94 protein-coding genes, 8 pseudogenes and 1 riboswitch (2 of these 103 only partly in view) are annotated in these 115,343 nt (G+C 71.8%); of the genes and pseudogenes, 67 read left to right on the forward strand and 35 right to left on the reverse strand.

What is annotated here, in order from left to right; translation table 11 throughout:
- The 8 genes and pseudogenes from AC1QRC_RS08530 to AC1QRC_RS08565 form a co-directional block, all read right to left on the reverse strand.
- Positions 1-1,525, reverse strand: partial view of a glucoamylase family protein gene (locus AC1QRC_RS08530; protein ID WP_484206346.1) — the 5' portion only. The gene continues 50 nt to the left of window position 1, outside the view; 1,525 of the gene's 1,575 nt are visible here — the first part of the coding sequence; its start codon is at positions 1,523-1,525; its stop codon lies beyond the left edge, outside the window.
- Between the two features lie 36 nt (positions 1,526-1,561).
- Entirely contained in the window at positions 1,562-2,395 is an 834-nt protein-coding gene (locus AC1QRC_RS08535; RefSeq protein WP_484206347.1) for a carbohydrate ABC transporter permease, read from the reverse strand.
- Positions 2,396-2,468: 73 nt separating this feature from the next.
- Positions 2,469-3,287, reverse strand: a complete 819-nt coding sequence (locus tag AC1QRC_RS08540; RefSeq protein ID WP_484206348.1) for a carbohydrate ABC transporter permease — start codon at positions 3,285-3,287, stop codon at positions 2,469-2,471.
- Positions 3,288-3,290: 3 nt separating this feature from the next.
- Positions 3,291-4,583 carry a sugar ABC transporter substrate-binding protein gene (locus tag AC1QRC_RS08545; RefSeq protein ID WP_484206349.1) on the reverse strand — a complete coding sequence of 431 codons (1,293 nt, stop codon included), beginning with the start codon at positions 4,581-4,583 and terminating at the stop codon, positions 3,291-3,293.
- Complete coding sequence (locus AC1QRC_RS08550) at positions 4,471-5,025, reverse strand: substrate-binding domain-containing protein (protein ID WP_484206598.1); 555 nt, start codon at positions 5,023-5,025, stop codon at positions 4,471-4,473. The genes AC1QRC_RS08545 and AC1QRC_RS08550 overlap by 113 nt, the downstream gene beginning before the upstream one ends.
- Before the next feature lie 2 nt (positions 5,026-5,027).
- A pseudogene (locus AC1QRC_RS08555) lies at positions 5,028-5,669 on the reverse strand (LacI family DNA-binding transcriptional regulator); the annotation flags it as partial.
- Positions 5,670-5,932: 263 nt separating this feature from the next.
- Positions 5,933-6,298 (reverse strand): hypothetical protein, encoded by a 366-nt coding sequence (locus AC1QRC_RS08560; protein ID WP_484206350.1) that lies wholly within the window; start codon positions 6,296-6,298, stop codon positions 5,933-5,935.
- Positions 6,299-7,202: 904 nt separating this feature from the next.
- Positions 7,203-7,391: a hypothetical protein gene (locus tag AC1QRC_RS08565; protein WP_484206351.1), complete on the reverse strand. Its 189-nt coding sequence runs from the start codon at positions 7,389-7,391 to the stop codon at positions 7,203-7,205.
- Between the two features lie 194 nt (positions 7,392-7,585).
- A riboswitch (FMN riboswitch) is annotated at positions 7,586-7,716 on the forward strand.
- A 166-nt stretch (positions 7,717-7,882) separates the two neighbouring features.
- Between AC1QRC_RS08565 and AC1QRC_RS08570 the strand changes: the two are divergent.
- The 6 genes and pseudogenes from AC1QRC_RS08570 to ribH form a co-directional block, all read left to right on the forward strand.
- A pseudogene (locus tag AC1QRC_RS08570) lies at positions 7,883-8,119 on the forward strand (bifunctional diaminohydroxyphosphoribosylaminopyrimidine deaminase/5-amino-6-(5-phosphoribosylamino)uracil reductase RibD); the annotation flags it as partial.
- A 127-nt stretch (positions 8,120-8,246) separates the two neighbouring features.
- Positions 8,247-8,498: pseudogene (locus AC1QRC_RS08575) on the forward strand (RibD family protein); the annotation flags it as partial.
- A complete protein-coding gene (locus tag AC1QRC_RS08580) occupies positions 8,387-8,905 on the forward strand; it encodes a dihydrofolate reductase family protein (RefSeq protein WP_484206599.1) in 519 nt (172 codons plus the stop codon). The pseudogene AC1QRC_RS08575 and the gene AC1QRC_RS08580, both read left to right, overlap by 112 nt.
- Positions 8,906-9,553: a riboflavin synthase gene (locus tag AC1QRC_RS08585; RefSeq protein ID WP_484206352.1), complete on the forward strand. Its 648-nt coding sequence runs from the start codon at positions 8,906-8,908 to the stop codon at positions 9,551-9,553. It begins immediately after the preceding gene.
- Between the two features lie 80 nt (positions 9,554-9,633).
- Positions 9,634-10,890, forward strand: a pseudogene (gene ribB / locus AC1QRC_RS08590) (3,4-dihydroxy-2-butanone-4-phosphate synthase).
- A pseudogene (gene ribH / locus AC1QRC_RS08595) lies at positions 10,887-11,356 on the forward strand (6,7-dimethyl-8-ribityllumazine synthase). The pseudogenes ribB and ribH overlap by 4 nt, the downstream one beginning before the upstream one ends.
- Positions 11,357-11,406: 50 nt before the next feature.
- Here the strand turns inward: ribH and AC1QRC_RS08600 are convergent.
- Complete coding sequence (locus tag AC1QRC_RS08600; protein WP_484206353.1) at positions 11,407-11,982, reverse strand: TetR/AcrR family transcriptional regulator; 576 nt, start codon at positions 11,980-11,982, stop codon at positions 11,407-11,409.
- Between the two features lie 99 nt (positions 11,983-12,081).
- Here AC1QRC_RS08600 and AC1QRC_RS08605 point away from each other — a divergent pair, with 99 nt between their 5' ends.
- The 5 genes and pseudogenes from AC1QRC_RS08605 to rraA all read left to right on the forward strand — a co-directional run bounded on the left by AC1QRC_RS08605 (position 12,082) and on the right by rraA (position 18,542).
- The gene (locus AC1QRC_RS08605; RefSeq protein WP_484206354.1) at positions 12,082-12,600 is read left to right on the forward strand and encodes a hypothetical protein; all 519 of its coding nucleotides are present in this window, start codon (positions 12,082-12,084) and stop codon (positions 12,598-12,600) included.
- Between the two features lie 337 nt (positions 12,601-12,937).
- Positions 12,938-13,411, forward strand: a complete 474-nt coding sequence (gene nrdR / locus AC1QRC_RS08610; protein WP_484206355.1) for a transcriptional regulator NrdR — start codon at positions 12,938-12,940, stop codon at positions 13,409-13,411.
- A gap of 117 nt (positions 13,412-13,528) precedes the next feature.
- Positions 13,529-16,424, forward strand: a pseudogene (locus tag AC1QRC_RS08615) (vitamin B12-dependent ribonucleotide reductase).
- 135 nt (positions 16,425-16,559) lie between these two features.
- Positions 16,560-17,975, forward strand: a complete 1,416-nt coding sequence (locus tag AC1QRC_RS08620) for an HNH endonuclease (protein WP_484206356.1) — start codon at positions 16,560-16,562, stop codon at positions 17,973-17,975.
- Positions 17,976-18,023: 48 nt separating this feature from the next.
- The gene (gene rraA, locus AC1QRC_RS08625) at positions 18,024-18,542 is read left to right on the forward strand and encodes a ribonuclease E activity regulator RraA (protein WP_484206357.1); all 519 of its coding nucleotides are present in this window, start codon (positions 18,024-18,026) and stop codon (positions 18,540-18,542) included.
- Positions 18,543-18,560: 18 nt separating this feature from the next.
- On the opposite strand, the gene AC1QRC_RS08630 is transcribed toward rraA, so the two are convergent.
- A complete protein-coding gene (locus AC1QRC_RS08630) occupies positions 18,561-19,604 on the reverse strand; it encodes a zinc-dependent alcohol dehydrogenase family protein (protein ID WP_484206358.1) in 1,044 nt (347 codons plus the stop codon).
- A 67-nt stretch (positions 19,605-19,671) separates the two neighbouring features.
- Positions 19,672-20,094, reverse strand: coding sequence for a hypothetical protein (locus tag AC1QRC_RS08635; protein WP_484206359.1), 423 nt, complete (start codon positions 20,092-20,094; stop codon positions 19,672-19,674).
- 101 nt (positions 20,095-20,195) lie between these two features.
- Between AC1QRC_RS08635 and AC1QRC_RS08640 the strand changes: the two genes are divergently transcribed.
- The 5 genes from AC1QRC_RS08640 to AC1QRC_RS08660 all read left to right on the forward strand — a co-directional run bounded on the left by AC1QRC_RS08640 (position 20,196) and on the right by AC1QRC_RS08660 (position 25,128).
- On the forward strand, positions 20,196-20,804 hold the full coding sequence (locus tag AC1QRC_RS08640; RefSeq protein WP_484206360.1) for a hypothetical protein: 609 nt from the start codon (positions 20,196-20,198) through the stop codon (positions 20,802-20,804).
- A 68-nt stretch (positions 20,805-20,872) separates the two neighbouring features.
- Positions 20,873-22,612, forward strand: coding sequence for a DUF885 domain-containing protein (locus tag AC1QRC_RS08645; RefSeq protein WP_484206361.1), 1,740 nt, complete (start codon positions 20,873-20,875; stop codon positions 22,610-22,612).
- Positions 22,613-22,710: 98 nt separating this feature from the next.
- A complete protein-coding gene (locus AC1QRC_RS08650) occupies positions 22,711-23,175 on the forward strand; it encodes a hypothetical protein (protein WP_484206362.1) in 465 nt (154 codons plus the stop codon).
- Positions 23,176-23,227: 52 nt separating this feature from the next.
- Positions 23,228-23,995 (forward strand): hypothetical protein, encoded by a 768-nt coding sequence (locus AC1QRC_RS08655; protein WP_484206363.1) that lies wholly within the window; start codon positions 23,228-23,230, stop codon positions 23,993-23,995.
- Positions 23,996-24,051: 56 nt separating this feature from the next.
- On the forward strand, positions 24,052-25,128 hold the full coding sequence (locus AC1QRC_RS08660; protein ID WP_484206364.1) for a GIY-YIG nuclease family protein: 1,077 nt from the start codon (positions 24,052-24,054) through the stop codon (positions 25,126-25,128).
- 33 nt (positions 25,129-25,161) lie between these two features.
- Here AC1QRC_RS08660 and AC1QRC_RS08665 read toward each other — a convergent pair whose 3' ends face one another.
- Together AC1QRC_RS08665 and AC1QRC_RS08670 are read right to left on the reverse strand one after the other, a co-directional pair.
- Positions 25,162-26,559: an amidase gene (locus tag AC1QRC_RS08665; protein ID WP_484206365.1), complete on the reverse strand. Its 1,398-nt coding sequence runs from the start codon at positions 26,557-26,559 to the stop codon at positions 25,162-25,164.
- Positions 26,560-26,811: 252 nt separating this feature from the next.
- The gene (locus AC1QRC_RS08670) at positions 26,812-29,427 is read right to left on the reverse strand and encodes a M14 family zinc carboxypeptidase (RefSeq protein ID WP_484206366.1); all 2,616 of its coding nucleotides are present in this window, start codon (positions 29,425-29,427) and stop codon (positions 26,812-26,814) included.
- A gap of 259 nt (positions 29,428-29,686) precedes the next feature.
- On the opposite strand from AC1QRC_RS08670, the gene AC1QRC_RS08675 reads away from it, so the two are divergent.
- Complete coding sequence (locus AC1QRC_RS08675) at positions 29,687-31,366, forward strand: nuclease-related domain-containing DEAD/DEAH box helicase (RefSeq protein ID WP_484206367.1); 1,680 nt, start codon at positions 29,687-29,689, stop codon at positions 31,364-31,366.
- 52 nt (positions 31,367-31,418) lie between these two features.
- Here AC1QRC_RS08675 and AC1QRC_RS08680 read toward each other — a convergent pair whose 3' ends face one another.
- Both AC1QRC_RS08680 and AC1QRC_RS08685 read right to left on the reverse strand, forming a co-directional pair.
- Positions 31,419-32,588, reverse strand: coding sequence for a S1 family peptidase (locus tag AC1QRC_RS08680; protein WP_484206368.1), 1,170 nt, complete (start codon positions 32,586-32,588; stop codon positions 31,419-31,421).
- Positions 32,589-32,692: 104 nt separating this feature from the next.
- Positions 32,693-32,872 carry a hypothetical protein gene (locus AC1QRC_RS08685; RefSeq protein ID WP_484206369.1) on the reverse strand — a complete coding sequence of 60 codons (180 nt, stop codon included), beginning with the start codon at positions 32,870-32,872 and terminating at the stop codon, positions 32,693-32,695.
- 152 nt (positions 32,873-33,024) lie between these two features.
- Between AC1QRC_RS08685 and AC1QRC_RS08690 the strand changes: the two genes are divergently transcribed.
- The 3 genes from AC1QRC_RS08690 to AC1QRC_RS08700 all read left to right on the forward strand — a co-directional run bounded on the left by AC1QRC_RS08690 (position 33,025) and on the right by AC1QRC_RS08700 (position 37,891).
- Positions 33,025-35,976, forward strand: a complete 2,952-nt coding sequence (locus AC1QRC_RS08690) for an AfsR/SARP family transcriptional regulator (protein WP_484206370.1) — start codon at positions 33,025-33,027, stop codon at positions 35,974-35,976.
- Between the two features lie 62 nt (positions 35,977-36,038).
- Entirely contained in the window at positions 36,039-36,569 is a 531-nt protein-coding gene (locus AC1QRC_RS08695; RefSeq protein WP_484206371.1) for a hypothetical protein, read from the forward strand.
- A gap of 347 nt (positions 36,570-36,916) precedes the next feature.
- Entirely contained in the window at positions 36,917-37,891 is a 975-nt protein-coding gene (locus tag AC1QRC_RS08700) for a YihY/virulence factor BrkB family protein (RefSeq protein WP_484206372.1), read from the forward strand.
- A gap of 34 nt (positions 37,892-37,925) precedes the next feature.
- Here the strand turns inward: AC1QRC_RS08700 and AC1QRC_RS08705 are convergent, their stop codons facing one another.
- Genes AC1QRC_RS08705 through AC1QRC_RS08715 form a run of 3 tightly spaced genes read right to left on the reverse strand, consistent with a single transcriptional unit; the run spans position 37,926 to position 41,482 of the window.
- Positions 37,926-38,777, reverse strand: a complete 852-nt coding sequence (locus AC1QRC_RS08705) for a patatin-like phospholipase family protein (protein WP_484206373.1) — start codon at positions 38,775-38,777, stop codon at positions 37,926-37,928.
- Positions 38,778-38,802: 25 nt separating this feature from the next.
- Entirely contained in the window at positions 38,803-40,170 is a 1,368-nt protein-coding gene (locus AC1QRC_RS08710; protein WP_484206600.1) for a helix-turn-helix domain-containing protein, read from the reverse strand.
- Positions 40,055-41,482 carry an ATP-binding protein gene (locus tag AC1QRC_RS08715; protein WP_484206374.1) on the reverse strand — a complete coding sequence of 476 codons (1,428 nt, stop codon included), beginning with the start codon at positions 41,480-41,482 and terminating at the stop codon, positions 40,055-40,057. Before AC1QRC_RS08715 ends, AC1QRC_RS08710 begins: the two co-directional genes overlap by 116 nt.
- A 424-nt stretch (positions 41,483-41,906) precedes the next feature.
- Between AC1QRC_RS08715 and AC1QRC_RS08720 the strand changes: the two genes are divergently transcribed.
- Genes AC1QRC_RS08720 through AC1QRC_RS08735 form a run of 4 tightly spaced genes read left to right on the forward strand, consistent with a single transcriptional unit; the run spans position 41,907 to position 44,385 of the window.
- Positions 41,907-42,488, forward strand: coding sequence for a sensor domain-containing protein (locus AC1QRC_RS08720; RefSeq protein WP_484206375.1), 582 nt, complete (start codon positions 41,907-41,909; stop codon positions 42,486-42,488).
- Positions 42,485-43,066 carry a hypothetical protein gene (locus AC1QRC_RS08725; protein ID WP_484206376.1) on the forward strand — a complete coding sequence of 194 codons (582 nt, stop codon included), beginning with the start codon at positions 42,485-42,487 and terminating at the stop codon, positions 43,064-43,066. The genes AC1QRC_RS08720 and AC1QRC_RS08725 overlap by 4 nt, the downstream gene beginning before the upstream one ends.
- Before the next feature lie 30 nt (positions 43,067-43,096).
- Positions 43,097-43,882: a 2-keto-4-pentenoate hydratase gene (locus AC1QRC_RS08730; protein WP_484206377.1), complete on the forward strand. Its 786-nt coding sequence runs from the start codon at positions 43,097-43,099 to the stop codon at positions 43,880-43,882.
- A 20-nt stretch (positions 43,883-43,902) separates the two neighbouring features.
- Positions 43,903-44,385 carry a hypothetical protein gene (locus tag AC1QRC_RS08735; RefSeq protein WP_484206378.1) on the forward strand — a complete coding sequence of 161 codons (483 nt, stop codon included), beginning with the start codon at positions 43,903-43,905 and terminating at the stop codon, positions 44,383-44,385.
- A gap of 177 nt (positions 44,386-44,562) precedes the next feature.
- Here AC1QRC_RS08735 and AC1QRC_RS08740 read toward each other — a convergent pair whose 3' ends face one another.
- Both AC1QRC_RS08740 and AC1QRC_RS08745 read right to left on the reverse strand, forming a co-directional pair.
- The gene (locus tag AC1QRC_RS08740; protein ID WP_484206379.1) at positions 44,563-45,102 is read right to left on the reverse strand and encodes a pyridoxamine 5'-phosphate oxidase family protein; all 540 of its coding nucleotides are present in this window, start codon (positions 45,100-45,102) and stop codon (positions 44,563-44,565) included.
- Positions 45,103-45,182: 80 nt separating this feature from the next.
- Complete coding sequence (locus tag AC1QRC_RS08745; protein ID WP_484206380.1) at positions 45,183-46,517, reverse strand: hypothetical protein; 1,335 nt, start codon at positions 46,515-46,517, stop codon at positions 45,183-45,185.
- A gap of 137 nt (positions 46,518-46,654) precedes the next feature.
- Between AC1QRC_RS08745 and AC1QRC_RS08750 the strand changes: the two are divergent.
- The 9 genes and pseudogenes from AC1QRC_RS08750 to AC1QRC_RS08790 form a co-directional block, all read left to right on the forward strand.
- Positions 46,655-47,329 (forward strand): annotated as a pseudogene (locus tag AC1QRC_RS08750) (M20/M25/M40 family metallo-hydrolase); the annotation flags it as partial.
- A 94-nt stretch (positions 47,330-47,423) separates the two neighbouring features.
- Entirely contained in the window at positions 47,424-47,765 is a 342-nt protein-coding gene (locus AC1QRC_RS08755) for a M20/M25/M40 family metallo-hydrolase (RefSeq protein WP_484206381.1), read from the forward strand.
- Positions 47,766-47,808: 43 nt separating this feature from the next.
- On the forward strand, positions 47,809-48,687 hold the full coding sequence (locus AC1QRC_RS08760; RefSeq protein WP_484206382.1) for a GNAT family N-acetyltransferase: 879 nt from the start codon (positions 47,809-47,811) through the stop codon (positions 48,685-48,687).
- Positions 48,684-49,817, forward strand: coding sequence for an o-succinylbenzoate synthase (gene menC, locus AC1QRC_RS08765; RefSeq protein ID WP_484206383.1), 1,134 nt, complete (start codon positions 48,684-48,686; stop codon positions 49,815-49,817). The genes AC1QRC_RS08760 and menC overlap by 4 nt, the downstream gene beginning before the upstream one ends.
- Positions 49,818-49,847: 30 nt before the next feature.
- On the forward strand, positions 49,848-51,371 hold the full coding sequence (locus AC1QRC_RS08770) for a glycosyltransferase family 39 protein (RefSeq protein WP_484206384.1): 1,524 nt from the start codon (positions 49,848-49,850) through the stop codon (positions 51,369-51,371).
- A gap of 431 nt (positions 51,372-51,802) precedes the next feature.
- Entirely contained in the window at positions 51,803-52,798 is a 996-nt protein-coding gene (locus tag AC1QRC_RS08775) for a methionine ABC transporter ATP-binding protein (RefSeq protein ID WP_484206385.1), read from the forward strand.
- The gene (locus AC1QRC_RS08780) at positions 52,795-53,454 is read left to right on the forward strand and encodes a methionine ABC transporter permease (RefSeq protein ID WP_484206386.1); all 660 of its coding nucleotides are present in this window, start codon (positions 52,795-52,797) and stop codon (positions 53,452-53,454) included. Before AC1QRC_RS08775 ends, AC1QRC_RS08780 begins: the two co-directional genes overlap by 4 nt.
- Before the next feature lie 54 nt (positions 53,455-53,508).
- The gene (locus AC1QRC_RS08785) at positions 53,509-54,348 is read left to right on the forward strand and encodes a MetQ/NlpA family ABC transporter substrate-binding protein (protein ID WP_484206387.1); all 840 of its coding nucleotides are present in this window, start codon (positions 53,509-53,511) and stop codon (positions 54,346-54,348) included.
- Positions 54,349-54,469: 121 nt separating this feature from the next.
- A complete protein-coding gene (locus AC1QRC_RS08790) occupies positions 54,470-55,288 on the forward strand; it encodes a MetQ/NlpA family ABC transporter substrate-binding protein (RefSeq protein ID WP_484206388.1) in 819 nt (272 codons plus the stop codon).
- 85 nt (positions 55,289-55,373) lie between these two features.
- On the opposite strand, the gene AC1QRC_RS08795 is transcribed toward AC1QRC_RS08790, so the two are convergent.
- The 5 genes and pseudogenes from AC1QRC_RS08795 to AC1QRC_RS08815 all read right to left on the reverse strand — a co-directional run.
- A complete protein-coding gene (locus AC1QRC_RS08795; protein ID WP_484206389.1) occupies positions 55,374-55,754 on the reverse strand; it encodes a DUF1304 domain-containing protein in 381 nt (126 codons plus the stop codon).
- A gap of 9 nt (positions 55,755-55,763) precedes the next feature.
- Positions 55,764-57,092 (reverse strand): class I SAM-dependent methyltransferase, encoded by a 1,329-nt coding sequence (locus tag AC1QRC_RS08800; RefSeq protein ID WP_484206390.1) that lies wholly within the window; start codon positions 57,090-57,092, stop codon positions 55,764-55,766.
- 93 nt (positions 57,093-57,185) lie between these two features.
- Positions 57,186-57,374: a hypothetical protein gene (locus tag AC1QRC_RS08805; RefSeq protein WP_484206736.1), complete on the reverse strand. Its 189-nt coding sequence runs from the start codon at positions 57,372-57,374 to the stop codon at positions 57,186-57,188.
- Entirely contained in the window at positions 57,371-58,024 is a 654-nt protein-coding gene (locus AC1QRC_RS08810) for a hypothetical protein (RefSeq protein ID WP_484206737.1), read from the reverse strand. The genes AC1QRC_RS08805 and AC1QRC_RS08810 overlap by 4 nt, the downstream gene beginning before the upstream one ends.
- 163 nt (positions 58,025-58,187) lie before the next feature.
- Positions 58,188-58,835 (reverse strand): annotated as a pseudogene (locus AC1QRC_RS08815) (FAD-binding protein); the annotation flags it as partial.
- Here AC1QRC_RS08815 and AC1QRC_RS08820 point away from each other — a divergent pair.
- Positions 58,737-59,483, forward strand: a complete 747-nt coding sequence (locus tag AC1QRC_RS08820; protein ID WP_484206391.1) for an SAM-dependent methyltransferase — start codon at positions 58,737-58,739, stop codon at positions 59,481-59,483. The pseudogene AC1QRC_RS08815 and the gene AC1QRC_RS08820 sit on opposite strands and share 99 nt — an antisense overlap.
- Here the strand turns inward: AC1QRC_RS08820 and AC1QRC_RS08825 are convergent.
- The gene (locus AC1QRC_RS08825; protein ID WP_484206392.1) at positions 59,435-60,439 is read right to left on the reverse strand and encodes a DMT family transporter; all 1,005 of its coding nucleotides are present in this window, start codon (positions 60,437-60,439) and stop codon (positions 59,435-59,437) included. The two genes, AC1QRC_RS08820 and AC1QRC_RS08825, sit on opposite strands and share 49 nt — an antisense overlap.
- Before the next feature lie 83 nt (positions 60,440-60,522).
- On the opposite strand from AC1QRC_RS08825, the gene AC1QRC_RS08830 reads away from it, so the two are divergent.
- Both AC1QRC_RS08830 and AC1QRC_RS08835 read left to right on the forward strand, forming a co-directional pair.
- The gene (locus AC1QRC_RS08830) at positions 60,523-61,410 is read left to right on the forward strand and encodes a LysR family transcriptional regulator (protein ID WP_484206393.1); all 888 of its coding nucleotides are present in this window, start codon (positions 60,523-60,525) and stop codon (positions 61,408-61,410) included.
- Between the two features lie 63 nt (positions 61,411-61,473).
- The gene (locus AC1QRC_RS08835) at positions 61,474-62,067 is read left to right on the forward strand and encodes a biotin transporter BioY (protein WP_484206394.1); all 594 of its coding nucleotides are present in this window, start codon (positions 61,474-61,476) and stop codon (positions 62,065-62,067) included.
- Here the strand turns inward: AC1QRC_RS08835 and AC1QRC_RS08840 are convergent.
- Positions 62,038-62,823: an IclR family transcriptional regulator gene (locus AC1QRC_RS08840; protein WP_484206395.1), complete on the reverse strand. Its 786-nt coding sequence runs from the start codon at positions 62,821-62,823 to the stop codon at positions 62,038-62,040. The genes AC1QRC_RS08835 and AC1QRC_RS08840 overlap by 30 nt on opposite strands.
- Before the next feature lie 52 nt (positions 62,824-62,875).
- Between AC1QRC_RS08840 and AC1QRC_RS08845 the strand changes: the two genes are divergently transcribed.
- Positions 62,876-64,129, forward strand: coding sequence for an MFS transporter (locus AC1QRC_RS08845; RefSeq protein WP_484206396.1), 1,254 nt, complete (start codon positions 62,876-62,878; stop codon positions 64,127-64,129).
- A 17-nt stretch (positions 64,130-64,146) separates the two neighbouring features.
- Here the strand turns inward: AC1QRC_RS08845 and AC1QRC_RS08850 are convergent, their stop codons facing one another.
- Positions 64,147-64,968: an IclR family transcriptional regulator gene (locus tag AC1QRC_RS08850; RefSeq protein WP_484206397.1), complete on the reverse strand. Its 822-nt coding sequence runs from the start codon at positions 64,966-64,968 to the stop codon at positions 64,147-64,149.
- Between the two features lie 131 nt (positions 64,969-65,099).
- On the opposite strand from AC1QRC_RS08850, the gene AC1QRC_RS08855 reads away from it, so the two are divergent.
- From AC1QRC_RS08855 to AC1QRC_RS08915, 13 genes are all read left to right on the forward strand, one after another.
- A complete protein-coding gene (locus AC1QRC_RS08855; protein WP_484206398.1) occupies positions 65,100-66,374 on the forward strand; it encodes a CaiB/BaiF CoA transferase family protein in 1,275 nt (424 codons plus the stop codon).
- A gap of 1 nt (position 66,375) precedes the next feature.
- On the forward strand, positions 66,376-67,167 hold the full coding sequence (locus tag AC1QRC_RS08860; protein WP_484206399.1) for an enoyl-CoA hydratase-related protein: 792 nt from the start codon (positions 66,376-66,378) through the stop codon (positions 67,165-67,167).
- Positions 67,160-67,609: a PaaI family thioesterase gene (locus AC1QRC_RS08865; protein WP_484206400.1), complete on the forward strand. Its 450-nt coding sequence runs from the start codon at positions 67,160-67,162 to the stop codon at positions 67,607-67,609. Before AC1QRC_RS08860 ends, AC1QRC_RS08865 begins: the two co-directional genes overlap by 8 nt.
- An 84-nt stretch (positions 67,610-67,693) precedes the next feature.
- Positions 67,694-68,671 carry a Bug family tripartite tricarboxylate transporter substrate binding protein gene (locus tag AC1QRC_RS08870; RefSeq protein WP_484206401.1) on the forward strand — a complete coding sequence of 326 codons (978 nt, stop codon included), beginning with the start codon at positions 67,694-67,696 and terminating at the stop codon, positions 68,669-68,671.
- A complete protein-coding gene (locus AC1QRC_RS08875) occupies positions 68,671-69,180 on the forward strand; it encodes a tripartite tricarboxylate transporter TctB family protein (RefSeq protein ID WP_484206402.1) in 510 nt (169 codons plus the stop codon). Before AC1QRC_RS08870 ends, AC1QRC_RS08875 begins: the two co-directional genes overlap by 1 nt.
- Before the next feature lie 25 nt (positions 69,181-69,205).
- On the forward strand, positions 69,206-70,858 hold the full coding sequence (locus AC1QRC_RS08880) for a tripartite tricarboxylate transporter permease (protein WP_484206403.1): 1,653 nt from the start codon (positions 69,206-69,208) through the stop codon (positions 70,856-70,858).
- Positions 70,855-71,661, forward strand: a complete 807-nt coding sequence (gene lhgO, locus AC1QRC_RS08885; RefSeq protein WP_484206404.1) for an L-2-hydroxyglutarate oxidase — start codon at positions 70,855-70,857, stop codon at positions 71,659-71,661. The genes AC1QRC_RS08880 and lhgO overlap by 4 nt, the downstream gene beginning before the upstream one ends.
- A 1-nt stretch (position 71,662) precedes the next feature.
- Positions 71,663-72,085, forward strand: coding sequence for a hypothetical protein (locus AC1QRC_RS08890; RefSeq protein WP_484206405.1), 423 nt, complete (start codon positions 71,663-71,665; stop codon positions 72,083-72,085).
- A gap of 3 nt (positions 72,086-72,088) precedes the next feature.
- The gene (locus AC1QRC_RS08895) at positions 72,089-73,018 is read left to right on the forward strand and encodes a dihydrodipicolinate synthase family protein (protein WP_484206406.1); all 930 of its coding nucleotides are present in this window, start codon (positions 72,089-72,091) and stop codon (positions 73,016-73,018) included.
- A complete protein-coding gene (locus AC1QRC_RS08900; protein ID WP_484206407.1) occupies positions 73,015-73,788 on the forward strand; it encodes an SDR family oxidoreductase in 774 nt (257 codons plus the stop codon). The genes AC1QRC_RS08895 and AC1QRC_RS08900 overlap by 4 nt, the downstream gene beginning before the upstream one ends.
- Positions 73,789-73,864: 76 nt before the next feature.
- On the forward strand, positions 73,865-74,719 hold the full coding sequence (locus AC1QRC_RS08905) for a fumarylacetoacetate hydrolase family protein (protein WP_484206408.1): 855 nt from the start codon (positions 73,865-73,867) through the stop codon (positions 74,717-74,719).
- 94 nt (positions 74,720-74,813) lie between these two features.
- The gene (locus AC1QRC_RS08910) at positions 74,814-75,494 is read left to right on the forward strand and encodes an energy-coupling factor ABC transporter ATP-binding protein (RefSeq protein WP_484206409.1); all 681 of its coding nucleotides are present in this window, start codon (positions 74,814-74,816) and stop codon (positions 75,492-75,494) included.
- Positions 75,475-76,131, forward strand: coding sequence for an energy-coupling factor transporter transmembrane component T family protein (locus tag AC1QRC_RS08915; protein WP_484206410.1), 657 nt, complete (start codon positions 75,475-75,477; stop codon positions 76,129-76,131). The genes AC1QRC_RS08910 and AC1QRC_RS08915 overlap by 20 nt, the downstream gene beginning before the upstream one ends.
- Positions 76,132-76,141: 10 nt before the next feature.
- Here AC1QRC_RS08915 and AC1QRC_RS08920 read toward each other — a convergent pair whose 3' ends face one another.
- A complete protein-coding gene (locus AC1QRC_RS08920) occupies positions 76,142-76,603 on the reverse strand; it encodes a hypothetical protein (RefSeq protein WP_484206411.1) in 462 nt (153 codons plus the stop codon).
- A 487-nt stretch (positions 76,604-77,090) separates the two neighbouring features.
- On the opposite strand from AC1QRC_RS08920, the gene AC1QRC_RS08925 reads away from it, so the two are divergent.
- Positions 77,091-86,483 carry a carboxypeptidase regulatory-like domain-containing protein gene (locus tag AC1QRC_RS08925; protein WP_484206412.1) on the forward strand — a complete coding sequence of 3,131 codons (9,393 nt, stop codon included), beginning with the start codon at positions 77,091-77,093 and terminating at the stop codon, positions 86,481-86,483.
- Positions 86,484-86,593: 110 nt separating this feature from the next.
- On the forward strand, positions 86,594-88,204 hold the full coding sequence (locus AC1QRC_RS08930) for an AMP-binding protein (protein WP_484206413.1): 1,611 nt from the start codon (positions 86,594-86,596) through the stop codon (positions 88,202-88,204).
- A 42-nt stretch (positions 88,205-88,246) separates the two neighbouring features.
- On the opposite strand, the gene AC1QRC_RS08935 is transcribed toward AC1QRC_RS08930, so the two are convergent.
- A complete protein-coding gene (locus AC1QRC_RS08935; protein ID WP_484206414.1) occupies positions 88,247-90,109 on the reverse strand; it encodes an HNH endonuclease signature motif containing protein in 1,863 nt (620 codons plus the stop codon).
- A gap of 651 nt (positions 90,110-90,760) precedes the next feature.
- Between AC1QRC_RS08935 and AC1QRC_RS08940 the strand changes: the two genes are divergently transcribed.
- The 8 genes from AC1QRC_RS08940 to AC1QRC_RS08975 all read left to right on the forward strand — a co-directional run bounded on the left by AC1QRC_RS08940 (position 90,761) and on the right by AC1QRC_RS08975 (position 100,254).
- Entirely contained in the window at positions 90,761-91,108 is a 348-nt protein-coding gene (locus AC1QRC_RS08940; RefSeq protein ID WP_484206415.1) for a YciI family protein, read from the forward strand.
- Positions 91,105-92,382 carry an RNA polymerase sigma factor gene (locus AC1QRC_RS08945; RefSeq protein ID WP_484206416.1) on the forward strand — a complete coding sequence of 426 codons (1,278 nt, stop codon included), beginning with the start codon at positions 91,105-91,107 and terminating at the stop codon, positions 92,380-92,382. The genes AC1QRC_RS08940 and AC1QRC_RS08945 overlap by 4 nt, the downstream gene beginning before the upstream one ends.
- Before the next feature lie 9 nt (positions 92,383-92,391).
- Complete coding sequence (locus AC1QRC_RS08950) at positions 92,392-93,330, forward strand: aminoglycoside phosphotransferase family protein (RefSeq protein WP_484206417.1); 939 nt, start codon at positions 92,392-92,394, stop codon at positions 93,328-93,330.
- Between the two features lie 37 nt (positions 93,331-93,367).
- A complete protein-coding gene (locus tag AC1QRC_RS08955; RefSeq protein WP_484206418.1) occupies positions 93,368-94,060 on the forward strand; it encodes a VOC family protein in 693 nt (230 codons plus the stop codon).
- Positions 94,061-94,066: 6 nt separating this feature from the next.
- Entirely contained in the window at positions 94,067-97,495 is a 3,429-nt protein-coding gene (locus AC1QRC_RS08960) for a TM0106 family RecB-like putative nuclease (protein WP_484206419.1), read from the forward strand.
- A 169-nt stretch (positions 97,496-97,664) separates the two neighbouring features.
- Complete coding sequence (locus AC1QRC_RS08965; RefSeq protein ID WP_484206420.1) at positions 97,665-98,909, forward strand: DUF445 domain-containing protein; 1,245 nt, start codon at positions 97,665-97,667, stop codon at positions 98,907-98,909.
- Positions 98,910-98,977: 68 nt separating this feature from the next.
- A complete protein-coding gene (locus AC1QRC_RS08970) occupies positions 98,978-99,466 on the forward strand; it encodes a hypothetical protein (protein ID WP_484206421.1) in 489 nt (162 codons plus the stop codon).
- 59 nt (positions 99,467-99,525) lie between these two features.
- Complete coding sequence (locus tag AC1QRC_RS08975) at positions 99,526-100,254, forward strand: AMIN-like domain-containing (lipo)protein (RefSeq protein ID WP_484206422.1); 729 nt, start codon at positions 99,526-99,528, stop codon at positions 100,252-100,254.
- A gap of 30 nt (positions 100,255-100,284) precedes the next feature.
- On the opposite strand, the gene AC1QRC_RS08980 is transcribed toward AC1QRC_RS08975, so the two are convergent.
- Both AC1QRC_RS08980 and AC1QRC_RS08985 read right to left on the reverse strand, forming a co-directional pair.
- Positions 100,285-101,742: a M1 family metallopeptidase gene (locus AC1QRC_RS08980; protein ID WP_484206423.1), complete on the reverse strand. Its 1,458-nt coding sequence runs from the start codon at positions 101,740-101,742 to the stop codon at positions 100,285-100,287.
- Between the two features lie 9 nt (positions 101,743-101,751).
- The gene (locus AC1QRC_RS08985) at positions 101,752-102,291 is read right to left on the reverse strand and encodes a GNAT family N-acetyltransferase (RefSeq protein WP_484206424.1); all 540 of its coding nucleotides are present in this window, start codon (positions 102,289-102,291) and stop codon (positions 101,752-101,754) included.
- Positions 102,292-102,387: 96 nt separating this feature from the next.
- Here AC1QRC_RS08985 and hrpA point away from each other — a divergent pair, with 96 nt between their 5' ends.
- A complete protein-coding gene (gene hrpA, locus AC1QRC_RS08990; protein WP_484206425.1) occupies positions 102,388-106,326 on the forward strand; it encodes an ATP-dependent RNA helicase HrpA in 3,939 nt (1,312 codons plus the stop codon).
- Between the two features lie 49 nt (positions 106,327-106,375).
- Positions 106,376-107,170: a hypothetical protein gene (locus tag AC1QRC_RS08995; RefSeq protein WP_484206426.1), complete on the forward strand. Its 795-nt coding sequence runs from the start codon at positions 106,376-106,378 to the stop codon at positions 107,168-107,170.
- A 48-nt stretch (positions 107,171-107,218) separates the two neighbouring features.
- Here the strand turns inward: AC1QRC_RS08995 and AC1QRC_RS09000 are convergent, their stop codons facing one another.
- The gene (locus tag AC1QRC_RS09000; protein WP_484206427.1) at positions 107,219-107,947 is read right to left on the reverse strand and encodes a PP2C family protein-serine/threonine phosphatase; all 729 of its coding nucleotides are present in this window, start codon (positions 107,945-107,947) and stop codon (positions 107,219-107,221) included.
- 118 nt (positions 107,948-108,065) lie between these two features.
- On the opposite strand from AC1QRC_RS09000, the gene AC1QRC_RS09005 reads away from it, so the two are divergent.
- Positions 108,066-108,440 carry a YkvA family protein gene (locus AC1QRC_RS09005; protein WP_484206428.1) on the forward strand — a complete coding sequence of 125 codons (375 nt, stop codon included), beginning with the start codon at positions 108,066-108,068 and terminating at the stop codon, positions 108,438-108,440.
- A gap of 9 nt (positions 108,441-108,449) precedes the next feature.
- On the opposite strand, the gene AC1QRC_RS09010 is transcribed toward AC1QRC_RS09005, so the two are convergent.
- Complete coding sequence (locus AC1QRC_RS09010; RefSeq protein ID WP_484206429.1) at positions 108,450-110,594, reverse strand: prolyl oligopeptidase family serine peptidase; 2,145 nt, start codon at positions 110,592-110,594, stop codon at positions 108,450-108,452.
- 154 nt (positions 110,595-110,748) lie between these two features.
- Here AC1QRC_RS09010 and AC1QRC_RS09015 point away from each other — a divergent pair, with 154 nt between their 5' ends.
- Positions 110,749-111,729, forward strand: coding sequence for a PAC2 family protein (locus AC1QRC_RS09015; RefSeq protein ID WP_484206430.1), 981 nt, complete (start codon positions 110,749-110,751; stop codon positions 111,727-111,729).
- A 20-nt stretch (positions 111,730-111,749) separates the two neighbouring features.
- On the opposite strand, the gene AC1QRC_RS09020 is transcribed toward AC1QRC_RS09015, so the two are convergent.
- Positions 111,750-112,955: a hypothetical protein gene (locus AC1QRC_RS09020; RefSeq protein WP_484206431.1), complete on the reverse strand. Its 1,206-nt coding sequence runs from the start codon at positions 112,953-112,955 to the stop codon at positions 111,750-111,752.
- Between the two features lie 126 nt (positions 112,956-113,081).
- On the opposite strand from AC1QRC_RS09020, the gene AC1QRC_RS09025 reads away from it, so the two are divergent.
- The 3 genes from AC1QRC_RS09025 to AC1QRC_RS09035 form a co-directional block, all read left to right on the forward strand.
- Positions 113,082-113,792: an EcsC family protein gene (locus AC1QRC_RS09025; RefSeq protein WP_484206432.1), complete on the forward strand. Its 711-nt coding sequence runs from the start codon at positions 113,082-113,084 to the stop codon at positions 113,790-113,792.
- A gap of 62 nt (positions 113,793-113,854) precedes the next feature.
- On the forward strand, positions 113,855-115,045 hold the full coding sequence (locus AC1QRC_RS09030) for a DUF4192 domain-containing protein (RefSeq protein ID WP_484206433.1): 1,191 nt from the start codon (positions 113,855-113,857) through the stop codon (positions 115,043-115,045).
- A 128-nt stretch (positions 115,046-115,173) separates the two neighbouring features.
- A protein-coding gene (locus AC1QRC_RS09035) for a universal stress protein (RefSeq protein ID WP_484206434.1) crosses the window boundary here: on the forward strand, positions 115,174-115,343 show its 5' end (the start). Its footprint extends 238 nt past the window's final position; the window shows 170 of its 408 coding nt (coding positions 1-170); the start codon lies at positions 115,174-115,176; its stop codon lies beyond the right edge, outside the window.

A 115,343-nucleotide genomic window follows, 5' to 3' on the forward strand; every position in this document is an offset into this window, starting at 1 on the left:
GACGCACCTCACCCCGGACGAAGTAGCGCTGCAGCAGCCCGTCGCCCAGCACGTTGCCCAGCGCCCCCATGATCATCGACTGGTCCAGCGAGAGGTGACGTCGGGCCACCTGCCCGGAGACCGTGGCGATGGCGTCGTAGAACCCGCCCGGTCCGTAGGCGTCGAAGTCCGCCTCGATCCGCTGCAGGTTCTGCGTCGCCTCGAGCGGCTCGTGCATCATCGCCAGGAAGGCCGCGTGCGGGGTGACCACGCCGTCCCCGAAGTCCGGCTTGGGCTCGTCCCAGCGGAAGTCGGTCTGCTCCACATCGGAGAAGTACCCGTCGGGTCGCAGCCCGAGCGCGTCCACGCCCCACTCGGCATACCCGCCGAACGGGTCGCTGGCGGGGGAGAAACCCCAGTACCCGTACTCCTCCATCCCGTGCAGCCGCTGGGTCGCGACGTGCCGCGGGTGGTTGGTGCCCCATGACCGCGGCGCCCACTCCTCCTCGGGGACGAACACGTTGGGCATCAGCTCCTCGAACATCGAGCCGCCCCACCCGGGCACGGTGTGCATCCCGTAGTAGTCGTGCGCCCCCTCGTAGACGTCGACGCCGAGGTAGCTGCGCCACTGCCCGACGGGAGGCATCTCGGGCCAGTCCCAGTCCGGCGGGAAGCTGCGCCAGGCCTGGTAGTAGGCGCTGGCCGGGACCTGCCCCCGGGCGATCGCCAGGTAGGTGGTGATCCGGGTCTCCGAGACGATGGTGTCGTAGTGGTGCTCGGCGGTGTACCAGACCGGCTCCCCGGCGTCGATCAGGTCGCGCGGCTCGGTGACCGGCGGCTCGAGCAGCCGGGTCGGCTCCTCCAGGTAGAACCCGCCGTAGTTGAGGTAGGGCCGCTCGAAGGTGGGGTCGGCGAAGACGTCGAAGCGCATCCGGTCGAACATCCGGCCGGCGAGTGCGCGGTTGGCCGGGTCGCCGTTGCGCACCACGAGCAGCGCCGCGCCCAGCCAGGCGGCGTCGATGCTGGAGACGAACGGGACGACCGGGTCGCCGGTCTCGGGCCACTCCAGGACCACCGAGCCGTCTCGTGGGTCGTACCAGTTGAAGTACATCCCGCTGGCCGTGTGGTGCTCCAGGGTGTCCAGGGTGCGCAGCGACTGCCGGATCCGGCCGTTGGCCTCGCGCGGATTGATGATCCCCAGGTCCCGGGCCACGATCGTGGACCACAGGTAGCCGCCGAGGTTGGTGGGGGAGGTGTAGACGGCCGGGGTGGACAGGTCGCCGTCGATGTTGTCCGAGACCAGCCCGGTGTCGGGGTCCACCATCGCGACCACCGAGGCCCAGGTGTCCTCCGCCCACCGGGTCAGCGTGGCGCGGTCGACGCCGGACGGCAGTCTCCCGGCTCCGCCGCGGCCGGCGCCCGGGGGCGCGGTGGCGAAGCCGGCAGCGCCGGGCCAGGCCGTGAGCGCCAGGCCGGCGAGGCCGCCGGCGATGGCGCTGCGCCGGCTCAGGGTGGGGGTATGCCGTGGGGTCGGCTGGGGGGTCATCTCAGCTCTCCTTGGGTCGGGTCGTGCAGGACGGGCTCACTTCAGGCCCGTGGTCGCGATGCCCTGGATGAAGCGTCGCTGGAAGATCAGGAAGACGATGAGGACCGGCACCACCACGACGGTGGCGCCGGCGAGCAGCAGCCCGTAGTTGGTCTGGTTCTGACCGGTGGAGACCAGGGCCAGGGCCACCGGCAGGGTGTAGCTGCGCTCCCCGGTCGCGACCACCAGCGGCCACAGGAAGTTGTTCCAGCTGCCGAGGAAGGTCAGGATCCCGAGGGTGGCCATCGCCGGCCCGAGCAGCGGCATGATCACCCGGGCAAAGATCGTGAGCTCGCCCGCGCCGTCGATCCGGGCCGCCTCCACGAGGTCGCGGGGCAGGCCGAGGATGAACTGCCGCATCAGGAAGACCCCGAAGGGTGCCACGAGGAAGGGCAGGATCAGCCCCGGCAGGGTGTTGACCAGGCCCATGTTGGCCACCAGGACGAACAGCGGGACGAAGGTGACGACGCCGGGGATCATCAGGGTGGCCATGATCAGCACGAAGATGGTCCGCTTGCCCCGGAAGTCCAGCATCGCCAGGGCGTAGCCGACGGCGGAGCAGAAGAGCAGGTTGCCCGCGGTGACGGCCACCGCGACCACGGTCGAGTTGAGGAAGTAGCGGCCGAAGTTCATCCGGCTGAACAGGTCGCCGTGAAGTTGTCCGAGCGTCACGCTCTCCGGCAGCCACGTCGGGGGCACCTGGCGCAGCTCGGCGTTCGTCTTGACGCTGCCCAGCACCATCCACAGGAACGGGGTGATGACCAGGAGCAGCACGACGGTGAGCAGCAGGTAGAGCCACCACCGGTTGCGGAAGCCGGCGTCGCGGTTCATCGGTCGTCCCTCTCGGCCAGGAAGCGGAACTGGATGGCGGTCACGATGGCGATGACGACGAAGATCAGGTAGCTCAGCGCGCGCGGCGTACCCGTAGTTGCCGAAGCTGAACTGCTGGTAGGTGTACATCGACGCCGAGATGCGTGCTGTCCAGCGGTCCGCCGGAGGTCATCACGAAGGGCTCCTCGAAGAACTGCAGGTAGCCGATCGCCGTGGTGACCGAGACGAACAGGATGGTCGGGCGCAGCAGCGGCAGGGTGACGTTGCGGAACCGCTGCCAGGCGTTGGCGCCGTCGATCGCGGCGGCCTCGTGCAGCGACTGCGGCACTCCCTGCAGCCCGGCGAGGAAGATGATCATGGCGGTGCCGAAGTTGCGCCACGCGGCCATCACGATGAGCGAGGGCATCGCCCACGTCGTCGAGCCGAGCCAGTTCGGGCCGTCGATCCCCACCCACCCGAGGGCGGTGTTGACCAGCCCGGCGTCCGGGTGCAGCAGGAAGCGCCACACGACCGCGACGGCGACGATCGAGGTCACGACGGGGGTGTAGAAACCCAGGCGGAACAGTGAGCGGAGCCGGCTGATCCCGCTGTTGAGCACCACCGCGGCGGTCAGCGCGATGACCAGCGTCAGCGGCACCCCGATCACCACGAAGTACGCCGTGTTCAGCGCGGCCTGGCGGAAGGTGGGGTCGGCGAAGGCCTTGGCGTACTGCTCGAGCCCGACGAAGTCCACGGCGAACGGCGTGCGCAGGTCGCGGTTGCGGATGTCGGTGAAGGAGAAGAACACCGACTGGACCACCGGCCAGGCGGTGAAGAGCAGGAACAGCAGCAGGAACGGCAGGGTCAGCAGCCACCCCGCCCGTTCCTCCCGCCCTGCGGTGGGGGCGGACACGGGTTACTGCCCGGTGCCGATCGACTCGGCCTGGGACTGCGCGGCCTTGACGGCCTCGTCGCCGGACAAACCGGCCTTGGCCACCTTCTCCAGTTCGCCGTCCAGGGCCGTGGCGACCTCCTCCCAGCTGGGGAAGGACGGCGGGGCCTGGGCGGTGGTGAGCGCGTCACCGAAGGCCGCGAGCTTGGCGTCCTCGGTCAGGGCCGGGTCGTCCCAGGCGGCCTGGACCGACGGAAGGTCGGTGGTCAGCTCGTACCAGGCCACCTGGGTCTCGGGCTGGGTGAGCCAGTCGACGAGCGTCCAGGCGGCGTCGCGGCTCTCGGTGCCCTGGAATACGGCGAGGTTGGACCCGCCGATGAAGGAGCTCGACTCCCCGCCTTCGGCGACCGGGACCGGGGCGACGTCGTAGCTGTCGGCGAAGTTCTCCTCGCCCTCCTCGGCGGCCATGTCCTCGACGATGGCCATCATCCACGGGCCGGAGATGAACATCGGGACCGAGCCGCTGACGAAGTCGGCCTCGGTCTGGCCCTCGGGCGGGTTGGGGTTGGCGATGCCGTCGGTGAAGAAGGAGCCGAAGTAGTCGACGGTCGAGGCCAGCTCGGGGGAGTCGAAGGTGTAGCCGTCGTCGCTGGCGATCGACGCACCGGCCGACCAGGCCAGCGGCAGCACGGTCTGCCAGGAGCCCTGGCCGCCGGGCTGGAGGGCCACGCCCCAGTCGGCGCCGCCCCCGTCCTGCATGGCGGCCGCCATCTCCTTGAAGCCGGCCTGGTCGGCCGGCACCTCGCTGACCCCGGCCTGCTCGGCGATGTCGGTGCGGTAGTAGACCATCCGGGTCTCGACATACCAGGGCACCCCGTAGGAGGTGCCGTCGACGACGGTCGTCTCGTGCGCGCCCTCGAAGAACTTCTCGGAGTCGATCGAGGTGGGCGTCGGGTCGAGGGCGTCCATGCCGGCGAACTCGCCCATCCAGGTGGTGCCGACCATGGCGACGTCCGGGGTCTCCCCGGCGGTGATCGAGTTGACGAACTTGTCGTGCGCGGAGTCCCACGGGACGGGCGTCACGTTCACCGTGATGTCGGGGTGGGCCTCGGTGAACTCCTGCACCAGCTCGGGCAGTTTCTCGCCCTCCGCACCCATGGCCCAGACCTCCAGGTCGCCGGACGCGTCCTCGGTGTTCACCGCCTCACCGGCGGGGGCGCCGTCGCCGTCGCCGGAGCTCTCGTCGTCCCGGCCGCAACCGGTCAGGGCCAGGGCTGCGCAGAGGGCAAACGCGATCGTCGTCTTCGTCCGTCGCATGGGGTGTTTCTCCTTGGGTGGGTCCGGTCAGGGGACCGGGGTGGGGGCGGGGCAGCCGCAGGACTCGCGGATCACCAGGTGGGTCGGCAGTTGGTGGGGGGCAGCCGCCGTCGACGGCGTCGGCGCCCGCGACGAGGTCGAGCATCCGGGCGGCGGCCTGGGCGGCGAGCTCGCGCACGGGCTGCGCGACGGTGGTCAGGCGGGGGCTGACGAGGCCGGCCGAGAAGACGTCGTCGAAGCCGGTGACGGCCACGGGCAGGGTGCCGTCGTGGCCGGCGAGGGTGAGCCGGTCGATGATCCCGAGGGCCAGCTCGTCGTTGGCGCAGACGAGCGCGTCGGTCTCGAGCTCGCCGGCGAGGAACGACTCGGCGACTCGCGCGCCCGTCCGTCGAGCTCGTAGCCCACCCGGACCGGCCCGGTCGCGTCGGGGGCCTCGGCGCAGAACGCCTCGTAGCGCTCCCGGACGTCGAAGGCCAGGTCCGGATCGCCCACGAAGACCGGTCGGCGGTAGCCGTGCTCGTCCAGCAGGTGCCGGGTCAGTGCCGCGAAGCTGCGCCGGCTCTCGGTCGTGAACGTCTCGATGTCGTGCACCGCCCCGGACACCCCGATGAGGGGGACCTTGCGGCGCACCGCCGACAGGGTCGTCGCGGAGACCGGGACGCTGCCCATCAGCACGATCCCGTCGACCTGTCCGGCCAGGCGCAGCATCCGTGCCTGGGTGTCGGGACGGCCGTCGGCGACGAGCAGGAGGACGCTCTGTCCGGCGTCCGAGGCGACGGACTCATAGCCCATCAGGAGCTCGGAGTAGTAGGTGCCGTGCAGCTCGGGCAGCACGAGGCCGTGGGCGTGGTGCTTCTTGGAGGCCAGCGAACGGGCGCCACCGTGCGGCACGTAGTTGAGCTCGCGGATCGCGTCGAGGACCCGCTCGCGGGTGGCGGCGCGGACCACCGCGGGCTCCTGCAGCACCCGGCTGACGGTGGCCACGGAGACGCCGGCGCGCTCGGCGACGGTGTAGACCGTCGCCCGGCCTCCGGGTTTGCTCGCCATCATCAAGCCGTCGTCGCTCCTCATGGAATGTAAGCGCATACATTGGGCGCCCGAAGATAGTCCCGGGTCGGCGGCTTGGCAACCCCGGTCGTCCCGTTCAGCAGGCGCGCTCGAGCCCCGCGCAGCACGTCACGGCAGGTGCCGCAGGGAGTACTCGTGCTGGAGGTAAATTTTCGGTCAGTCGCCGCGCAGGCGGTTGCGACTCGTGAAGATCTCGAGTGGCTGGGTCGGTCCGGTGATCTCGACGGTGGCGGGGATGGTGGACCAGGATCCACCGTCGACGCTCACCTCGCCGCCGTAGGTCACCGTGATGCTCGGCCCGACCTCCTGGCGCCGTCGAGTACTCGTGCGTGATGTCGCCGTCCGCGATAGCCGCCGCCCATCGAGGCCGTCGGCCCCTCCGAGGTTCCGTCCCCGAAGGCGTACGTGGCGTCCTGGAAGACCGGGCGGATCCGCACCTCGCGCCCCACGATGGTCGTCGTGTCCACCTCGCCCGGCTCATAGCCCTCCTCGGGCCACTCCAGGGAGAAGTAGACCGGCAGGTTCACCACGGTCCGGTTGTCCTCCGGCTGGAGCGACGTCGTCGGCAGGGCGAACTCCGTGCGGTGGAACTGCTCGATGATCATCGCCTCGGTGAGCTCCACCTCCGCTCCGGACCGCGGCGGCACATGGTCGGTGTAGCAGGTGTGACTGAAGTGCTGCCACGGGCCGAGTGGTCCGTCTGCGTCGGCCTCGCGGCGGTACAGCAGCGAGAGCGGCCCTTCGCTGTCGGGGCGCCGGCTTTCGCAGTACTGCGCGGCGCTCAGACAGCAAGGACGAGCCTGCGGATCGTCCGGAGTGTTGCCCGCGCAGTCGATCACCGCGGAGTACTCGAACCAGCGGGAAGGGTGTGCGGTCCGGGAATTTCATCCGGGTAGATGGCGGCCAGCCCTGCGGTGCTGCCGGAGAGTCAGTCCGACGTATAAACCCGGACCGTCGTCGTTCCAGCAATCAAGAGCCGAATGCACGGGTCATCATCTTTCGGTGGCGCGAGGTTTTGGATTGCGCTCCGCGCAGTCAGCCACGAGAGCACGAAGAGACACCGTGGTGGTCATGCGACCATCCCCCATCGGTTCATGTCAGGTGCCCTCGGCAGCGAATATCTGCGACACCAGTCCAGGATTCCCCGGACCGTATGAGGTCAAACTTGAAGGTTCCACTGGTCGCCTCGGCTAACTGCGGACAACTTCGCCATCGGCATCCGAAATCACGTCGACGGCCAACTGCTCAACGTCTCAGTGCTGACAACAGCTTCTGATCCGGGTAGACGAGGATCGTCTGCTGCTGATCGTCGATCTCGAGGATTGGTCCGGAGTGAACCGTGGTTGTTCTCCGACGAGAGTAACGCACGTTGCTCCTCAAAGTTGTGCGCAGGTGTCGCACGCGTCAGCCGCGAGCGGCTCCAGCACCCCCTCCTCAGGCTCCATCCCGGTCTGGTTGATCAGGTCGATGTAGTGGCGGGCGAAGGCCTCGGCACCCGCTTCGGAGTCCTCGTGGATGTCCGCCCCTTCCGGTGTCGTCGTCTCCTCGACCTCATCGGGCGGGCTCGACGTGGCCGTCGGTGTCGTCCTCGACGGGCGCGGTGCTGGTCGCGGCGTCGTCATCGGGGGAGGACGTGGTCAGCGGGTCCTCGGGCGTGGGCATCGCCGCGGGCTCGTCGTCACCCCCGCAGCCGGCGATGGCCAGCAGGCCGGCCAGGACGAACGGCACTGTTCGTTTCACGGGACCCTCCCGGTTCTGAGTTCGGACCGCAGTGCCCCCGCGGTCCCGGGTCCTGCCAGTGTGGGCACAGATCGGTGGCCGAGGGAGTTTTCCACAGGTAAAGATTCCGTAAGAATGTCTGGCCCTCTGCGACGGCCGGGGCCTGGCGCAGGGGGCGCGCTTCCGATTCCGCGCCCCCACCAGGCATACTGGATGCACGCGCTCCGGGGTCGGTGTAATTCCGAACCGGCGGTGATAGTCCGCGACCCGGCCGCAGCCAGCGGCCGGTTGACCTGGTGGAACTCCAGGACCGACGGTGAAAGTCCGGATGGTAGGCAGCGCGTGACCTGCACCGCAGGTCCTGGCACGGTCCGGAGGACCGTGGCCACCGTCGGATCCCGGCGGGGGTCACGCGCACCCCGTGGCCGGTCGCCCATCCTCCCGGAGCTCGAGCCAGTGGCCGAGCGAGAGGGAGAGCACCTCCGATGACCAGCACGGTGGACCGTGAGCCGATGCGCCGCGCCCTGCGCGCCGCGCTGGCCGGTCCCGCCGCCGACCCCAACCCGCGGGTGGGGGCGGTCGTGCTGGACGCCGCCGGTGAGGTCGTCGGCACCGGTCACCACGCGGGGGCCGGCACGCCGCACGCCGAGGTGGTCGCCCTGGCCGAGGCGGGGGAGCGCGCGAGGGGCGGGACGGCATACGTCACCCTCGAGCCCTGCTCGCACACCGGGCGCACCCCGCCCTGCACGGAGGCGCTGCTCGGAGGCGGGGATCGCCGCGGTCGTGTATGCCGTGTCCGACCCCAGCGCCGCGGCCGGCGGCGGGGCGGCGGTGCTGGCCGGGCAGGGGGTGCGGGTCAGCGGGGGAGCCGAGGCCGTGGGCGAGGAGCTCGCCGCCGAGGCGGGGGAGCTCATCTCCTCGTGGGCGTTCGCGGTGCGGCACGGCCGACCGCGGGTCGTCTGGAAGGTGGCCAGCACCCTCGACGGGCGGATCGCCGCCGCCGACGGGAGCAGCGCGTGGATCACCTCGCCGCAGGCCCGGGCCGACGCCCAGCAGCTGCGCGCGGCCTGCGGCGCGATCGTCGTGGGGACCGGCACGGCGCTCGCCGACGACCCCTCGCTCACCGCGCGGCACGACGACGGCACGCTCCGGGAGCGCCAGCCGCTGCGCGTCGTCGTCGGCCGGCGCGACCTGCCCGCACGGGGCCCGGCTGCGCGACGACAGCGCGGAGACGCTGCACGCTGCGCAGCCACGACCCGGCCGGGGTGCTGGCCGAGCTGCACGACCGAGAGGTGCGCCAGGTGCTGCTCGAGGGCGGGGCCACGCTGGCGGCGGCGTTCTGGCGGGCGGGGCTGGTCGACGAGGTCGTCGCCTACCTCGCGCCGGCGCTGCTGGGGGCCGGGGCGGCCGCTGTGGGGGACCTGGGGATCACGTCCATCAGCGGGATCGCGCGCCTGGAGGTCACCGACCTGCGGCGCGTCGGCCCCGACGTCCGTCTCGCTGCCCGCCCCGTCGGGAACCCGAAGGAGAAGTAGATGTTCACCGGAATCGTCGAAGAGCTGGGCGAGGTGGTCGCCCGCACCGAGTTGGAGGACTCCGCGGTGCTGCGGATCCGCGGCCCACTCGTCACCCAGGACGCCGGGCACGGCGACTCCATCGCCGTCAACGGGGTCTGCCTGACGGTGACCGAGGTCGGCGACGGCGAGTTCGGCACCGACGTGATGGCCGAGACGCTGGCGCACAGTGCGCTGGCCGACCTGGAGCCCGGCGCGCCGGTCAACCTGGAGCGGGCGCTGCGCTCGGACGGCCGGTTCGGCGGGCACGTCGTGCAGGGGCACGTCGACACCACCACGACGCTGCTGGCGCGGGAGCCCGGGGAGCGGTGGGACGTGGTGACCCTGGCGCTGCCGCCGGAGATCGCCCGCTACGTCGTGCACAAGGGCTCGATCACCCTCGACGGGGTCTCGCTCACCGTGTCGGCGGTGGCCGAGGACACCTTCCAGGTCTCCCTCATCCCGACCACGCTGGAGGCCACCACGCTGGGGCGGCGGGCCGTGGGGGAGCGGCTCAACGTGGAGGTCGACGTGCTGGCCAAGTATGTCGAGCGGCTGCTGGGTGCGCGCGCTGCCGCACCCGCGGGTGCCTCGCTCGACCCGGCCACCCTCGGGGCGGTGACCTCGTGAACGCCCTGACGCCGGACCTGCTGGACGCCCGGGTCGGTGCCGCGCTGGAGTCGCTGCGGCAGGGCCGCCCGGTCCTGGTGATGGACGACGCCGACCGGGAGAACGAGGGCGACGTCATCCTCGCCGCGCAGACGGTGACGGCGCAGTGGATGGGCGTGGACGGTGCGCCACACCTCCGGCTACGTCTGCGCGCCGATGCCCGCCGACTGGGCCGACCGGCTGGACCTGCCGCTCATGGTGCGGGACAACGCGGACCCGCTGCGCACGGCATACACGGTCACGGTGGACGCGGCCGCCGGGGTGACCACCGGCATCAGCGCCACCGACCGGGCCCTCACGGTGCGGCTGCTGGGCGACCCGGAGACCGGGCCGCAGGACCTGATCCGGCCCGGTCACGTCGTGCCGCTGCGCGCCCGGCCGGGCGGGGTGCTGGAGCGCGCCCGGCCACACCGAGGCCGCGGTCGACCTGTGCGCCGCCGCCGGCCTGACCCCGGTCGGGGCGATCGCCGAGCTGGTCGACGACGCCGGTGAGCCGCTGCGCGGGCGGGCGGTGCACGCGCTCGCGCGAGGAGCACGACCTGCCGGTGCTCACCATCGCCGAGCTGGTCGCCTGGCGGCGCGGGCAGCAGCGGGTGCAGCGGGCGGCGACGACGCAGCTGCCGACCGAGCACGGGCTGTTCACCGCGCACGGCTACCGCGACCAGCGGTCCGGCGCCGAGCACGTCGCCCTGGTCTCCCCGCGCGGCACCGGTGACGGCGCGCCGCTGGTGCGGGTGCACTCCGAGTGCCTCACCGGCGACATCTTCGGCTCGCGGCGCTGCGACTGCGGCCCGCAGCTGGAGGACGCGATGCTCCGGGTCGCGACCGAGGGCGGCGTGGTCGTCTACCTGCGCGGCCACGAGGGCCGGGGCGTCGGGCTGCTGGACAAGCTGCGGGCGTATGCCGTGCAGGACACCGGGGTGGACACCGTCGACGCGCAGACGGTGCTCGGGCTGCCGGTGGACGCCCGGGAGTACGGCGCGGCCGCGGCCATCCTGCGCGACCTCGGCCTCACGACGGTCCGGCTGATCACGCACAACCCGGAGAAGGTGGCCGCGCTCGCCGAGGGCGGGATCGCGGTGCAGGAGGTGCTGCCCAGCGGGGCGGCCCCCGCCCCGGAGGCCGCGCGCTACCTGGCGACCAAGCGGACCCGGCTCGGGCACGTCTCGATCCCCGACCAGGCACCGGGCCGCCCACCGACGCATCCACCGACCCACCCGACGTCCCACCAGGGCGCGGACACCCCACACGACGAGGGCGCGGCCATCGTGGCCGCGCTGGACAGGAGGACCGGATGAGCGGGCACGGCGCACCGACGGTGAGCGTCGACGGCAGCGGGATGAGGGTCGCGGTCGTCGCGGCCTCCTGGCACGACGAGGTGATGGCCGGCCTGCTCGCCGGTGCGGAGCGCGCGCTGGCCGAGGCGGGCGTCGAGCGGGTCGACGTGGTGCGGGTGCCGGGCAGCTTCGAGCTGCCGGTCGCCGTGTGCCCGGTTGGCCGGGCAGCAGTATGACGCGCTGGTCGCGCTGGGCGTGGTGATCCGGGGCGGGACCCCGCACTTCGACTACGTCTGCCAGGCGGCGACCTGGGGGCTGACCCAGGTCACCGTCAGCACGGGGGTGCCCGTCGGCTTCGGCGTGCTCACCTGCGACGACGAGCAGCAGGCGCTGGACCGTGCCGGCCTCGACGGGGTCGAGCGAGGACAAGGGCCACGAGGCCGCGACGGCGGCGATCGCCACCGCTGCCGCGCTGGGCGGGCTCTGAGTCCAGCGCGCCGCCAGGTCGGCAGAGTCGCCGATCCGGAGGCCACGGCGTCAGCGCTTCGTCCGCGCGGGTGATCGGTCCAGCAACAGGTCGGCCGCGCGGGTGAGGACCTGCTCTCTGGTCCGCTCGCCGTGGTCGGCGGCCAGGAAGTGCCCGCCGATCGCCGCACAGAACGCCAGCAGGCTGCGCGCCTCGACCTCGTCGGGGTCCGTGCAGAAGCTGCCGATCACCTCGCGCAGCAGCCCGATCCGCTCGTTGTCCACCCTTCGCAGCCGCTCGGCCACCGCGGCGTCCCGGCGGGACCAGTCGCGGATCGCGAGGTCGATCGGTAGCAGCCGGTCCTGGGAGAAGGTGAGCGTGCCGGCCAGTTCCGCCCGGTCCCTGGGGTCCCCGCCCTCGCGCTCCACAGTGGCGAACACCTCGTCGACCGCCTCGTGCTCCCAGGTGTCCAGCATCTCCCCGAGGAGGGCCTCGCGGCTCGCGAAGTGTCCGTAGAAACCGCCCTTGGTCACGCCGAGCCGCTTGGCCAGCCCCTCGACGCGGACCGCGTCCGGGCCGCCCTCCGCCAGGGCGGCGAGTCCCTCCTCGACCCACCGCTCGCGGGGGGTGAGCGTCCTGCCGGCCACGGTGCACCTCTCGTCCGGGAACTGTGTATACGCAACCGTACACATGGTGCTACGGTCAATATATACGCAACCGTACACATGAGAGGGCAGGTCAGCACCATGAGCAGCACCAGCATCTCCGACGACACCCCCGTCGAGGCCACCGTGGGAGTGGACGCGGTCGGCCCGGACGTGCTCGCCCGCGGCGGGCTGTCGCGGATCGACTACGTCGACCACTTCGCGATCGGCCCAGTGGACGGCACGGCCGCGACGCCCGAGCAGTGGGCGCGCATCCTGTTCGGCGACGTCCCGAGCGTCCCCGAATGGTTCATCTGGCGGGTGCTGCTGCAGCTGCGCCTCCGCAAGGGCCGCTCGCGCTCCGCCGTTGCCGGGTGGCCGATCGTGGCGCGGGGGGAGGACTGGGTCCGCCTCGAGACCTCCTCATGGACCAGTGTCGGCGTCCTGGTCGTGCGAGCGACGGAGCAGGAGCTCTCGCTGACCACCTACCTGCGCTACGACCGGCCCTTCGGTGCCGTGGTCTGGGGCCGGCTGTCCGCGGTCCACCGGCGCCTGTCGCCAGGGATGCTCCGGGATGCCGTATCGACGGTGGCGGAGCGCCGTCAGTCCGCCACTCGATAGCTCGCGATGACCCAGGAGCAGGGCATCTGCCGTCGCCGTCGTGTTACGAGACTCGATCGGATCGAGGTGCTCGAGGGCCAGCCGGGGACACGCCGGTGTGGTGACGGGGGTCGACGACTCCCTATGTGGGCTGACCTGCGACGTTCGCGACCCGGCACAAACCTGACCTTCAGGGTGTTGCATCTAGTGCCGGGTCGTGCCTAGGATCGCTATATCTAGTAGTTACAGAGATGTGGTTCGTCCACATCTTGTGCACAGCCACCAGGTAGTTGCCCACAACGCATCCACAGGACGTCCCCAGGGTCGTCCCCACCCGACCCGTCGCGAAGGAGGAGTCGTGCACTGTCCGTTCTGTCGGCATACCGACTCCCGCGTCGTGGACAGCCGGGTGCAGGAGGAGGGCACGGTCATCCGCCGCCGGCGGCAGTGCCCGGAGTGCGGGCGCCGGTTCGGCACCGTGGAGACCGCCACCCTGGCGGTCACCAAGCGGTCCGGTGCCAGCGAGCCGTTCAGCCGGGAGAAGGTCCTGGCGGGCGTGCGCAAGGCGTGCCAGGGCCGGCCGGTGACCGAGGATCAGTTGCAGGTGCTGGCCCAGCAGGTGGAGGAGTCCATCCGCTCGATGGGGCAGGCCGAGATCGACGCGCACGAGGTGGGGCTGGCGGTGCTGGACCCGCTGCGCTGCCTCGACGAGGTGGCCTACCTCCGCTTCGCCAGCGTCTACCAGGCGTTCAACTCCCTGGAGGACTTCGAGGCGGCGATCACGCTGCTGCGGACCGAGCGGGAGACAGCACCAGCAGGGGGTATGCCGTAGCGCGGCTCTGGCGCATCACCGCAGGTCAGCGGTGGTGTGTCAGACGGCTGTGCGAGGCTGCCAGCAGGACTTGCAGAAGACACCAGTTCACGACACACGAGGCACAAGGAGTAGCTCATGACGGAGACGGCCGGGGCACGGTCCCGTTCGCGGCGGGGCGGCAAGGGACTGAAGATCGAGCGCATCTACACCACGCCTGGCGTGCACCCCTATGACGAGGTCACCTGGGAGAAGCGCGACGTCGTCCAGCAGAACTGGAAGACGGGCGAGACGATCTTCGAGCAGCGCGGCGTCGAGTTCCCCGACTTCTGGTCGGCGAACGCCTCCACCATCGTGACCACCAAGTACTTCCGCGGTGCCGTCGGCACCGACGCGCGCGAGACCGGCCTGAAGCAGCTGGTCGACCGGGTCGTGCTGACCTACACGGCGGCGGGCAAGGAGCACGGCTACTTCGCCACCGAGGAGGACGCCGAGGTCTTCGAGCACGAGCTCACCTACGCCCTGGTGCACCAGATCTTCAGCTTCAACTCCCCGGTGTGGTTCAACGTCGGCACCAAGAGCCCGCAGCAGGTGAGCGCGTGCTTCATCCTGTCGGTCGACGACTCGATGGACTCGATCCTGAACTGGTACAAGGAGGAGGGCTTCATCTTCAAGGGCGGCTCGGGCGCCGGGCTGAACCTCTCCCGCATCCGCTCCTCCAAGGAGCTGCTGTCCTCCGGCGGCACCGCCTCCGGCCCGGTCTCCTTCATGCGGGGCGCCGACGCCTCCGCGGGCACCATCAAGTCCGGTGGCGCCACCCGCCGCGCCGCCAAGATGGTCGTGCTCGACGTCGACCACCCGGACATCGAGGAGTTCATCGAGACCAAGGCGCGCGAGGAGGACAAGATCCGCGCGCTGCGCGACGCCGGCTTCGACATGGACCTGGGCGGCGCCGACATCGTGTCGGTGCAGTACCAGAACGCCAACAACTCGGTACGCGTCACCGACGAGTTCATGAAGGCCGTCGAGGACGGCACCGAGTTCGGCCTGCGGTCCCGGATGGACGGCTCGGTGATCGACACCGTCGACGCCCGCGACCTGTTCCAGAAGATGGCGGTCGCCGCCTGGGAGTGCGCCGACCCGGGCATCCAGTACGACGACACCATCAACGACTGGCACACCAACCCCGAGACCGGTCGGATCACCGCGTCCAACCCGTGCTCGGAGTACATGTCGCTGGACAACTCCTCGTGCAACCTGGCCAGCCTGAACCTGCTGAAGTTCCTGCGCGAGGACAACACCTTCGACGTGCAGAAGTACCAGGCCGTCGCCGAGCTGGTCATCACCGCGATGGACATCTCGATCTGCTTCGCCGACTTCCCGACGGAGTCGATCGGTGAGACGACCCGCAACTACCGTCAGTTGGGCATCGGCTACGCCAACCTGGGTGCGCTGCTCATGGCGACCGGGCGCGGCTACGACACCGAGGGTGGCCGCTCGCTCGCCGCGACGCTGACCTCGCTGCTCACCGGCGCCGCCTACAAGCGGTCCGCCGAGTTGGCCGCCGTCGTGGGGCCCTACAACGGCTACGCCCGCAACGCCGACGCCCACAAGCGCGTCATGCGCAAGCACCAGGCCGCCAACGACGAGATCCGCACGCTGCACGGCATGGACGCCGATGTCCACAAGGCCGCCACCAAGGCGTGGGACGCCGTGGTGAAGGTGGGGGAGAAGAACGGCTACCGCAACGCCCAGGCGTCGGTGCTGGCCCCGACCGGGACCATCGGCTTCATGATGGACTGCGACACCACCGGCATCGAGCCGGACTTCTCGCTGGTCAAGTTCAAGAAGCTGGTCGGCGGCGGCTCGATGCAGATCGTCAACCAGACGATCCCGCGGGCGCTGAAGATCCTCGGCTACACCGAGGAGACGATCGAGGCGATCGTGGAGTTCATCGCCGAGAACGGTCACGTCATCGACGCCCCAGGCCTGAAGCCGGAGCACTACGAGGTCTTCGACTGCGCGATGGGCGCCCGGGCGATCAAGCCGATGGGGCACGTGCGGATGATGGCCGCCACCCAGCCGTTCCTGTCCGGTGCCATCTCCAAGACGGTCAACCTGCCGGAGAGCGCCACGGTCGAGGAGATCGCCGACGTCTACCTGCAGGGCTGGAAGCTCGGCCTCAAGGCGCTGGCCGTCTACCGCGACAACTGCAAGGTGGGCCAGCCGCTCTCGGACGGCAAGAAGGACGAGAAGAAGGACGACGAGTCCGTCGAGTCGGCCGAGGCGCCGGTGGAGAAGGTCATCGAGTACCGCCCGGTCCGCAAGCGGCTGCCCGAAGCGGCGCACCTCGCAGACCACGTCGTTCGCCGTGGGCGGCGCCGAGGGCTACCTGACCGCCGGCACCTACGACGACGGCGACCTGGGCGAGATCTTCCTCAAGTTCGGCAAGCAGGGCTCGACCCTGGCCGGCGTGATGGACGCCTTCTCGATCGCCGTGTCGATCGGCCTGCAGTACGGCGTGCCGCTGGAGACCTTCGTGGAGAAGTTCACCAACCTGCGGTTCGAGCCGGCCGGCCTCACCGACGACCCGGACGTGCGGATGGCGCAGTCGATCATGGACTACGTGTTCCGCCGGCTGGCGCTGGACTACATGGACTTCGACAGCCGCAGCTTCATGGGCATCCACACCGCCGAGGAGCGGGCCCGCCAGCTGGAGACCGGCTCCTACACGCCGGACTCCTCCGGCGAGGAGGAGGAGTCCCTGGAGGACGAGCTGGAGTCCTACAGCCAGTCGCCCGCCCCGGCCAGCAAGCGCCAGGAGAAGGCCGAGGAGGTCGCGGACCAGTCCGGTGCCGGCGCCGCGTCGGCCCGGGTCGCCGAGCCGACCGTGCACTCCTCCGCCGAGCTGCTCGAGCAGTTCCAGGGCAAGTCCGCGGACGCCCCGATCTGCATGACGTGCGGCACGAAGATGCGCCCCGCCGGGTCGTGCTACGTGTGCGAGGGCTGCGGGAGCACCAGCGGCTGCAGCTGACCACCGCTGAGTAGAAGGGCCCCACTCGCTTCGAGTGGGGCCCTTCGCTTGCTCCGGTCGAATTGCGGCGTGGCTGCCGCGGACTCGCAGCCCGAGACCCCGCCGCGCGCGTGACGCACGAACTAAGCTCCCTCCATGACCGCTGATCACTGGAGTTTTGAACCCGGTGACATCACGACGCGCTCGGAGGTCAAGGACCTATATGGGGGGTCCACACTTAGCGGTATCGAGCCCTCGCGGCAAAGCCCGAACGTCATGCTCTATTCCGATCCGGGTCAGGGAGAGCAGCACGGCTACAACTTTGACGGTTGGGATGCCGAGGAACCTGCGGTCTTCTACTACACGGGCATGGGTCAGGTAGGAGACCAACGGGCGGAGGATCGCGGGAACGGGGCGATCCTCAGACACGATCAGGAGGGCAGAGCGCTGCGCCTCTTCGAGGCGAAGGGACCCAAGCGTCCGGGTGGCAAGAAGCAACGCTACGTCGGAGAGTTCCACATCGACGCGAACGACCCCTGGCGCTTCGAGGAAGCCCCCGATCGCAACGACGCCCGCCGGAGAGTTGTGGTCTTCCGACTGATCGCAGTCGATCCGCTAGCGAGTAGAGCCGTGAGTTCCTCGGCGAATGCGAGTGGACCAGCCGCAAGTCCCAGTCCCGCCTCGATTGTCCACCCCGACGCCATCGACCTGAGACACGTCGCCATGGAATGGCTCAGTGCCCGAAGCAACGATGGAGCTGACCCCCTGACTCTCGAGGCCTTGCAGGACTTTCAGATCGGGGGCGTCCCTGTGAGACTTCTGCCGGGCCGCGGGGAGGTGTGGTCTCCTCCGGGATTCGATGGCCCATTGTCCCTTCGAGGATTCCAGGGTGACGTGAACGATCTATCCCGATCAAATGGGCTCTTGCGTTTCAGTCCGGCGGAGAGTTCGCGAGGCGATGTGGATCTTCGTGGAGCTATGGCGAATCAGCTGCCGCTGATCTGGTTTCAGGACGTCGGAGCAGGTTTGCACCTGCCCGTGTTTCCCGTGTATGTCGCCTCCGAGGAGGAGGGAGGCTTCCTCCTCGCCCCTGATGAGCTCTACGGGATGATCCCCTCAACCTCAGCCTCCCCGGTCGAGGAGGTGCTGCAGCGCTACGTGATGGCACAAGTCAAACGACGCCTTCACCAACCGATGTTCCGGGCTATGGTGCTCCGTGCCTACCGGCAACGCTGCTCGGTGTGCGCACTGGCACACACACAACTACTGGACGCCGCCCACATCGTGGCGGATTCCCAAGATGGCGGAGTGCCGGCGATCAGGAATGGCTTGGCGATGTGCAAGCTGCACCATGCTGCGTTCGACGCGCACATCATGGGAATCACGCCCTCCCTCCACGTGGAAGTGGCCCACCACATTTTGGATGAAGTGGATGGCCCCACGCTGAAACACTCGTTGCAGGGCCGACATGGTCAGGCGTTGATGGTTGTTCCCGACGTCCTGTCGGAGCGTCCTGATGCGCAACTTCTCGCCCGCCATTACGAGGAGTTCCAGCGCGTTGCTGGCGCCTGATGGCATGCGGGGGTCATCGGGTGGGAACACCACGACAGAATGGGATCTATGAGCGAGATCGCCACGACCTCCAGCGACCAGTCCCCGGCAACGGCCGACCTGATGGACGTGTATGACGCGGACCTCGACAGCGTCGACCTGCCGTTCCGACTCTACGGGGGCAAGCGTCGGTTCAGCGGGACCGTCGTGACGCTGCGGACGTTCGAGGACAACTCCGGCCTGAAGAAGTTAGTGGGCGAGCCGGGCGAGGGCCGGGTGATCGTCGTGGACGGCAGCGGTTCCACACGGGTGGCCCTGCTCGGGGACATGGTGGCGGCGACGGCTGCCTCCAACGGCTGGGCCGGCGTCATCGTGCACGGCGCGGTGCGGGACGTCGAGGCGCTGGCGCAGGTCGACCTGGGGATCGCCGCCCTGGGGTCCAACCCGCGCCGGTCCAAGAAGGAGTCGGACGGGGAGCGGGACGTGCCGGTGGCCTTCGGCGGCGCGCTGTTCACCCCCGGCTCATGGGTCGCGGCGGACGCCGACGGGATCGTCGTCAGCCGCAGCGGCCCGCTGTCGGTCGACTGACCCGCGGGGCCAGGACGCTCAAGGCTCGATGATCGTGACTCCCGGCCCGGCCGGGGAGTCCATCGCGGCCAGCGCAGCCGGCGCCTCGTCGAGGCCGATCGTGCGGCCCAGGAGCCGCTCCGGGGCGAGCCTGCCCTGCGCGATGTCGGCGAGCATCCGGGGGTAGTCGTGCGCGGGCATACCGTGGCTGCCGAGGACCTGGAGCTCGCGGCCGATCACCGTATGCATCGGGATGGTGGCCCGGTCCGCCACCACGGCCGGCGGCAGCAGGCCGATCTGGACGTGCCGACCCCGGGTCGCCAGGCTCTGCGTCGCCGCCCGGGCGGTGGCCACGCTGCCGAGCGCGTCGACCGCCACGTCCGCCCCGCCACCGGTGACCTCGTGCACGGCGCCTGCCACGTCCTCGCGCGCGGCATCGAGCACGGAGCCGGCCCCGAGGGTGGCGGCCAGGTCGAGCGCGGCCGGGTTGACGTCGACCGCGATGACCTCGGCACCCCGCGACCGGGCGACCATCACCGCGGCTAGTCCCACGCCGCCGCAGCCGAAGACCGCGACGGTCTCCCCGGGCCGGACGGCTCCGACATCCACGATGCCGCGGTAGGCCGTGGCGAACCGGCAGCCCAACCCGGCGGCGACGGCGAGGCCGACCTCGTCCGGCAGGGGCACGACGTTGAAGTCCGCGTGGGGGAGGGCGAGGTACTCCGCGAAAGACCCCGGCCCGTTGAAGCCGGGCTGCCACTGGTTTGGGCAGACGTGCGAGGCACCCGATCGGCATACGGCACAGTCGCCGCAGCCGCAGACGAACGGGACGGTCACCCGCTGACCCACGCTGAGTCGCTCGACGCCTGCGCCGAGGGCATGCACCACGCCGGCCAATTCGTGCCCGGGCGTGTGCGGCAGCACGGTGATGTCCGGGTCGTGCCCCTGCCAGCCGTGCCAGTCCGAGCGGCACAGGCCCGTGGCGCCCACCCGGACGACCACCCCACCGGGCGGCGGCTCGGGGATCGGCACGTCATCCAGATACGTCCGGTCCCCGAAGGCGTCGAACCTCACCGCGCGCATGCTGCCCTCTCCGCCGCCTTGGGGACGGACCCCGGCTGGGCCGCCCGGCAGCAGTATGGCCGGTGCGTCAGATCACGGCCTCTGCGGCCCCGAAGACCTCGTGCAGGCCGAACTTCTCGTTAAAGCCGTGCACCTCGAAGTAGATGAGGCGTCCCTCGGCCATGTTGTAGTTGCAGTCCCGGAAGTCCTTGCCGGACTGGATCGCGCACACGCCGCTCCGGCCGTAGTCGGTCTCCCACTGCACCTCGATCCGCCAGCCGTCGCTCTCGAAGTCCTCCACGATGATGTGGTCGCCATCCGGTTGGAAGCAGCCCATGCCGAACCGGTCGTCGCCGGTGCAGACGGCCGCGTCCGGACCCACCTGTGCGGGTTCCTCGGCCGAGGCGGCCGCGCCGCCGGTGAGGCCGGCGGCCAGCACGCCCGCCGTCAGCGACAGAGCCCCCACCTTCCTCCGGTGGTCCATGGCCTTCGTCCGATTCCTCCGTGACATGAAAACTCCTCCTTGCGAACGTGATTGAGCAACGAGCCGTCCACGCTAGGGGCCGGTCCGTCATACTGCGAGGGAATTTCTGCGACGACGGAGGAGGGTCGATGCCGGACAACTCCCAGGAACGGGCAGACCGCGCGGACCGGCTGCGGCAGGAGGCGCGGGGCCTGCTCGGGGGTGGCCTGAACGCCGTGATCGAGCATCGGATCGGCCCCGTGCAGGTGGCCGGCAGTGCCGCACTGGACCTCATGGCGGTGCCCGACATCGACCTCTACGGGCACGTCGAGGCGGCCGACTCGGCGGCGATGGTGCCGCTGCTGACCGAGCTCCCGGCGCAGCTCAGCGCTCAGGGGTGCGCCCTGGCCACGATCGCCTTCCGCGATGAGCACGTGCAGCCCGACCCGGCGTTCCCCACCACGCCCGGGCTCTACCTCGGGGTCACCTTCGTCGCGCCGGGCGGGAGCACCTGGAAGGTTGATCTGTGGGGCTGGGGCGCCGAGGACCACGCCCGTAGGGTGGCGGAGGACCGCCAGTTGGGCGAGGAGTTGGCCGCGGTGGACCGGGACCTCGTGCTCCGTTGCAAGCAACTCGAGGGATATGGGCGCGACTTCGTCAGCGTCGATGTGTACGCCTTCGCGACGCAGCGCCCTGCCGTGACGGGCGGGGACCTTGCCGCAGAGTTCGCTGCCTTCCGGGCTGCACGCCCGTCCTGAGCCAGATTGGGAGACCAATTGCAGAGAAACCCTTGCATAGAAATCTCTGCTTGGGTATCGTCGGTGCCATGACCGACACCCGGATCCAGCCCACCGCCCCGAGCGTCGAGGCCCCCGACGTGACCGCGCTCGCCGACAGCGCCCTAGCGATTGCCCTGCGCACCAGCCCGATCGACGCCTCCCTGCTGGGCCTGCCCGGCTATGAGACGGCGATGCCGGACCACAGTGCCGCCGCGGAGGACCGGCGGATCGCCGACCTGCGCCACCTGCTCGAGCGGGTCCGTGAAGCCCTGGCGGTGGTCACCGACCGGCAGGAACGGGTGACCCTGGAAGTCATCGAGGAGGCGGCCGTCGGGGTGGTCGGCGCTGCCGGGGCACGGTCGGCGGAGTACACGATCACCGATTCCTTCTTTGCCCCCGCCTCGACGCTGTTCTTCGCGCTCCGGATGGTCCCGATCGGCTCTCCGGAGCAGGCGCAGGCCTACCGGATCCGCCTCGGCATGATCCCGCAGGTATTGGAATCCCTCGCCCAGCGGCACCGGGAAGGGATCGCTGCCGGGCGCCTGCCGGTGCGTCCGCTGGTGGAGGCCGCCATCGGGCACTGGGACCGGATGCTCACCGCGGGGGAGCGGCATCCGCTGCGCACCCCGGCACCGACGGAGGAGTCCGGCGTGCCTGCCGACTGGCATGCCGCGGAGGTGAGTCGGCTCATCGCCGAGGTCGTGGACCCAGCCGTCCGCACCTACCGGAACGTCCTGGCCGAGGAGGTCCTCCCGCACGCTCGCGGCGAGGACCGGCCGGGCCTGTGCTGGCTGCCCGGTGGCGAAGATGCCTACGCTGGCCTGATCCGGACGCACACCACCACGACCCACACCGCCGAAGACCTGCACCGGACCGGGCTCGCGGTACTCGAGGGCCTGCGCGGCCGGTTTGCCGAGATCGGCGCGCGGCGCTTCGGCACGACCGACCTGCAGCAGATCTTCGACCGGTTGCGGGAGGACCCGGAGTTGCGCTGGCGCGACGGGGAGCAGCAGTTGGACCACGTGCGCGCCACCATCCGGCGCGCCGAGGAGGCTGCCCCCGCGTGGTTCGGGCGGCTGCCGGGGCAGCAGTGCACCGTGCAAGCAGTCCCGGAAAGCGAGGCACCCGGCGCACCGGCCGCCTACTACACCCCGCCGGCGGTGGACGGGTCCCGTCCGGGCACGTACTGGAGCAACACCCACCAGGCGGACCAGCACGGGAGGGCGACCAGCGAGGCGGTCACCTTCCACGAGGCGGTGCCCGGCCACCACTTCCAGAACGTGATCGCCCAGGAACTCACTGGCGTCCCCCTGCTGCGGCGGCTCAACATCTTCACCGCCTACACGGAGGGGTGGGGGCTGTATGCCGAGCAGCTCGCCGGGGAGATGGGGTTGTACTCCGACGACGTGGCGGTCCTGGGGCAGCTCAGCGAGGACGCGACCAGGGCGGCCCGGCTGGTGGTCGACACCGGACTGCACGCCCTCGGTTGGAGCCGCCAGCAGGTGGTCGACTTCTTGCGCGCCCATACCGCCATGCCCGAGCAGGAGGTGCAGACCGAGACCGACCGCTACATCGCGCAACCCGGTCAGGCGTTGGCCTACATGACCGGGCGGATGGAGATCCAGCGGATCCGCACCGCCGCCGAGCACGCGCTGGGTGACCGGTTCGACATCCGAGCCTTCCACGACGTCGTGCTCGGCTCGGGCACCGTCCCGCTGGGGGTGCTCGAACGGCTCGTGCGTGAGCACGTGGACGCGGTGCTGGCGGCGAGCCCCGGAACGCTCTGACCCACGACCCCGTCGGGTCGCCGCAGCCGGGGTGAAAGTGCGGTGTAAGAGGGTCGCTTCATGGAAGGCAGCATGAACCGTGCCCAGGAAGAACCCGCATGACGCGGACCGCCGAGACCCCGACCCTGCGGGGATACGGACAGCTCTACGGCCCGATCGCGGTCATCGGGTTCGCGATCACCTTCGTGCCACTCGTTGAGGACGTGGTCCTCGAAGACGACGGCGGGACCATGACCTGGCGCTACGACTCCCTGTGGGTCGTCGCGGGCAATCCCAACGGTGGCGTTGCCGGGGTGGGACTGATCGTGATCGGCGTGCTCGTCCTGCTCCTGCTCGTGGCGACCTTCTGGCCGCCGAGGACGATCGGACTGCCGATTGCCATCACGGTGTGGAGCCTGTTGCCGTTGAGCATGCTCGTGACGAAGTTCGGCACGTCGGATCCGCACCCCGCCCTCAGCGACGGGGGGCTGTTCGCGCTGGGGATGCTGGTGGCGCTGCCCTTGGTCGGTGTCGCCCACACGATCCACCTGTTCAGCAGGCGGGGCCGCGTGAGCACCGACTGACCGACCACCGCGAGCCCCGGTCCGGTCGGTCCACGGCATACACTCCCGCCCCGTGAGGGGAATCGACTACTCGCCGCTGACGACCCGGCCCACGCTGCGGGAGGTGGCGCAGTGGCGCGAGTCGGTGCGGGTCCACGACGAACGCCTCGGCTATCACGGCCCGGCGTCCCGCGACGATGACAAGGTTGCCCCCGCGTGGCTGGGCGTCGCCTTCATCTGGTGGTCGATCCTCGCGGGCATCTGCACCATCGGCGGCTGGTGGATCGTCCTGTCCGAGGGCGACGCCTACGGCCTCGTCCCCGGGCTGGGGTTCCCGGCGATCTGGCTGGTCTCCACGAGGGCGCTCGCGCGGCGGCGGCTGCGGTCGTTGGCCGACGGATGGGAGGGGCCTTACCGGCTGATGGCGTTCGCCCGGGCCAACGGGCTCGAGGCGCTCCCGGTGGCCGGGCCGGCCGAGTTGCCCGGCCGGATGTTCGGCCGCGGGCTGCGTGGCAACCGGGTGCGGCACGACCTGGTGACCTGGGACCAGGATGGCCGGACGGTCGAGGTCGCCACCGAGTCCTGGCACTCGGGCAATCCGCCCGGCGGTGGGCCACCCGAGGACGCCGGGAGTTGCCGTTACCTCGCGGTCCACGTCGGCGAGGTGTCGCCCGAGTCGGTCCTCACCGAGGAGGTGCAGCGGCTGCTCGCCGACCCGGCGCAGCCCCGCGAGGCGGAGGTGGTCGACGGGTGGTTCCTGGCCTACGACCACGGCGATCCGGACCCGTTGGACGTGGGGGACTGGGAGCGCACCTTCGCCCTGGTCGACGCCCTACCCTGAGCACGACCTCCCCGATGCGCTTGCCACGCGCGGACGGGTCCGGGACGGTGTAGTCCATGGGGACAGGCCAAGAACTCTGGGTCGATGGACCGCGCTGGTATGTGTATGGGCTGGTTGACCCGGTGCTCTTTCGCAAGACAGGCAGTCAGCTGCTCAGCCTGTTCTACGTCGGCAAGGGCGTGAAGGACCGGGTGGACCACCACGAGAAGGACGAGCGTCAGGCCCTGGCGGACCAGGACCAGCACCTGCCACGGAACGGCTCCAAGAGTGAGCGCATCCGCAGGATTCTGGGCTCCGGGGAGCGGATCGCCTCGGTCCAACTGCTCAGTGGTCTGGAGAACGAGGACGACGCCTACCGGGTAGAGGCCTTCGCCATGGAGATGGTGAACCGGCTGCTCCGGGCACACCGGCTGGCCCCGTTGACCAACGCGATCCCCGGCCGCGGCCAGAGCCGTGGCCTGGCCACAACCCTGCCGCACGAGGACTTCGGCGCGGAGCCCGCGACGGCCCTGCTGGAGCCCACGGCGGTCGAGGAGGAACCGGAGTATGCGTGGCGCAGTGTCGCCGAAGGCCTCAGCGCATCGACGGCCCGCCGCAGGGAGTGGCCCGACGTCATTGAGGTAGACACGTTGCTGGTGAAGGGCAGTGCGGAAACCATGGTGGGTGGCTCGCACGCCGACCTCCCGGTCGAGCAGTGGCCCGCCTTCGCCGTGGACCTGCGCGGACGCGTCCGGGTCCGTGACGCCGACTACCTCCCGGATTCAGAATTCGAGCGGCGCGGGTGGAACCCCGACGAGCCGTGGAGCGACAGGGAGGCCCGCGAGCGGGCCACACGCTACTGGCCCCTGGCCCGCGATCGGGCCCTGGCGTGGATCGAGGACCCGGACACCGCGCCGCAACACCTCATGCTCGCGATCCCGGGCAGCGGCGGCACGACCGTGCGGTATGTGTGGTCCATCGACCCGACCAGCCCGTGGGAGCATTTCCCGGAAACCGGGCGGTGGGGCGTGCCCCTCGGCCAGCGGATCCTGGACCACCCGGCCGTCGGCGTCTCCCTGGTGGAACGGAAGCAGGACCGCCTGGTGCAGGTCCTCCAGGGATACGCGTCCGGCATCCGGCTGCTGACGGTGTGACTGCTGTGTCCCGCGTGCCGGGCCAGCCTCAGGTCAGCCGATCGGCCAGTCCGGCACGGCGACGGCGGGGCGGTGGGCCTCGTACCAGGCGGCGGCCCGCAGCACGCCGGGGTCGTCGAAGCGGCGCCCGGCGATCTGCACCCCGATGGTGCGGCCGTCCGCGGTGACGCCGCAGTTGACGGTCGCGGCCGGCTGCCCGGACATGTTGTAGGGCACGGTGAACCCGATGTGCCGCATGCCGCGGCCGTTGTCCGGGTAGGGCATCGGCTGCTCCGCGGGGAAGGCCGACACCGGGGCGACGGGGGAGAGCACCAGGTCGAAGGGGAGCGTGGCCGCCACGGTGACCGACTGCATCCGCATGATCTCCTGGTAGCACTCCAGCACCCGGGTGCCCGAGGCGCCGGCCCCGCCGGCGACCCACTCGGCGATGTAGGGCAGCACGCGGCCCTGCTGCTCGGCCGATAACGCCTCGAAGTCGCGCAGTGACCGCACCCGCCAGAACAGGTCGACGGCGTCGAGCAGATCCTCGGTGAGGAACGGCCCCAGCTCCGTGACCTCGGCGCCCGCGGCGGCGAAGGCGTCCGCCACGCCGCGGACGGCCGCCAGGATCTCCGGCTCCACGGCACCGCCGCACCCGGCGTCCAGGTGCAGCCCGACGCGCAACCCGCGCGGGTCGAGGCCGGTGAGGTCCCAGTCGAGGGAGTGCGGCGGCAGGCTGGTCCAGTCGCGCTCGTCGGGCCGGCTCAGCACGTCCATGAACAGGGCGAGGTCGGCGACGGTGCGCCCCATCGGCCCGGCGGCCCGACCCAGGTAGGGCGCGTCCAGCGGGATGCGGCCGTTGCTGGGCTTGAGGGTGGCCAGCCCGAGCCAGGTGCCCGGCAGACGGATCGAGCCGCCGATGTCGGTGCCCACGTGCAACGGGCCGTAGCCGGCGACCGCGGCGGCGCCGGCGCCGCTGCTGGACCCTCCCGTGGTCAGGGTCGGGTCCCACGGGCTGCGGGTCACCCCGTGCAGGCTCGAGACACCGGAGGAGAGCATCCCCCAGTCGGGCATCACCGTGGACCCGAGCACCACACCGCCGGACTCCAGCACCCGGGCCGTGATCGGCGCGTCCCGCTCGGGCACGACGGGCTCTGGGCCGGCCGTGCCGGCGGGCATCGGCACCCCGGCCCGGGCGATGTTCTCCTTGAGCGTGAGCGGTATGCCGTCGACCGGCCCGAGCGGTCGGCCCTCGCGCCACCGTGCCGCACTCGCCTCGGCGGCCGCGCGGGAGGTCTCGGGGTCGTGCCGCCAGAAGGCGTTGAGCACTGGCTCCCGCTCGGCGATCACGTCCTGGACCGCGTCGTGCACCTCGACCGGCGACAGCGAGCCCTCGGCATACGCGGCGCGCAGCTGCGCGGCGGACAGGGCAGCCAGCCCGGCGTCGGTCACGACGGCTCCTTCCGTGGGGGATGCGCCGCCCGGTCGCGATGGGCGTCGAGCGGGGTGCGCCAGGTCAGCGTATCCCCGGGCCCCCGCGTCGCCGTCGCCGGTCATCGCCGTCTCCCCGCCCGCCTCACACGAGCGACGGGCCCCCGACCAGGCGGTCGGGGGCCCGTCGTCTGCCACGCTCGGGTCAGCGGAACCGCAGCGCCAACTCGTCCGCGGTGAGCGGGGTGCCGGCGCCGTTGTAGATGGCGTTGGTCACCACCGTCCACGTGGCGCGGGGCCAGGTGCGGAAGGTGATGTGGCCGCCGGCGATGGTGGCCTGGCCGTCACCGACCTCGAAGGTCGCCACGTTGCTGGCACCGGCGATGGCGGACGTGCCGTGGGCGTAGCCGCTGACCAGGAGGTCCTCGGCCTCCGGGTAGGACGCGGCGACCTGGGCCTCACCGTTGATCGCGAAGGCCGGGTCGTTGTTGAACCACACCGGCCAGGACTCCGGCATGCCCCAGGCCGCCGGCAGCGGCCGGGTCGAACGATCTGCTCCAGCAGCGCTCCCGGGGCGGTCATGACGTCACGCTCGGAGGGCGTGATGTTCTCCGCTGGGAGGGACAGGGCGCTGACGGCCGTCGTCGAGGCACTCCCGAGGGCGACCAGGTTGCCGCCGCCCTCGACGAACTCGGCGAGCTTGGCCGGACCGTCGGGGACGCCCCGGGCCCAGTGGAACTCCTCCGGGTAGTTGTCCGGGTCCAGTCCATCAGTGATGCGTGAGGTCGAGATCCCCGGTGCCAGCACGATGGTGTCGTACATCCCGGCGAGGTCGTCGTAGTCGTCAGCGCTGACCACCTCGTAGTCCGTGCCGTACTGGTCGAACATCCACATCAGCCACCCACCGGGCATGTTGTTGGCTCCCCGCACCAGCCCGACCCGCGTCGTCTCCTCAAGCTCGACCGCGGGCACCCGCGGGACCTGGCGCACGGCATACACCGGCAGACCCAGCTCCGCGCTCGCCTCCTGCAGGGCCTCGCGCGCACCGTCGGCCTTGGCCGGGACGAGGAGGGCACCCGGAGGCAGGACCACTCCGGACCGGACGTCGATCTCCTCGGCCGCCCGGTAGACCGGGACATCGGCCTGCTCCAGGGCGGTGATCACCCGGCCCACCCCGTGCGAGGTCGGGCTCACCACGTACGCGCCGCGGCGACCCGGGTCGTTCGGGAAGTCCTGCTCCGCGGGAGTCACCTCGTCCAGCACGACCGTGGACGCCTCGACCGGGTCGTTCACCGCGTCGACGTCGACGCCCATGAGCAGGCCGAGGTTATCCGTGGTCTCGCTGTACGGCATGATCAGCGGGCAGTCGTTGCACTTGCGCGCGTTGTCGGGGTACTCGTCGATGCGCAGCAGCTGGTCCACCCACCGGCCCAGCGGCTGGTCGGTGTGCAGGATCCACGACCCCTCCTCGTATGCCGTGTCCCCGGCGGTGAAGTCCGCCGTCGCCTGCTCGATCACGACGTCGCCGAGGTCGAAGATGCTCAGCAGCTCGTAGGTGGCGAACGGGTCCCGCTGCTCGGCCGGGATGACGTAGGCGGCGGCGCCGCCGTCCCAGGTCTCGCTGTTGGCGTTGACCTGGTACATGTTGCGGTAGAGCCACTCCTGCGGGTTCCCGGCGACGGTCTCCAGGCCGGAGTAGGCGGCCGTCTCGGCGTACTCCACGATCTGCATCGGGCGCCAGGTGTTCTCGTCGTAGGGCAACGGCGAGCGCAGCGTGGGTGCCGACGGCTCGAGGATGTCATCGGAGGTGTAGGTGAACCACAGGTCGCGGGCGGAGGCGATCTCGGTCAGCCAGGTCGTGGTGCCCTGGAAGGTGCTGTAGCCCATCACGTCGGCGTTCCACATGATGCCGTAGGCGTCGTCGGTCTTGGCGCCCTTCTTGCCGGCGGCGATCAGATCGCGGTTCGCCTCCTGACCGATGCTGTTGGCCGAGGAGACGGTGATCGGGTCCAGCGTCCGGGACATCGGCTCGTCCCACGGCGGGGTCCAGATGCGCGGGCTGTTGGCACCGGCCTGGTGCATATAGTGCTGCACGACCGGGCGGTACTTCTGCTCCAGCGCGAGCCGGATCCGTGACTCGACCTGGGTGAACATGAACCAGTCGCGGTTGTTGTCGTGGCCGACGTACTTCTGGTAGAGGTCCGGGAAGACCCGGGCGTAGTCGGTGCCCTCGGTGTCCATGAAGTAGTCGACCACCCGGTTGTGCCCGTCCGGGTTCTGCGAGGGCACCACCACGATGACCATCGAGCCCAGCACCTTCTCGGTGAAGTCCGACTGCTCGGTGGCCAACCGGTGCACGACGTTCATCAGGGCCGGGGTGTTGCCGACCTCGGTGGAGTGGATGCCGGCCTCGATGTAGTAGATCGGGACGCTCTCGGCGGCGAGCTGCCGGGCGTAGTCGTCGCGGGGCAGGCCGGCGGCGTCCGCCTCTGCCTGCATCTGCTGGGGGTCGGCCAGGCGGGCGTTGATGTCGAGGATCTCCTCGAGCCGGTCCAGGTTGGCTGCGGAGCCGATCTCCACGATCGGGAACTCCTCAGCCTCGGTCGCCTCGCCGACGACCGAATAGTTCACCAGGGGGGAACCGGCCGCGATCTGCTGGAGATAGTCCTTGACCTCGTGGAATCGGGGAAGTTTGCCCTCTTCGCCCATCGGGTACCCGAAGAATTCCTCGGGAGTTTGCAGGGATTGGGCGGGAGCGGTGAAGGCCGAGTCGGCCCGGGCGGGGGAGCCGGGTCCGTTCACGCCGGTCGCTCCGGTTGTGCCGGAGAGCAGTCCGAGGATCGAGGCGGCAGCGATGGTGGTGGTGGAGATCGTTCGTTTCAGCGGCATGGAAGTGTCCCTTCTTGCCCGTGGCAGTGGTCCCCGTTCGGTGAGATCGAACGTTTCAGCGAGTCGGTGACTCGTCAATCAGCCCTGCGAAGAGAGAGACGAATTGCTCGATCACAACGGGCGAAAGTGACCAATAGTCCATTCCACTTGGGAAAGTCCGGTAGCGCGATTGGGACCCCGTGTACGTTACCGACGGGTGCGACTCTCGAGGACCACCCATAGGCTCGACGGCGTGCGACGAGAGAGGGGAGCATCCACCGTGGCACCGAGGTTGATCCCGGCCGAGCCGAGCTTCACCACCGAGTCCGAACGCACCGTGTGGGGGTTGCTGCGCACGCAACTGGGCGAGGACGCCACGCTGCTGGCCAACATCCGCCTCACCGACGAGAAGAAGGACCACGAACTCGACCTGGTGGTCCTGCTCCCGGACGAGGGCATCGTCGTGGTCGAGGTCAAGGGCGGCTCGGTCTCGGTCGACGAGGCGGGACGCTGGTGGCAGCGCAGCGGCAAGGGGAACGACCGGCAGATCTATCCGGTCGAGCAGGCGCGGGAGGGCAAGTACGCCCTCCGGAAGTACGTGGAGAGCGACCCCCGGTGGCGCGACTCCTCACGCACCCGGGTGCGGTGGGCGCACGCGGTCGTCACGGCATACACCCCGCTGTCGGAGGACTTCGCGACCCCGGACTGCCCGCGCTGGATGGTGCACGGGGCCGACGACCTCGACCGCCTCGCCGAGCGGCTGGGCGACACCGTGGCGCGGCAGGAGACCGGTCACCGGGTGCCCGACGAGGTGGACCTCGACCTGCTCGTGGAGATCGTCCGGGGCCGCAACCGGCCGGCACCGAGCGTGGTCGCCGACGCGGACGAGCGCGAGGAAACCGCCGACCGCCTCACCCAGGAGCAGGCGCTGCTGCTCAAGGTGACCCGGCTGCTCAACCGGGTGGAGATCCGTGGCGGGGCGGGCAGCGGCAAGACCGTCCTGGCCCTCACCCAGGCCAAGGACCTGACGCGGGGCGCACACGGGCGGCCGACCCAGCGGGTCGCGCTGCTGTGCTACTCGATGGGTTTGGCCGAGTTCCTGAAACGGGAGACCGGCGCCGCGAGCCGGCGGCACCGGCCCGCCTTCGTCGGGACCTTCCACGAGCTCGGGATGCAGTGGGGTGCGCCCGACGGCGACCGCACGGACAGCGACTTCTGGGAGCACCGGCTCCCGGCGCTGATGACCGAGCTGGCGGCGGGACTGAGCGACCGGGACACGTACGACGCCATCGTGGTCGACGAGGCGCAGGATTTCGCCGAGTCGTGGTGGGCCCCGCTGCTCAACGCCCTGCGCGACCCCGACGAGGGCGGTCTGTTCGTCTACTCCGACGAGAACCAGCGGATCTTCCCCCGCTTCGGCAGGCCCCCGCTCGAGCTGGTGCCGCTGGTGCTGGACCACAACCTGCGCAACACCACCCAGATCGGGGAGGCGTTCGCCCCGCTGACCCCGATGCGGATGCGGTTGCTGGGCGGCGACGGGCCGGAGGTGACGTTCGTCCCGTGCGCCGTCGGGGACGCGCTGGACACGGCCGACGACCAGGTGGACGTGCTCCTGGAGGAGGGGTGGGAGCCCGGGCACGTGGCCCTGCTGACCACCGGGTCGCGGCACCCGCAACAGGTCGACCTGACCGACTCGCGGGGCTACGAGGGCTACTGGGAGAGCTTCTGGGACGCCGAGGACGTCTTCTACGGCACGGTCCTGGGCAGCAAGGGGCTGGAGCGGCGTGCCGTGGTGCTGTGCGTCAACCAGGTGGACGTCCAGGACCGCTCCCGGGAGCGGCTGTATGTCGGGCTGTCCCGGGCCACGGATCGCCTCGTGGTCGTGGGTGACCCCACGATGATCCGGGAGATGGGCGGGGACGCGGTCGCGCGGAACCTGGGGATCACTGCGGGCACCTGAGAGACCGCCGCGCGGCCCGGGACGGGTCCGCGCGACGGCCTCGGTGTGCCTGTCAGGGGTGCTGTCTGGTCCGGGCGAGGTAGCGGCCGCCCACGGCGCCACCGGTGAGCAGGAACACCGCCCCGAGCCCGACCGCGGCCCAGGCGAGCGGGGACACACCGGCCTCGTCGAGGGTGGCCGGGGCAGGCGCCTCGGTCAGGGACTCGATCGGCGGGACCGGGGTGTCGGTGCCGCCGGAGACCGGACCCGAGCTCGTCTCCGTCTCGTCGTCGGTGCCCAGCGTCTCGGCGGGCAACGGCTCAGCTTCGAGCTCCGGCGCGGTGTCGGAAGCGGGAACGGGGGCGGCGACCAGGTCCACCCCGTTGCGGGTGAGGAAGTCGCTCAGGGACTCGGTGTCGGTCACGAAGTTGAACGCCTGGCTCTCCCCGTGGATGCCGAAGGAGTTGACGCCGATGACCGTGCCGTCCTCGCCCAGGGTCGGGCCGCCGGACATGCCCTGGGTGACGGCCGCATCGATTTCGGTGTTGGCCACGCCCTTGCTGGTGTACTGCCGGGAGCTGACCGTGCCGGACTTGTGGGACGGCAACTGTCGGCGGTAGTCCGAGACGTGGGAGACGCTGCCGGCGAAGCCCACGGAGGTGACCCGGTCACCGACCTGCGGTGTCGTCTCGCTGATCGGCAGCCCCGGTGTGTCCCCGAGGTCGGCGACCCGGAGCAGCGCGTTGTCACCCTTCTCGAATCCCTGGTAGTCCACGATCTGGGCGATCATCGAGTCCTGCCCGCTGAAGATGCCGTCGGTGATGCCGGACGGCTGCCCGACGTAGGCCGTGGGCTCACCGATCTCGACCGTCCAGGCCAGCGTGGCCAGGTCCAGGTGGGCGACGTCCCAGCCCTCCCACTCCAGGTCCTGGACCACCTGGTTCCGCGCGGCGCTCTCGGTCGTGGCATCGGCCTCGACGCAGTGGCCGGCGGTCGCGATGTCACCGTCGGTGCTGACGAAGAATCCGGTGCACAGGGACACGACCTCGGTGCTGTAGACGGTGGAGGTACCGTCCTCCCACGGCACCTCCACCCACGCCGGGAACTCGATGTCGACCCACAGCACCGAGGCATTGATGTCGACGTCGGCGGGGGAGTCGGATGCGGCGGCGGCCGTCGGTGCGACACAGGCCAGGGCGACGATCGCCGTCGTGGTCAGGATCTGGAGCTGGGTGGTGCGCATGTTCATCCTCCTGGGGTTCTGGTCCGCCCGACCTCTCCGACGGGCTGAAGCTGCTGTCTGGTGGGTGCCTGGTGCCTGGTGCCTGGTGGCTGGGGCCCGCCCGGTCACGGGGAGCGCCTGCCGGCGAGGACCTCGCCGTAGGTCTGGCCGTCGGCGCGGTCGGCCACGTCGGCGGTGGCGCCGAGCATGGCGGTGAGCGCCAGGGTGACGGCGGCGGCGAAGAGGGCGAGGCCGCTGCGGGTCGCGGTGTGGGTGGTCGCGGTGTGGGTGGTCGTGGTGTTCATGGCGGGCTCCTTGCGGTGCGGTGAGTCCGCTGGTGCGGCTCCGGTAGTGACGACTGTCGTCGCGGGCGCTTAAGGCCCGCTTAAACTCCGGCGCCGCGAGCCTCGGGTCAAGAACCCTTCCGCAGGTCGGGTCCCGCCCCTACGCTGTGGCTGTGGTCGACGTCCGACTCCTGGGGCCGGTGGCAGTGGGGTCGGACGGTGCTGTGCCACTGGGCGGGGTGAAGCAGCGGGCGCTGTTCACGATGCTGGCGGGGAACGTGCCGCCGCACCGCAGCGACGAGCAGATCGTCCGGGGCCTGTGGGGGGAGGATCCTCCGCCGAGCGCCCGCAACGCCGTCCAGGTCTATGTGACCGGCTTGCGGCGCGCCCTGCAGCCATTCGGGGTGGAGATCGCCCGGACCGGGCAGGGCTACGCCCTCGGCGGGACCCCGTTGGACGTCGACTCCGTCCGGTTCGAGACAGTCGTGGCCCAGGGCAGGGCGGCGCTGCGCGGAGGTGACGCGGAGCGTGCGGCCACCCTCCTCGGGGGAGCACTGGAGCTGTGGGGTGGGACGCCGTTCGAGGGGGTCGGGGAGGGAGCCCTCTTCGAGGAGTGGCGGACCGCCCTTGCCGGCGTCCTCCAGACGGCGCTGGCCGATCAGGCGACCGCCCAGATGCGTGTCGGGCGCCATGAGGACGCCGTCGTGACCTGTCAGCGACTGCTGTCGGAGCACCCCTACGACGAGCGCGCCTGGGTCAGCCTCGCCACGGCGCAGTACTGGGCCGGGCGGCAGGCCGATGCCCTCGCCACCTGTCAGCGGGCGCGCGACTGCCTGGCCGAGGAACTCGGGGTGGACCCCGGTCCGGAACTTGCCGGGCTGCCCTCGCTGATCCTGCGCCACGAGATGGTCGACCCGGCCGCCCGCCCCGAGGAGGAACACGCGGGGGGTGGAGTGGACCTGCCGGGCCTGCCGCCGCTCCCGGACCCGTTCGTGGGTCGCGGGCAGGACGTGCAGGAGGTGCTCGACCTGCTGGCAGCGGGCCGGCGGGTCGTGACCCTCGTGGGCATGGGCGGCATCGGGAAGACGACCCTCGGGCTGGCCCTCGCCCACCGGCTGCGGGCCGAGGAAAGTGCCGTCCTGTTCTGCGAGCTCGAGACGGAGGCCTCTGCCGACTCGGCGCTGGACCGGATCTGCCGGGAGCTCGGGGTGGACCCCGAGGACGACCCCGGGGCGGCGATCGGCACCGGGCCGGCCGACGTGGTCGTCCTCGACAACGCCGAACAGGTCCGCGGGCTGGCCCCCGCGCTCGACGCGATCGTGCGCCACCACGAGCACCCGAGGTTCCTGATCACCAGCCGGGAGCCGGTCGGGGTCCGGGGCGAGCAGACCGTACGGGTGCCGCCGCTGCTCGCCGACGGCCCCGGGCACGAGTCCCCGGCGACCGAGCTGTTCTGGTCCGCCGCCACCCGGGTGCGGCCGGACGTCGACCCGACCCGCGACCGGGAGGCCGCCCAGTCGCTCTGCGACCTCCTGGGCGGCATCCCTTTGGCGATCGAGCTCGTGGCGGGCCGGATGCGCACCCAGACCGCCAGCATGCTCCTGCGCAGGGTGCAGGAGCACCGCACCTCGCTGCTCGACACGCCGTCCCGGGTCCACCTGCCCGAGCGACAGGCCACCCTGAGAGTGGTGATCGAGGCTGCGGTCGGGGGACTGTCCGAGCCCGGGCACCGACTCCTTGGCATCGCGGCGCTGTTCGACGGATGGTTGCGCCAGGAAACCCTGGAGGCGGTGGCCGACCGTGAGGGCGTGCCGGACTTCGTCGAGGCGCTGGAGGACCTCGTGTCGCACGGGCTGACGAGCATGGACGCCGACTGCAGACTGCGGGTGCCGCCACCGGTGCGCGACTACCTCCGTGAGGGCCCCGGCGACGAGGAGCGGATCGGCCTCGTCCTGGCCGTGGTGGTGGAGCTCGCCGAGGAGATGGGTGCCCGACTGTACGGGCCGGAGGCAGGCCCGACGGTGTCGGACCTGGACGCCGATGCCGACGCCCTGAGCACGGTGCTGGGCTGGGCGGGTGAGCCGGGAGCACCCCCGGGGCGTCGGGCAGCCGGCGCGCGGATCCTCATCGCGCTGCGTCGCTTCTGGCTCCTGACCTCCCGGATCCACGAGGCGCGGCGGTGCGCGGCGGTGATCGACCGCGCCGGGGACCTCGATGGGCTGGCCCGGGCGCGTCTGGCCGTGTTCGACGGTGTCCAGGCCCAGTGTGTCGACGCGCCGGAGGCGCGCGAGCTCCTGGAGACTGCCCTCGCCGACGCGACACATCACGGAGCGCCCAGCGACCGCCTCCTCGTGACGGGCTGGTGCTCGCTGGCGGCGCAGGCCGCGACCTACCAGGAGAAGGAGCGGGCCGAGCAGGCGGTGCTGCGAGCCACCGCGGTGGCGGCGCAATCGGGTGACCCCTCGCTGGTGGCCCTGGTGCAGGACCTGGAGGGATTCGTCGCCCAGCAGGTCGGGGAGCCGGAGACCGCGCTGGCCTCGATCCTGCGGGGCCTGGAGAGCGCCCGCGGGTCCCAGGACGACTACGACGTGGTGAACCTGCTCAACAGCGCCGCGGAGGTGCTGTCCGAGCTCGGCCGCGATGCCGAGGCCCTGGCCATGACCGACGAGGCGTTCGAGCGCGGCACCCACCTTGACCTCAACCCCCAGTCGGTCCTGGGACTGCTCGTCCGGGGCTTCGTGCAGGTGGCGGCCGGTCACGTGGCGGCCGCCCGGGGGAGCGCGCTGGAGGGCCTGCGCAGCGCTCGCACCCACCACCCCGCGCGCAAGGTGCTCTCGGACGGTCTGCACATCCTGGCGGCGTGCGAGGCCTCGGAGGGGCGGGACGACCAGGCAGCGCGACTGATGGGGGCAGCCATGGCCATCCGCGAGGACCTCGGGCTCGAGCCCGAGGGCCTGACCGACTGCCGGATCGGCAGCCTGACCCTGCCGGTCCGCGACCGGCTGGGCGACGCGGCCTGGCGGGTCTATGCCGCAGCCGGCTCGGCCGATCCGGACGGTCTGATCGACCGGCTCCTGGCCGAGGGCGCCCGGCACGCCTCCCGGGAGCACCAGCTCAGCCCTTAAGCCGTCGTTAAGCGCTCTCGGGGAACTTCTTCCTGTCAGTTCCACCACAGGAAGGCAGTGCCATGAACACCATCGCCATCTCGGGTCTGCGGCGCAGCGTGGCCCGCGCCGCCGCAGTCCTCCTCCTCGCCGTCGCCGCCTGCGTGCCACTGGGCGCGCAGTCGGCCTCGGCCTACGGCAACAGTGCGTGGAGATACCCCGGAGGTGCCATCCCCGTGGCCGCCGCCTACAACGGTCTCTACGGGCTCGTCGTGCCCGGCGTCTACGTCGGTCGCGCGCCCGGCAGCCAGGACACCCAGTTTGTGACCGCGCGGATGCACGTCAACGAGTGGCGACCGGGCGAGCAGCGCTGGGTCAGGATCAGGACCGGATCCCAGTCGATCACCATGTTCCGCGGCCAGGAGGTCGGCATCGTTCCCGCCATCACCGTCCCGGTCGACACCCGCCGGTACTACAACGTCGAGGTCGAGGTGATCTGGGAGGACGGCTTCGGCGGGACCTTCGGCCACAACACGGTCCACTTCATGCACGCCGGCGACTACCGGTGCGGCTACACCGCCTGCACGATCGGCCAGGGATGGATCTACTTCTGAGCCAACCGCAGCGTGCCGGGTCCGTGCCGACCCGGCACGCCTGCATACCGGGAGTCCGTGACGAGCCCGGTCTCAGGGTCGGACGTCGTCGTGCAGGCGCACGCTGGACAGCTCGAAGCCGTCGGTCGTCTGCCAGAGGTGCAGCCGCCTGGCCTGTGGGGTCTTGTGCTGGGGGTAGACCCGCCAGCAGGTGGCGCTGTCGGCGCGGGCAGGTCTCGTGCCAGCTCCCGGGCCAGGTCGACCGTGCCGACCCGCTCTCCGCGACCGTCCCCATCGCTCCCGACACGATGTCATCGCCCTCCCTCGACTGTTCTCATGATGGCACCGGGGCCCGACATTGTGGCCCCATGCGGCTCGCGAAGCAGCTGGACCGGGCGCAACGGCGGCACCGGTGGCTCGGTGCCCCCATCGCGGTGGTGTTCAAGTACGCCGACGACCACGGCCCCTACCTGGCCGCACTGATCACCTATTACGGCTTCCTGGCGCTCTTCCCCGTGCTGCTCCTGCTCACGTCCGTGCTCGGCTTCCTCCTGCAGGACGAGCCGGAACTGACCGAGCGGATCCTGGACACCGCGGTGAGCCAGTTCCCCGTCCTCGGCGCGCAGATCGGCACCCCCGACGGATTGCAGGGCAGCGGCGTCGCCCTGGTGGCCGGTGTGCTCGTGGCGATCTGGGGCGCCGTCAGGGCGTGCCAGGCCACGTTGCACGCGATGGATGTCTGCTGGGCGGTGCCGCGCAGCGATCGTCCCGACCCGCTGCGCTCGCCGGTGAGCAGCCTGCCCCTGCTGGGGATCGCCGGGCTGATGCTGCTGGGGTCCACCGTGGTGTCGGTGCTGGCGAGCAACGCCAGCGCGTACGGGCTGGAGGTGCAGGCGTTCCTCCGGCTGCTCACGACCGTGCTGGCCTTCCTGGTGGCCCTGGCCGTGTTCCTGCTGGCGATGCGGCTGACACCGACCTACGACGTGGGCTGGCGGGAGGCGCTGCCCGGCGCCGTGGTCGCCGCCCTGGGGTGGCAGCTCCTGCAGTGGGTCGGAACGGGCTACGTGACCCGGGTCGCGGAGAGCAATGAGGCCTACGGCGTCTTCGGGCTGGTGCTCGGCCTGGTCGGCTTCATCTACGTCGCCGCGGTGATCGTGGTGCTCGCGGTCGAGCTCAACGTGGTGCTGGCCAAGGGTCTGTACCCGCGCGCGCTGCTGGCCCCGTTCAGCGACGAGGAGCCGCTGACGGACGCGGACGAGAAGGCGCTGTCCGAGGCCACACGCGCGACCGCGGTCAAGGACTACGAGGAGGTCGAGGTCACCTTCGAGGACCGGGAGGAGTGACCACCGGGGTCCGGGTCGGCCGGCGGTCCCCGTCCTACCGAGCCAGTGTGGCCAGGTCCTCCCGGTGGGCCCGGGCCACGTCCTCACCGGCCTGGATCGCCTGCTTGGCCTTGTGGAAGTCCGCGATCTCCACACCCTCGATGAGCGGGTCCAGCAGGACGTCGGGCTTGTAGAACGACAGGCGTGCCATGGTCAGCTGGGCCTGCATCACGTCGGCGGCGCGCAGCAGCTCCTTGAGCGCACTGAGCCGCGGGCGGCGGCGGGGGGAGCCGGCGTCCTCCTGGGGGTGCTCCAGCTCGGCGAGCGGGGTGGCGTTGACCGCCAGGACGCGGTCCGCACCCAGTAGCAGGGCGCCGTCCACGGGGATCTGGTTCAGCAGGCCGCCGTCCACCAGCCGCGCCCTGCCGATCGCGACCGGCGCGATCGCCCCGGGGTAGGCGGTGGTCGCCCGCAGCGCGGTGATCAGGTCCCCGTCCTGGCTGTAGTGGATCCGGCCGTCGGTGATGTCGGTCGCCGTGAGCACCAGCGGCAGGTCCAGCTCCTCGAACGTCTCGGGGAGCAGCTCGACCAGCCACCGTTGGAAGCCGTCGGTGTTGATGACCCTCCCGGACAGGGGGTTCCAGTCGATCAGCTTGCGCCAGCGCAGGTCGGTGGCGATCTCGGTCATCTCGGCCGCCGTGTAGCCGGCCGCGATGAACGCCCCAATCAGCCCGCCCATGCTGGTGCCGGACACGACGTCAGGGCGGACGTCCAGCTCCTCCAGCACGCGCACCACTCCGATGTGGCACAGGCCCCGGGCGCCGCCGCCCCCCAGCGCCAGCCCGAGACGAGGCTCCGGAGGGTCTTGGGAGGGCGAGGGCGCGGCACGGAGCCTCAGGTCAACCATGCCGCCAGTCTCGCGCACGCCCCGCTCAGAGCGTCGGTGGGGAGCCGGGTGTCCCGCCGTGTCCCTGGGACCGCCGCAGCTGCCAGGCGACCGCCTGGGAGCGGCCCCGGACCTGCAGCTTGCGGTAGATGTTCGAGGTGTGGTGCATCACGGTCTTGGGGCTGATCCCCAGCGAGCTCGAGATCTCCTTGTTGGTCTCGCCGGCGACCAGGCCCGCCAGCACCTCCTGCTCGCGGGCGGTGAGCAGGGGCGTGCCCGAGGGTGCGGAGCCGGCCGGGGGCGCCGTCGCGGTGGGTGAGGGGGCCGGCGCGGGCTTGGTGACCGGCTCGGCGGCGGTCGGGCCGACCTCGGACGGCTCGAGGGCGGGTGGCTCGAGCGGGGTGGCCTCGGCTGCGGGCGATGCGGCTGAGGGCGACGCGGCGACGGGCACCTCGGCTGCGGGCTCCCCCGGGGCGGGCGACTCGATGGTGATCGGCCCGATGACCGGCGGGTTGACCGACGTCGCCATGACCGGTGGGGCGGCGGTGACGGACTCGGCATACGTCAGCGCCTCCTCCGCCGCGGCCAGGTGCGTCAGGCTCGACCCGGCGAAGCTGGCCGAGTCGAAGGCACGCACCCCCAGTGCCTCCCGACAGGCCTGGAGGGAGACGGTGTAGGCCTGCAGCATCGCGGGGGTCAGGCTCGGCCGCAGCACCGGCATGTGCTGGGAGATCATGCCGTGCAACCGGGCCTCCTGGACCCGGTCTCCCCGGGCCGCGGCCACCTTCGTCAGACAGATCATCGGCGCCCCGCACCACCCCCACGCCCCGATGGCCCGGCCGAACTCGATCACCTCGGCGGCGTAGGCGGCGCCCCGCTCCAGGTCCCCTCCGGCCACCGCCTCGATCGCGGCGACCGGTTGCAGCCACGCCTGGATGTGCCGGCTGCCGGTCCGGCGGGCCAACGCCAGCAGGTCGTCGTGGTCGGGCAGTTCGGGGACGCGGGCCCTGGCGCCGGGCAGCGTGTGCAGGAAGCCTGCGGCGGTGAGGAGCAGGACGGGGTCGTCCTGCCCCTGGGCGCGCTCGTATGCCGTCACGGCCCACCGCAGGGCCTGCTCGTGCTGGCCCACCTGGTGGGCCAGCATGCCGGTCCAGATCTCGAACCGGGCCAGGGTGGGCTGCCACCCCAACTCGCGCGCCAACCTGCGGCCCTCGTCGCACAGCGGCGTGATCGCCTCCCGGTGCTCGGCGAACCGCGAGGCGCGCACGGTGAGTCCCAGGACCCGCAGCAGGACCACGTCACCGGCACCCCTGGCCAGGTCCACCGCCGAGAGCAGGTCGGAGAGCACGGCAGCCACCTCGTCGGCGCTGTGCGCCACCTCGGTCCGCAGCAGTCCGTGCCACCCGGCGAGCATGGCCCGCAGCCCGGCCGGGACCTCGGCCATGCCGGGGAGGCCGGCCGCCCGACGCAACAGGTCCAGGTGACCCGGGGGCGCACCCTGGCTGAACCAGTAGGGAGCCAGCCCGACCCCGAGCGTGGCCGCCGCCGCTGCGTCCCCCCGGTCCAGGGCCCGGTGCAGTGCCAGCCGCAGGTCGGGACCCACCGGCCGCAGTTGCTCGCTGGCGCCGAGGAACTGGGCCGCGGTCTCGGCTTCGCTGGTCCCGGCGACGAGACCGAGCGCCCACCGGATGTGCGCGGCCTCCAGCTGCTCCACCTCCTCCGGTGACTCCGCGACCAGGCGCGCTGTGGGCGTGCTCCCGCACCAGCGGGTGCAACGAGAACCGGGTGGCCCCGTCGGTGTGGTCGGCCTCCACCAGGTGCGCGTCGACCAGCGCGGTCAGACCGGCGACGACGTCCGTGCTGCCCGCGACCGCCACGATCGCCTCGACCGGGACGGGGCTGCGGAACACGGTGAGTCGGCGCAGCAGGGTGCGTTGGTCGGGGGTGAGCAGGGACTCGGTCCAGGCGATCGCCCCGAAGAGGTCATGGTCGTCCTCCGGCGCCGGCTGCCCGAGCACCTCGCCGGGCGGCCGCTCCCGGAGCAGTCGCAGCAGGCTGGTGGGGGAGAACGCGGCGGAGCGTGCGGCGGCCAGTTCGATCGCCAGTGGCAGGCCGCCCACCAGCGCGCAGATCCGGGCGATCGCCGGCAGCGCCGCACCCTCGGTGGCCGCCGCCGTGCCGGTCGCGGTGGCGATGTCGACGAAGAGTCGCACCGACGGGTGCTGCGCCAGCTCGGCCGCGGGCTGCTCCGGGTCCGGGAGCGGGAACGGGTCGAGCCGGAACACCGTCTCCCCGGGGATGCGCAGCGGACTGCGCGCCGTCACCAGCAACCGCAGGTCGCGGCGTGAGGCGAGCAGCGTGCGCAGCGTCCGCCCGGTGTCGGGCGCCCGGTGGACGTCGTCCACGAGCAGCAGGGTCGAGGGTGGGTCGGTGGGTGGGTCCGTGGCCCCCGCGTCGCCCGGTAGCGCCGGGGCCGGCTCGCCCGCCCCGGCGGGGATCCCGACGGCGGCAGCGATCCGACGCTCCAGCAGACCCGGCTCATAGATCTGGTCCGCGGACAGTGCCACGGCAGGGCCGGAGTGGCCGGCGAGCACCTCGCGGGCCAGGCGGGACTTGCCGACCCCGGGCAGGCCGGTGAGGGTCAGCAGCCGACGGTCCGGGTGCTCGAGAAGCTGCCCGAGCAGGGCGAGGGCCGTGGTCCGTCCGCGGAGCGGGAGATCCGCCATTGATCCAGTGTCCCAGAGATCGTCCCGATAAATAGGGCAACTGCCCGATGTGCTCGACTTTTCCAGGTGGTGGACTGTGCCTAGCCTCGCAGCGAGGGTGCCACACATCAGCACTGGCACGTCGTCGGCGGTGGCGTTCGGCACCGGGCTGTGGCGCCAGGCCACGCATGGGAACCGGGGAGACTGCCGTCCGCCACTGCCGACGAAACACGTTCCGGCCCCGACCGCGGCCCGGTCTCTCACCCTCAGGTATCAGGACGGAAAGGCCCTCTGGGGTGATGCCCGGCTCTCCTGGCCGTTCCTACCTTGTGGGACATGACCACCCAGCAACTCACCCGATCCCCGATCACCGGAGGCACCCGCCTCCCGTCCCAGCCTTCCGCATACGTCCTGGCGGTCCCTGGGGCACGACTTCGCCTACCTCGTGCCGGGCTTCTTCCTGACGGTTGTCGGCTTCGTGGTGCTGTGGCCGCTGCTCACCCTCGGGGTGGGCACCCTCGTCCTGTGGGTCGGGGCCCCGGTCCTCGGCCTGATGCTGCTCGCCGCCAGCGGGTTCGCCCGCGAGAACCGGGAGCTACTGCGGAGCTGGGGCGTGACAGTGCCCGAGCCGCGTTACCTGCGGCCCGCGCCCGGCGTCGCCCGTCGGCTGATCGCCACGATCGCCGACCCGCAGACCTGGAAGGAGGCGATCCACGCACTCCTGGTCGCCCTCCCGCTGCGGACCACCACCTTCGTGCTCAGCGTCACCTGGGTGGCCACCGCGCTCGGTGGGCTGACCTGGTGGGTGTGGGGGCGCTTCCTGCCTCCGGGTGACCACGCGGGGCTGACCTGGCTGGTCGAGACCGTCACGGGGGCAACGCTCGGCGGCGACCGCTACCTCACCGAGTCGCTGCTCTATCTCGCCGCCGGTGCTGTGCTGCTGGTGCTCGCGCCGTGGGTGGTGCGGTCCTGCGCGCGGGTCGATGCGATGGTCGCCAGGGCCCTGCTGGGCGGGGAGGAGCGGTGATCGCCGTGTCGCAGGTCTCGGACCCCTCGCCCACCCGTGGCGTGGCGCTGCCCGCTCCCGGGGACCGGCTGGTCGCCCGCATCTGGGGCTGGCTGCTGCTCTCCCTCGCCGCGGTCACCCTGTGCGCGGTGAACGTGCCCGTCCTGAGCGCCCTGTATGGCGTGTTCGTGCCGATCTCCTTCGTGGTGGCCGGGGCCCACGCCGCATCCCTCCTGCTCGCCGCAGACCGCCCCCGCGTCGGCCTCGGGCTCTCGGTCTCCGCACTGTTCGCCACGTCGCTGCTCACGGTCGGCCAGGACGGGTTGCCCTGGCCGCTGCCGGTCGTCCCGCTGATCACCCAGGTGCTGGTGTGCCTGGTGATCGCCCTGCGCTCGGACCTGCGCCACGCCGCGGTCGCGGTCTGGACCAGCATGGCCGTGGCCGCGATCCCGCTGGTCCTCGTGCTGACCGACGGGGCGCTGCTCGGCGGTGCCTGGCGCAACCTGGTGACGTTCACCGCGATCACGCTTCTGGGCACGCTCCTGGTCGCCGTGGGGCGCCACCTACGGTGGGGCCTCGCCGCGGGCTCCGTAGAGTAGGCCGCTTCCGAGCAGACGGGAGCGGGAACGGTGCTGGACGAGCAGGCGACGCGGCAGGCGTTCGAGGTGCTGTGGGGCGCCCACGAGGGTGGCTACACGGTGGCGGACATCCCGGAGGAGGTGCGACCGCGGACCCGCGGGGAGGGGTATGCCGTGCAGGCGCACTTCGCCGACCGCAGCTCGGCGGTGGTCGGCTGGAAGATCGCCGCCACGTCGCAGGCGGGTCAGGACCACCTGCAGGTCGACGGTCCGCTGGCCGGGCGGGTGCTGGCGGAACGGTTCCTGGAGCCGGGTCAGCCGGTGCCGCTGGAGGGCAACTTCATGCACCTGGCCGAGCTGGAGTTCGCCTTCCGGATGACCGCCGACTTCGCGCCGCGCGAGGCGGCCTACACCGAGCAGGACGTGCTCGACGGCACCGGCGAGCTGCTCCTGTCGTGGGAGGTCCCCAGCACGCGCTTCGACGCGGTCGAGACGGTGGGGGAGGCCCAGCTCATCGCGGACAACGCCTGCGGGTTCCATCTCGTAGTGCAGCCTGCGGCGGAGCAGGACTGGAAGGGCGTGGACCTGGCCGCGGAGACCCCGACGGCGACGCACAGCTCCGGGCTGGTCCACGACGGTGCGGGGCACCGGGTGCTCGGCGGCCCCGTCCCCGCGCTCACCTGGCTGGTCAACGAACTCTCCGGCCAGGGCATCACGCTGGAGTCGGGCCAGTTGGTCACGACCGGCACCTGCGCCGTGCCGGTGCCGGTGCGCCCCGGCGACACCGTGACGGGTGATTACGGCCGGTTCGGTGCGCTGGCGGTGACCTTCAGCTGACCGGGCGGTAGTTTCTCCCCATGACGCTGCGCGGAGCAGGGCTGCTCGGGACGGTGCTGGTCGGCGGGACGCTGCTGCTCGCGGGGTGCAACCAGTCCCCGCCGGACTCCGTGGGTCGGGCCGGCGTCGGCGTCGGCAGTGGTGGGGAGCTGGAGATCCACTACGACACCTGCGGCGAGTCCGGGGTGTCCGTGGTGTCCCTGACCCGCGGCCGCGAGGGCCTGGCGGACGACGAGGAGAACCCGATCCTGGCCGAGGTCACCCTGGACGCCGACGGTCCCGGCGCGGGCACCGTCGTGTTCTCGACCCAGGACCTGCCCGGGGGCATCGCGGGACTCGAGGCCGACGTCACGCACATCGCCGAGGCGATCCCGGAGCACACCGGGGAGTCCCTCGTGCCGGTGACCTTCACCCCCGACCAGCTGACCGGGCTCGCCCCCGAGGAGCTGCTGGTGGGGGAGGACGGCGACACGGTCGCGGCCGACCAACTGCGCGACTGCTGACAGACGCGCCCTGACCTCCGGGCCACTTCGGCGAGGTCATGCGATTCCGGTGTTGCGGATCCGGGGCTATAGACCGGTTTCTGCAACACCGAAAGCGCATGACAGAGGACTCTCCGTGCTGGCAGCGGTGCGGGGCCGGCAAGCGCGCACCGTGCAGGGTGTCCGGAGGCTGTGCCCCTATTCGAACTCGTGGGTGGTCTGGCCGTGGGGGTCCTTGGTGAAGGCGATGACCTTCTGCGGTCGCACCCGAAAGACCAGCGCCAGGGGCTCGGTCTCGTCCTCCTCGGCGCCCTCCTTGCCGCCGCCGACGAACCCGCCCTCGTCGTGGACCTCGAAACGCCAGTCCTCGCCGTACTTGGCCAGGTAGCCGGCGGAGACCTCGGCCAGCTCGTAACGCTCGGTGACCTGGGCGGCAGTGCCCTCCAGCACCACGTCGGTGCCCCGGGACCAGGTGTTGGTCCCGGTCGTGACCGAGACGCTCGGGTCGTCGAGCAGGTTGCGGCACTTCTGCTCCTCCTGGCCGGTGCAGAAGTAGAACGCGCGGTCGTGCCACACCCCGATGAGCGGGGTCACGTGGGGGCGTCCGTCGCGGCGCACCGTGCTCAGCCAATAGAGCTCGGCGGTGGCGAACAGCTGCTCGGTCCGGTCCCAGGCCAGCGGCGTGGGGGCGTCGCCGTAGCGGGCGTCCAGGTGCGTGGTGGGCGGGGAGTGGCTCATCCCCTCATCGTGCCTCGCACCCGGCCGGCCCGCCACCCCCGCCAGGGGCCGGCCCACCACCCGGTCCCGGGCCGGCAGGCTCAGGGCGCGGCGTTCCAGGCCTCGATGATGGCCTCGAGTTCGGGGGCGGTGAAGATCGTGTGGACGTGGTCCTCGGTAAGGGTGCGGGCCGTGGTGAGCTCGACCCGGGCGTATCCCTCCGGGCCCCGGGCCGTCACCCGAATGTCGTCGGGCAACACGGCCTTGAGCGCCGCCAGCCCCTCGGGGAAGTCGACCGTGAGGGTGAGCCCCAGATGGGCCTGCTCGCCGGCGGGCGGCTCGACCAGCCCGGCCTCCTGCACCTCGGGAAGGGCCAACACGGCAGCGAAGGCGTCCAGGTGGGTGTCGGCTGCCGAGGCGTCGGTGCGGGCGTACCCGCTGCTGTTGGCCGGTCGGTCCCCGTCGGGACGGGCGAGCTGGATCTTGAGCCTGGCCCCGTCGGGGAAGTCCGGGTGGTCCATCACCGTGTCGTGAATCGGTCGGAAGGCGGCCGGGTCGTCGGTCATGACCTCCACCGACCTGTTGACCGCCACGGCCGACGTGACGCCCGGGTGGCCCTGCACGGCCTGGACGACGGGCAGGAGCTCTTCGTTCGCCTCGGCGTCGGCCGGGTCCAGACTGCCCTGCAGGACGTGCACGGTCAGCTCCCCGGCTGCCGCCTGGTCGGCCGCGGCGCGGGCCTCGGTGAGGTCCGCGGACTCCGCGACGTTCACCGACAGGACGTCGTCCTCCACCCGGAAGGTCGTCACCGGGTGGAGCGCGGCGACCGCTTCGAGCGTCGCCTCGAGGGTGTTGGGGACGGCGGTCCACCGTCCCGTGACCGACCCCCAGGGTTCACTGACCTGGGCCGACAGCACGAGCTCGTGCTCGGGGTCGAGCACGCCGCGCACGGCCGCGGTGTCGGCGACGAGATCGGCGAACGTGCCCTCATAGGTCGAGGTGTCGGCCGACTGCCACATGACGCACTCCCACGCGCCGCGCAGCGCCAGCCCCTCCGCATACAGACCGTCGCGCAACTGCTGCATCAGGTCCTGCTGGGGGTCATCGAGGCAGACGCCGACACCGTTGGCGATGACGCCCTCGGGGCTGTAGCTGGCCCCGCTGGACGGGCGCCAGTCCGTGACCTCGGCGAGCAGGTCGGCGAAGACGTCCGGCGGGGTGTCGTCCGCCAGCACCAGGGCGCCCGCCGTGTCACCGGTGAACGGCAGCCCGTCCGAGGCGGCCGTGCGGGTGTCGACGACGTGGTCCGGGTAGGTCGTGGTGAAGTGCTCGGTGAACTCCCGCGCCCCGTCGGCGCCGCGGCTCAACGCGCCGCACCCGGACGTGACCAGCAGGGCCGTGGCCACGGCCAGGACCGTGCTGACTCGGACGCGCATGGTGCGGACCTCCGGTGGGGGACGGGTGTTGCCGCTGGGACGCAGGGTAGACGAGGCCCGTGGCGCGGGGGAGGTCGCGGAGGTCTCTAGGCTGCTGGTTCATGTCACTCGAACTCGCCCGGCGTCACCTGCCCACGATGCTGACCGACATCGAGCGGGTGGTGTGCACCGAGACGCCGTCGGCGGACCTGGCCGCCGTGGCTGCCGGTGCCGCCGACGTGGCCGCGCTGCTGCACGAGCGGCTGGGTGCCCGGCCCGAGACGATCGTGGTCGACGGCGTCACCCACCTGCGGCTGCGGTTCGGGTCCGGGCCGCCCCGGGTGCTGCTGCTGAACCACCAGGACACCGTGTGGCCGCACGGGACCCTGGAGCGCCTGCCCTTCTCGATCGACGACGGGGTCCTGCGGGGGCCGGGCTGCTTCGACATGGTCACCGGTCTGGTGATGGCGATCCACGCGGTGGCGATGCTGGCCGAGGAGTCCGGACCGACGGCGCTCGAGGGGATCTCGATCCTGGTCACCGGCGACGAGGAGGTGGGCTCCACGACCTCCGAGGACCTCATCCTCGCCGAGGCTGCCGGGGTGCGGGCGGCCCTGGTGCTGGAGGCGTCCGCCCCCGGGGGCGCGCTGAAGCTGAGTCGCAAGGGCGCCTCGCGCTACCAACTCGTGGCGCACGGACGGGCCGCGCACGCCGGGCTGGAGCCGGAGCGCGGGGTCCATGCCGGGGTCGAGCTCGCCCACCAGGTGCTCGCGGTGGCGGCCCTGGGCGATGCCGGGCTCGGGACCACGGTCACCCCCACCAGCTTTTCCGGCGGCACGACCAGCAACACCGTGCCGGCGCAGGCCCGGCTCGACGTCGACGCGAGGGCGGCCACCGATCGCCGAGCAGGAACGGGTCGATGCGGCGATGCGGGCGCTGCGCCCCGTCGTGCCGGGGGCCGAGCTGGAGCTGACCGGCGGCATCAACCGGCCGCCTCTGGAGCGGGCCGCCTCGGAGGGCCTGTTCGCCCGCTACCGCGAGGTCGCCGACCGGCTGGGGGTGCAGGTCCCGGAAGGCGCCGACGTCGGGGGAGCCTCCGACGGCAACTTCACGGCGGGCGCCGGCATCCCGACCCTCGACGGGCTGGGCGCCGTCGGTGACGGGGCGCACGCCGACCACGAGCATGTCCTGGTCGACCACATCGCCCCGCGCACGGCCGTGCTGGCCGGGCTGATCCGTTCCCTGCTGGACGACCGGTCCGTAGCATGAGAGGTGCCGGAGAGGAGGCCCCAGGTGGCCACTGAGCAGCACGATGTCGCGACCGCATGGCGCCTGGCTGCGAGGCGAGGCGCAGGAGGCCGCGGCGGCGCTGGGCCTGCAGGTCGTCGCTGCCGGGTCCGCGGCGGAGTGCGAGGAGATCGTCGACCTGTTCAACCGGGTGTGGGAGGTCACGGACGAGTCCGACGTCATCGACCTCAGCACCCTGGTCGCCCTGGCCCACGCCGGGCACTACGTCGTCCAGGCGCGACTGGACGGGCGCCTGGTCGGCGGTGGGGTCGGCTTCGTCGGCGCCTCCGGGGAGACGCTGCACTCCCACATCGTCGGGGTGCTGCGCACGCTCACCGTCGCGGGGGTCGGCCGGGTAATCAAACTGCACCAGCGGTCCTGGTGCCTGGAGCGGGGACTGACCCGGATGAGCTGGACCTACGACCCGTTGGTCGCCCGCAACGCCCACTTCAACATCCGCAAACTCGGCGCCCTGCCGGTGTCCTACCACGAGGACTTCTACGGCCGGCTCAAGGACGGGGTGAACGCCGGGCAGTTCAGCGACCGGATGCTGGTCGAGTGGGACCTGACCGCGCCGGTGCCCGCAGCCGCGAGCCGTCCCGCCCAGGCGGGCGATCCCGCGACGGTGCGTGATGGCATACGTGATGACGGGCCGGACCTGGTGGCACTCACCTGCGACGGCGACGAGCCGACCCCCTTCACCCCGCCCCCGGCCCACCACGACGGGGACGTCCTGGTGGGAGTGCCGCGCGACATCGAGGAGATCCGGCACCGGGACCCCGCCCTCGCGGCGCGGTGGCGACGGGCCACCAGGGAGGCACTCGGACAGTTGTTGGACGACGGATGGACCGTCCGGGACTTCCGGGCCGGCCACTACGTGCTGGGCACGGGAGGAGACCGATGAGACTGCAACGCCTGGTCCTGCACACGGTGCGGCTGCCGCTGGTCAGCCCGTTCACGACCTCGTTCGGCACCCAGACCGAGCGCGAGACCTACCTGGTGGAGGCGGTGCTGGACACCCCCGCCGGCGAGGTCACCGGGTGGGGGGAGTGCGTCGCGATGAGCGAGCCGCTCTACTCCTCGGAGTTCCTGACCGGTGCCGCCGAGGTGACCCGGCGCTGGCTGGCACCGACCCTGTTCGCCGTCGAGGACCTCACCGCCGAGACGGTCGCGCACCACCTGCGCCCGGTCGTCGGGCACCCCATGGCCAAGGCCGCCCTGGAGATGGCGGTGCTCGACGCGCAGCTGCGCTCCCAGGAGCGGTCCTTCGGCTCCTACCTGGGGGTGGTGCGCGACAGCGTCCCCTCCGGGGTGTCGGTGGGGATCCAGGACGACGAGCCCACCCTGCTGCGGGTCGTCGCCGACTACCTCGAGCAGGGCTATGCCCGGATCAAGCTCAAGATCAAGCCGGGCGCCGACCTCGGGCCGGTGGCCGCGGTCCGGCGGGAGTTCGGGGACGACCTGCCCTTCCAGGTGGACGCCAACACGGCCTACACCCTCGCCGACGCCGGTCACCTGCGGCGCCTGGACGAGCACGGGCTGCTGCTGATCGAGCAACCGCTGGGGGAGGCCGACATCCGGCAGCACGCCGAGCTGGCCCGGCTCCTGGAGACCCCCGTGTGCCTGGACGAGTCGATCGTGTCGGCCGAGGTGGCCGCGGACGCCATCGCGCTGGGTGCCGCCTCGGTCATCAACGTCAAGCCCGGTCGCGTCGGCGGCTACCTGGAGGCGCGCAGGATCCACGACCTGGCGCGCGCGCACGGCATCGCCGTGTGGTGCGGTGGGATGCTGGAGACCGGTGTCGGCCGGGCCGCCAACGCCGCGCTCGCCGCGCTACCCGGGTTCACCCTGCCCGGCGATATCTCCGGGTCGAACCGCTTCTACGCCGAGGACCTCACCGAGGAGATCGTGATGCACGACGGCGTGGTCGACGTGCCGACCGGGCCCGGCTTCGGGGTCACCGTCGACCCGGCGACGTTGGCGGCACGCACGGTGTCGGTCGAGGAACTATCCGCGGAGGCGTCCCTCCCCTAGGCTGGTCGCCGGGTCGAAGGGGGTGGTGGCGTGGCGCGTCTCCCACGCGGGGTCTGGCTGGCGGCCGGGCTCGTGGTGCTCGGTCTCCTGGTGGTGGCCGGCCGGTACGGCTTCCACCGGGACGAGCTCTACTTCATCGAGGGCGGCCGGCACCCGGCCTGGGCCCAGCCAGACAACCCGATGCTGGTGCCGCTGCTCGCCGCCGGCTGGCACGACCTCGTCGGGGGGCACCTCTGGGCGTTCCGGATCCTGCCCGCGCTCGCGACAGGGGCGACGGTCGTCCTGGCCGCACTGACATCGCGGCAGCTCGGCGGAGGCCCCCGGGCCCAGGTGGTGACCGCCGTCGGGACCGCGCTCACCGGCGTGGTCCTCGGCACCGGCCACCTGTTCTCGATCACCACCTTCGACGTGACGATGACCACGCTGGTGGTGCTGCTGCTCGTCCGCGCCCTCCGGCAGGAGCCCCAGCGGGTCGCACCGTGGGTGTGGACCGGGATCGCGGCCGGGATCGCGCTCGAGATCAAGTTCCTGCCCGGGCTGGTGCTCGCGTGCTGCCTGGTCGGACTGCTCCTGGTGGGGCCCCGCCGGCCGCTGCTCGGCCCGGGACCGTGGGTGGCCGGGCTGATCGCCTGTGCGCTGGCCGCGCCGAACCTGGTCTGGCAGCAGGTCCACGGGTGGCCGATGCTCGAGGTGGCCGCCAACATCGCCGGGGGAGGGTCGACGTCGTCGGCCGAGCGCTGGCTGGTCGCCCCGCTCCACCTGCTCATGGCGGGGCCGGTCGCCGGGTTCCTGATCGTGGTGGGCGTCGTCGCCGCCCTGAGGTCCGCGGACCTGCGGCCGTGGCGCTGGCTCGGGGTCGCCTACCTGGCGCTGCTCGTCGTGGTCGTCGCGACCGGAGGCAAGCCCTACTACCTCGCCGGGCTGTTCCCGGCGGCCCTCGCACTGGGGGCCGGGGCGCTGCCCGCCTGGGCCGAGCGCCTGCTCGACCGGCCCGGTCGGGCGATGGCGGCCGCGCTGGTGGTCTCGGTCCCGACCTTCGTCTTCGCCCTGCCGCTGGCCCCGGTCGGCTCGACGGTGTTCGGGATCGCCCAGACGGTGAACCCCGACGGTGCGGAGACGGTCGGATGGGAGGCGTATGTCGACACGGTCGCGGGCGTGACCGCGCAGGTCCCCGCGGACTCCCGTGGGCAGACCGTCGTGCTCACCCGCAACTGCGGTGAGGCGGGGGCGCTGGACCGGGCGCGGCGCCTGGCCGGCGAGGACGACGGCGACGGAGACGTCGTCGGCGACCGGTGGCTGCCACCGGTCTACTCCGGGCACAACGCCTACGGCACCTGGGGCCCGCCGCCGGAGGACGCCACCACGGTGGTGGTCGTCGGCGGGCTGGCCCCCGAGGAGGAGACGGACTGGTTCGACGGGAGCTGTCGGACCGTGACGCACGTGCAGAGCCCGCCGGGCGTCGACAACGAGGAGGACGGTGCGCCGATCCGGCTGTGCCGGCTGGGGGAGCAGGGGTGGGCGGCGATCTGGCCCGAGGTGGCTAGGTTCGGCTGAGCCGCGTGGAATCGCCGTTTCGAACTACGAGTCTCTATCGAGGATTCTGCTGTAAGGAACACTCTACATGCCGGTGTGTGGCGTGGATCATGCGGCGCGAGTTTGAGAGTTCAAGTGCCCCCTGCGTAACATCGACACCAGGAACGCATCCAGAGCGGTTCAGGGACCTGGCCCGCAGACCGCAGCAACCCCGGATCCCCGGAAGGTGCTCACGCCAGGAGCGATGAAGGAGACGCGCATGCTCGGAGACCGCGACCGCGGGCCGTTCGACAGCTGTCGGGGCTGCCGAATGTGTCCGGTGCCGCGCGGCCTCTGACCCGCATCACCCGTTCCCCCGCACCACCCCTCTCGAGAACCCTCCGCCCAGCGTCGCGCGGGCGCCGGGGCCCACCCCTGCGCCTCCCTGCCATGCACCCACCCGAGGACCCCCTGTGATCACGCTCAGCAACGTCTCCAAGACGTTCCCCGCTACGCGCCGCCACGGCGCCGTCCACGCCGTCGACGACGTGTCCGTGCACGTCGAGCGCGGACAGGTCATGGGCATCGTCGGGCCGTCCGGCTCCGGCAAGTCCACCCTGGCGCGCTGCATCAACCTGCTGGAGCGCCCCGACACCGGCTCGGTCCTCATCGACGGTCAGGAGCTGACCACCCTGGAGGGCGCCCGGCTCAACCGGGCCCGCCGCCAGATCGGGATGATCTTCCAGCAGTTCAACCTGCTGGACTCGCGCACCGCCCTGGGCAACGTCGAGCTGCCGCTCGAGCTCGCCGGCGTGGGCCGCGCCGAGCGCAGGCGACGGGCCACCGCCCTGCTGGAGCGCGTCGGGTTGGCCGACAAGCTGCACCACCACCCGGCGCAGTTGTCCGGCGGGCAGCGGCAGCGGGTGGCCATCGCCCGGGCCCTCGCCCCCTCACCCAGCGTGCTGCTCTGCGACGAGGCCACCAGCGCCCTCGACTCGGTCTCGACCGACTCGGTGCTGGCGCTGATCCGCGAGCTGACCGAGGAACTCGGTCTCACCACCGTCCTGATCACCCACGAGATGGACGTGGTGAAGAAGGTCTGCGACGCCGTGATCCTCCTGGAGGGAGGGCGCGTGGTCGACAGCGGCCCCCTCTCTGAGGTCGTGGCCCGCCCGGACTCCCCGCTGGCCACCCGGCTGCTGCCGCCACCGCCCGGGGTGCCCGGGGAGAACGTCGTCGACGTGACCGTCGGCGGTGCCGGGAGCGACGACGTCGTCTCCCAACTGGTCCGCGAGTTCGGGGTCGACGTGGCCGTCGTCGGCGGCTCGGTCGAGACCCTCGCCGGCGTCCGCTTCGGCCGGCTCCAGCTGCGGCTCGACGGCGACCCGGTGCAGGTGCGTGCCGCCCGCGTCTGGGCACAGGACCGTCAGCGACAGCTCGTGCTGGACGCGGGGGCGGTGGCCTCATGACCAACTGGGAACGCACCGGCCCCGCCCTGCTCGACGCCACCTGGGAGACCCTCTACATGGTCAGCGTCTCGATGGGCATCTCACTGGTCCTCGGCATCCCGCTGGGGGTGCTCCTGGTGATCTCGGCCCCCGGCGGGCTGGACCCGCGCCGGACGCTCAACAGCGTGCTCGGCACCATCGTCAACGTCGGCCGCTCGGTGCCCTTCATCGTGCTGCTCGTGCTGGTCGCCCCCATCACCCGGGCCGTCACGGGGACCACCATCGGCTCGACCGCCACCATCGTGCCGCTGACTATCGCGGCGGTGCCGTTCATCGCCCGCCTGGTCGAGGCGTCGCTGCGCGAGGTGGCCCCCGGCAAGGTCGAGGCCGCGCTGTCGATGGGGGCCCGGCGCCGGGACGTCGTCCGGACCGTGCTGCTGCCGGAGGCGCGTCCCGGTGTGGTGGCCGCGGCCACCGTCACCCTGGTCGCGCTGATCTCCTACTCCGCGATGGCCGGGGCGATCGGTGGCGGCGGACTCGGGGACTTCGCCATCCGCTACGGCTACCAGCGGTTCAACACCGAGGTCACCCTGGCCTGTGTGGCCGTGCTGCTGGTCATGGTGCAACTGATCCAGGTGTCCGGCGACCGGCTGGCCCGCCGCCTGGCGCACCGCTGACGCACACCTCGCCCCACGACATACCTCGTCCACCCACCCATGAGAGAGCACCCCATGCGACTCACCGCTGCCCGCCCCACCGCCCTGGCCCTCGCCGCCGCCCTGACGCTGACCGCCTGCGGGGGTGACTCCGACGCCGCGGGCGGTGGCGCGGCCGGCTCCGACACCGACGCCCCGCTGAAGGTCGCGGCGACGCCCGTGCCGCACGCCGAGATCCTGCAGTTCGTCCAGGACGAGCTCGCCGAGGACGCCGGGCTGGAGCTGGAGATCGTGGAGTTCACCGACTACGTGCAGCCCAACGTGGCGTTGGACGACGGGTCGGTCGACGCGAACTATTACCAGCACTCGGTCTACCTGGCGGACCAGGAGGAGACCGCCGGCTACGACTTCACCGAGCTGCTCGGCGTCAACTTCCAGCCCCAGGGCCTCTACTCCGACAGCGTGACCGACCTGGCCGACGTGCCCGAGGGTGCCACCGTCGCCATCCCGAACGACCCCGTGAACGGCGCCCGCGGCCTGCTGCTGCTGGAGCAGGAGGGTCTGCTCACCCTGGCCGAGGACGCCGGCGACGTGCCGACCAGCCTAGACATCACCGACAACCCACTGGGCCTGCAGTTCAGCGAGGTGGAGGCCGCCCAGCTGCCGCGCAGCCTGGAGGACGTCGAGCTCGCCGCGATCCCCGGCAACTATGCCATCGAGGCCGACCTCAACCCGGCGCAGGACGCCCTGTCCGTGGAGTCCGCCGACGGTAGCCCCTACGTGATCCAGCTGGTCACCCGCACCGGCGACGAGGAGGACCCACGGCTGGTCACGTTGCGGGAGCTGCTGTCCTCCGAGGAGGTCCGCCAGTTCATCGACGAGACCTACCAGGGGGCCGTCGTCGCGGCCTTCTGACCGCGCGGCGCCCCGGCGCACCCGTCCACCGCCGGCCCCACCCGACCACCGCCCGACCCGCACCACCACACCCACCCGGGCTTCGGCATACCGGAGTCCTCACCCAAGGAGAACCAGACCCATGCCCCGCACCACCCTCGTCCTCACCGCCCTCACCGGCTCGCTGCTGCTCGCGGCCTGCGGCTCGGACGCCGAGGGCGCCGACACCGCCGGCGACGGCTCGGTGACCGTCGGCGCCTCCACCGTGCCGCACGCCGAGATCCTGCAGTTCGTCCAGGACGAGCTCGCCGAGGACGCCGGGCTGCAGCTGGACATCGTGGAGTTCACCGACTACATCCAGCCCAACGTCGCCCTCGACGACGGCGCCCTGGACGCCAACTACTTCCAGCACGAGCCCTACCTGGCCGAGCAGGAGGCCGACGCGGGCTACGACTTCGAGATCGTCACCGCCGTGCACCTGGAGCCGCTCGCGCTCTACTCCGAGTCGGTGGGCGCCGTGGCCGAGCTGCCCGACGGGGCCCAGGTCGCGATCCCCAACGACCCGACGAACGGGGCGCGGGCGCTGGAGCTGCTCGCCGGGGAGGGCCTGATTACCCTGGCCGACACCGGGGAGGCCTCGGCGACCGTGCTCGACATCGACGAGAACCCGAAGAACCTGGAGTTCACCGAGGTGGAGGCCGCCCAGCTGCCGCGCAGCCTGGCCGACGTCGACGCCGCGGTGATCAACGGCAACTACGCCGTCGAGGCGGGCCTGTCGCCGGCCGAGGACTCCATCGCGGTCGAGTCCCCCGACGACAACCCGTACGCCAACCTGCTGGTCACCGTGGCCGGCGACGAGGACGACGAGGACCTGCAGACGCTGGCCGAGCTGCTCACCTCCGAGGAGGTCCGGCAGTTCATCGACGAGACCTACGAGGGATCGGTGATCGCCGCCTTCTGACACCGTCGGCCGGAGGTCGGGCCGTGGGCGGGAGGGGGCCTGCGGCACGGCCCCGACCGTGGGTCGGGACGGGTCAGCGGGACGGTCAGAGGGCGAGGAAGAGCGCGAAGCCGATCAGCGGCAGGGTGCCCTGGATCGCCGCGGCCCGCAGGAAACCCCGCCCGGTCGTGACCAGCACGACCGCCGCCAGGACCATCGACCCGGTCGCGAACAGCACGAGGGTGCGGCCCGCCGTGTCCTGCCCGGCGAGGAAGAGCACCAGGCCCAGTGCGGCGCCGATCCCGAGGAACAGGTTGTAGAAGCCCTGGTTGTAGGCCATCGGCGCCGTGGTGTCGGCGTCCTCCTGGCTGCGCAGGCCGAACCGGCGCCAGGTGCTGGGCCTGCGCCACCACACGCTCTCCATCAGGAAGATGTAGCCGTGCAGCAGCGCGGCCAGGCCCACGGCGACGGCGGCAACAACGGTCATGGGTGGAGCCTATGCCGGTCGGGGGTGCCGCTCCGGAACCGCGCTGTCGCGGACCTGGGCGGCCTCCTCCCAGTCGGGGCGCAGCGCGAAGCCGGAGCAGCCCTCGGCGCTGGTGCGGGAGGCGAGCACCTGGTGCAGCTGGATGTGGTTGCGCTCGAAGTTCAACCGCGAGCCGGCCAGGTAGAGGCCCCACAGACGACAGGTGCCCAGCCCGGCCTCGGCGACGGCGGTGTCCCAGCGGACCGACAGGTTCTCGCACCAGGCGCCGGTGGTGCGGGCGTAGTGCTCGCGCAGGTTCTCGTGGTGCCGCACCTCCAGCCCCTCGTCCTCCATCACCCGCACGATCGTCGCGGAGCCGGCGAGCTCGCCGTCGGGGAAGACGAACCGGTTGATGAACCCCTTGGAGACGCCCGGCTTGCTGTTGGTCGGGCGGGTGATGCAGTGGTTGAGCAGCCGGCCCCCGTCGCGCAGGTGCTCGCGGAGGAAGGCGAAGTATGCCGGGTAGTTGCCCACCCCGATGTGCTCGGTGAGGCCGATGGAGGAGATCGCGTCGAAGCCGCGCTCGGTGACGTCCCGGTAGTCGCTGTGCCGGATCTCCGCGCGGTCGGCCAGTCCCTCGGCGGCCACCCGGGCCCGGCCCCAGTCGGCCTGCTCCCTGGAGAGCGTCACACCGAGCGCCGTGACGCCGTAGTGCCGCACGGCGTGCCGCACCATGCCGCCCCAGCCGCACCCCACGTCGAGCAGGCGCATGCCGGGGCGCAGGCCGAGCTTGCGGCTCACCAGGTCGTACTTGTAGGACTGCGCCTGCTCCAGGGTGGCGTCCGGCGTGGGATAGACCGCGCAGGTGTAGGTCATTGACGGCCCGAGCAGCAGCTCGTAGAAGGCGTTGGACACGTCGTAGTGGTGGTGGATCGCCTCGGCGTCCCGCTCCCGACCGTGCCGCAGCCCGTGCGCGAGTCGCCGGAACGGGGACGGCGTCTCCTCCGGAGGCAGCTCGGGCAGGTGCAGCCCCGCGCGGCGGGCCAGGGCCAGCAGCTCCGGGAGCTCCCGGAGCGCGGGCCGGTTGGCGGTGCGGCCGCCGAGCAGGAGCTTGAGCTCGGGGTAGGGGTAGCCCTCGTCCATCCCGTCGATGCTGAGCTGGTCGGTGAGGTAGGCCCGGGTCAGTCCGACCTCGCCGGGGGCCGACAGCAGGTAGTTCAGCGCTCGAGGGCTCTTGAGCCGGAGGACCCGGGCGTCCGGTGACCGGTCGCCGCCGCTCGACCCGTCATACGCCTCGATCCGCAGCCCCGGGACCGTGCCCAGGAAGCGGTCGAATGCCTCGCCCACCGTCATCGCCATGTCGGCTCACCTCCGCGACCCCCATCTTGCACCCCCGCAGCGCCGCAGTGCAGCGGTTTGCCGGGGCCGGAGCCCGCCGCTGCGCCGGCCGGGTCAGCGGGAGCCGACCGCCTTCTCATAGAGGGTGGGGAACCGGCCGTCCGGGTCGTAGCGCGCCTTCACGGGGCGGTAGCTGGCGCCCCCGTAGAGCGCGTCGAAGGTCTCCTCGTCGTAGAACGCCTCGGAGTAGAGGCCCTTGTGGCCGTCCAGCTCGGTGACCTTGGCCTCGATTGCCCGGTTCACGTCGCCGTGCCTGCGGCCCGGCAGGATCGGCACCGCCGACCAGAAGCCGACGTTGACGTAGGGCTCCCCGGGGCGCATCGGGTAGAGCGGCCAGGGGGAGGAGCCCGCCGTCCCGTCGCGCTCCCGGTCTCCCGCAACTGCACCGGGCACAGCCAGACCGGCTCGATGGGCACCTCGGTGAGGAACCAGTCGAGGAACTCGGCGGTGCGGTCCAGCGGGATCTCCACGTCCTGGATCACCCGCTCCTGGGCGGGTCGCCCGCGGCGCCGGTCGATCCCCGCCATGACGCCGTGCCGCTGCTCGAACGCCACGATCTTCCAGTAGACGTCGCTGCGCAGGTACTTCTTCGGCCACAGCCGCCGGATCCGCGGGTGCTGCGCACCGAACGCGCGCGAGCACCAGAACCAGTCGGTGTCCCACCGCCACAGGTAGTCGGCCGCGGTCAGCACGTCCCGCCGCCGGTGCTGGATCGAGCGGTAGTAGATCTGCTGCCCCGTGTAGTCGCTCGGCGCAGGCTGGCCCTCCACCCGATCGCTCCACCGCCCGAGCGTCAGGTAGGACTCGGTCGCCGAGAACACCACGCCGTCGACGAAGTCCACCTGCTGGCCGTCCCACTGCCGGGTGCCCATCACCTGTCCGATGGCCGCCATCACCTCGCTCCAGGTGGGTGAACCGCACGTGCCGCAGCTCGACATACGGTCGGGCCGGCTCCAGCTCGATCGCCAGGCCCACGGCATACCCGAGCGAGCCGTAGGAGTTGGGGAACGCGCGGAACAGGTCGGCGTGCGGACCGTCCGGGCTGGCGGTGACGACCTCGCCGGTGCCGGTCAGGATCTGCAGTTCACGCACCGACTCGTGCGGCAGGCCGTTGCGGAAGGATGTCGACTCGATGCCCAGGCCGGTGACCGCGCCGCCGATCGTGATCGTCTTGAGTTGCGGGACGACGAGCGGCAGGTAGCCGTGGGGGAGGAGTTCGTCGACGAGTTGTTCGTATGTCGTCATGCCGGCGACGCGTGCCGTGGCCGTCCCGGTGTGGTCGGGCGGGTCGAGGGAGACGACGCCGGTGAACGCGGAGACGTCCAGACGGTGGGCGGCCTCGGTGCGCCGCCGGAACAGGTTGGAGGTGGCCTTGGCCAGGCGCACCGGCTGGTCTGTGGGCAACCGGGCGTAGTCCTGGGTCAGGGCCCTGACGGCCGCCTCGTGCTCGCTCGTGCGGGGGCCCGGCGTCTGCGCGGTCTCCATCCGGGAACCACCTCCGGTCCCATCCTGCCGCCGTGGACCGCCCGGGCCAAGGGGGTGCAAAACCTCTCGCGGGTCGGGTGCGTCCGGTCTAGCGTCGGGAACCCGACGAGAGGAGTCCGCATGGACCTGCCGCGCATCTTCGGCATCCGGGAGTCCAGCCACCGGATCCTGGATCCGTTCACCCCGGCGAAGCTGGCCACGCTCGGGGAGGCGCTGCATCTTGCGGCCGGGACCCGAGTGCTGGACCTGGCGTGCGGGAAGGGGGAGTTGCTCTGCACCTGGGCACGGGACCACGGCATCGTCGGCACGGGGGTGGACATCAGCACCGAGTTCGTCGCCGCGGCCCGGGAACGTGCCGTGGCATTGGGGGTGACGGGGCAGGTCGAATTCGTGCACGGGGACGCGGCAGAGCACGTCGCGCCGGATCCGGTCGACGTGGCCTCGTGCTGCGGTGCGACCTGGATCGGGGACGGCGTGCCCGGCACCCTCGAGCTGTTGGCGCGCAGCCTGCGCCCCGGGGGCGTGGCGCTGGTGGGAGAGCCCTACTGGCGGCGGGAGCCGCTGGACGAGGAAACGCTGGCGGGGTGTCACGCCACGTCCGTCGAGGACTTCCGGACCCTGCCGGGCCTCGTCGGCCTGTTCGGTGACCTCGGGTGGGACCTGGTCGAGATGGTGGTGGCCGACCAGGACAGCTGGGACCGCTACGTCGCCGCCCAGTGGTGGAACCTGCGTGCCTGGCTGGACGCCAACCCCGGTGACGACCTGGCCGGTGAGGTGCGCGCGGAACTGGACCGGGCTCCCCTGCAGCACGTGACCTATCAGCGGGAGTTCCTCGGCTGGGGGATCTTCGCGCTGATCCGTCGCTGACCACCGTCGACCGTCGTGGCGCGCCGCCGGCTGCGCAGCCGGCTGATCGCGACCCCGAGCAGGCAGAGCGACCCGCCCACCATGCCAGGGACGGTGGGGACCTCCGCCAGGAGGGCCCAGGACAGGAGCACGGTGATCGCCGGGACCAGGTAGCTGCTCAGGCTGAGTCGCGCCGCGTCCACCCGGCGCAGGGCGTAGGCCCAGAGGCTGAACGCCACGGCCGTGGGGAAGACCCCCATGTAGACCGCGGCCAGGATCGCGCCAGCCGGCGCCGCGGCCACCTCGACGATGGTCGAGGGGAGGTAGAACACCAGGGCGACGGCTCCCAGCGCAGTGCCCCACCAGGTCGCCGACAGGGGGTCGATCGTGCGCAGCGCCCCCTTCTGCAGGAGCACGCCGGCGGCGTAGAGGGCCGCGGCGAGCAGACCGAGCAGCACCCCGGCCAGATCGCGCTGCGCACCCTCCGCGCCCAGCGCGATGATCCCCACCCCGGAGAAGGCGACGACCAGCCCGGCGACGAGCGGCACCGTGAAGCCGGCGCGCTGCACGAACCCGACCCACAGCGTCACCAGGATCGGCGCCACGTTGACCAGCATCGCCGCGGTCCCGGCGTCCAGGTGGTGCTCCGCGGCGTTGAGCACCACGGAGTAGAGGGCCATCCACAGGGCCGCGTAGCTGCCGACCAGCAGCCACGCCCGGCCACCGCGTGGCACCGCCAGACCGCGACGGATCACGAACGGTGCCAGCACCACCGTGGCCACCACCACGCGCAGCAGGGCGAGCGGGCCGGGGGAGAGGTCGGGGCCGACGAACCGGATGGCGACGAAGGACGACGCCCAGAAGGTCATGGTCACCACCACCGCCAGGCCCGCGAGCAGGGCGGCGCGGGGCGCCACGGGGACCTGTGACGCGGTCGGCGTCGACGCGGGGGTGGGGCACGGGGGTGCGGTGGTCATGCAAGCCACACTGGCCCCTCCGCATACATCAGCACAAGCGAATCTTTCTTCACAAAACTTAAGTAGCACTGTAGTGTCACGCCATGCTCGACGTGCACCGCCTCAGGGTCCTGCGCTCGGTTGTCTCGACTGGCTCCGTCCAGGGTGCCGCCGCCCTCCTGGGCTACACGCCGTCCGCGGTCAGCCAGCACCTGTCGGCGCTGTCCCGGGAGACCGGGTTGACACTGACGGAGCGGGTGGGCCGCGGGATCGAGCCGACCGCGGCGGGGCGGAGTCTCGCCGCGGCCAGCGACGACGTGCTGGGCGCGCTCGCGGGGGTGCAGGACACGGTCGACAACCTGCGGGCTGGACGCAGCGGGACCCTGGTGCTGCGCTACTTCGCCTCGGTGGGGGCGGCCTGGATGCCACGGGTCGTGGCCGCGCTGAACAGGGAGTTCCCGGACCTCCGCTTGGTGCTGCAGCACGCCGAGCTCGTGCCCGCGCCGAATGCGCCCGCCCCGGACCTGGAGGTCTCCGTCGCCCGACTGCACCCGTCCCCACCGGCGGGCTACGCCTCCCAGGACCTGCTCGAGGACCCCTACCTGGTCGTGGTCCCCGAGGGTCACCGGCTCGCCGGACGGGAGCAGGTCGAGATGGCCGAGCTGGCCGACGAGGCCTGGGTCGACAACGACGTCCCCGGCGCTCCCTGCCGCTCGTTGGCGATCGACGCCGCGGCCGCCTGCGGGTTCCACCCGCGGTTCGCCGTCGACACCCATGACTTCGCGACCGCGCTGGCGTTCGTGGCCCACGACCTGGGGGTCACCGTGATGCCCGAGCTCGCCTGCCGGGTGCTGCCCGCGGGGGTGGTGGCGGTGCCGCTGGTGGACCCGACTCCGGTGCGCACCCTCCGGGTGCTGGTCCGCGACCCGGTGGCGGGCACCCCTCCCGCCCGGCGTGCCGTGGAGCTCCTGCGGGAATTGGCGACGTCCTGACCGGGCACCGCCGCGCGAGCCCGGCGTGCGCTGCCGCCCGTCCGGTGCGGTTCAATGTGCGCCGTGACCGCACACTCCGCCGCGCTGCGTGACAGCGCTGTCCGTGACTCGGCCCGGGTGGCCGTCTTCGCCGCCCTCATCGTCGCGCTGACGCTCGTGCCCGGGCTCTACCTGTTGGGCGGCTCCGTGCCGGTGACCCTGCAAACCCTCGGCGTGACCCTGGCCGCGGCGATCCTCGGGCCCTGGCGCGGCGCCGGCGCCGTGCTGGTCTACCTCGCGCTCATCGCCGTGGGCCTCCCGGTGGCCAGCGGCTTCAAGGGCGGGCTCGGGCTGTTCGCCGGCCCGACCGGCGGCTTCCTGGTCGGCTTCGTGCCGATGGCGATCGTGATCGGGCTGCTGGCCCGCTGGGTGCTGGGCCGGATCCACGGTGCCCGGCTGCCCCTCGCACTGTTCGGCGCCGCGGTGGCCGGGATCCCGGTGTTGTATGCCGTGGGAGTACCTTGGTTCGCCCACGTCACCGGGATCTCGGTGGGCCAGGCGATGAGCAGGGGGATGTGGGCGTTCATCCCAGGTGACCTCGTGAAGGCGGCTGTGGCCGGGGCCGTCACCGCGGCGGTCGTCCGGGCGCTACCCGACGTCGTCGGCCGCCGGGACTGAGCCGGCAGCCAGCTGCTCCTCGATCCACCGCGCGGCCGCGGTGACCTCGCGGACGAAGCCGGGCACCGAGGCCTGGGTGAACCGCTGCTCCGGGCCGGTGACGTTCACCGCGCCGAGCACGGCTCCGCCGGGCTCGCGAACAGCGACGGCGACGGAGTTCACGCCCGGGGCGCGGGCACCCTCGCTGGTGGCGTATCCCTGGGAGCGGATCTGCTCCAGCTGCTCCAGCACCTGAGCGCGACGGTCGTCGTCCAGGTCGGCCTGGGAGTCCAGGTAGGACGCGGCCTCGGCCCGGGGCAGGTGGGCCAGGATGGCCAGGGAGGGTGAACCGACCAGCAGCGAGATCGGGGCGCCGAGGTCCCGGTAGGTGCGGTGCAGCTCCTGCTGGGACTCGACCTGGCGCAGGGGGACACGGGTCCACTCCTGCCGGATGTGCAGCGCGGCCGTCTCCCCGGTGCGGTCCCGCAACCGCACCAGCGCGATCCCGCCCGCGTCACCGAACCGTCCCCACTGGTGGGCGTAGGCCTCGGCCAGGGTCACGGTGCGGCCGCCCAGGGCGAAGCGGCCGCCGGGGAGCTCGCGGACCAGCCCCGACGCGGCGAGGGTGCTCAGGTAGCGCCAGCTGGTGGTCCGGTTCAACCCCAGTCGCGCGCCGATCTCGGCCGGCGTTTGCACGGGGCGCTCCGCCTCGAAGGCGAGGAGGACCTCGAGCGCGCGCTTGACCGATTGCAGGACGGGTGGTGGAGTGTTGTTCACAACGTGAATCATCCTGTTCGTATGTTGAACAACAGCGTAGGGAGTGGCCGCCATGGGCGTCAAGGAACCCGCCCCGGGAGCGACGCAGGACCCGGTCTTCTCGCTGCGGACCGTCGTGCTGGGCACCTACGTGCCGTCCCTGCTGTTCGGCGTCGCCGTCGGCGTCGTGCTGCCGCTCGTGCCGCTGAGCGCCGTCCGTCTCGGCGGCGATCTGGCCGTGGCCGGCCTGGTGTCGGCCATGTTGCCGCTGGGCAAGGTGCTGACCGATGTGCCCGCCGGTGCCCTCGCGGCCCGGATCGGGGACCGCCGGGCGATGCTGGTAGCCGCCGTGGTGGCGGTGCTCGCGCTGCTCGGGATGGCGCTGGCTCCGCACCTGTGGGTGCTCGGGGCCGCCGTGCTGGTGCTCGGTGCCTCGAGCGCGGTCTTCAACCTGGCGCGCCACGCGTACCTGACCGAGGTCACCCCGGCCCACAAGCGCGCCAGGGTGCTCTCGACGCTCGGTGGGATGCACCGCATCGGCTACTTCATCGGCCCGTTCCTGGGGGCGGCCGTGGTATTCGGCACCGCGATCAGGCCCGCGTACTGGCTGGCAGCGGGCTGCGCCGTCCTCGCCGTCGGGGTGATCCTGGCGGTCCGGGAGCCGCCGGCCGCCGGGCCTGCCGCTGCGACGCGCCCACCGGGCAGCAGCATCCCCGCGCTTCTGGTCCGCTACCGACGACTCTTCCTCACCCTGGGACTGACCACGTTCCTGGTCGGCGCGGTGCGGGGTGCCCGGCAGACGGTCCTCCCGTTGTGGGGCGAGCACCTGGGCCTGGACCCGGAGGTCATCTCGTTGATCTTCGGACTCTCCGGCGCCCTGGACATGCTGCTGTTCTATCCGGCCGGCAAGGTCATGGACCACTACGGCCGGCTGTGGATCGGGATCCCCTCGATGCTGGTGATGGCCGCGGCGATGGCCGCGCTGCCCCTCGCCACCAACGTCCCGGCGCTGGCGGCCGTGGCCGCCGTGCTGGGGGTCGGCAACGGGATCGGGTCCGGGATCATCATGACGCTGGGAGCCGACGTGGCCCCTCCGGGGGACCGGGCGGCCTTCCTCGGCGTGTGGCGCCTCTTCCAGGACTGCGGCGACACGGCCGGCCCCCTGGTCATCTCCGCCGGCACGGCACTGGGCTCACTGGCCGCGGGCATCTGGGTGACCGGCGCCCTGGGGGGTGCCGCGGGGGCGGCGCTGGGCCGCTGGGTCCCGCAGTACTCCGAGCATGCCAACCGGACGACCCGGAGGGCGGCCGGGATCCCCGTCGGCTGATCCCCGTCGGACAGGGGTCAGTCCGCCGCAGGGGGCGCGGACCGTTTCAGAACGGCCCGGAAGGTGGCCTCGTCGGCACCCAGCGCCTCCGACACCTCGCGCGCCGCGTCGCGCACCCGGGTGCCCAACAGGACACCGCGGTCGTCGTCCACCCTGATCGCGGGGACCGACAGGCCGATCGCGCCGAGGACGGTGCCGCCGTGGTCCAGGACCGGGGCGGCGAACGAGCGGATCCCGGGGGTGCGCTCGGCGTCGGAGTAGGAGTACCCGCGCTCCCGGGTGCGGGCCAGGTCGGCCCGCAGCGCGTCGGGGTCGGTGATGGTCCGCTCGGTGGCGGCCTCGATCGGCTCGCCCAGCACCCGGTCCTGCTCGGCGTGCGGCAGGTAGGCCAGGATCGCCTTGCCCGGGGCCCCGTGCACGATCGGGATCGGGATGCCGAACTCGGTGTAGGTCCGGCGCAGCTCCTGCCGACTCTCGCACTGGTCGACGACCGCGCGCCGCCAGCCGGGGAGGTGCTCGTGGATCCCGACCGTCTCGTTCACCTCGTCGCGCAGTGCCTTCGCCAGCGGCAGAGCCGCAGTCCGCAGGCTGCTGGCCAGCGCTCCGCCGTGCGCCAGGCGCACCACGAGGGGGCCCAGGGCGTAGCGGCGGTCCGAGGTCTGCCGGATCAGTTCGTTGTCCGTCATCGAGACGAGCAGCCGGTGCACGGTGCTCGTCGAAAGACCGGTGAGGCCCGCCAACTCGGTGATCCCGAGCTCGGGGGACGCGGCATCGAAGGACCGCAGGATCCGGACCGCCCGGTCGATGGACTGCACCCGCTGGCGTGCTGACTCGTTCACCGTGTTCTCCCTCGAATCGGCGGATGGCGACCGGGATGACCCCTTGACCCGTCCCGGGGTCGCGCCTAGTGTATGGGCTCAGTCATCCCATAATGTGAGATCGTATCCCACAATACAGGAAGGAGGCGACGATGCTTCCCCTCGACGGATTCCGCGTCCTCGACCTCACGAGGTTCCTCTCCGGCCCCTACTGCACCCTCGTCCTGGCCGAGCTCGGCGCCGACGTGATCAAGGTGGAGCAGCCGCACACCGGTGACGACTCGCGCCGCCTGGCGCCCAAGATCAACGGGGAGAGCTACCCCTCGGCGATGCCCAACCGGAGCAAGCGCAGCGTCTCCCTCGACCTCAAGACCGAGGCGGGCGTGGCCGCGTTCCGGGAGCTGGTCAAGACGGCCGACGTGGTGATCGAGAACTTCCGCCCAGGCGTGGTCACCAAGCTGGGGATCGACTACGAGCAGGTGAAGGCGCTGCGGGAGGACATCATCTACTGCTCCATCTCCGGGTTCGGCCAGACCGGGCCCTACCGGCACCGCCCCGGGTTCGACATCATGGCGCAGGGCCTGACCGGGCTGATGCGGATGACCGGGGACGGACAGCGTCCCGCCAAGGTCGGCATCGCGATCAACGACATCGCCGCCGGCGCCACGGCCGCCTACTCCATCCTGGGCGCCCACATCCACCGCAGCCGGACGGGTGAGGGGCAGTACATGGACATCTCCCTCGTCGAGGCCGGGCTGGCGTGGACCGTCTGGGAGTCCGGCGCCTACTTCGGCTCGGGGGAGATCCCGCAGGCCACCGGCACCCGGCACCGCCGGTCCACGCCCTACCAGGCGTTCCGCACGTCCGACGGCTTCGTCACCATCGGGGCGGCCAACGACAGGCTCTGGGAGCGGCTGGTCACCGGCGCACTGGAGCGTCCCGAGTGGCTTGAGGACCCGCGCTTCGCGACGCTCCCGGACCGGATGGCCAACATCGAGGAGCTGGAGGCCGAGATCGAGGCGATCACCGTCACCCGCACCACGGAGGAGTGGATCGAGGCGGTCGACCGCGCCGGTGTCCCGTGCGGGCCGGTCCTGACGTATGACGAGGCGCTGGCCGATCCCCAGGTCGTCGACCGAGGGGTGGTCGCCGAGGTCGACCACCCGATCATCGGCCCGATGAAGACCATCGGCCCCCCGACCCGGTTCTCCAACCTGCCCGGCTACGGGGTCCGGGGGCCGGCCCCCTGGCTGGGCCAGCACACGACCGAGCTGCTCAGGGAGGTGGGCGTGGAGCAGGAGCAGATCGAGCAGATGTATGCCGAGGGCGCGGCCTTCGACGCCCACCCCGACCGGTCGGCGACCCAGGAGCAGCAGACCGACCCGGTCCCGGCGGGGACCGCCGCACCCACCACGAAGGGGAACTGAGATGACCGAGGACCTGCTGGTCACCCAGGAGGGCGGCGTCGCCACGCTGACCCTGAACCGGGAGCGCAGCCGCAACGCGATCAACATGGGCATGTACCGGGCGCTGCCCGACCTGCTGCGCACGATCGACGCGGACCCCGACGTCAAGGTGCTCGTCATCCGGGGCGCGGGCGAGAAGTCATTCGCCTCCGGGGCAGACATCACCGAGTTCGAGCAGGAGCGCAGCGACGCGACCAAGGCGAAGAACTACAACCAGAAGGTGGCCGCGGCCGAGCACGCCATCGAGGAGATGGTGAAGCCGACGATCGCGATGATCCACGGCTACTGCATCGGCGGCGGGGCAGGACTGGCGCTGTCCTGCGACCTGCGCTTCGCCGACAGCAACGCCAAGTTCGCGATCACCCCGGCCAAGCTCGGCCTGGTCTACAGCCTGGAGTCCACCAAGCGGGTGGTCGATCTGGCAGGGCCCTCGCGGGCCAAGTGGATCCTCATGTCGGGCCAGCAGATCCTGGCCCAGCGGGCCCTCGAGCTGGGCCTGTTCGACGAGGTCCTGGAGCCGGAGGAGCTGGAGGCCCACACCTACGAGTTCGCCGCCACCGTCGCCAGCCGGGCGCAGTTCAGCGTCCGCGCCGGGAAGGTGATGGTGCGCAAGGCGGTCAACGGGCAGGTCGCGGACGACGCGGCCACGCTGGACCTGCGCAACTCCTCCTTCGACACCGAGGACTTCGCCGAGGGCGTCCGCTCGTTCATGGCCAAGCGCCCACCCGTGTTCACCTGGAACGGCGATGGCTGAGCCGGCCTTCCCGGGGGCGGTCGAGGCCGCCACCCGTGCCGCGGCGTCCGGGGCCCAGGAGTTCGGGGACTTCTTCCTCGCCCGGTTCCTGGACCTGCGGATCGACTACTCCGACGACCCGCCGGGCTGCACCGTCGTGCTCCCGTATGCCGCGCACCTCACCAACCCGCAGGGCAGCGTGCACGGTGGTGTGATCGGCACCGCCGTGGACATCTCCATGGGGCACCTGTGCCGCCACGTGCTGGGCACGGCGGTCACGATCGAGATGCAACTGCGCTTCTTCCGGCCGCTGACCGGCGACGGCAGCTGCACCGCCCGCTTCCTGCGGCCCGGCCGGCGGATCGTCCACATCGAGTCCCGGATGACCGACGCCGACGGGCGCGAGATCGCCCACGGCGTCGGCACGTGGCACCGGCTCGAGCAACCCACAGACCCTCAGTAAGACCCATCCACCCACCCGCCCACCCGATCGTCTCGCGACCGCCTGGGCACCGATCCGGCAAGGAAGCCGGTAGGAGGAACGAGAATGATGCGCACCCGACTGATCGCAGGAGCCTGCACCGCGGCCCTGGCCATGTCACTGGCGGCCTGCGGCGGCAGTGACGAGGGCGACGGCGAGTACCCGTCGCAGGACCTGGACTGGACCATCGCCTTCGGCCCCGGCGGCGGCAACGACATCATGGCCCGCACGATGGTCGACATCATCGAGCAGTACGACCTCTATCCCGGGGGCAACATCCGCCTGGAGAACCGCGAGGGCGGCAGCGGCGCCACCGGATGGGGCTACCTGCTCAACCAGCGCGGCAACGGCTACGGCATTTCGACCACGTCGGGGTCGTTCATCACCACGCCGCTGCAGGCCGACACCGGGTGGACCTACGAGGACTTCACCCCGGTGGGGCTGTTCGCCACCGACGACGCGTTGTTCATGGTCCCCGGGACCAGCGAGCACGAGACGTGGGAGGACTGGGTGGAGTACGCCTCCTCCCAGGACAGTGTGGTCGTCGGGGGGATCGGCACCGTCAACGTCGACTTCATCCTGCACCAGCTGCTCGCGGACGCCTCCGGCTACCAGATCGAGTACGTGCCGTTCAACGAGGAGGGGCAGCTGCAGACCGCGATGATGTCCGGCTCGCTGGACGCCACCGTCTCCAACACCGGATCCATCCTGGGCCAGATCGAGGCTGGCGAGATGCGCCCGCTGCTGTTCACCGGCCCCGAGCGTCTCGACGTCCTCGAGGACGTCCCCACCGGGGAGGAGCTGGGCATCACCGACCTGCCGGCGATGCCGCGCGGGATGATCCTGCCCCCGGAGGCGCCGGAGGAGGCCCAGCAGTTCTGGGTGGAGACCATGCAGGAGGTCGTCGAGACCCCGGAGTGGCAGGAGTACATCGAGTCCAACTACCTGGCCGAGAACGTGCTGTGGGAGGAGGAGTTCTATGACTTCCTCGGCAGCACCGTCGCCGACTTCGAGGAGATCCTGGCCGAGGCGGGGGCGATCTAGTGGCCACCCGCCTCGCACCGACCCGGACCGTCCCCACGAAGCTGATCTTCTTCACGGCCCTGCTGATCATGCTGCTGGTCTACACCCAGCTCGCGTTCCAGCTCGAGTGGACCACGAAGGCAGGGCGGATCGGCGCCGGGTTCTTCCCCCAGATCATCGGCGTGCTGGGCACCCTGCTGACGGCGTGGGCCCTCCTGCAGGCCTGGCGGGACCCGAGCGACGCCAGTGAGGGCTTCGAGGAGGAGGACCAGGGCGAGGCCGACCTGGGCAAGCACCCGCTCGTCATGGCCGGTGTCCTGGTCGGCTCCGTCGCCCTGCTCCTCACCTTCGTCTCCCTGGGCGCCATCATCGCGGGGGCCGTCTTCACCTTCGCGGTGCTGGCCTACCTGAACCGGGAGCGTTGGGTCACCAACGTGCTCGTGGCGATCGGTGTGCCGCTGGGGTTGTACCTGCTCTTCCAGACCGCCCTGAACGCGGGGCTCCCCTCCGGGCTCCTGCCGCGCTTCTAGCGCGGCGGCCCCAGAAAGAGGACTCATGGACGTCTTCAACGACCTGGCCGGTGGGATCCAGACGATCCTGACGGTGCAGAACCTGTTCCTGCTGGCAGTCGGTGTGACGGCCGGCATGGTGGTCGGGGTCATCCCTGGCCTGGGCCCGTCTGCCGGGCTGGCGATCCTGCTGCCGATCACCTTCGGGCTGGACCCGGCGGGTGCCATCGTGATGCTCGCGGCCGTCTACTACGGCTCCATGTATGGCGGCACGATCACCTCGGTGCTGATCAACACGCCGGGGGAGTCAGCCACGGTGGCCAGCACGTTCGACGGCTACCCGTTGGCCAAGAAGGGGCGGGCCGGTCCCGCCCTGGTCATGGCGGCGGTCGCCTCCTTCGTGGCCGGCACCGTGGGCGCGATCCTGATCAGCTTCTTCGCCCCGGCGACGGCGGCGGTGGCCCGGACCTTCGGCCCACCCGAGCTCTTCCTGGTGGTGGTGGCCGGTCTGCTGACCCTGATCGTGATCATCGGCAAGAACAAGCTGCTCGGCGTCCTGTCGGCCCTGATCGGATTCGCGATCGCCACAGTCGGCATCGACGTCGGTGGCGGTCAACAGCGCTACACCTTCGGCTCCACCGAACTGATCAACGGCATCGACTTCGTGCCGGTCGCCATCGGCCTGTTCGGCGTCGGGGAGATCCTGCACACGCTGTGGCGCGGTGGCCACCTGGAATCCCTCGGCTACGCCAAGGTGTCGGTGCGGGACCGTGCGTTCTGGCCGACGAGGAAGGACTACAAGGAGTCCAACGGCTCCATCTGGCGAGGCTCCTTCCTCGGCTTCCTGGTGGGCACCGCTCCCGGCGCCGGGGCCACCGTCGCGTCCCTGATGAGCTACAACATGGAGAAGTCGATCTCCAAGACGCCGGAGAAGTTCGGCAAGGGCGCGATGCCCGGCCTCACCGGGCCGGAGGCCGCCAACAACGGTGCCTCCGCCGGGGCGATGGTCCCGCTGCTCACCCTGGGCATCCCCGGGTCCGGCGCCACCGCGGTGCTGCTCGCGGGGTTCCTGATGTGGGGCCTGCAGCCGGGGCCGCTGCTGATGGAGCAGAACCCCGACTTCGCGTGGGGTCTCATCGCGAGCATGTACCTCGGCAATGTGATGCTGCTGCTGATCAACGTGTTCATGATCCCCGGGTTCGCCACCATCGCCCGGGTCCCGTTCCGCGTGCTCGCCCCGGTCATCATCGTGCTCTGCGTGATGGGCACCTACACCGTGCACGGCAGCATCGTCGAGGTCGGCATCATGCTGGCCTGCGGCGTGCTGGGCTTCTTCATGCGGCGGTTCGGGATGTCCCCGGCGGCCCTCGTCATCGCGCTGGTCCTGGGCCCCCTCGCCGAGGAGACCCTGCGCCAGACGATGGTGATCTCCGGCGGAGACCCGACGATCTTCCTGCAGCGCACCACCTCGGTGTACCTGCTGATCGCGATGGGCCTGCTGCTGCTGATCCCGGTGCTCTCGCCGGTCATCAAGCGCATCGTCAGCGCGCAGGTCCGTGACCTCGGTCGGGCCCGGCGCTACAAGGAGAGACAGGAGGCCAAGCGCGCGGCCCGCGACGAGTCTGACAGGGTCGGGACGAGGGTCGGATCGTCTCCGGGCGACCCGGACACCGCACCCGAGGACGAAGGGAAGGCATGAGTCAGGTCAGGTATGCCGTCGTCGGCGGTGGCATTCTCGGCGCCGCCGTCGCCCAACGGCTGTTGGAGGTCCACCCGGACGCCTCGGTGACCGTGCTGGAGAAGGAGACCTCGCTGGCCGGTCACCAGACCGGGCGCAACAGCGGGGTGGTCCACGCGGGGCTGTACTACACCCCGGGGTCCCTGAAGGCACGGCTGTGCCGCCGCGGCGTCGGGCTGCTCAAGGACTTCTGCGCCGAGCACCGGCTGCCCTACCAGGAGATCGGCAAGGTGCTGGTCGCGCTGGACGAGGTGGAGGCCGGCCGCCTCACGGCCATCCAGGAGCGTGCCGAGGCCAACGGCGTCCCCGGCGTGCGCCGGATCGGGCCCCAGGAGTTGCGTGAGCTCGAGCCGCACGTGCGCGGTGTGGCCGGCCTGCACTCGCCGGCGACCGCGATCGTGGACTACCCCGCGGTGACCAGGACCCTGGCCTGCCAGGTGCTCGACCGGGGCGGCGACGTCCGGCTCGGCACCGAGGTCACGCGGCTGCGCAACACCGCCACCGGGGTCGAAGTGCGGACCGGGACGGGCGAGGACGAGCTGGTCGAGACGTTCGACAGCGTCGTGCTGTGCGCGGGCCTGCACGCCGACCGGTTGGCCCGACAGGTCGGCGCCAGCGGCGAGCCGCGGATCATGCCGTTCCGCGGGGAGTACCTCGTGCTCCGGCCGGAGCGGCGGGACCTGGTCAACGGCCTGGTGTATCCGGTGCCCGACCCCCGCTACCCCTTCCTCGGGGTGCACCTGACGCCCCGCACTGGACGGTGAGGTGCTGGTCGGTCCCAACGCGGTGCTCGCGCTGGCCCGCGAGGGCTACGACTGGCGGACCGTCTCGCTGAAGGACCTGGCGGAGACCCTCACCTGGCGCGGCTTCGCGCCGTTCGCCGCCCGCAACTGGCGCACCGGTATCGCCGAGATGGCCGGATCGCTGAGCACCAGGCGGTTCGTCGCCGCGGCCCGGCGCTACGTGCCCGAGCTCCAGGTGGCGGACGTGCTGCCCGGTCCCAGCGGAATCCGGGCCCAGGCGATGGACCGGGACGGCAGCCTGGTCGACGACTTCCGGATCGACCGGCAGGGGCGCGTGGTGGCCCTGCGCAACGCACCGTCCCCGGCGGCCACCTCCAGCCTGGCGATCGCCGAGCACCTGGTCGCCGAGATCGACCGCGCCCACGACCTGACCACGAGGAGCTGAGTGATGAGTCCGGACCGGACCCCCGCCCACGACCCCCTGCCCGGTGACCTCTGGGTCATCCTGGCGACGCCCTTCGACGCGGACGGGCGGGTGGACCACGCCTCGATGGAGCGCCAGGTCGCCTTCGCCCGGCAGGCCGGCGCCGACGGCGTGGTCGCCCTCGGGGTGTTCGGGGAGGCCGCCTCACTCAGCCTCGCCGAGCAGCGGGACGTCGCCCGGACGGTTGCCGCCGCGGCAGACGGCCTGCCGCTGGTCCTGGGCGTCGCCGGGCGCAGCACCGCGGTCGCGGTCGAGCAGGCCGAGAACGCCCTGGCCGGCGCCGGCGTCGGGGCGGCGCTCATGGTGCTGATCACCAGCGCCGACCCAGCGGTGGTCTACGGACACCTGGGGGCGCTGCACGCCGCGACAGGGGCACCGGTCGTGCTCCAGGACTACCCGGCCACCTCGGGCGTGAAGCTCCCGGCGCCCGCCATCGGCGACCTCGTCGCGGACTGCCCCCAGGTGGTGGCGATCAAGGCCGAGGCGGCGCCGACCCCGCCGGGCATCGCCGCCATGGCCGAGCGCACCGACGTGCCCGTCTTCGGCGGGCTGGGCGGGCTCGGCCTGCTGGACGAGCTGGCTGCCGGAGCCGCGGGAGCCATGACGGGCTTCAGCCACCCGGAGGGCCTGCGAGCCGCCCTCGACGCCTGGAGCGCCGGGGGGTTCACCGCCGCGCGCGAGGCCTACGCACCGTGGCTGCCCCTGGTGAACTTCGAGGCCCAACAGGGCATCGGTCTGGCGTTGCGCAAGATGCTGCTGCACCGGCGCGGGGTGCTGGCCGACCCGTTCGTGCGCCCACCGGCACCACCGGTCCCGCCGTCCCTCGTGCCGCTCCTGGAGCAGCACCTCGCCACCACGCCCCTCGCCCGTGACCAGGAAAGGACCACAGCATGAAGCTCGGACTCGACGGTCGGACCGCGATCGTCCTCGGCGCCACCTCCGGCATCGGCGCGGCCATCGCCGACGCCCTCGCGGACGAGGGGGTGAACCTCGTCGTCGTCGGCCGTGACGCCGACCGGACCGCCGCCCGGGCGGCGCAGTTGCCGGCCGCGACCCCGGTCGCCGCCGACCTCGCCGACCCCGCGGCCCCGGAGCAGATCGTGGCGGCCGCGGAGGAGGCGTACGGGCAGGTCGACATCGTGGTGCTCAACGGCGGGGGACCGCCGCCCGGCACCGCGGACGCACTGACCCCCGACAGCGCCGGGGCGGCGTTCGAGCTGCTGGTGCGCCCGCACGTCGACCTGGTGCAGCGCGTGCTGCCCGGCATGCGGGAGCGCGGCTGGGGCCGGCTGCTCGCGGTCGGCTCCAGCGGGGTGCACCAGCCGCTGCCCAACCTGGCCTCCTCCAACCTGGGCCGGGCGGCGCTCGCGGGCTACCTGAAGACCCTGGCCAACGAGGTCGCCGCGGACGGCATCACGGTGAACATGCTGCTCCCCGGCCGGATCCAGACCGACCGGGTCGATGCGCTGGACCGCGCGAACGCCGAACGGGCCGGCCGACCGGTCGAGGAGGTCCGGGAGGCGTCCCGGGCCACCATCCCCGTCGGGCGCTACGGGCGCCCCGAGGAGTTCGGGGCGGTCGCCGCGTTCCTGGCCGGCGACCCGGCCTCCTACGTCACCGGCCAGGAGATCCGCATCGACGGAGGCCTGGTCCGGGCCCGCTGACCCTGCCCACGGCATACGCCATCCCACGACATACGAGCTATCCCGACACCCCGCCGACCTGCCCCGAGGAGACCCCGTGCCCGCCCACCTGGCCACCATCGCCGACTCCGGCGCCGAACGACCCGTCCTCGTCCTGCCCGACCGCGGGGTTATCCCGTTCGCCGCGCTCGGCGACGACGTGCCGGCCACGCTGCTCGAGGCGATCCGGGAGGGCAGGACCGACGAACTGGCCGGGCGTGCGGCGGCCGCCGACGCTGGCGCGTTCCGGCCCGCGGAGGAGGTGACCTTCACCGCGCCCTACCGCAACCCCCGGATGATCTGGGGGATCGGCCTGAACTACGTCGACCACGCCGCCGACCTGGCCGAGACGGTGCCGGAGGAGCCTGCCTCGTTCATCAAGCTGGACCACACCGTCATCGGGCCCGGGGAGCCGATCCCGGTGCCGCCGCAGAGCGAGCGGACCACCAGCGAGGCCGAGATGGGGATCGTCATCGGCCGCCACTGCCGCAACGTCGAGCCGGAGCAGGCCCTGGACCACGTGCTGGGCGTGGTCAACGTGCTGGACCAGACCGCGGAGGACATCCTGGCCCGCAACCCGCGGTTCCTGACCCGGTCCAAGAACTTCCCCGGGTTCTTCTCCTTCGGCCCGCGGATCGTGCCGCTGGAGGAGGTCGTCGCCCACGCCGGCAGCCTGGAGGACATCGAGGTGTCCACCGTCGTCAACGGCGAGCAGACCCGGACCAACACGATCGCGCGGATGCGCTACTCGCCGGCCTACCTGATCAGCTTCCACAGCAAGGTGATGCCGCTGCAGCCCGGCGACATCCTGTCCCCGGGCACCCCCGGCGCCATCCACGTGCGACCCGGCGACACCGCCGAGTGCCGGATCCCCGGGCTGGGGGTGCTGCGCAACCCGGTGGTCGCCGGCTGAGCGCTGCCGCGGGCGCCGGGTGACCCTCCGGGCGTGGTCCGGGCGTGGTCCGGGCGTGGTCGGGCCGTGGCGCCGGGCCTGGGACACTGGGCCCGTGTCCGGTGTGCGTTTCGAGCAGGTCGTCCTGCGCTACGAGCAACGCACCGTCCTCGACGCCGTCGACCTGCATCTGAGCGAGCACCGGGTCGGCATCGTCGGCGCCAACGGGTCCGGCAAGTCCAGCCTGGTGCGCATGATCAACGGCCTGGTCCGCCCGACGTCGGGCAGGGTCCTGGTCGGCGGCCTCGACGTGGCGCGGGAGACCCGGCGGGTGCGCCGCCGCGTGGGCTTCCTGTTCCCCGACGCCGACCACCAGATCGTGATGCCGACCGTCCGGGAGGACCTCGCCTTCTCGCTGCGCGGCTCGGGCCTGCCGGACGCCCAGGTGCGGGAGCGGGTGGAGGGCGCCATGGCCGCGTACGGGCTCAGCGACCACGCCGACCACCCCTGCTATCTGCTCTCCGGCGGGCAGAAGCAATTGCTCGCGCTCGCGGCCGTGCTGCTCACCGAGCCGCAACTGATCGTCGCCGACGAGCCGACCACGCTCCTGGACCTGCGCAACGTGCGGGCCATCTCGGCCCGGTGGGCCGCTCTGGACCAGCAGCTCATCCTGGTCACCCACCACCTGGAACTGCTGACCGGATTCGACCGGGTGGTGGTCGTCGACGGGGGGCGCGTGGTCGCCGACGACGCCCCGAGCCCTGCCCTGGAGCGGTATGTCGAACTCCTGGGGTAGTGGCGCCGCACGCCTCATCGGGGTGCACTGGCCGGGTGACTCGTGGCTGCACCGGCTGCCGGCCGGGGCCAAGGTCGGTGGTCTGGTAGCCGCCGTGGCGGTGCTGCTGTGGCGCGACGAGCCGTATGTCGTGAGTGTCGGCCTGATGCTGTCCCTCCTGGTGCTGGCGACGGCCCGGGTGCCCTGGCGGTGGTTGGCCGCCCCGGCCCGGATGGTCGCGGTGATGCTCCTGCTGGTGGGCGCGTTCCAGGTGTGGGTGCTGGGCTGGGAGGCCGCCGCCGTCGGGGTGTGCCGCATCGCGGCGACGCTGGTCCTGGCCTGGACCGTGTCGCTGACCACCCCGGTCACCGAGATGCTGGACCTGTTGCGTCGCCTGCTCGCCCCGCTGCGCCTGGTGCGCGTGGACCCGGACCGGGTCGCCATGACGATCGCCCTGGCGATCCGGAGCATCCCGCTGGTGATGGCCGCCGTGGAGCAGGCGGACCAGGCGCGCCTGGCACGGGGGCAGCGGCGCTCGGTGACCGCGCTGGTGGTGCCGACGGTCGTGCGCACGGTGCGGATCTCCGACGCGCTCGGCGACGCCCTGATCGCCCGGGGCTACGGGTCCGGGGAGGAGTCCGAGCCGCCCGCCGGGTGACGCCCGGAACTCACCGGTGCTGGTCGGCTGACTCGGCGAGCACCTGGCGGGCCCGGGCGACCTGGGTCTGGACCTCGAGCAGGTTGCAGGCGACCTTGCGGGGGTCGATCATCCCGTTGGAGCGCAGGTATCCGACCAGCTCGGTCACCACCATGAGCTGGACCCGGGCCAGGGCCGGGTGGCGGGGCAGCCAGCGGGGGCCGAGGAATCCCGGCAGGGCGGAGAGCAGGGACTCCGGACCGGTGACCCGCACCACCGCGCCCGGTGCGTGGATCTGGCGCTCGGCGTGGACCAGCACCAGGTCGCTGTGGGAGAGCCACCGCTCGCACTCCAGGTCGAGGTAGCGCTCGAGCTTGCGGCGGACCCCGTGCGAACGCGCCCACAGGGCCGGGTGGCGCAACACCCGGGACTGCGCGAAGAAGCCTTCGAGGGCCCGCTCGACAGAGAGCGGGACAGCGGCCGCCATGTCCATGCACAGAGCCTGCCAAACGCCACCGACGGACCTGTCACCGGGGTCGGCTCCCGGGTCGCCTCCCGGGATCCGCCGTCGGCCGACTGCACACGTGCCAGGGTCTGCGAGGAGTCAACGACTGGCCAACAATCCCCCTGATCCATGGCCAACCTGAGTGTTGCGTGCGTAGTGTCACAAGCGGATTCGCCCCACCTCGGGGCCCACCTTCTGCAACCGGAGTCTCTGCCATGGTGCTGTCCTCTGCCTGGTCCCGCGTCCTCGCGTCCCTGCTCGGGTGGGCCCTCGTGCTCACCCTGCTGGCGACGGGAGGACCCGCCCGGGCAGCCGGGGAGACCGAGTCGTCCGGGCCGGAGCAGGCGCGCACGCAGCCGGTGGTCGCCGGGCCGGGAGAGCGAGCAACACCCGGACCAGGAGGCGGGTGCGCCCGAGGGCGTCGTCGCGCTGTCGGACGACCTGCCGGCCGCAGCCGAGGGTGAGCCAGCGGAGGGTGAGCCAACGGAGGGTGAGCCAGCGGGGGACACCGGGGCACGGGGCACGGACGCCGCCGTGCGCGACGCGCTGGACGCGGGCGGACGACGGCTCGGTCGGGGTCGTCATCGAGGTGGCGGGCTCGGCCGACCTGGAGGTGCTGGCGCAGGAGGCCGACCGTGCGGCGCTGGAGGCGGCGCGCGAGTCTCGTGCCGCCGCAGGGACCTCCGAGAGCGGCAGCGAGTCGGCGCAGGTGCAGGCCCGGGCCGATGAGGCCGCCGACCACGCCCGCGCGCGCACCGTGGTCGACGCGCTCACCGAGGCCGGTGCCACCGAGCGTGAGGCCGTCATGGGGGTGCTCGAGGACCCCGTCGACCTGTGGGCCGTCAACGCCGTGGGTGCCCGGGTGGACGCCGCGACCCTGCGGGAGCTCGAGTCGCTGGAGGAGGTTGTCTCGATCCGGCTGGAGGAGCAGATCGAGCTGCCCGAGACGACCGGCGAGCCGGCCCTGCCGACCTGGAGCGTGGAGAAGGTGCACGCCCCGCAGACGTGGGGGGAGTACGGCCACCGGGGTGAGGGGATCACGGTGGCCGTGCTGGACACGGGCGTCGACGCGGGTCACCCCGCCCTGGCGGGGCAGTACCGCGGCCGCGACGGCGACCACAGCGACTCGTGGTTCGTCGCCACGGGGGAGAACTACCCTGAGCCCGGCGACGGCAACGGGCACGGCACCCACGTCACCGGCTCGGTCCTCGGCGGCGCCCCGGGCGAGATCGTCGGGGTGGCCCCCGACGCGGAGTGGATCGGGGTCAAGCTGCTCAGCGACGCGGGGCGGGGCGGGGAGGTCGGGATCCTCAACGGGATGCAGTGGATCATGGCCCCCGGCGGCGACCCCGAGAAGGCTCCGGACATCGCCAGCAACTCCTGGGGCAGCGGGCCGGGGGACAACCGGCAGTTCTGGGACGTGGTGACCGCGTGGCGGGCGGCCGGCATCCTGCCGGTCTTCGCCGGCGGCAACGACGGCCCGACCACCGGGACGATCGGCAATCCCGGCGGCTACCCGCACACCCTCGCGGTCGGCGCCACCGACAGCGCCGACCAGGTCGCACCGTTCTCCAGCCGGGGCCCGGTCGTGTGGGACGGGGTGGAGTACACCAAGCCGCAGATCAGTGCGCCCGGCGCCCAGATCCGGTCGGCGTGGCCGCGGCACCTGAGCGAGGACGGCTACCACACCATCTCCGGCACCTCGATGGCCACGCCGCACGTCAGCGGCGTCGCCGCCCTCGTGCTGTCGGCCTCGCCGGGCATGGGCGTGGACGAGCTGCAGACCGTGCTGGAGGAGACCACCCGGCAGGAGCCCCACATGGGCACCCTGCCCAACAACAGCTACGGCTCCGGCATCGTCGACGCGTATGCCGCCACCACCCGGGCAGCCCACAGCGGGCTCGTCTCGGGGCAGGTGAGCGGACCCGACGGGCCGGTCGAGGCGACCCTCGAGGTCGTCGGCACCGACCCGCTGATCGCGACGACCTCCGACGGGGAGACCGGTGGCTACGAGGTCTACGTGACTGCCGGGGAGCACACCGTGGAGGTGTCGGCCTACGGCTACCGGACCCAGCAGGTCGCCGTGGAGGTCGTCGCCGGGCAGGCCCAGGTGGTCGACGTCGTCCTCGAGCAGGAGGAGGGCGCCACGTTGAGCGGCACGGTGACCGCGGGCGGGGACCCGGTGGCCGACGCCGCCGTGCGGGTCGAGGGTCGCCCCCAGGACACGGCATACACCGACTCCGAGGGCAGCTATCTGCTGGAGCTCCCCGAGGGCACCCACCAGTTGCAGGCCCGCGCCGGGGGATACCGCGCCTGGACCGGCCAGGTGGTCGTGTCCGGCGACACCACGCTCGACATCGCGCTGGAGCCGCTGCCGGAGCAGGGCGCCGGCGCGTGGCACGAGCTCAAGGCGGACCCGGCCGGCACCGGCCTGGCCGACAGCACGCTCGACCCGGCGAGCCTGGAGCAGCAGTGGACGGCCTCGGTCGGGCAGGTGATGTTCGGCTCGCCGGTCGTCAGCGCCGACAGCGTCTACATCGCCTCGGTCACCGGGGTGATCACGGCGCTGGACCGGACCGACGGCTCCCAGCGGTGGCGGTTCACCACCGGTGCGGAGCAGCGCGGCACTCCCGCGGTCTCACCGGACGGGACCACGCTCTATGCGACCACCGGCCGGGACGGCACGCTGGTGGCGCTGGACACGGCCGACGGTTCCCAGCGCTGGTCCTACGACACCGGCACCGACCTGCCCGTCTACGGCTCGCCGACCGTCGTCGACGACACCGTGCTGGTGGCGGTGGGCAGCGATGCCACCGGCGGGGTGCACGCCGTGGATGCAGCCACCGGTGAGGGCCGGTGGCACACCGAGATCGGGGCGGGGGTGTTCTTCGGCCCGGCGGTCGCCGACGGTGTCGCCGTGGCCGCCAGCACCGGCACCGCCACGGTCAGCGCGTTGGACGTCGCCACCGGGGAGCTGCTGTGGCAGCGGCCCGACACGGTCGCGATCACCCTCCCGGCGATCGCCGGGGGCACCGTCTACCTGGGCACCAGCACGTCCGACTACACCGGCGGTTCCGCGCTGGCCCTGGACCTGGCCACCGGCGAGACCCTCTGGGAGGCCGCCGACCACGGCGACGCCCAGGGCAGCAGTCCCGTGCTCTACGACGACCTGGTCATCCTCGGATCGCACACCGGTGGGTCGGTCGCGGCCTACGACCGCGGCGACGGCACCAGGGTCTGGCACCACTACGTCGGGACGGCCGTCACCTCCTCGGTGGCGGTGACCACCGGTGGTGTCGTGCTCGGCGGGTCCCAGGACCAGAGCGTCTTCGCCCTCGACGCCACCAGCGGCGCACGGCTGTGGACCGATCAGTTGCCCGCTCCGGTCCTGTCCTCCGCCGCGGTGGCGGAGGGCACCGCGGTCCTCGTCGCGCGCGACGGGACGGTCGCCGCGTACGAGTCCACCGGGCGCGTCACCGGCACGGTCACCGGCCCCGACGGCCCGGTCGCTGCCGACGTCAGAGTGCTGCGCGGGGAGATCGAGCACGCCACGACCGCCGACCCTGAGACGGGCGGCTACGACCTGTCCGTCCCGGCGGGGGACTACACCGTGCGGATCAGCCACTACGGGCTGTCCACGCACACCGAGGAGGTCACGGTGACCCCGGTGGCGCCGGTCGTCGTCGACGCGGCCCTGACCACCGTGGGCCGCGGAGCCCTCGCGGGCATGGTCCTCGACGAGGAAGGCGCCCCGCTGCCCGGGGTCACCGTGGCGCTCACAGACGTGCCGGTCGACCCGGTGACCACCGACGACGACGGCACCTTCGCCTTCCCCGACGTGGCCGTCGGGGAGTGGGAGCTCACCGCCACCCTCACCGGCAGGGCCCCGTATGCCGAGCCCGTCACCGTCGCGGAGGGGGAGACCACCACCGTCGAGGTGACCCTGGGCGGCTTCGACGTGGCGGTCGTCGCGGACTACCAGTCCCGGCTTGCCGGGGTGCTGCGCGGCCACGGGTGGAGTGTGGACGAGATCAGCTTCGAGGAGGCATCCCAGGCGGCCGGGGAGTACCAGGTGCTGGTGCTCAACGGCGGCAGCGGCGACCGCGCCGACGCCGACCCCGAGCGGCTGGCCGACACCCTGGTCGCGGCGGACGAGGCCGGCACCAGCATCGTCGCCCTCGACACCTGGGGGGCCGCCACCGGCAGCGTCGGCCACGTGCTCGCGGCCCGGGGCAGCGAGGGCACCGTGGGGAGCCAGTCGAGCAACCGCGGCGCCGTCTGGCTCAGCGACCCCGTCGAGCACCCGGTCACCGCGCCGGTCGGCGACGACCGGTTCGGCCTGCTGACCCGCAACTACCACGCCTGGCTGGAGGACTACGAGGGCGCCGGACTGGCCACCCTGGGCAACGACCAGGAGGGCCCCCGCGGCACGGGGATCGGCTATGAGCGCACGAGCACCGACTCCGCCCAGGTCCTCCTGCCCAGCCTCGCGGCCAGCGCCCTGGTCGGGCCGGGCGTGAACTGGGACACGGGCGCCGAGGAGATCCTCGTCGCGTCCGTGCAGCACGCCCTCGCCGCGGAGTTCGGCGCCGTGGAGCTGACCGTGACCGGACCCGACGGCCCCGTCGAGGGCACGGTCAGCGTCGTCGACTCCTTCGAGCGCGAGGACATCACCGCGGGCGCTGCCACCGTGCTGCTCGACCCGGGGACGCACACGCTGCGGGTCCGGGCGACCGGGATGCAGCAGACCGACCACGAGGTGACCGTGACCGCCGGCGAGGTCACGGCCGTGGAGATCGAGCTGGTCCACTCCGGGACCGGCTCGCTGGACGGCACCGTCAGCGACGCCACGGGTGGCGCCCCGATCGGCGGCGCCACGCTCACGCTCCTGGAGCTGGAGGACGCCACGGCCGCGTCCGGGGGCGACGGGGGCTACGTCGTCGAGGACGTCCCCGCCGGGAGCTACACCCTGCGGGTCGAGGCCGACGGCTATCTGACCGCCGAGGTCGCGGACGTGGCAGTCACCCCCGGCGAGGTGACCACCACCGACGTGGCCCTCGAGGGCGCCCCGCGGGTGGCAGTGGTGGGTGACTACTCCGGAGCCCTCACCGACCTCCTCACCGAGCAGGAGATCCCGGCGTTCGAGACTGGTTGGGAGGTCACCGACGACCTCGCGGAGGTGGACGTCGTGGTGCTCAACGCAGCGCCCGCGCTGCCGGCCGCCGAGTTCGGTGACCGGATGTCCGCCCTGGACGAGGCGGGAGTCAGCGTGCTCTTCACCGCCTCGAACACCGAGCTGCGCACGCCGGCCGTCTACCAACTCGCCTCGACCACCGGGAGCCCGGAGTCGCTGGTGCGCCACGGGGGGACCGGCCAGGGGCCGGTGGAGCTGAGCTCGCTGGCCGACCACCCGGTGCTCGACGGGCTCGGGGACGAGCCGGTCATCTATCTCAACGCCACCGCGGACGCCCCGGTCCTGGAGGGCTACCAGGGCGTCACCCTGGCCGACGTGGGCATCGACGGTGAGGTCGCCGGTGCCGGCCTCGGCTATGACATACGCACCCCGGACTCGGTGCACGTGCTGCTCAGCGGCCTGTATGCGGCGGCGGGCCACAACCCGACGGTGGACTGGGCCGAGGAGGGCCGGACCGTCTTCCGCAACGCCGTGCGGTTCGCCGGGGCGCCGCACCTGTCCCAGGTGTCCGGTGCCGTCACCGACCCGGACGGCGAACGGGTCGCCGGCGCGCAGGTGAGCGTGGTCGACACGACGTGGACGACCACCACCGATGCCGAGGGCAGCTACCTGATCGGCCTGCCCGAGGGCGAGCACACGGTGCGGGTGACCGCGCACGGGTACCAGCCGTTCGAGCACGTGCTGACGGTGGACGGGCCCGCGCACACCCTCGACGTTGAGCTGGCGCTCGGCGACGTGGGGACGTTGTCCGGCACCGTCTACGGCATCGACGCCTCCGGGACGGGGATCGACGACGCCGGGACCTCCGCGGAGGGCACGCCCGTCCCGGGAGCCGAGGTGCGGCTCACCGGCACGCCGCTGACCACGAACACCGACGACCAGGGGCAGTTCACCCTGCCCCGGGTCGAGTCGGGCGAGCGCGAGCTGGAGGTGGAGGTCGAGGGCCACGTGCGGACCCTGCATACCTTCCCGATGGCCTCGGGCGACCACACCGAGGACGTGACGATCCTGCAGAGCCCGACCGTCGGGGTGATCGGGGACTCGGCCTCCGGCGCCACGGCCGGGCGGACGCTGCAGTTCCTCGAGGACTGGGGCTACGAGGGGGTCGACGTCGGGTGGACCGACACCGAGACGCTCGACGAGGTCGACCTCGTCGTGGTCAACAACGGGACCGGGAGCAACCCCGGCCCGGAGGCGTTCGCCACGTTCCTGGACACGGTGAACCGGGGTGACACCCCCGTCCTGTGGCTGGGCAACTACTCGCGCGGCGGCATCCGCAACCTGGTGCAGCTCCTGGAGGACCCGGCCGAGTGGCTGCAGGGCACCCTCGACGGGGACGTGACGGTCACCGTCGGCGACCCCGACCACCCCCTCGTCGCGGGGCTGCCGGACAGCTTCGCCCCGACCGACACCGGGCGGATGTACGGCGCCTTCGCCGGCTACACCGGCACGACCGTGGCGACGGTGGCCAGCGACGAGGGGCCAGCGGGCGACGCGGTCGCCTACGACGGGCGCACCGCGGGCTCGGTCGACGTGCTGGTGTCCACCGTCGCCAACTCCAACTACGGCGCCGTCGGCACCCGCAGCCACGAGGCGCTCTACTTCACGCCGGAGAACGCCCGGCTCCTGGTGAACGCCCTGGACTTCGGTATGCGGACCAGCGGGCTCGGCGCGGACACCCGCGGCACGGTGGTGGACGCCTCCGGGGCGGGCGTGGAGGCCGTGGTCACCGTGGAGGAGACCGGCCGCGAGCACCCCGCGCGGGCCGGGGACGGCGGCTACGTCGTCCCGCTGGAGCCCGGCACCTGGACACTGACCGCGCAGGCCTTCGGGTACGCGCCGACCAGCGTGGAGGTGACCGTCGGGCAGGGCGACTCAGCGAGCTCGCAGATCGTCCTGGGGCAGGCGCCCGGCGCCGGGGTCTCCGGCACGGTGACCGACGCCGGCGGCGCCCCCGTCGAGGGTGCGGTCGTCGACGTCGACGGCACCGACCTCACCGCCACCACGGGTGCTGACGGTCGGTTCACCCTCAGCCACGTCCCCGAGGGGGAGTGGGTGCTCCTGGCCCGCGCCGACGGCCTGCGCACCCGCTTCGCCACCATCACCGTCGCCGACGGGGTGCCGGTGACCCAGGACCTGCGCCTCGGGGCGAGCGCCCACGTTGCCGTGGTCGGCGACCGGGGCACCGGCTCGATCGCGGCCTTCCTGACCGAGCACGGCTTCACCGAGGAGTCCGTCGCCTACACCGCCCTGGGCGAGGTCGACGTGACGAACGGCGACATCGACCTGGTGCTGCTGAACGGCAACGGCAGCGTCCCCTCGGAGGAGGTCTTCACCACCTTCTTAGAGGAGGCCGCCGCCCATGACGTGCCGGTCGTGTTCAGCTCGCAGTTCAACGGCGGCAGCATCCGTCAGCTGGTCGGCTACCTGGGCGACCCGGAGAGCCAGCGCAACTCGTTCGTGCCCGAGGAGATCGGGTACCGGGTGGACGTCGACCACCCCGTATTCGACGGCTACCAGGTCGGGGACACGGTGACGTTGCTGACCAAGCCGGGGCAGAACCAGCAGTTCGCCAGCTTCGCCGGCTACTCGGGTGAGGTCCTCGGTGAGACGGTGGCACCGCTCACCGGGGAGGAGCTCGGCAGTGGTGTGGCGTACCGCTTCGCCTCGCCGGGCAGCGTGCACCTGTTGCTGGGCAGCCTGTCTGCCGGCAGCTACGGGGCCCCGGAGACCAGCTGGACCACCGATGGTCAGCGGATCATGCTCAACGGCCTGGACTGGGCTCTGCAGGCTCGGCAGAGCGAGGTGCACGGCACGGTGACCTCGGGCGGCGAGCCCGTCGAGGGCGCGACCGTGGACATCGACGGTCGGACCGCGCAGACCGACGACGCCGGTACGTTCCGGATCGGGGTCTCCCCGGGCGAGCACACCCTGGAGGTCACCGCCGAGGGCCACGAGCCGTACAGCCAGGATGTGACGGTCGGACCCGAGGACAGTGTCCAGGTCGATGTCGCCCTGACGCCGCTGGCCGGCTCCAGCCTGACCGTGGTGGTGACCGAGCCGGACGACACACCCGTGGCCGGCGCCACCGTCACCGTGGACGGCCCGACCGACGCCGAGGACACCACCGGTGAGGACGGGCGCGTGGCCTTCGACCCCGTCCTGGTCGGCGACTACACGGTGACCGTCCAGGGGCCGCGCCACGTCGGCAGCACTGTGGAGGTGACCGTCGGGCAGGACCCGGCCACCCTCGAGGTGGAGATCCAGCCCATCCAGGTCGCGGTGCTCGGTGACGTCGACGGCGACCTCACGGCATACCTGCTGGACCAGGGGCTGCCCACCGACGAGGCGGACTGGGACACGGTGGTGGCCGACGTCGAGGACTACGAGGCGCTCGTGGTCAACGGCGGTCGCCCGACTGCGGACCAGTTCACCGGGCTCGTGGAGGCGGCCGACGACGCGGGCGTGAGCCTGGTGTTCACCGGCACCTACGGTGTGACCGAGGGCGGCATCCGGTTGCTGGAGGAGCACAGCGATGAGGTGGTGGTGGGTGGCCACGGCTACCGCGACGGGCCTGTCGGGTTGACCGACCTGGCCGACCACCCGGTGCTCGCCGGCATCGCCGACCCGGAGCAGATCGTCGCCGACGACGGCTACTACAGCTGGCTGGCCGAGTACCCGGGCGAGCGACTCGCCACCCTCACGGTGTCCGGCGAGCCGGTCGGCGCGGCCGTCACCTTCGAGGAGCGTGCGCCCGGCAGCGGCCACCTGCTGCTGTCCTTCGCCGCGGTCTCGGACTACATGGGGCCGGACCGCGGGTGGACCGAGGACACCGGCACGGTCGTCGTGGACTCCCTGGAGTGGCTGCTGCAGCTGGACGGCGCAGCACCGCCGGAGGTCCCCACCCTGACCACCGAGGAGTTGCTGGTGGCGCACACCCCGATCCTGGTGACAGGGCTCGCTCCGGACGCTGACGAGGTGTCGGTGCTGCGCGGGGAGGAGGTGCTCGGCAGCGTCGAACCGGCAGCCGACGGGTCGTACGAGCTCACGGTCGACCTCGTGGAGGGCCCGAACGTGTTGCTGGCCCGGGCCTCCAACGACGGCGGCACCGCGGACTCCGAGCCGTTGGAGGTCGTGCTCGACCAGACCGCCCCCGAGGTCAGCTGGACGCCGGGGGAGGGATCGGCACACCTCGAACCGGAGGTCCTCGTGGAGGGGAGCGTGACCGACGAGTATGCCGAGCCCGTCACCCTGACCGTCCAGGGTGAGGCGGTCGAGGTCGCCGGCGACGGGACGTTCGCGGTGACCGTGCCCCTCGCGGAGGGCAGCAACACGATCACGCTCGTCGCCACCGACGCGTTGGGCAACGCGGTCACCGAGGAGCGGGAGGTCGGCCACGTCCTGCTGACCCCCGAGTGGCAGACGCCGGGCCGGGGCGGTCAGGTGATCCTGACGCTGCGCGACGACACCGGCGAACCGACACCGGTGGAGGGCGTCCAGTTGCAGCTGGTCTCCGACGACGGGGTGGTGGCGGAGTTCCCGATGGAGCAGCGGGGCCAGCGCTACTTCGGGCAGGTCCGCGGTGTCGAACCGGGGACCTACGGGCTGGTGGCCGTGCTGGCCGTCGAGGGCTGGACCGCGGAGGTGATCGGACCGGATCTGGTGGTGCGGTGACGCGCGGACTGGACTGCTGATGCCTCGCTGCTGAGGGCTGACGGCCGGGCGCTGAGGGTGGCAGGCTGGGCCACAGCAGCAGTGAGTCGCGTCGGACCAGAGGAGCCGAGATGGAGTCGCACGCCGCCGGAGAGAGCCGTCCACTCCTGGAGGAGACGATCGGTGCGAACTTCGAGCGCACCGTCGCCGCCCACCCGGATCGGGAAGCCCTCGTCGAGGTCGAGAGCGGCCGACGGTGGACGTGGACCGAGCTGAACCGCGACGTCGACGCGCTCGCGCGCGGCCTGATCGCCGCCGGTGTCGAGGCCGGGGACCGGATCGGCATCTGGGCGCCCAACTGTGCGGAGTGGACCCTCACCCAGTACGCCACCGCCAAGGTGGGGGCCGTCCTCGTCAACGTCAACCCCTCCTACCGGACCCACGAGTTCGCCTACGCCGTCAACCAGAGCGGGATGCGGATGCTGTTGTCGGCGAGCAGTTTCAAGAGCAGCGACTACCGGGCGATGGTCGAGGAGACCGCCGCAGAGTGTCCGGGCCTGGAGCGGGTCGTCTACGTGGACACCGACGACTGGGCGGGGCTCGTCGCCGAGGGCGAGGAACTGCATACGGACGCCGTCGCCGAGCGGATGTCCACCCTGGATCCCGCCGATCCGATCAACATCCAATACACCTCCGGCACCACAGGCCGGCCCAAGGGTGCGACGCTCAGCCACCGCAACATCCTGAACAACGGCTACTTCGTCACCGAGCTGATCAACTTCACCGAGGAGGACCGGCTCTGCATCCCGGTGCCGTTCTACCACTGCTTCGGGATGGTGATGGCCAACATCGGGTGCACCACCCACGGCACGACCATGGTCATCCCCGGGCCCGGGTTTGAGGCGGAGCGGACCCTGCGGACGGTTGCCGAGGAGAGGTGCACGGGGTTGTACGGCGTGCCCACCATGTTCATCGCGATGCAGCACCATCCGACCTTCCAGGAGCACGACCTATCGACGCTGCGCACCGGGATCATGGCGGGGTCGCCGTGCCCCGTCGAGGTGATGAAGAAGTGCGTGGACGTGATGCACATGTCGGAGGTGTCCATCTGCTACGGGATGACCGAGACGTCGCCGGTGAGCACCCAGACGCGGGTCGACGATGACCTGGAACGCCGCACCGAGACGATCGGGCGGGTCCACCCGAACCTTGAGATCAAGCTGATCGACCCGGTCTCGGGGGAGACCGTGCCCCGCGGGGAGACCGGGGAGTTCTGCACCCGCGGCTACTCGGTGATGCTGGGCTACTGGGAGGACCAGGAGAAGACCGCGGAGGTGCTCGATGCCGACGGTTGGATGCACACCGGAGACCTCGCGGTCATGCGGGAGGACGGCTACTGCACCATCGTCGGGCGCAGCAAGGACATGGTGATCCGCGGCGGGGAGAACATCTACCCCCGGGAGATCGAGGAGTTCCTCTACGGTCACCCCGACGTGCAGGACGTCCAGGTGGTCGGCGTCCCCGACGAGAAGTACGGCGAGGAACTCTGCGCCTGGATCCAGCTGAAGGAGGGAGCCGAACCCCTGACCGCCGAGGCGGTCCGGGAGTTCGCCACCGGCAAGTTGGCGCACTATAAGATCCCGCGCTACGTCATGGTCGTCGAGGAGTTCCCGATCACCGTGACCGGCAAGGTCCGCAAGGTGGAGATGCGGGAGGTGTCCCGGCAGAAACTGGGCCTCTGACCAGGGCTGTCCTCACCGCGAGGACAGGTCCGGCACCCCGGCTCACGCCCCGACCTTCCCCTCCGGGTCCCACTCCATCGCCAGGTCGTGACCGAAGTCCACGATGCTGACCGTGGGCGTCGACTCGCGCGGGGCCAGTCCGCGACGGCTGGCCCCGCCCTTCGTCCGGTGCCAGATCTCGATGCCCTCCAGCGCCGCTCTCGTGCTCGCCCACCAGTCGGTGACGACCGAGGCCAACTGGCTCTCGATGAGGGAGCCCTGCTCCACGCGCTGCCCGTCCGGGCTGGCGATGGAGTCGATGGCGACGTCGAGGTCCTCGCGCTCCAGGTCGTTGTCCTCGCCGCGGATCAGCCGGTCGAGCTGATCGCGGAACCACCGGTAGCCACCATCCGTGCCGTCGGTTGCTGCGGCCGTGGCAGCGGCCCAGTCCTGCGGTCGGGTGGTGTACGCCCGGCCGGTGGGGCTCGTCCACCGGACCTCGCCCTCGGCAGTCATGACGGCGGCCCAGAGTGCCCGCGTCTTGGCGTCGTGGTGGAACTCGCAGAGACGCTGGATGTTCCACGCGCCGGTGAGCGGGATGTCGCTGTCCGGCGTCCAGGGGATCGCGTGATCCCCCTGCGTCTGGGTGGCCGGGCGCTGGCAGCCGGGGAACCGGCAGGTGCCGTCGCGCGCCGTCGTCTGCTCCCGCACCCTCGCGGTGGGCTGGTAGGCGTGGCTGGACTTCTCCACCGCATGCCCGTCGAGGGGATCGACGACGAGCCGGCGCCACACCGATCCCGCGGTCATGGCGGCTTCCCGCGCTCGGGCTGCGCTGATGCTGCTCAGGCCCGGGAGGTCGCCGATGCCGTGGCTCAGTCCGAGCAGGGTCTCCAGCGAGACCACCACGTCGACGTGGGCCGGTGGCAGCTCCCCGAGGTCGCGGTAGCGCAGCGTCGGGCCGCCCTGCGCGCCCTCGTCGGAGGATTCCTCCACCACGGGCGGGATGGTGCCGAACTGCAACAGGTCGAGTGCCACGTCCGAGCGCAACTGCGCCAGGGTGCGGGGGTCGTCGCCACACCGTTTGGCGGCCCGGGCGATGGTGTCGATGCGCGCGTGGGCGGCGACGACGCGTTCGATCGCCCCGGTGGTGCGGACCTGGCCGGTGCCGTCGTCCTGCACGCGGGACGTGGAGTCGCGCTTCTCCAGGGCGCGTTGGTCGCGCTTGCGGGCCAGGTGCGGTGCGGCGCTGAGTTGCTTCTGGACGGCGCGCTGCAGCGACTTGTTGAAGGAGGACAGCGACCTCCGCGTCCCGTCCGAACGTCGCGGGAGGACCGCGCGCGCGATCGCGGCGCGGTCGGCGTCCGGAAACATGTCGGTGGCATCCAGCACCCGCCAGGCCCGGTAGGAGTCGGCCCCGCCGTCGGCCAGGGCCTCAGCGATGGCCTCCCGGAGCAGCGGGGGCGCGGTGGCGAGGTCGACCAACTGGCCTGATGCGCGGGCACCCTTGCCCGTCGTGGTCTCGAGCTCGGTGCGGGTGGCCTTGCGCACGTCGCGGCGCCAGCGCCGTTGCTCGGCCTTGGTCATGTCCTCCTCTGGGACCGCTGGCTTGAACCTCTCGGCCATGGCCCGGTGCAACCCTCGAGTGGCGGTGGCGGCCACCCCGTCGAGCCAGCCGTGGAGGCACTGGACCGCCTCCACGGTGTCGCTGTGCGCGCGGCCGTCGAAGTCGTGGAGCTGGCGCCCTACGACGTGCACGACCAGGTGCAGCGCATTCGCGATCTCCTTGGTGACGCCGGCTTCGATCAGCCGTTCCACGACGACCTGGGTCGCCTCCACGAGCACCTCATCGGTGCTGACCTCCGGCTCCCGCTCCTCCGTCGGCGGCGGGCTCTCGTCCTCCGCGTGATAGATGACGTATGACTCCATGTGCCTGACCCCCTCGTTGCGATCAACTGGTTCCAGCGTAGGACAGACGTACGACAGTGTCGGCTGGTTGAGCCCATGAGCGGGGCGGCCTTGCCTCGCCAATCGCCGTCCTGACCTGCGATGTCCTCACAATGGGGACACCCCGGATCGGGACCCGGCAGAGGCACCAGGCGGACTAGGTGGGGGCTGGTGATCGGGACGCGGCCCGCGCGACGGGACGAGGCCGCGTGACCGGACGACGAAGCCCGGCGACCGGGTGGAGAAGCTCCGCACGGGACGACGACGCCGGGCCCGGTCGACCGGGTGGAGAGGCCCGTGGAACCCCTGAGTCCACTGGCGGGGTCGTGTCCGCGATTTCGAGGACATCGCAGGTCAGCTCGTGGGAATCGGGAGCAGGGGCTCGGCGCAGGGGAAGGCCCGGAGCCGGCCGGGGGACCCAGAGGAGGCCAGAGGAGGAAGGTCGCCCGGGTGGAGCCCCCTGAGTCACTGGCGGGGTCGTGTCCTCATTTCGAGGACACCCCTGGTCAGCGGCCGCAAAAGGGCAAGGCAGGGCACGGGATGGAGAGTGGTGTCGGATCGGAGCGCTGCCGTTCGTGGTCCTGGTGAGCCGCACGGAGAGCGTGCGGCCGGAGCGCAGGAGATGATTGTCCGATGCAGTACCTGTTCACCGTGATCGAGGAGTTCACCGACGGCACCCGGGCGGTGGAGGGCGGCTCGGCAACGCCGACGGAGGCCGCGGCCATCAACGCCTTCAACGCGCGGTTGCGCCAGGACGGCCACTGGGTCTACGCCGGCGGGCTGGCCGCCCCGGCCGCCGCGACCGTGGTCGACAACCGGGAGGGACGGGCAGTCGTGACCGACGGCCCCTTCCTGGAGTCCAAGGAGCACCTTGGCGGACTCTGGGTCGTCGAGGCCCCGGACCTCGACGTCGCCCTCGCCCTGGCGGCCGAGGGGTCACGAGCCTGCCACCGGAAGGTCGAGGTGCGCCCGTTCCTGTGAGCGAGGACGTCCGCGAGGCGATCACCCGGGCCCACCACGAGGAGTGGGCGCGGGTGGTGGCCGGCCTCGCCAGACGCTTCGGCGACCTCGACCTGGCCGAGGACGCGGCGGCAGAGGCGTTCGCCGGCGCGGTCGAGCGGTGGCCGACTGACGGCATACCCCCGAACCCGGGCGCCTGGCTGACCACCACCGCCAAACGCAAGGCGATCGACCGCCTACGGCGCGAGGGCAAACGTGAGGAGAAGCAACGGGAGGCGCAGTGGATGTATGCCGAGGGGCCGGCACCGCGGGTGGGTGCCATCGAGGACGACCGGCTCCGACTGGTTTTCACCTGCTGCCACCCGGCCCTGTCCATGGAGGCCCGGGTAGCCCTGACCCTGCGGATGGTCGGTGGGCTCACGGTGTCCGAGATCGCGCGGGCCTTCCTGGTGCAGGACACCACCGTGGGGCAGCGGATCACCCGGGCGAAGGCCAAGATCCGCAGCGCGGGGATCCCCTACCGCGTGCCCCGCGCCGAGGACCTGCCGGCGCGGGTCTCCGGCGTCCTGGCGGTGCTGTACCTCGTGTTCAACGAGGGCTACCTGGCCACCGGGCCGGATACCGAGCCGATTCGGCACGACCTGACCTCCGAGGCCGTCCGGCTGGCCCGGCTGCTCCGCGCGATGCTGCCCGGGGACGGGGAGGTCTGCGGACTGTTGGCGCTGATGCTCCTCACCGAGGCGCGCCGCCCGGCTCGGGTCTCCTCGAGCGGGGAGCTGGTGACGTTGACCGAGCAGGACCGGGGGGCCTGGGACGCCGATCTCGTGGCCGAGGGTCACCGGTTGGTCCGCGAGCGCCTGGCCATCGGGGAGGCTCCGGGGCGCTACCAGATCCTCGCGGCGATCAATGCCGTGCACACCGATGCCCGGGACGCGCGCGACACCGACTGGTCGCAGATCGTGGCGCTGTACGACCAGTTGTGCCGCCTCGACCCCTCGCCCGTGGTCGCGCTGAACCGTGCCGTGGCGGTGGCAGAGCTCGACGGACCGGAGGTGGCGCTGGCGACGGTCGACCGGTTGGGGGAGGCGCTGGACGGCTACCACGCGTTCCACGCGACCCGGGCCGAGCTGCTCCGGAGGCTGGGCCGCAGCGCACCGTCCCGATCGGCATACGACCGGGCCATCGAACTGGCCGGGAACACGGCCGAGACCGCCTATCTCACCCGTCGCCGGGACCAGCTCGTCGGGCCCCCGGCGCAGCATCCGACCGACGGCCGACCCGAGGGGTCCGCGTAGCGTCAGACTATGACCTCCTCCGACCTCGTCCCCGTTGGCCTGCAGGAGATGGTGAGCCGCCACGTGCCGGGACCCGGTATGCCGGAGTTTCAGGGCTGGCTGGACGGCCTGCCGGGGGTGGTGGCCGAGCTGCTGGCGCACTGGGACCTGCGGGTGGACGGCGACCCGATGCACGGCTTCTCCGCCCTGGTGCTCCCCGTGCGCCGGGACGACGGGACGCCGGCCGCGCTCAAGGTGGTCTGGCCGCACCGGGAGGGACGTGACGAGCACCTCGCCCTCCGGGCCTGGGACGGCCGGGGCGCTGCCCGTCTGTTGGCCGCCGACCCGTCCCGGTGGGCCCTGCTCCTGGAGCGACTGGACCAGACCCGGGACCTCAACCGCCTGCCAGCCATCGAGGCCTGCGAAGAGATCGGGAGGGTCCTGACGCGGCTCGACCGACCGGCCCCGCCCTGGGCCCGGACACTGTCCGAGCACCTCGCCGAGCTGGCGGCCGACGCGGACGAGGCACTGGCGACCCACAGCGCCTTCCCCCGCCGGCTGCTGGAGCAGGGGCGTGCGCTGGCGCGGGACCTGGCCGCCGAGCCGGGGGTTGACGCCCGCCTGGTCCACGAGGACCTGCACCAGGAGAACGTCCTGTGGCGGCCGGACCCGGGGGAGTGGGTCGCCATCGACCCGCACGTGGTCGCCGGCGATCCCGCGTATGCCGTGACGCCGGCCCTGTGGAATCAGTGGGACCAGGTGCAGCGGGCCCACGATCCCCGGGTGCACCTGGGCCTGCGGGTGGACGTCCTGAGTGAGGCGGCCGGGATCGACCCCGACCTGGCCCGCGCCTACTCGATCGTCCGGATGGTCCGCAACGCCCTATGGAGCCTCTCGGCGCCGCACACCGGGACGCCGGACGAGGTCACCCAGGCGGTGACGATCATCAAGGCGATGCAGCCCGGCTGAGCGGCGGGTGTCGGTGGGCTGTGTCAGGGTGAACGGCATGAGCACACCGAGGGACCGGGTCACCCCCTACGACGCGATGCACGCCGAGGGGCTGCAGGACTGGCGCTACGGGTTGGGCGCCCTCCAAGCCCGCTTCGAGACCGGCGACTTCGCCACCGGGGCCACCCTCGTGCAGTCGATCTCCGAGGCCGCCGACGAGCTGAACCACCACCCCGACGTCGACCTGCGCTACACCCACGTCCTGGTGCGCACGACCAGCCACGACGTGGGCACGGTCACCTCGCGGGACCTGGAGTTGGCCCGGAGGATCAGCGGTCTGGCCGCCGACCTCGGCGCAGCGGCCGCTCCCCACGGCGTGTCCAGCCTTGAGCTGGGCATCGACACGGTCGACGCCGACGCCATCCGGCCGTTCTGGGCCGCCGTTCTCGGATACGAGGTCGACGGCGACGACCTGGTCGATCCGTCGGGGCAGCGCCCGGCGATCTGGTTCCAGGAGATGGACCCGCCCCGCACCGACCGCAACCGGATCCACCTCGACCTCACGCTCCCGCACGACCTCGCCCGGGAGCGTCTCGCCGCCGCGCTGGCTGCGGGCGGGCGGCTCGTCTCCAACACGCGGGCGCCGGCGTTCTGGGTGCTGGCCGACGCCGAGGGCAACGAGGTCTGCCTGTGCACCTGGCAGAGCCGCAGCGACAGCGGCGAGCCGGCCACGGGGGCCGGGGAGGGCTGAGCGCCGATGCAGACCCGTGACGGGCAGGTCGTCCTGAGCCCCACCGACGTCACCCGCCACGTGGCGTGCCCGCACACGACGACCCTGGACCTGCGAGTCGCGCAGGGCGCGCTTGAGCCGCCCGCACCCGGGGTGGACGAGCAGCTGGAGTTGATCACCGCCCGCGGCCTGGCCCACGAGGTGGACTATCTCGCACAGTTGCGCGCGCAGGGCGTGGAGGTCGTGGAGATCCCCGAGCGGGCTCCGCGCACCGCCGAGGGCTCGGGACGCCGACTCTCGCTGACCGAGCGGGAGGAGCTGACGCTGGCGGCCATGCGGCGGGGGGCCGAGGCGATCTACCAGGCCGTGCTGTTCGACAAGTCGTGGCTGGGGATCGCCGACTTCCTGCTCAGGGTCGAGCGGCCCAGCGATCTCGGCGGGTGGTCCTACGACATCGCCGACACCAAGCTCTCCCGCCGGCTGAAGGTGCCCGCCCTCCTGCAGATGGCCACCTACGCCACGCGGCTGGCGCAGTTGCAGGGGGTGGCGCCCGACCGGCTGGTCGTGGTCGCCGGGGACGGGGCCGAGCACGCCTGGCGGTTGGAGGACGTCGATGCCTACGCCGCCCGGGTCCGCGACCGCCTCGTCAACACCATCGTGGCCATCGACGACCTGCCGGCGACGGAGCCGGTGCCGTGCGCCTACTGCGACCAGTGCCGCTGGAAGCCCCGCTGCACCGCCGAGTGGGAGGCCGCCGACGACCTGTCCCTCGTGGCCGGGATGCGCTCGGACCACCGCCTGGCACTGATCGAGGCGGGAGTGACCACGACCGCCGCGCTCGCGCGCGCCACCGACGAGGACCTCGCGTCCCTGTCCTCGTTGACGGGGGAGCGCCTCCGGGCCCAGGCCGCGCTCCAGGTGCGGGAACGGGAGACGGGCGAGCCGGCATACGAGCTGTTGCCCCCGCAGGAGGGCAAGGGCCTGCAGATGCTGCCGGAGCCGGACGAGGGTGACGTCTACCTGGACTTCGAGGGCGACCCGTTCGCCGACGACGGGGTGGGCCGGGAGTACCTCGCCGGCGTGTGGACCCGGGATGAGACCTTCACCTCGTGGTGGGCCCACGACGCGGAGCAGGAGCGGGCGATGGTCGGCGAGTTGCTGACCTGGCTGCACGAGCGGTGGCAGCGGTTCCCCGGCATGCACGTCTACCACTACGCCAACTACGAGCAGGCGGCCCTGAAGCGGCTCACCGGCCGGTATGCCGTGGCCGAGACCGAGCTCGACATGCTGTTGCGCGGGGAGCGCTTCGTCGACCTGTATGCCGTGGTGCGGCAGGGACTGCGCATCAGCAAGGGGTCCTACTCCATCAAGAAGGTCGAGGCCTTCTACTGGGGTCACACCCGGGAGAAGGGCGAGGCCGAGGAGGTTTCGGACGCACTGGACTCGGTGGTCAAGTACGAGCAGTGGCTGGCCGACGGGGGCACCGACGCCTCGATCCTGGAGGAGATCCGTCGCTACAACGAGGACGACGTCCGGTCCACCTGGGCACTGCACGAGTGGTTGGAGGACCGGCGGGCGGAGCTGGCCGAGCGGGAGGACGACGCGCTGCTCCGTCCGGTGGGCAAGGAGCAGCAGGAGTCCCAGGACACTGAGCTGATCCAGCGGGAGAACGACCTGTCGGCGAGGCTGTCCGACGCGGGTCACGACCTGCTGGCCGGGTGTGTCGGGTGGCACCGGCGGGAGGTCAAGGCGGACTGGTGGGAGTACTTCCGCACGCCCCACCTCTCCGACCAGGAGCTGATCGAGGACCCGTCGCTCCTGGGCGGGCTGGGGGAGCCGGTCGAGGTCGGGTCCGAGAAGCAGTCGCTGATCTGGCGCTACACGTTCCCGCGGCAGGAGGCGAAGGTGGCCGTGGACGCCACGGTGCACGACGTCGACACCGACCCGGAGACCGGCAGGAGGCCGGGTGCCGGGACTGTGGTGGCCGTCGACACGGAGGCGGGGTGGATCGAGCTCAAGCGCCGCAAGGGGCTCCCTCCCCGGCGGGCCAGAGGCCTGGGGCCGGCCGGGCCGTTGGACTCGGGAGTGCTGCGAGAGTCGCTGCTGCGCACCGGGGAGGACCTGCTCGCGGGGACGGACCCGCCGGCTGCTGCCCTCCTGGAGCGGAGGGTGCCCTCCGGCATGGGAGTTCGCGACGGCGAGACGGCCACGGATGTGGTCGTGCGCGTCGGGCAGTCCCTCTCCGGCGACGTGCTCGCGGTGCAGGGCCCACCCGGCGCGGGCAAGACCTACGGCGGCGCCCGACTGGTCTGCGAGCTCCTGGACGCCGGTCTGCGGGTCGGGGTGACAGCGCTCTCGCACGCCGTCATCGTCAACTTCCTGGAGGCCGTGGGCCGTCCTGCGGTCCGGAAGGTGTCCACGAACGAGAAGGGGCTGGAGTCAGACACCGGGCCGATCCGTCGGGCCAAGGACAACGCCGACATCCTGGGGGCGCTGGAGGCCGACGGACCCCGGCTCGTGGGCGGCACGGCCTGGCTCTGGGCACACCCCGACCTGGCCGGTGCGGTCGACGTCCTCATCGTCGACGAGGCAGGTCAGTTCTCGCTGCCGATGGCCCTGTCCGTTGCCCCGGCCGCTGGGTCGATGGTGCTGCTCGGCGACCCGCAGCAGCTGACCATGCCGAGCAATGCCCAGCACCCCGAGGGTGTCGGCGTCTCGGTCCTGCACCACATGCTGGACGGCCGCGAGACCATCACCGCGGAGCAGGGCGTCTTCCTGGACCGGACCTACCGGATGCACCCGGAGATCACCAGGTTCGTGTCCGGGATGTCCTACGACAACCGCCTGGAGTCCGTGCCCGGGCTGGAGCGTCAGGAGGTGCACGACGTCCCGGGGCTGTCCGGCTCGGGGATCCGTTGGGTGCCCGTGCAGCACGAGGGGTTCAGCTCCGAGAACGCGATCGAGGCTGAGCTGGTGTCGGGCCTGGCCGAGCAGCTCCTCGCCGGGAGTTGGACCGACGGCGAGGGTCGCCGCGCCCCGCTCCGACCCGAGGACATCCTGGTCGTCGCGCCCTACAACGCGCACGTGGATCGGCTCCGCAGCATGCTGCCGGAGGGCGTCCGCGCGGGGACGGTCGACAAGTTCCAGGGGCAGCAGGGGGTCATCGTGATCTACTCCATGGCCTCCTCGAGCGCCGACGACGCCCCCCGGGGTGTGAGCTTCCTCTACGACACCCACCGCCTCAACGTGGCGGTCTCCCGGGCCAAGGCGCTGGCCGTGGTTGTCGGCAGCCCCGCCCTCCTGCAGGCCCCGGTCCGCACCCCGGAGCAGTTGCGGTCGGTGAACGCCCTGTGCCGGTTCGTCGATCTCGCGGACACGGTGCGTCGTGATGATTCGTGGCCGACGTCCCGGCAGTCCAGGCCCCTCGCCTCGACCGTGGCCCCTGCGGGCGGCTGAGAACGTGGGCGCAGGCCATTCCGGCTGGCGTCATCGATGTCTTCGACCACGGAGGGCTTTGCTCAGTCCAGGCACGACCCCCGGCCTGTTCCGAACCTTCCCGTGACACCCACCCACCGGTCACCCTCCGTTGCGCCGCAGGGGTTCCTCACGGCATACGCTGACCCGGGTGATCGACCTGATGAGTGCCGAGGACACCCAGCGCCGTCGGTCGCTGCGCCGGATGCGGGCCGTGGCGACGGGGTTGCTGGTGGTGGCCGCTGTGGTGTTCCTGCTCACCCTCGGGCGCGACGGCGTGTGGGGCTACGTCCACGCGGCCGCCGAGGCCGGCATGGTGGGGGCGATCGCCGACTGGTTCGCGGTGACCGCACTGTTCCGCCACCCGCTGGGCCTGCCCGTGCCGCACACGGCGATCATCCCGCGGCGCAAGGACACCCTGGCCCGCAGCCTGGAGCAGTTTGTCGGCGAGAACTTCCTGACCGCCGCTACCGTGCGGGACCGGTACCTCGGTGCTCAGGTGGCCCGGCGCATCGGGAGCTGGCTGTCGCGCCACGAGAACTCCGAGCGGGTCGTGGGGGAGGTCGCACCACTGGCCCAGCGGGCGCTGGAGCGGATCAGCCCCGAGGACATGCAGGCCTTCGTGGAGCAGACGCTGGTGCCCCGGCTGCGGGAGGAGCCGCTCAGCCCGCTCGCCGGGCACCTCCTCGAGGCCGTCGTGGCGGACAAGGCGCACCGCGGCGTCGTCGACATCGCCACCCGGGAGCTGCACACCTGGCTGGTCGGTCACCCCGAGGAGGTCGCCTCGATCCTGGCGTCCCGGGCGCCCTGGTGGTCGCCGCAGTGGCTGGACGAGAAGGTCGTCGCGCGGGTGTATGCCGAGCTCGTCGCCTGGGCCGCGGAGGTCCGGTCCGACCCCGAGCACCGCGTCGTGCTGGCGCTGGACTCCTACCTGGCCGGCCTCGCGCAGAACCTGCAGCACGACGAAGCCACCATGGCGCGTGCCGAGGACCTGAAGGTCCGCGTCCTGGAGCACCCCTCCGTCGGCCCGACGGCGGTGGCGCTGTGGGAAGCGATCCGCGTCGTCCTCCTGGAGGCGCTCGGGGACACCGACGGCCAGCTGCGGGTGCGGTTGTCCCGGGAGCTGCAGGACTTCGGGGCCCGGGCGGTGTCCGACGACGCGCTGCGCGAGCGACTGGACGAGTGGGGAGCCGAGGCCGCGGGGGTGCTGGTGGACCGCTACGGCGCGGAGCTGACGTCGGTCATCAGCGCCACGATCGAGCGGTGGGACGGTCGGGAGGCGGCCGGCAAGATCGAACTGCACGTCGGCCGGGATCTGCAGTTCATCCGGATCAACGGCACGGTGGTGGGTGCCCTGGTCGGACTCGTCCTGCACACGGTCTCGCAGGTGCTCTGAACCGGGGCGGCCGGTCGCCTGTGGAGAACCGGAACGCGGCGAGCCTGTTGTCGGCACGATGGGTTGGCATGACCTTCGAGAACCTTCCAGAGGACTGGCCGACCCGGTCGTTGTCCCACGAACCCCTCGCCCGAGACGTGCTCGACCTCATCGTCAGCAACAAGGACCGGATGGGCGGTGGCATCTCCCTGCTCTTCTGTGGTGCGACCGGACGGCTGCAGCAGCCGGTCTTCATCACCGACGCGACCCCGGAGGAGGATCTGGGCGCGGGGATGCCGGTCCTCCAGGTGGCGGTGCATGCGCTCTGCCGGGCCTCGGGGGAGGAAGAGGAGGACGACGCCGACCCACCCCTCGAGGGGTCGGTCCTGTTCGCCGTCGTGCGGGCGCGGGGTGGCCTCACCGACACCGACCGTGCCTGGCACCAGCGGGTGATCGAGGGGTGTCGCGACGCCGGAATCCGGTTGCTGGGTGTCCACCTGGTCACCCTCGACGGCGTGGTGACGATGCCGTCGCTGCCCTCGACTGCCGGTGTCCTCAAGCCGGGGAGCGCCGCCTGACGGCGCTGAGACTCCAGGGCCCCGTCGACAAGGTGGCCCCCATACGCCACAGTGAGCGGATGGCGCACCGGCGAGGGAGCACGTGCGGCGGCACGGTCACCTGTGTCGCCCTGCTCCTGGCCGCGTGCGGGCAGGCGACCGAGGAGCCGGAGGTGCCGAGCACGCCCCCCGTGCAGAGCGCTACGGCGACCCCGCCCCCGCCGAACACCGGGCCCGAGCCGACGGTCCAACCTCCCACCACGACGGGACCCGACGTCGGGCAGCCGAGCGCGTCGGCACCGGACGTCGGGCAGCCGAGCGCGTCGGCACCGGACGTCGGGCAGCCGAGCGCGTCGGACCTCGAAGGATTCCAGGCCCCGGGAGAGACGGCGCAGCAGGAGGCCACCGGGTCGGTGGACCTTGTCGTCTCCGGCGTGCGGGTCGGGCTGCAGCCGGGCTTTGACCGGGTCGTCTTCGACCTCGAGGGGGCCGGGACGGTGGGCTGGCGGGTGGAGTACACCGACGACGCGGCCCAGGACGGCAGCGGCGCCCCCGTCGACCTGGCCGGTGACTACGTGTTGGCCGTGTACATCCAGGGTGCGGGGATGCCAGGAGCCGACAGCACGGCATACGACCCTCCTCAACTCCTGGTGCCGGGGACCGGTCTGACCGAGGTCACCGAGGTGTTGCGGCTGACGCCGTTCGAGGGGCAGGTCAACGCCTTCGTCGGGGTGGGCTCGGAGCGACCGTTCCGGGTCACCCGGGTGGCCGACCCGGAGCGCCTCGTCGTGGACATCGCCCACGGCTGACCGAGCGGGCGGGCGGCGCGTGGGGTCAGCTCACCAGTCGGTCGGTTTGACCGGCTGGTGCACCCAGACGTCGAAGAAGTGGGTGAGGTCCTGCCCGGACACCTCTGCGGCCAGTGCCTCGAAGTCGGCGGTGGTGGCCGTGCCCCCGCCATAGGTGGCCACCCACTGCTGCGCCAGCTCGAAGAACGCGTCGTCGCCGATCTCACCGCGGAGGGCGTGCAGCGTGGCCGCGCCCCGGTCGTAGATCGCGCCACAGAACAGGCACAGCGGGCCGGGGTCGGCGACGACGACGGACCAGAAGGCATTGTCGGCCGGGATCGCCATCACCTCCTCGAAGGACTCCTGGGCGGTGGCGTCCCCGTCGTGCTCGTCCCACATCCACGTGCCGTAGCTGGCCCACCCCTCGTTGAGCCAGATGTCGGCCCACCGGCCCGGGCTGACGTGATTGCCCATCCACTGGTGCGCCAGCTCGTGGGCGACGGTGCCCTCCCGGGCGGTGACGCTGAAGAAGGACCGGGTCTGCGTCTCCAGGGCGTAGCCGACGGAGTCGTCGTCCACGATCGCTCCGTAGGAGACGAACGGGTAGGGACCGAACCGCTCGGTGAAGAACTCGAGCATCTCCGGGGTGCGCTCCAGGGAGGCCGAGTTCTCCGGGGGCAGGGCCGGGTCGATCGCGTCGATGATCGGTATGCCGTAGGGCCCGGTGTAGCTGGTCAACTCGAAGTCCCCGACGGTCGCCGTGGCCAGGTAGGCGGCCATGGGGTCCGGGGCGTCCCACCGCCAGGTGGTCCAGCCCTCCTCGGTCCCTGACCCGTCGGGCAACCCGTTCGCCACGGCGACCAGCCCCTCGGGGACGGTGATCTCGAAGGCGTAGCTGGCCTTGTCGGTCGGGTGGTCGTTGACCGGGAACCAGGTGGCGGAGCCGTCCGGCTCGCTGACAACCATGGCGCCGTCCCTCGTGGTCACCCAGCCGTACAGCGCGCCCTCGATGTCCCGGGGTCGGGTGGTGGTCCCGCCGTAGGACACCTCCAGCTCGACCTCTTCACCGGCCCGGAGCATCGGTCTGCCCCAGATCTGCAGCTCGTTCTCCACCTGCTCGAACCGTGTCCGGACGCCGTCCACCCGCACCTGGGTGACGGTGGGGCCGCGCAGGTCCAGGTTGAACCGGCGCAGGTCCTCGGTGGTCGTCAGCCGGATCGTGGCCACGCCCTCGAGGTGGCCCTCCAACGGCGCCGGGTCGGCCTCGGGCGGGGTGTAGGTCAGGTCCAGGTCGTAGTGCACGACGTCGACGCCGCCGTTGCCCGCCAGCGGGAAGTAGGGGTCACCCGCCCCGTCTTCGCCGATGCCGGGGCGGGCCTGCGGTGCCGGGCCCGCTGTCGGGTCCGCCGCCGCGGTGCCGGCGACCGGGGTGAGCACCGCGAGGACGAGTGCGCCTGCGGCGGCGGTGCGGCGCCGCGCCGGACGGTGGGTGTGTGCGGAAGAGGCCATCTCAGCAAACTAGCCCGGTGTCCCGTCGTCTGCACGGGGAGGAGAGGGCTCCGCACGGGGAGGAGAGGGGTCCGCAGGGGGCAGCGAGAACCGGAGGCGGGGGAGGACCCGCCCCGGGATCGAGCCGCTCGGGGACTCGCCGACCCGGATGGCGCCGAACCGGGTGTAGAAGGACGCCGCCCCGGGGTCGGCGTCCAACTCCAGTGCCGTGAACCCCGCGACCGCGGCGTCGTGCAGGACCCTGGCCAGCAGGACACCTCCTAGCCCGGACCCGATGTGCGGTCGGTCGACGAACAGGGCATCCAGCTCCCCGACCGGAGGAGCACCCGAGACCCGATAGAAGCCGGCGGGCGTCCCCTCCGCGGTGTCCACGACCCCGACCAGGTCGTGATCGAGTTGGTCCTCGGTGTAGGTGAGCTCCGCGCGGCAGGCGTCCAGAAAGGCTGCGTCGTAGCCCCAGTGGCCCTTGGAGCGCAGCGCCAGGGCGGACAGCGCCGCGGCCTCCCCGCGACGGGGTGGGCGGATGGTCACGTGGGGGTCGATGGGCACCGGTCCATCCTCTCCCGTCCCGCGGCGATGACAACCCGTGCTCCCGTCGATGACAACCGGTGTGCGACTGCCGTGCCGATTTGTCAGGATGGGCACATGCCCGAGCACGCCAGCCCTCCTCGGCGTGCCCGCCGAGCCGGCCGCCGGACACCCCGGCGCGCCGGGGACGCCACGCCTGGCGCGGAGCGCATCGCCGCGCGGCGCGCGCTGGTCCCGACCCGGATCAACTACCCCGCCGACCTGCCGGTGGTCGAGCGTCGGGACGACATCGCCGCAGCGATCCGGGACCACCAGGTCGTCATCGTGGCGGGGGAGACCGGCTCGGGCAAGACCACCCAGCTGCCCAAGATCTGTCTGGAGCTGGGACGCGGGGTCGAGGGCACCATCGGGCACACCCAGCCGCGCCGGATCGCCGCCCGGTCGGTGGCCGAGCGGATCGCCGAGGAGCTGGGGGTGGAGACCGGCGGGGCGGTCGGCTACCAGGTGCGGTTCACCGACCGGTCGACCAGGGACACTCTCGTCAAGGTGATGACCGACGGCATCCTGCTGGCCGAGCTGCAGCGGGACCGGGACCTGCGCCGCTATGACACGCTGATCATCGACGAGGCGCACGAGCGCAGCCTCAACATCGACTTCATCCTCGGGTACCTCCGGCAGTTGCTGCCGCGGCGCCCCGACCTCAAGGTGATCATCACCTCGGCCACCATCGACGTCGACCGGTTCGCCGAGCACTTCGCCGACGAGGACGGCACGCCCGCCCCCGTCGTCGAGGTCTCCGGGCGCACCTACCCGGTCGAGGTGCGCTACCGCCCGCTGGTCCGCCCCGGACCTCCCACCAAGGACGGCACCGCGACGACTGTCGACGTGGACCAGGTCACCGGCCTGTGCGAGGCCGTGGAGGAGCTGTGGACCGAGTCCCCGGACGACGGCGGCCCGCAGGACATCCTGGTCTTCTGCTCCGGAGAGCGGGAGATCCGGGACGCAGCCGACGCCCTGACCGGTCTGCACCTTCCCGCGACCGAGGTCCTCCCGCTCTACGGCCGGCTCTCCGCCGCCGAGCAGCACCGGGTGTTCTCCCGGCACGTCGGCCGGCGGATCGTGGTCGCGACGAACGTCGCCGAGACCTCGCTCACCGTGCCGGGGATCCGGTATGTCGTGGACACCGGCACCGCGCGCATCTCGCGGTACAGCCAGCGGCTGAAGGTGCAGCGGCTGCCGATCGAGCCGATCAGCCAGGCCAGCGCCAACCAGCGGTCGGGTCGCTGCGGCCGGCTCGCCGACGGCATTGCGATCCGGCTCTACTCGGAGGAGGACTTCGCCTCACGCCCGGAGTTCACCGACCCCGAGATCCTGCGCACCAACCTGGCCAGCGTCATCCTCCAGATGACCAGCCTGGGCCTGGGCGAGATCGCGGCCTTCCCGTTCGTGGAGCCGCCGGACTCCCGGCAGGTCGCCGACGGGGTGCGCCTGCTCACCGAGCTCCAGGCGATCAACCCCGACGCCCCGGTCCACCTCCCGCGCAAGCGGCTCACGGCATACGGACGGGCGATCGCCCAGCTCCCGGTGGACCCGCGGCTGGCCCGGATGCTGATCGAGGCCGAACGCAACGGGGCCCTGCGTGAGGTGCTCGTCATCGTCGCGGCACTGTCGATCCAGGACCCGCGGGAGCGTCCCAGCGACAAGCAGGCGCAGGCCGACCAGTCCCACGCGCGCTTCCGGGAGGGTGCCGACGAGTCGGACTTCCTGACCATCCTGAACCTCTGGCGCTACCTGAAGCGGCAGCAGAAGGACCTGTCCGGCAGCGCGTTCCGCCGGATGTGCAAGCGGGAGTACCTGCACTACCTGCGGGTCCGGGAGTGGCAGGACCTGCACACCCAGCTGCGGCAGGCCTGCAAGCAGGTCGGGCTGGGGCTGAACGACAACGACGCCGGGCCCGACGAGATCCACCAGTCGCTCCTCGCCGGCTTGCTCTCCCTGGTCGGGCTGTACGACCGGGACAAGCGCGAGTACCTCGGGGCGCGGGGCGCCAAGTTCCACATCCAGCCCGGCTCGGCGCTGTTCAAGAAGAACCCCGACTGGGTGATGACCGCCGAGCTGGTCGAGACCACGCGCCTGTGGGCCCGGGTCAACGCGCGGACCGACCCGGCCTGGGTGGAGCGGGCCGCCGGGCACCTGGTCAAGCGCAGCTACTCCGAACCGCGCTGGTCGCGCAGCCGCGGCAGCGCCATCGCGGACGAGCGGGTCACCCTGTATGGCGTGCCGTTGGCTGCCGGACGGGCCGTCCCCCTGGGCAGGGTGGACCCGGAGACGGCCCGCGACCTGTTCATCCGGCACGGCCTGGTCGAGGGGGACTGGGACACCCGGCACGACTTCTTCCACGCCAACCGGAAGCTGGTCCGGCAGCTGGGCGAGCTGGAGGCGCGCGCCCGGCGCCGCGACATCCTGGTCGACGACGAGACGCTGGTCGCGTTCTACGACGACCGGCTCCCCGCCGAGGTCGTCTCCGGCGCCCACTTCGACACCTGGTGGAAGGCCGCCCGACGACAGGACGGCGAGCTGCTCACCTTCACCGAGGACCTGCTCGTCAGCGACGACGCCGGCACCGTCAGCGACGCCGACTACCCGGGCACCTGGCGGCAGGGCGACCTGGAGCTGGAGCTGACCTATCAGTTCTCGCCGGGCTCCGAGGCCGACGGCGTGACCGTGCACATCCCGATCGAGGTGCTCAACCGGCTCACCCCGGACGGGTTCGACTGGCTGGTCCCGGGGCTGCAGGAGGACCTGGTGGCGGCGCTGGTGAAGGCCCTGCCGAAGGCCACCCGCCGGCACTTCGTCCCCGCTCCGGACCACGCACGCCGGGCGCTGCGGGCGATGGGCCGCGATCCCGGCGCCGGTCCCGTCGACGAGGCGCTCGCCGACGCGCTGTCGGCCAGCGGGCCGGTGCGGGTCGATCCGGCGGAGTTCGAGTGGGAGCGCGTGCCGGACCACCTGCGGGTCACCTTCCGGGTGGAGCGGCGCCCCGGGGTGTCCGGTCGCAAGGGTGGGCGGTCCCGCGGCCGGGTGGAGGTGCTCGGTGAGGGCAAGGACCTGGCAGCCCTGCAGCAGCAGTTGGCTCCGCAGGTCCGCACGACGATGGCGCGGGCCGCGGCGTCCGTGGAGAAGCAGGGTCTGACCTCGTGGGACTTCGGCGTGCTGCCGGAGACGTTCGAGCAGCAGGTCGGCGGCCGGACGGTGCAGGGCTACCCGGCGCTGGTCGACACCGGCTCCGCCGTCGACATCCGCGTCCTGGGGACGGCCTCCGAGCGGGACCGCGCGACCAGGCTCGGCATCCGGCGGCTGTTGCTCCTCAACACGACGGCACCGTGGAAGCGACTGCTGGCCTTGCTGACCAACCAGCAGAAGCTCGCGCTGGGCAACAACCCGCACGGATCGGTCCCCGCCCTGCTGGAGGACGGGCTGGCCTGTGCGGTCGACTCGGTCGTCGCCGAGATGCCCGGCGCCACCGTGCGCCGCCCCGAGGACTTCGACCGGGCCCTGGCACTGGTCCGCCAGCAGGCGGTGCCGCGCGTCCTGCAGGTTGTGGAGCACCTCGTCCCCGTGCTGGACACCGCCCGGGAGATCGGGATCGCGCTGACCCGGTTAACCAGCCCGGCGGCGGCCGAGCTGGCCACGGACCTCAGGCGCCAGCTGGATCAGCTGATCCGTCCCGGGTTCGTGGCGGACACCGGGTTCGCCCGGATCCCGCATCTGCGCCGCTACCTGGCGGGCATGGCCGAGCGGCTCGAGAAGGGGCCGCAGGACGTGCGGCGCGACGCCGACCGGATGGCGACCGTGCACCAGGTGGAGCAGGAACACGCGGACTTCCTGGCCCAGCTCCCGCCACACCGGCGCACCGATCCGGACGTGGTCGACATCGGGTGGCAGCTGCAGGAGCTGCGGGTCAGCCTGTTTGCCCAGCGCCTCGGGACGCCGCAGCCGGTCTCGGCCAAACGCATCTATGCGGCGATGGACCGGGCCGAGGACGCCACGGGCTGAGCGGCCCCCGAGACTGGAGGCAGACCGCGATAGGTAACCTCTGGGTCTCATGAGAGCACACACACGGATGCGACGGGCGGTGACCTCGACCGTGACCGGGGCCGGCCTCGTCCTCGCGCTGGGGGCCTGCAGCGGTGGTGACGGGACGGGCACCGAGGACGAGTCGGGTGCCGAGGACGGCACGAGCCAGACTGACGACGCCGACCCCTCCGACGATGCGGTGATGACCGACGACAGCGATGCCGCCACCGTGACGGAGGGGGCGGCGGGGCCGGCCTCCGACGAGGTCGCGGCCGCGCGGGAGGGGCTGGCCGCCTGGCTGACCGAGCACCGGCCGGAGACTCCGCAGACCAGCACGAACCTGGAGGACTGCCCGGCGATCGACCTGGAGCGTCTCGAGGAGGCCCTGGGCAGCGCCGGCTTCCCCGACACCACGCTGGGCAGCTGGGGCACCGAGATCGAGTGGAGTGAGTACCAGGCGCTGCACCCGGAGCTGATGGGTCTGACCTGCGGGGGTGACTCCGATGGCGACGCCAACGACTCCGACTACGGCACGGCTGCCGGGGTGTTCGCCGTCGACGTGCAGGGCACGTCGGACTTCGAGGCCTTCCTCGCCGCGACCGGCCTCAGCGACAGCGAGAGCGTCGACCCGCCGGAGGAGCTGGGCGGTGAGGTGCGGACCCAGTGCTTCGAGGACGAGCCGGAGTTCTGTGTGGCGCTGTGGCACGAGGACGGGCTGATCCTGGGCACGAGCCTGATCGCCGAGGGTGCCGACGAGGACGCCGTCGAGAGCCTGCTCGGGGAGGTCCTCCCGGACATGCTGGAGGGTCTCGCCGAGGCCTGACCGACCCCGCGGCTGCGCCGCAATCGGGCGCGGTCCACGGGCCACCCGCTAGCGCACGGGCTCCTCGAGTGGTGACTCCAGATCGACCACGACCACACTGACGTTGTCGTTGCCGCCCGCCTCCAGGGCTGCGGCCACCAGGGCGTCACACGCGGCTTGGGGGACCCCGTCGGTCAACACGGCCGCGATCTCAGGGTCCCGCAGTTCGGCCGTGAGCCCGTCGGTGCACAGCAGCAGCCGCCCGGTCGCCGGGAGGGTCACCGTGTCGACGGCCGGTGCCTCGGGGTCGCCGCCAAGCCGGCGGGTGAGCCGCGACTGCCCCCAGTGGTCGTGCGCCTGCTCCTCGGTCAACTGGCCGGCGGCCAGCAACTCGGCGGCGAGGTTGTGATCGTGGGTGAGTTGGTGCACCACCCCGTCGGCCAGGTGATAGGCCCGGCTGTCGCCGACCCAGGCCACCTCGACCTCACCCCCGTGACCTGCCGCCCGGGCGAGCACGACGGTGCAGCCCATGTCCGGCATACCGGTCTCCGTCCCGCGCGCCACGACGCGGTCGTGGGCGGCCGCCACCGCCTCGGGAAGAGCGTGCGCCCACCCGCCCTCGGTGTCTCGTGAGCCGCCCACGTCGAGCAGGGCCGTGGCCGCGACCTCCGCGGCGATCTCGCCGCCGTCGTGACCGCCCATCCCGTCCACGACGACCCACAGCCCGTCGCCGACGCGGACCACGTCCTCGTTGCCCTCGCGGACCAGGCCCCGGTGCGTCGCGCTGCCGACTCTCATGGGCCCAGTCTGACCTGTCCCGGGCCGGTCCGTGCCCACGCTGGGGGCCGCGTCGGGAATCCCTGGGGCCGATCGTTCGTTGACCACCGCGAGAGAACCCGGCCCTAGGGAGGGACCCGTGTCCGCTGCTACTGCAACCAAGGCGCTGCGCTGGGGAGCGTTGGCGTCCGTGGCGCGCGCCATCAAGTCGGCCAGCGCCCCCGGCGCGCCCGGCCTCTGGGACCGGCTGTCCGCGCTGCCGCGCATGGTCCGGGCGATCCGCCGCGGGGACTACACCGGGGCGGACCTGAGGCGCGTCCTGCTGATGATGGGCGCCGTGGGGTATGTCGTCTCGCCCGTCGACCTGATGCCCGAGGCGGTGCTCCTGCTGGGCGGACTGGCCGACGACGCCGTCGTGATCGGCTGGCTCGCGGTCACCCTGATCCGCACCACCGATGACTTCCTCGACTGGGAGCGCACGCGGGACGCCGTGCCGGGAGAAGTCATCGGCTGACCGCCGAACTCACTGGGCGGCCGCGGCCGCCTCGTCGTCTCCTGCCTCGTCAGCTCCGCCGTCCGACGCCACGGCCTTGAGCTGCTCCTCGCTGGGGGCACTGCGACCCAACTCGACCGGCAGGTCGCTGGCGTCCTGCCCCAGCACGTGCTCGGCCAGGAACTCGCCGACCACCTCGTACCAGACCTTGGCGTGCTGCGGTGACAGGATCCAGTGGTTCTCGTGGGGGAAGTACAGGAACCGGTGCGGTGACCGTCCCGCGTCGTCGGCGGGCAGCCCGGACGCGCTCAGCAACTCGTACCACAACCGCAGACCCTCACCGATCGGCACCCGGTAGTCCTTGTCGCCGTGGATGACCAGGACCGGCGTCACGATCTTGTCGACCGACAGGTGCGGGGAGTTCGCCTCACCCATCTCCCGGGTCATCTCCCGCTGCCAGAAGAAGGCTGCGTCCGTGGTCGGGCCGAACTGGTCCAGCGCCCACAGCGAGGCGTGCGTGACGATGGCCTTGAACCGGTCGGTGTGGCCGGCGACCCAGTTGGCCATGTAGCCGCCGAACGAGCCACCCATCGCGGCCGTTCGCGTCTCGTCGATGTCGCCGCGCGCGACCGTGGCGTCGGTGATCGCCATGAGGTCCTCGTACGGCGGACCGCCCCAGGTGCCCCACCCGCGCTGGATGAAGTCCTGTCCGTAGCCGGTGGACAACGCGGGATCCGGCAGCAGCACGGCATACCCCTGGGCCACCATCAGCCACGGATTCCACCGCCAGGTCCACGCGTTCCAGGACCCCAACGGGCCACCGTGGATCCACAGCAGCAGCGGTGCGGGGGAGTCGCCGGGCTCCGGCAGCGCCAACCAGGCACGCACCCGGGTGCCGTCCTCCGTCGTCGTCTCGACCTCCTCCAACCGACCCGGGAGCTCCGGGCGGGCCACCGGGCCGGGCAGCGGCGTGACGTCGCCGGAGGCGAGGTCGATGCGCACCACCTCGGAGGGGAAGGCGTAGCTGCTGCGCAACGCATAGCCGGTCGCCCCGTCGGGGGAGAGCAGGAACTCGCTGTATGCCGCATCGTCCGTGGTCACGGGCTCCACCCGGTCGGTGGTCGGGTCGATCCGGAACACCTGACGGCGACCGTCGTCGTCGGCGAGGGCGTAGATCGCGGAACCGTCCGGGGCCCACTCCACGGGCTGCGCCCAGCGGTCCCAGTCCGGCACCAGGGCGGTGCGTTCGCCGGTGGCCAGGTCCAACACCATCAGGTAGGGCCGCGGAGCGGTCGTCGGGGTGCTCTTGGCCTCCTGGACGATGACGGCACGTCCTGCATCGGGGGAGACCGGACCGGGGTAGAACTCCTGACCCTCCTCGTCCAGCAGCACTTGGCGTTCCCCCGTGGCCAGGTCGATCCGCTCCAGGGCGGTCCGGCGCTCGCCGCGGGCCTCCGGGCGGTTCACCGCGACCAGCGCGAAGCGACCGTCCGGGCTGAGCTGGGTGGCGCCGGCCTCGAGCAGACTCCCCACCCCCTCGCTGACGTGCCGCAGCCGCAGCGGGGCGGTGTGGTCCAGGGTCGTCGGCACCGTCGGCGCGGCCGTCTCGTCCGGTTCGGCGACGAACAGCTGCGGGGCTGCCGGTCCCAGGTCGGAGTCCCAGAACCGGACGGGGTAGCCGTCGTGCAGGATCGCGTCGACCCCGCCGTCCTTGCGGGCCTTGTGGATCGCGGCGTGGGCGTCCTCGCTCTCGGCGCCCGGGAACCGGGCGGCCGTCACCAGGACGGTCTCGGCGTCCTTGGCGCAGGTCACCCCCGAGACGCCCCCGGGCCGCGACAGCACCACGCGGGCCTCCCCGCCGACCGCGGGGATCTCCCAGAGCGCGGCTTCCGGCTGGTCGTCGTCGGCGTCGGGGTTGGGACGCGAGGAGGTGAAGTAGAGGTCGCCGGAGCTGGAGAAGGCGGCCCCCGCCTCGCCCTTGCTGCTCCGGGTGATCCGGTGGGCAGGTGCTGCACCCTGCGGGTCCAGCCCCCAGAGCGCCGTGGCATACCCGGTGCCCTTGCGCGTGATCGTGGCCACGGTGGTCACCAGACGCGACCCGTCAGGGCTCAGGGCCAGCCCGGACAACCGCGGGTGGGCGACGTACTGCGTCAGGTCGTGGAAGACGGTGCTCATGCCTTCCAGTATCACGGTTGAACACGAAATTATCTCGGCGGGATGCGGATGCGAGCCGCCGTCCCGGTAAGTCGGGTCCCGGAATCATCCCGGGCCTTCTACCGTTAGAACCTCTCGCAAGAGTGTGTCGCACCGCAGACGAGGAGCGAGGATCGTGACAGAGCCCAGCGTGCTGTTCCGCCTGGAGGACGAGGCCGCGCGGCAGCCCATGCATGCGCCGCAGCTCATTGTGTCCCTCGACGGATTCATGGACGCGGGTCTGGTCAGCGAGCAGATGGCCGACCACCTCCTGGACAGCCTCGAGCACCAGGTCGTGGCCACGTTCGACGTGGACCAGCTGGTGGACTACCGGGGCCGACGCCCCGTGATGACGTTCGACCGGGATGCCTGGACCGACTACGAGGCCCCGAGCCTGGTGCTCTACCGGATGCAGGACCACGCCGGGCAGGACTTTCTGCTGCTGCACGGCACGGAGCCGGACTACCGCTGGGAGGGGTTCGTCCAGGCCGTGCACCAGTTGTGCCTGGCCTTCGGCGTGCGCCGGATGGCGACCGCGCACGGGGTGCCGATGGCGGTGCCGCACACCCGGCCGGTCGGGATGACCCGATTCGGCAGCGACAGCGTCTCGGTCAGCGAGCAGGAGGCCATCTTCGGGCGGGTCCAGGTGCCTGCCAGCGCCGAGGCGTTGCTGCACCTGCGGCTGGGCGAGGCTGGGCTGGAGACGTTCGGTGTCGCCGTCCACGTCCCGCACTACCTCGCCCAGGCCCGGTTCGGGGACGCTGCCGTCGCCGCCGTGGACTCCCTCCTGGTGCACACCGGGCTCCAGGTGCCGACCGCCGAGCTCGTCGAGGCCGCCGGCCTGAACCGCGCCGACATCACCAAGGAGGTCGCCGGGTCGCCGGAGGTCGCCGAGGTGGTGGAATCGCTGGAGCAGCGCTACGACCGGTTCCTGGAGGGTCAGCGCCGGCGCAGCCTGCTGGCGGCGGAGGTGGCCGACCTGCCCAGCGCCGAGGAGATCGGTGCGGAGTTCGAGGAGTTCCTGCGGGAGACCACGACCCCCGACGACCACGCCGCAGGTGACGAGCACGCTGCGGGTCCGGAGGACGACCCGGGGCAGGGCCAGACCCCGTCCTGAGGTCTAGCCACCCCTGAGTCTCAGCGGGACTCCGACCCGTGCTGGTCGGGGTTGTCCTGGCCATTGCCCGCGGTGTCCTCGCCTGAGGAGCTCCCCGCGGATGTGTCGCCCTCCGCCGGCTCGCCGAACGGGGACTGGTAGGGCTGCGGCTGGCCCTGGTCGCCCTGCTGCGGGTCACCGGCGGGCGGGGCGTCGTCGTGGGGCTGCTGGCCATAGTCCTGCTGCTGGCCATAGTCCGGCTGCTCGTAGCCCTGTTGCTGGCCGTAGCCGCCCTGCTGGCCGTAGTCCGGCTGCTGGTAGCCCTGTTGCTGGTAGCCCTGTTGCTGGTAGGGCTGTTGGTCGTAGCTCCCCTGTTGGTAGGGCTGCTGGTCGTACCCGCCCTGCTGCTGGCCGTAGCTGCCCTGCTGGCCGTAGTCCGGCTGCTGGTAGCCCTGTTGCTGGTAGGGCTGTTGGTCGTAGCCGCCCTGCTGGCCGTAGTCCGGCTGCTGGTAGCCCTGTTGCTGGTAGGGCTGCTGGTCGTAGCCGCCCTGCTGTTGGTAGGGCTGCTGGTCGTACCCGCCGGGTTGCTGGTAGCTCTGCTGGTCGTAGCCGCCCTGCTGGTATCCGGCAGGCGCTGGGTAGCCACCCTGCTGCTGGTAGCCGCCCTGCTGGTCGTACGACTGCTGGCCCTGCGCGTGGTACTGGTAGGGCTCCTCCTGCTCCTTCGCGCCCTTGCGGCGGGTCAGCAGTGCCACCAACCCCAGGATCAGGGCCAGGGCGAGGAGGGCCCCGCCGATGATCAGGCCCATCGTCCCCATGACGCCCGGGGCGACGGTCCGGGTGGCGCGGGGTCCGGCATACACCGACTCGTCCGCCCCCTGGCAGCTGAGGGCGTACTCGCCGGCCTCGGTCTCGGACGGCGTGCGTGCCACCTCGAAGAAGTCGCTGCCCCCGACGTCCACCGCGAACTCGCTGACAGGTCGCTCCAACACGACCTCGGTCCCGCCCTGCGTGGCGACACACACCGCTGATTCGCGGACGGAGTCGGAGCGGGCGTACACGGACATGCCGTTCTCTCCGATCCGCAGGGTGTCGCCGGCATTGAAGCCGACCATGTTCGGCTTGGCCACTGTCAGGGTGCCGTACAGCCCCAGGCCGACCATGACCAGGCCGGCCAGCCCGAGGAGCGCGGCGAGGATCGACAGGGCCTTGGACGGGCCGGAGCCACGAGATTCGGTGTTCCCCATGCGGGAAACCTAGCGCACCCGCACGCCGTCGGACACTGCCCCCGGCGAATCGGGCACTCCGGCCCAGACGGTGGCAGGATGTGCCCGGACGCCCCACCCGGTGGCTGACGAGCGAAGGGGTTGCGCATGGGACTTTTCGGCAAGAAGGACGACACCGACGAGGCGGTCGAGCCTGCTCCGGACCAGGGCGGGATCTCCGCGCGCACCGCCAACGCCATCGTGCAGAAGCTCATGGACTATGGCTTCGACGGGCTGGGCCCGTTGGACTCCGTCGAGGAGGTCGTCGCCCAGTACACCAAGAAGTACCCGGACCCCGAGACCGCGATCACCAAGGTCGTGCGGTCGCACTACCGGCTGGTGGCCTCCGGGGGATTCGTCACCGGGTTTGGCGGGTTGTTCACGCTGCCCGTCGCGATCCCCGCCAACATCATCGAGTTCTACGTGCTCGCCACCCGGATGGTCGGCAGCATCGCCCAGATCCGCGGATACGACGTCCGGCGCCCCGAGGTGCGGACCGCGGTGTTGCTGACCCTCGTCGGGGCCGACTCCACCGAGTTGCTGAACAAGGCGGGAGTCCCCACCAGCGGGCGCCTGGCCCAGATCGCCGCGAAGCAGCTGCCGGAGGCCGCCATGATGGTGATCAACAAGGGCGTCGGCTTCCGGGTCGCCACCCGTTTCGGCACCCAGACGCTGAGCCGCTTCACCCGGGGACTGCCCGTGGCCGGTGGACTGATCGGCGCCGGGCTCGACACGTTCCTGCTCGACAAGATCGCCGACAACGCCCGGATCGAGTTCCCTGCCAAGCGGGTCCTGAGCGCCGTGCCCGCTGCTGACTGAGGGTTATCCACAGATTCCGCCGGAGGCCGTTTCGGAGCCCCCCGCTGCGCCACGCTGGGGGGATGAAGACACCCGAAACGCAGATCAGGGTGCGGGGGATCGCGGAGTTGATCGCCGTCCTCCCGCACCAGTGGGGTTACCAGCCTCGGCAGAGCCTGGTCGTGGTGCTCCTCGGAGTTCCGAAGAGCGAGGGCGGCCCGGCCGCCGGATCGATCCTGATGTCCATGAGAGTGGACATCCCGCCACCGGAAGCGACCGAGGAGGTGGTGCGGGGGATCCGGGAGGTCTGTGCCCGGGAGGCACCCTTCGGGGTCCAGCTGATCGCCTTCACCGACACCCGTGAGGACGCCGCGGGGCTCCACGCCCTCCAGCAGCTCGCCCTGGCCATTGCCGAGGACGGCATCGGGGTGGACGTGGTCGCGCAGGCGACCGGCGGGATGTGGTGTCGCCGCAACCCGCTCGGTCACCCCCAGGCGCCACCGAGCTGGGCCAGGGTTCCTCAGGCGGCGGACGTCCCGGCGGCTGCCGAACTGGTGCTGCGTGGTGCGTGCCCGATGGAGGACCGGGAGGCGCTCGAGCGCGCTTTGGACGCCGATCACCCCCTGACCCACCAGGCCGTGCTCAACGAACTGTGCGTGCCGGTCGGTGCGGGCGGCGACTCCGGGGTCTTCGACGTCCTCGACATGGACGAGGATGAGCCCTACCGGGTCTGGGGTGACATCCTGCGCACCAGCGGGCAGGTGGTGCCCGTGGCAGACCTTTCCGCGACAGACCTCGCCGTCGCCGCATTGACGGTCCGGGATCTGATCCTGCGCGACGCGGTCCTCGCCAGGGTGGCACCGCAGCAGTTCTCGGACCTGGCCTCCTGTGCCAAGGACCCGGTGACGGCCGCCTGTTGCTACGAGACCGAGGCCGCGCTCGCCGCGGCAATCGGCCCCGATCCGCTCGACCCCGACCGGTTGACCGACCGGCTGGTGGGACTGTGTGCCCGCACCCCACGCTCCTTCGCCGCGCCGGCGCTGACCCTGCTGGGCGTCCATGCGTGGGCCCGGGGGAAAGGAACCCTGGCGAACCTTGCGATCGAGCGGGCCCTGGAGGTCGAGCCGGACTACCGGATGGCACTCCTCCTTGACCAGGTCCTCGTTGCCGTGGTGCGGCCCAGGGATTTCGCCGGGAGGTCAGGCGCGCCGACGGTCAAGGGTCGCCCGACCGACCCGACCCACGGAGCCGGCCAGGACCCGGACGCCGCCTGAGCGTCGTCCCCTGGGCCACTCAGGTCGGATCGGTGCAGGACACGCACCCACCAGGGTGGCCGGACCCATCGCTGAGGTGACATGCTCCGGTGTACTCTCACGAACACTCTTGAGGATGAGGAGCACGTATGTCGATCATCGTGGGTTATGTGCCGACCAAGGAAGGGCGGGCCGCGTTGCGTCGTGCCGCCCAGGAGGCGCAGCTGCGACGGACGAAGTTGATCGTGGTCAACTCCCACCGGGGCGGCCGCGATTTCGACGCATCCGAGGCGCAGCGATTCGAGGAGGAGCTCGCAAA

Source organism: Ornithinicoccus sp. (assembly GCF_057176825.1).

Bases quoted from the DNA above. Each gene is read 5' to 3' on its own strand.
- AC1QRC_RS09030 (WP_484206433.1), top strand. From the start codon at position 113,855: ATGAAGACACCCGAAACGCAGATCAGGGTGCGGGGGATCGCGGAGTTG.
- AC1QRC_RS08940 (WP_484206415.1), top strand. From the start codon at position 90,761: ATGCAGTACCTGTTCACCGTGATCGAGGAGTTCACCGACGGCACCCGG.
- AC1QRC_RS08810 (WP_484206737.1), bottom strand. From the start codon at position 58,024: ATGGCGGCCATCGGACAGGTGATGGGCACCCGGCAGTGGGACGGCCAG.
- AC1QRC_RS08740 (WP_484206379.1), bottom strand. From the start codon at position 45,102: ATGAGCCACTCCCCGCCCACCACGCACCTGGACGCCCGCTACGGCGAC.
- AC1QRC_RS08685 (WP_484206369.1), bottom strand. From the start codon at position 32,872: ATGAACACCACGACCACCCACACCGCGACCACCCACACCGCGACCCGC.
- AC1QRC_RS08670 (WP_484206366.1), bottom strand. From the start codon at position 29,427: ATGCCGCTGAAACGAACGATCTCCACCACCACCATCGCTGCCGCCTCG.
- AC1QRC_RS08535 (WP_484206347.1), bottom strand. From the start codon at position 2,395: ATGAACCGCGACGCCGGCTTCCGCAACCGGTGGTGGCTCTACCTGCTG.
- AC1QRC_RS08995 (WP_484206426.1), top strand. From the start codon at position 106,376: ATGAGAGCACACACACGGATGCGACGGGCGGTGACCTCGACCGTGACC.
- AC1QRC_RS08760 (WP_484206382.1), top strand. From the start codon at position 47,809: ATGTCGCGACCGCATGGCGCCTGGCTGCGAGGCGAGGCGCAGGAGGCC.
- hrpA (WP_484206425.1), top strand. From the start codon at position 102,388: ATGCCCGAGCACGCCAGCCCTCCTCGGCGTGCCCGCCGAGCCGGCCGC.
- menC (WP_484206383.1), top strand. From the start codon at position 48,684: ATGAGACTGCAACGCCTGGTCCTGCACACGGTGCGGCTGCCGCTGGTC.
- AC1QRC_RS08785 (WP_484206387.1), top strand. From the start codon at position 53,509: ATGCGACTCACCGCTGCCCGCCCCACCGCCCTGGCCCTCGCCGCCGCC.
- AC1QRC_RS08710 (WP_484206600.1), bottom strand. From the start codon at position 40,170: ATGCTCGCCGGGTGGCACGGACTGCTGCGGACCGAGGTGGCGCACAGC.
- AC1QRC_RS09020 (WP_484206431.1), bottom strand. From the start codon at position 112,955: ATGGGGAACACCGAATCTCGTGGCTCCGGCCCGTCCAAGGCCCTGTCG.
- AC1QRC_RS08700 (WP_484206372.1), top strand. From the start codon at position 36,917: ATGCGGCTCGCGAAGCAGCTGGACCGGGCGCAACGGCGGCACCGGTGG.
- AC1QRC_RS08855 (WP_484206398.1), top strand. From the start codon at position 65,100: ATGCTTCCCCTCGACGGATTCCGCGTCCTCGACCTCACGAGGTTCCTC.
- AC1QRC_RS09025 (WP_484206432.1), top strand. From the start codon at position 113,082: ATGGGACTTTTCGGCAAGAAGGACGACACCGACGAGGCGGTCGAGCCT.
- AC1QRC_RS08870 (WP_484206401.1), top strand. From the start codon at position 67,694: ATGATGCGCACCCGACTGATCGCAGGAGCCTGCACCGCGGCCCTGGCC.
- AC1QRC_RS08880 (WP_484206403.1), top strand. From the start codon at position 69,206: ATGGACGTCTTCAACGACCTGGCCGGTGGGATCCAGACGATCCTGACG.
- AC1QRC_RS08620 (WP_484206356.1), top strand. From the start codon at position 16,560: ATGACCGCTGATCACTGGAGTTTTGAACCCGGTGACATCACGACGCGC.
- AC1QRC_RS08935 (WP_484206414.1), bottom strand. From the start codon at position 90,109: ATGGAGTCATACGTCATCTATCACGCGGAGGACGAGAGCCCGCCGCCG.
- AC1QRC_RS08585 (WP_484206352.1), top strand. From the start codon at position 8,906: ATGTTCACCGGAATCGTCGAAGAGCTGGGCGAGGTGGTCGCCCGCACC.
- AC1QRC_RS08960 (WP_484206419.1), top strand. From the start codon at position 94,067: ATGCAGACCCGTGACGGGCAGGTCGTCCTGAGCCCCACCGACGTCACC.
- AC1QRC_RS08865 (WP_484206400.1), top strand. From the start codon at position 67,160: ATGGCTGAGCCGGCCTTCCCGGGGGCGGTCGAGGCCGCCACCCGTGCC.
- AC1QRC_RS08695 (WP_484206371.1), top strand. From the start codon at position 36,039: ATGAACACCATCGCCATCTCGGGTCTGCGGCGCAGCGTGGCCCGCGCC.
- AC1QRC_RS08845 (WP_484206396.1), top strand. From the start codon at position 62,876: ATGGGCGTCAAGGAACCCGCCCCGGGAGCGACGCAGGACCCGGTCTTC.
- AC1QRC_RS08650 (WP_484206362.1), top strand. From the start codon at position 22,711: ATGACGCGGACCGCCGAGACCCCGACCCTGCGGGGATACGGACAGCTC.
- AC1QRC_RS08955 (WP_484206418.1), top strand. From the start codon at position 93,368: ATGAGCACACCGAGGGACCGGGTCACCCCCTACGACGCGATGCACGCC.
- AC1QRC_RS08915 (WP_484206410.1), top strand. From the start codon at position 75,475: ATGTCGAACTCCTGGGGTAGTGGCGCCGCACGCCTCATCGGGGTGCAC.
- AC1QRC_RS08715 (WP_484206374.1), bottom strand. From the start codon at position 41,482: ATGGCGGATCTCCCGCTCCGCGGACGGACCACGGCCCTCGCCCTGCTC.
- AC1QRC_RS08780 (WP_484206386.1), top strand. From the start codon at position 52,795: ATGACCAACTGGGAACGCACCGGCCCCGCCCTGCTCGACGCCACCTGG.
- AC1QRC_RS08975 (WP_484206422.1), top strand. From the start codon at position 99,526: ATGGCGCACCGGCGAGGGAGCACGTGCGGCGGCACGGTCACCTGTGTC.
- AC1QRC_RS08800 (WP_484206390.1), bottom strand. From the start codon at position 57,092: ATGGCGATGACGGTGGGCGAGGCATTCGACCGCTTCCTGGGCACGGTC.
- AC1QRC_RS08635 (WP_484206359.1), bottom strand. From the start codon at position 20,094: ATGTCACGGAGGAATCGGACGAAGGCCATGGACCACCGGAGGAAGGTG.
- AC1QRC_RS08920 (WP_484206411.1), bottom strand. From the start codon at position 76,603: ATGGACATGGCGGCCGCTGTCCCGCTCTCTGTCGAGCGGGCCCTCGAA.
- AC1QRC_RS08980 (WP_484206423.1), bottom strand. From the start codon at position 101,742: ATGGCCTCTTCCGCACACACCCACCGTCCGGCGCGGCGCCGCACCGCC.
- AC1QRC_RS08705 (WP_484206373.1), bottom strand. From the start codon at position 38,777: ATGGTTGACCTGAGGCTCCGTGCCGCGCCCTCGCCCTCCCAAGACCCT.
- AC1QRC_RS08745 (WP_484206380.1), bottom strand. From the start codon at position 46,517: ATGCGCGTCCGAGTCAGCACGGTCCTGGCCGTGGCCACGGCCCTGCTG.
- AC1QRC_RS08790 (WP_484206388.1), top strand. From the start codon at position 54,470: ATGCCCCGCACCACCCTCGTCCTCACCGCCCTCACCGGCTCGCTGCTG.
- AC1QRC_RS08545 (WP_484206349.1), bottom strand. From the start codon at position 4,583: ATGCGACGGACGAAGACGACGATCGCGTTTGCCCTCTGCGCAGCCCTG.
- AC1QRC_RS08640 (WP_484206360.1), top strand. From the start codon at position 20,196: ATGCCGGACAACTCCCAGGAACGGGCAGACCGCGCGGACCGGCTGCGG.
- AC1QRC_RS09010 (WP_484206429.1), bottom strand. From the start codon at position 110,594: ATGAGCACCGTCTTCCACGACCTGACGCAGTACGTCGCCCACCCGCGG.
- AC1QRC_RS08820 (WP_484206391.1), top strand. From the start codon at position 58,737: ATGGACCTGCCGCGCATCTTCGGCATCCGGGAGTCCAGCCACCGGATC.
- AC1QRC_RS08630 (WP_484206358.1), bottom strand. From the start codon at position 19,604: ATGCGCGCGGTGAGGTTCGACGCCTTCGGGGACCGGACGTATCTGGAT.
- AC1QRC_RS08930 (WP_484206413.1), top strand. From the start codon at position 86,594: ATGGAGTCGCACGCCGCCGGAGAGAGCCGTCCACTCCTGGAGGAGACG.
- AC1QRC_RS08950 (WP_484206417.1), top strand. From the start codon at position 92,392: ATGACCTCCTCCGACCTCGTCCCCGTTGGCCTGCAGGAGATGGTGAGC.
- AC1QRC_RS08645 (WP_484206361.1), top strand. From the start codon at position 20,873: ATGACCGACACCCGGATCCAGCCCACCGCCCCGAGCGTCGAGGCCCCC.
- AC1QRC_RS08795 (WP_484206389.1), bottom strand. From the start codon at position 55,754: ATGACCGTTGTTGCCGCCGTCGCCGTGGGCCTGGCCGCGCTGCTGCAC.
- AC1QRC_RS08970 (WP_484206421.1), top strand. From the start codon at position 98,978: ATGACCTTCGAGAACCTTCCAGAGGACTGGCCGACCCGGTCGTTGTCC.
- AC1QRC_RS08680 (WP_484206368.1), bottom strand. From the start codon at position 32,588: ATGCGCACCACCCAGCTCCAGATCCTGACCACGACGGCGATCGTCGCC.
- AC1QRC_RS08735 (WP_484206378.1), top strand. From the start codon at position 43,903: ATGACGCTGCGCGGAGCAGGGCTGCTCGGGACGGTGCTGGTCGGCGGG.
- AC1QRC_RS08825 (WP_484206392.1), bottom strand. From the start codon at position 60,439: ATGACCACCGCACCCCCGTGCCCCACCCCCGCGTCGACGCCGACCGCG.
- AC1QRC_RS08830 (WP_484206393.1), top strand. From the start codon at position 60,523: ATGCTCGACGTGCACCGCCTCAGGGTCCTGCGCTCGGTTGTCTCGACT.
- AC1QRC_RS09000 (WP_484206427.1), bottom strand. From the start codon at position 107,947: ATGAGAGTCGGCAGCGCGACGCACCGGGGCCTGGTCCGCGAGGGCAAC.
- AC1QRC_RS08900 (WP_484206407.1), top strand. From the start codon at position 73,015: ATGAAGCTCGGACTCGACGGTCGGACCGCGATCGTCCTCGGCGCCACC.
- AC1QRC_RS08605 (WP_484206354.1), top strand. From the start codon at position 12,082: ATGAGCAGCACCAGCATCTCCGACGACACCCCCGTCGAGGCCACCGTG.
- lhgO (WP_484206404.1), top strand. From the start codon at position 70,855: ATGAGTCAGGTCAGGTATGCCGTCGTCGGCGGTGGCATTCTCGGCGCC.
- AC1QRC_RS08860 (WP_484206399.1), top strand. From the start codon at position 66,376: ATGACCGAGGACCTGCTGGTCACCCAGGAGGGCGGCGTCGCCACGCTG.
- rraA (WP_484206357.1), top strand. From the start codon at position 18,024: ATGAGCGAGATCGCCACGACCTCCAGCGACCAGTCCCCGGCAACGGCC.
- AC1QRC_RS08895 (WP_484206406.1), top strand. From the start codon at position 72,089: ATGAGTCCGGACCGGACCCCCGCCCACGACCCCCTGCCCGGTGACCTC.
- AC1QRC_RS08660 (WP_484206364.1), top strand. From the start codon at position 24,052: ATGGGGACAGGCCAAGAACTCTGGGTCGATGGACCGCGCTGGTATGTG.
- AC1QRC_RS08755 (WP_484206381.1), top strand. From the start codon at position 47,424: ATGCGGGCGCTGCGCCCCGTCGTGCCGGGGGCCGAGCTGGAGCTGACC.